The 86330-nt window shown below is 61.4% G+C and carries 74 protein-coding genes, 4 tRNA genes and 1 pseudogene (1 of these 79 running past the window's edge); 54 read left to right on the plus strand and 25 right to left on the minus strand.

What is annotated here, in order from left to right; translation table 11 throughout:
• From ACUN9V_RS10125 to ACUN9V_RS10135, 3 genes are all read left to right on the plus strand, one after another.
• On the plus strand, positions 1 to 210 hold the end of the coding sequence (locus ACUN9V_RS10125) for a TetR/AcrR family transcriptional regulator (protein WP_445511286.1). 459 nt of this gene lie to the left of the window's left edge; the window shows 210 of its 669 coding nt (coding positions 460–669); the start codon falls outside the window, past its left edge; the stop codon is at positions 208 to 210.
• A gap of 178 nt (positions 211 to 388) precedes the next feature.
• Positions 389 to 1405 carry a beta-N-acetylhexosaminidase gene (nagZ, locus tag ACUN9V_RS10130; RefSeq protein ID WP_445511287.1) on the plus strand — a complete coding sequence of 339 codons (1017 nt, stop codon included), beginning with the start codon at positions 389 to 391 and terminating at the stop codon, positions 1403 to 1405.
• A 78-nt stretch (positions 1406 to 1483) separates the two neighbouring features.
• The gene (locus tag ACUN9V_RS10135; protein WP_445511288.1) at positions 1484 to 2056 is read left to right on the plus strand and encodes a hypoxanthine-guanine phosphoribosyltransferase; all 573 of its coding nucleotides are present in this window, start codon (positions 1484 to 1486) and stop codon (positions 2054 to 2056) included.
• Positions 2057 to 2147: 91 nt separating this feature from the next.
• On the opposite strand, the gene ppsR is transcribed toward ACUN9V_RS10135, so the two are convergent.
• Positions 2148 to 2981, minus strand: coding sequence for a posphoenolpyruvate synthetase regulatory kinase/phosphorylase PpsR (ppsR, locus tag ACUN9V_RS10140; protein WP_075562036.1), 834 nt, complete (start codon positions 2979 to 2981; stop codon positions 2148 to 2150).
• Between the two features lie 285 nt (positions 2982 to 3266).
• Here ppsR and ppsA point away from each other — a divergent pair, with 285 nt between their 5' ends.
• A complete protein-coding gene (ppsA, locus tag ACUN9V_RS10145; protein WP_445511289.1) occupies positions 3267 to 5645 on the plus strand; it encodes a phosphoenolpyruvate synthase in 2379 nt (792 codons plus the stop codon).
• A 104-nt stretch (positions 5646 to 5749) separates the two neighbouring features.
• On the opposite strand, the gene ACUN9V_RS10150 is transcribed toward ppsA, so the two are convergent.
• The 3 genes from ACUN9V_RS10150 to acnB all read right to left on the minus strand — a co-directional run bounded on the left by ACUN9V_RS10150 (position 5750) and on the right by acnB (position 11298).
• The gene (locus ACUN9V_RS10150) at positions 5750 to 7564 is read right to left on the minus strand and encodes a glycerophosphodiester phosphodiesterase family protein (RefSeq protein ID WP_445511290.1); all 1815 of its coding nucleotides are present in this window, start codon (positions 7562 to 7564) and stop codon (positions 5750 to 5752) included.
• A gap of 240 nt (positions 7565 to 7804) precedes the next feature.
• Positions 7805 to 8425 carry a porin family protein gene (locus ACUN9V_RS10155; protein WP_083627760.1) on the minus strand — a complete coding sequence of 207 codons (621 nt, stop codon included), beginning with the start codon at positions 8423 to 8425 and terminating at the stop codon, positions 7805 to 7807.
• 269 nt (positions 8426 to 8694) lie between these two features.
• Positions 8695 to 11298, minus strand: coding sequence for a bifunctional aconitate hydratase 2/2-methylisocitrate dehydratase (gene acnB, locus ACUN9V_RS10160; protein ID WP_445511291.1), 2604 nt, complete (start codon positions 11296 to 11298; stop codon positions 8695 to 8697).
• Between the two features lie 490 nt (positions 11299 to 11788).
• Here acnB and ACUN9V_RS10165 point away from each other — a divergent pair, with 490 nt between their 5' ends.
• Both ACUN9V_RS10165 and ACUN9V_RS10170 read left to right on the plus strand, forming a co-directional pair.
• Entirely contained in the window at positions 11789 to 12448 is a 660-nt protein-coding gene (locus ACUN9V_RS10165) for a tRNA-(ms[2]io[6]A)-hydroxylase (RefSeq protein ID WP_445511292.1), read from the plus strand.
• 142 nt (positions 12449 to 12590) lie between these two features.
• Entirely contained in the window at positions 12591 to 16490 is a 3900-nt protein-coding gene (locus tag ACUN9V_RS10170) for an AAA family ATPase (protein WP_445511293.1), read from the plus strand.
• Between the two features lie 115 nt (positions 16491 to 16605).
• On the opposite strand, the gene ACUN9V_RS10175 is transcribed toward ACUN9V_RS10170, so the two are convergent.
• Positions 16606 to 17328 carry a UDP-2,3-diacylglucosamine diphosphatase gene (locus tag ACUN9V_RS10175; protein WP_075562042.1) on the minus strand — a complete coding sequence of 241 codons (723 nt, stop codon included), beginning with the start codon at positions 17326 to 17328 and terminating at the stop codon, positions 16606 to 16608.
• Between the two features lie 46 nt (positions 17329 to 17374).
• Positions 17375 to 17869, minus strand: coding sequence for a peptidylprolyl isomerase (locus ACUN9V_RS10180; RefSeq protein ID WP_445511294.1), 495 nt, complete (start codon positions 17867 to 17869; stop codon positions 17375 to 17377).
• Between the two features lie 196 nt (positions 17870 to 18065).
• Here ACUN9V_RS10180 and ACUN9V_RS10185 point away from each other — a divergent pair, with 196 nt between their 5' ends.
• On the plus strand, positions 18066 to 19808 hold the full coding sequence (locus ACUN9V_RS10185) for a glutamine--tRNA ligase/YqeY domain fusion protein (protein WP_083627761.1): 1743 nt from the start codon (positions 18066 to 18068) through the stop codon (positions 19806 to 19808).
• Between the two features lie 21 nt (positions 19809 to 19829).
• Entirely contained in the window at positions 19830 to 21221 is a 1392-nt protein-coding gene (gene cysS / locus ACUN9V_RS10190) for a cysteine--tRNA ligase (protein ID WP_445511342.1), read from the plus strand.
• Positions 21222 to 21298: 77 nt separating this feature from the next.
• On the opposite strand, the gene mtnN is transcribed toward cysS, so the two are convergent.
• Positions 21299 to 22003, minus strand: coding sequence for a 5'-methylthioadenosine/S-adenosylhomocysteine nucleosidase (gene mtnN / locus ACUN9V_RS10195; RefSeq protein ID WP_075562045.1), 705 nt, complete (start codon positions 22001 to 22003; stop codon positions 21299 to 21301).
• Positions 22004 to 22157: 154 nt separating this feature from the next.
• The gene (gene folD, locus ACUN9V_RS10200; protein ID WP_445511295.1) at positions 22158 to 23015 is read right to left on the minus strand and encodes a bifunctional methylenetetrahydrofolate dehydrogenase/methenyltetrahydrofolate cyclohydrolase FolD; all 858 of its coding nucleotides are present in this window, start codon (positions 23013 to 23015) and stop codon (positions 22158 to 22160) included.
• Between the two features lie 245 nt (positions 23016 to 23260).
• On the opposite strand from folD, the gene ACUN9V_RS10205 reads away from it, so the two are divergent.
• The 13 genes and pseudogenes from ACUN9V_RS10205 (at position 23261) to ACUN9V_RS10265 (ending at position 33760) form a co-directional block, all read left to right on the plus strand.
• A tRNA-Pro gene (locus ACUN9V_RS10205) sits at positions 23261 to 23337 on the plus strand.
• Between the two features lie 47 nt (positions 23338 to 23384).
• A tRNA-Arg gene (locus ACUN9V_RS10210) sits at positions 23385 to 23461 on the plus strand.
• Between the two features lie 44 nt (positions 23462 to 23505).
• A tRNA-His gene (locus tag ACUN9V_RS10215) sits at positions 23506 to 23580 on the plus strand.
• 24 nt (positions 23581 to 23604) lie between these two features.
• A tRNA-His gene (locus ACUN9V_RS10220) sits at positions 23605 to 23679 on the plus strand.
• A gap of 370 nt (positions 23680 to 24049) precedes the next feature.
• Positions 24050 to 25417, plus strand: coding sequence for a trigger factor (gene tig, locus ACUN9V_RS10225; protein WP_445511296.1), 1368 nt, complete (start codon positions 24050 to 24052; stop codon positions 25415 to 25417).
• An 85-nt stretch (positions 25418 to 25502) separates the two neighbouring features.
• A complete protein-coding gene (clpP, locus tag ACUN9V_RS10230; RefSeq protein WP_075562048.1) occupies positions 25503 to 26123 on the plus strand; it encodes an ATP-dependent Clp endopeptidase proteolytic subunit ClpP in 621 nt (206 codons plus the stop codon).
• 63 nt (positions 26124 to 26186) lie between these two features.
• Positions 26187 to 27482, plus strand: coding sequence for an ATP-dependent Clp protease ATP-binding subunit ClpX (clpX, locus tag ACUN9V_RS10235; protein ID WP_075562049.1), 1296 nt, complete (start codon positions 26187 to 26189; stop codon positions 27480 to 27482).
• A 244-nt stretch (positions 27483 to 27726) separates the two neighbouring features.
• Positions 27727 to 30129, plus strand: coding sequence for an endopeptidase La (gene lon / locus ACUN9V_RS10240; protein ID WP_110691697.1), 2403 nt, complete (start codon positions 27727 to 27729; stop codon positions 30127 to 30129).
• Positions 30130 to 30317: 188 nt separating this feature from the next.
• Positions 30318 to 30590: a nucleoid-associated protein HU-beta gene (gene hupB, locus ACUN9V_RS10245; RefSeq protein ID WP_075562051.1), complete on the plus strand. Its 273-nt coding sequence runs from the start codon at positions 30318 to 30320 to the stop codon at positions 30588 to 30590.
• Positions 30591 to 30826: 236 nt separating this feature from the next.
• Positions 30827 to 32650, plus strand: coding sequence for a SurA N-terminal domain-containing protein (locus tag ACUN9V_RS10250; protein ID WP_445511297.1), 1824 nt, complete (start codon positions 30827 to 30829; stop codon positions 32648 to 32650).
• Between the two features lie 132 nt (positions 32651 to 32782).
• Positions 32783 to 33070: pseudogene (locus tag ACUN9V_RS10255) on the plus strand (NADP-dependent oxidoreductase); the annotation flags it as partial.
• 69 nt (positions 33071 to 33139) lie between these two features.
• A complete protein-coding gene (locus tag ACUN9V_RS10260) occupies positions 33140 to 33562 on the plus strand; it encodes a zinc-binding dehydrogenase (protein WP_445511343.1) in 423 nt (140 codons plus the stop codon).
• Positions 33563 to 33760, plus strand: a complete 198-nt coding sequence (locus ACUN9V_RS10265; protein ID WP_445511298.1) for a hypothetical protein — start codon at positions 33563 to 33565, stop codon at positions 33758 to 33760.
• 38 nt (positions 33761 to 33798) lie between these two features.
• Here ACUN9V_RS10265 and ACUN9V_RS10270 read toward each other — a convergent pair whose 3' ends face one another.
• From ACUN9V_RS10270 to ACUN9V_RS10300, 7 genes are all read right to left on the minus strand, one after another.
• A complete protein-coding gene (locus tag ACUN9V_RS10270) occupies positions 33799 to 34050 on the minus strand; it encodes a YkgJ family cysteine cluster protein (protein WP_445511299.1) in 252 nt (83 codons plus the stop codon).
• Positions 34051 to 34207: 157 nt separating this feature from the next.
• Positions 34208 to 35062, minus strand: a complete 855-nt coding sequence (locus tag ACUN9V_RS10275; protein WP_075562055.1) for a 6-carboxytetrahydropterin synthase — start codon at positions 35060 to 35062, stop codon at positions 34208 to 34210.
• Complete coding sequence (queE, locus tag ACUN9V_RS10280) at positions 35062 to 35715, minus strand: 7-carboxy-7-deazaguanine synthase (RefSeq protein ID WP_445511300.1); 654 nt, start codon at positions 35713 to 35715, stop codon at positions 35062 to 35064. Before queE ends, ACUN9V_RS10275 begins: the two co-directional genes overlap by 1 nt.
• Positions 35716 to 35945: 230 nt before the next feature.
• On the minus strand, positions 35946 to 36635 hold the full coding sequence (queC, locus tag ACUN9V_RS10285; protein WP_445511301.1) for a 7-cyano-7-deazaguanine synthase QueC: 690 nt from the start codon (positions 36633 to 36635) through the stop codon (positions 35946 to 35948).
• A gap of 74 nt (positions 36636 to 36709) precedes the next feature.
• Positions 36710 to 37765 (minus strand): asparaginase, encoded by a 1056-nt coding sequence (locus tag ACUN9V_RS10290; RefSeq protein ID WP_445511302.1) that lies wholly within the window; start codon positions 37763 to 37765, stop codon positions 36710 to 36712.
• Between the two features lie 7 nt (positions 37766 to 37772).
• The gene (locus ACUN9V_RS10295; protein ID WP_075562059.1) at positions 37773 to 38396 is read right to left on the minus strand and encodes a CBS domain-containing protein; all 624 of its coding nucleotides are present in this window, start codon (positions 38394 to 38396) and stop codon (positions 37773 to 37775) included.
• Between the two features lie 78 nt (positions 38397 to 38474).
• A complete protein-coding gene (locus ACUN9V_RS10300) occupies positions 38475 to 38975 on the minus strand; it encodes a hypothetical protein (RefSeq protein ID WP_445511303.1) in 501 nt (166 codons plus the stop codon).
• A gap of 235 nt (positions 38976 to 39210) precedes the next feature.
• Here ACUN9V_RS10300 and fliD point away from each other — a divergent pair, with 235 nt between their 5' ends.
• The 21 genes from fliD to ACUN9V_RS10405 all read left to right on the plus strand — a co-directional run bounded on the left by fliD (position 39211) and on the right by ACUN9V_RS10405 (position 60875).
• Positions 39211 to 40545: a flagellar filament capping protein FliD gene (gene fliD, locus ACUN9V_RS10305; protein ID WP_445511304.1), complete on the plus strand. Its 1335-nt coding sequence runs from the start codon at positions 39211 to 39213 to the stop codon at positions 40543 to 40545.
• A gap of 15 nt (positions 40546 to 40560) precedes the next feature.
• Positions 40561 to 40971: a flagellar export chaperone FliS gene (gene fliS, locus ACUN9V_RS10310; protein WP_445511344.1), complete on the plus strand. Its 411-nt coding sequence runs from the start codon at positions 40561 to 40563 to the stop codon at positions 40969 to 40971.
• 4 nt (positions 40972 to 40975) lie between these two features.
• Positions 40976 to 41356, plus strand: coding sequence for a flagellar protein FliT (gene fliT / locus ACUN9V_RS10315; protein ID WP_445511305.1), 381 nt, complete (start codon positions 40976 to 40978; stop codon positions 41354 to 41356).
• Positions 41353 to 42636 carry a flagellar hook-length control protein FliK gene (locus ACUN9V_RS10320; protein WP_445511306.1) on the plus strand — a complete coding sequence of 428 codons (1284 nt, stop codon included), beginning with the start codon at positions 41353 to 41355 and terminating at the stop codon, positions 42634 to 42636. The genes fliT and ACUN9V_RS10320 overlap by 4 nt, the downstream gene beginning before the upstream one ends.
• Entirely contained in the window at positions 42626 to 42919 is a 294-nt protein-coding gene (locus ACUN9V_RS10325; protein WP_445511307.1) for an EscU/YscU/HrcU family type III secretion system export apparatus switch protein, read from the plus strand. The genes ACUN9V_RS10320 and ACUN9V_RS10325 overlap by 11 nt, the downstream gene beginning before the upstream one ends.
• Positions 42920 to 43244: 325 nt before the next feature.
• Positions 43245 to 43577: a flagellar transcriptional regulator FlhD gene (gene flhD / locus ACUN9V_RS10330; protein WP_075562066.1), complete on the plus strand. Its 333-nt coding sequence runs from the start codon at positions 43245 to 43247 to the stop codon at positions 43575 to 43577.
• A gap of 3 nt (positions 43578 to 43580) precedes the next feature.
• On the plus strand, positions 43581 to 44171 hold the full coding sequence (flhC, locus tag ACUN9V_RS10335) for a flagellar transcriptional regulator FlhC (RefSeq protein WP_445511308.1): 591 nt from the start codon (positions 43581 to 43583) through the stop codon (positions 44169 to 44171).
• Positions 44172 to 44359: 188 nt separating this feature from the next.
• Positions 44360 to 45247 carry a flagellar motor stator protein MotA gene (gene motA / locus ACUN9V_RS10340; protein ID WP_075562068.1) on the plus strand — a complete coding sequence of 296 codons (888 nt, stop codon included), beginning with the start codon at positions 44360 to 44362 and terminating at the stop codon, positions 45245 to 45247.
• Positions 45244 to 46179, plus strand: a complete 936-nt coding sequence (gene motB, locus ACUN9V_RS10345; protein ID WP_445511309.1) for a flagellar motor protein MotB — start codon at positions 45244 to 45246, stop codon at positions 46177 to 46179. The genes motA and motB overlap by 4 nt, the downstream gene beginning before the upstream one ends.
• A 48-nt stretch (positions 46180 to 46227) precedes the next feature.
• Positions 46228 to 48348 carry a chemotaxis protein CheA gene (gene cheA, locus ACUN9V_RS10350; protein WP_445511310.1) on the plus strand — a complete coding sequence of 707 codons (2121 nt, stop codon included), beginning with the start codon at positions 46228 to 46230 and terminating at the stop codon, positions 48346 to 48348.
• Positions 48345 to 48845 (plus strand): chemotaxis protein CheW, encoded by a 501-nt coding sequence (locus ACUN9V_RS10355; RefSeq protein ID WP_075562071.1) that lies wholly within the window; start codon positions 48345 to 48347, stop codon positions 48843 to 48845. The genes cheA and ACUN9V_RS10355 overlap by 4 nt, the downstream gene beginning before the upstream one ends.
• A 236-nt stretch (positions 48846 to 49081) precedes the next feature.
• Entirely contained in the window at positions 49082 to 50713 is a 1632-nt protein-coding gene (locus ACUN9V_RS10360; RefSeq protein ID WP_445511311.1) for a methyl-accepting chemotaxis protein, read from the plus strand.
• Positions 50714 to 50833: 120 nt separating this feature from the next.
• On the plus strand, positions 50834 to 53002 hold the full coding sequence (locus tag ACUN9V_RS10365) for a methyl-accepting chemotaxis protein (RefSeq protein ID WP_445511312.1): 2169 nt from the start codon (positions 50834 to 50836) through the stop codon (positions 53000 to 53002).
• Between the two features lie 14 nt (positions 53003 to 53016).
• Positions 53017 to 53913, plus strand: coding sequence for a CheR family methyltransferase (locus tag ACUN9V_RS10370; protein WP_445511313.1), 897 nt, complete (start codon positions 53017 to 53019; stop codon positions 53911 to 53913).
• Positions 53914 to 53923: 10 nt separating this feature from the next.
• On the plus strand, positions 53924 to 54994 hold the full coding sequence (locus ACUN9V_RS10375) for a protein-glutamate methylesterase/protein-glutamine glutaminase (protein ID WP_110691714.1): 1071 nt from the start codon (positions 53924 to 53926) through the stop codon (positions 54992 to 54994).
• A 77-nt stretch (positions 54995 to 55071) separates the two neighbouring features.
• On the plus strand, positions 55072 to 55461 hold the full coding sequence (gene cheY / locus ACUN9V_RS10380; RefSeq protein WP_110691715.1) for a chemotaxis response regulator CheY: 390 nt from the start codon (positions 55072 to 55074) through the stop codon (positions 55459 to 55461).
• 19 nt (positions 55462 to 55480) lie between these two features.
• Entirely contained in the window at positions 55481 to 56149 is a 669-nt protein-coding gene (cheZ, locus tag ACUN9V_RS10385; RefSeq protein ID WP_445511314.1) for a protein phosphatase CheZ, read from the plus strand.
• A 175-nt stretch (positions 56150 to 56324) separates the two neighbouring features.
• The gene (gene flhB / locus ACUN9V_RS10390) at positions 56325 to 57488 is read left to right on the plus strand and encodes a flagellar biosynthesis protein FlhB (protein ID WP_445511315.1); all 1164 of its coding nucleotides are present in this window, start codon (positions 56325 to 56327) and stop codon (positions 57486 to 57488) included.
• Positions 57485 to 59569 (plus strand): flagellar biosynthesis protein FlhA, encoded by a 2085-nt coding sequence (gene flhA / locus ACUN9V_RS10395; protein WP_445511316.1) that lies wholly within the window; start codon positions 57485 to 57487, stop codon positions 59567 to 59569. Before flhB ends, flhA begins: the two co-directional genes overlap by 4 nt.
• Positions 59570 to 59610: 41 nt before the next feature.
• On the plus strand, positions 59611 to 60006 hold the full coding sequence (locus ACUN9V_RS10400) for a flagellar protein FlhE (protein WP_445511317.1): 396 nt from the start codon (positions 59611 to 59613) through the stop codon (positions 60004 to 60006).
• Positions 60007 to 60176: 170 nt separating this feature from the next.
• Entirely contained in the window at positions 60177 to 60875 is a 699-nt protein-coding gene (locus ACUN9V_RS10405) for an RNA polymerase sigma factor FliA (protein ID WP_445511318.1), read from the plus strand.
• Between the two features lie 83 nt (positions 60876 to 60958).
• On the opposite strand, the gene ACUN9V_RS10410 is transcribed toward ACUN9V_RS10405, so the two are convergent.
• The 3 genes from ACUN9V_RS10410 to ACUN9V_RS10420 are packed head-to-tail and all read right to left on the minus strand — an operon-like array spanning position 60959 to position 64618.
• A complete protein-coding gene (locus ACUN9V_RS10410; RefSeq protein ID WP_445511319.1) occupies positions 60959 to 61615 on the minus strand; it encodes a PqiC family protein in 657 nt (218 codons plus the stop codon).
• The gene (gene pqiB / locus ACUN9V_RS10415; protein WP_439303595.1) at positions 61612 to 63264 is read right to left on the minus strand and encodes an intermembrane transport protein PqiB; all 1653 of its coding nucleotides are present in this window, start codon (positions 63262 to 63264) and stop codon (positions 61612 to 61614) included. The genes ACUN9V_RS10410 and pqiB overlap by 4 nt, the downstream gene beginning before the upstream one ends.
• Positions 63257 to 64618 carry a PqiA/YebS family transporter subunit gene (locus ACUN9V_RS10420; RefSeq protein ID WP_445511345.1) on the minus strand — a complete coding sequence of 454 codons (1362 nt, stop codon included), beginning with the start codon at positions 64616 to 64618 and terminating at the stop codon, positions 63257 to 63259. The genes pqiB and ACUN9V_RS10420 overlap by 8 nt, the downstream gene beginning before the upstream one ends.
• A 372-nt stretch (positions 64619 to 64990) precedes the next feature.
• Here ACUN9V_RS10420 and ACUN9V_RS10425 point away from each other — a divergent pair, with 372 nt between their 5' ends.
• Positions 64991 to 65959, plus strand: coding sequence for a calcium/sodium antiporter (locus tag ACUN9V_RS10425; RefSeq protein ID WP_445511320.1), 969 nt, complete (start codon positions 64991 to 64993; stop codon positions 65957 to 65959).
• A gap of 75 nt (positions 65960 to 66034) precedes the next feature.
• Here ACUN9V_RS10425 and ACUN9V_RS10430 read toward each other — a convergent pair whose 3' ends face one another.
• Positions 66035 to 67285, minus strand: coding sequence for a multidrug effflux MFS transporter (locus tag ACUN9V_RS10430; RefSeq protein ID WP_445511321.1), 1251 nt, complete (start codon positions 67283 to 67285; stop codon positions 66035 to 66037).
• A gap of 591 nt (positions 67286 to 67876) precedes the next feature.
• Here ACUN9V_RS10430 and ACUN9V_RS10435 point away from each other — a divergent pair.
• From ACUN9V_RS10435 to treF, 5 genes are all read left to right on the plus strand, one after another.
• Complete coding sequence (locus tag ACUN9V_RS10435; protein WP_445511322.1) at positions 67877 to 69289, plus strand: cytochrome ubiquinol oxidase subunit I; 1413 nt, start codon at positions 67877 to 67879, stop codon at positions 69287 to 69289.
• A 3-nt stretch (positions 69290 to 69292) separates the two neighbouring features.
• On the plus strand, positions 69293 to 70294 hold the full coding sequence (gene cydB / locus ACUN9V_RS10440) for a cytochrome d ubiquinol oxidase subunit II (RefSeq protein WP_445511323.1): 1002 nt from the start codon (positions 69293 to 69295) through the stop codon (positions 70292 to 70294).
• Positions 70295 to 70389: 95 nt separating this feature from the next.
• On the plus strand, positions 70390 to 72063 hold the full coding sequence (gene cydD, locus ACUN9V_RS10445) for a thiol reductant ABC exporter subunit CydD (protein WP_445511324.1): 1674 nt from the start codon (positions 70390 to 70392) through the stop codon (positions 72061 to 72063).
• Positions 72060 to 73748, plus strand: coding sequence for a thiol reductant ABC exporter subunit CydC (cydC, locus tag ACUN9V_RS10450; protein ID WP_445511325.1), 1689 nt, complete (start codon positions 72060 to 72062; stop codon positions 73746 to 73748). The genes cydD and cydC overlap by 4 nt, the downstream gene beginning before the upstream one ends.
• Before the next feature lie 132 nt (positions 73749 to 73880).
• Positions 73881 to 75560 carry an alpha,alpha-trehalase TreF gene (gene treF, locus ACUN9V_RS10455; protein ID WP_445511326.1) on the plus strand — a complete coding sequence of 560 codons (1680 nt, stop codon included), beginning with the start codon at positions 73881 to 73883 and terminating at the stop codon, positions 75558 to 75560.
• Between the two features lie 172 nt (positions 75561 to 75732).
• Here treF and ACUN9V_RS10460 read toward each other — a convergent pair whose 3' ends face one another.
• Both ACUN9V_RS10460 and abiEi read right to left on the minus strand, forming a co-directional pair.
• A complete protein-coding gene (locus ACUN9V_RS10460) occupies positions 75733 to 76659 on the minus strand; it encodes a nucleotidyl transferase AbiEii/AbiGii toxin family protein (RefSeq protein WP_445511327.1) in 927 nt (308 codons plus the stop codon).
• Complete coding sequence (abiEi, locus tag ACUN9V_RS10465; protein WP_445511328.1) at positions 76646 to 77185, minus strand: type IV toxin-antitoxin system AbiEi family antitoxin; 540 nt, start codon at positions 77183 to 77185, stop codon at positions 76646 to 76648. Before abiEi ends, ACUN9V_RS10460 begins: the two co-directional genes overlap by 14 nt.
• A gap of 200 nt (positions 77186 to 77385) precedes the next feature.
• Between abiEi and ACUN9V_RS10470 the strand changes: the two genes are divergently transcribed.
• Entirely contained in the window at positions 77386 to 78564 is a 1179-nt protein-coding gene (locus tag ACUN9V_RS10470) for an acyl-CoA dehydrogenase (RefSeq protein WP_445511329.1), read from the plus strand.
• Positions 78561 to 79907 (plus strand): CaiB/BaiF CoA transferase family protein, encoded by a 1347-nt coding sequence (locus ACUN9V_RS10475; RefSeq protein WP_445511330.1) that lies wholly within the window; start codon positions 78561 to 78563, stop codon positions 79905 to 79907. Before ACUN9V_RS10470 ends, ACUN9V_RS10475 begins: the two co-directional genes overlap by 4 nt.
• 47 nt (positions 79908 to 79954) lie before the next feature.
• Here the strand turns inward: ACUN9V_RS10475 and csiR are convergent, their stop codons facing one another.
• Positions 79955 to 80644 (minus strand): DNA-binding transcriptional regulator CsiR, encoded by a 690-nt coding sequence (gene csiR, locus ACUN9V_RS10480; RefSeq protein ID WP_445511331.1) that lies wholly within the window; start codon positions 80642 to 80644, stop codon positions 79955 to 79957.
• Positions 80645 to 80847: 203 nt separating this feature from the next.
• On the opposite strand from csiR, the gene ACUN9V_RS10485 reads away from it, so the two are divergent.
• Positions 80848 to 82056, plus strand: coding sequence for an AGE family epimerase/isomerase (locus ACUN9V_RS10485; protein ID WP_445511332.1), 1209 nt, complete (start codon positions 80848 to 80850; stop codon positions 82054 to 82056).
• Here ACUN9V_RS10485 and ACUN9V_RS10490 read toward each other — a convergent pair.
• Positions 82045 to 83961 carry a SulP family inorganic anion transporter gene (locus ACUN9V_RS10490; protein WP_445511333.1) on the minus strand — a complete coding sequence of 639 codons (1917 nt, stop codon included), beginning with the start codon at positions 83959 to 83961 and terminating at the stop codon, positions 82045 to 82047. The two genes, ACUN9V_RS10485 and ACUN9V_RS10490, sit on opposite strands and share 12 nt — an antisense overlap.
• 204 nt (positions 83962 to 84165) lie before the next feature.
• On the opposite strand from ACUN9V_RS10490, the gene ACUN9V_RS10495 reads away from it, so the two are divergent.
• Genes ACUN9V_RS10495 through ACUN9V_RS10505 form a run of 3 tightly spaced genes read left to right on the plus strand, consistent with a single transcriptional unit; the run spans position 84166 to position 84845 of the window.
• On the plus strand, positions 84166 to 84420 hold the full coding sequence (locus tag ACUN9V_RS10495; RefSeq protein ID WP_445511334.1) for a type II toxin-antitoxin system Phd/YefM family antitoxin: 255 nt from the start codon (positions 84166 to 84168) through the stop codon (positions 84418 to 84420).
• Positions 84417 to 84671 (plus strand): Txe/YoeB family addiction module toxin, encoded by a 255-nt coding sequence (locus ACUN9V_RS10500; RefSeq protein ID WP_445511335.1) that lies wholly within the window; start codon positions 84417 to 84419, stop codon positions 84669 to 84671. Before ACUN9V_RS10495 ends, ACUN9V_RS10500 begins: the two co-directional genes overlap by 4 nt.
• 9 nt (positions 84672 to 84680) lie before the next feature.
• Complete coding sequence (locus ACUN9V_RS10505) at positions 84681 to 84845, plus strand: hypothetical protein (protein WP_445511336.1); 165 nt, start codon at positions 84681 to 84683, stop codon at positions 84843 to 84845.
• A 107-nt stretch (positions 84846 to 84952) separates the two neighbouring features.
• On the opposite strand, the gene ACUN9V_RS10510 is transcribed toward ACUN9V_RS10505, so the two are convergent.
• Positions 84953 to 85903 carry an alpha/beta hydrolase fold domain-containing protein gene (locus ACUN9V_RS10510; RefSeq protein ID WP_445511337.1) on the minus strand — a complete coding sequence of 317 codons (951 nt, stop codon included), beginning with the start codon at positions 85901 to 85903 and terminating at the stop codon, positions 84953 to 84955.
• A gap of 83 nt (positions 85904 to 85986) precedes the next feature.
• Positions 85987 to 86178 (minus strand): hypothetical protein, encoded by a 192-nt coding sequence (locus tag ACUN9V_RS10515; RefSeq protein ID WP_445511338.1) that lies wholly within the window; start codon positions 86176 to 86178, stop codon positions 85987 to 85989.
• Positions 86179 to 86330: the final 152 nt, after the last annotated feature.

Genomic DNA, 86330 nt, shown 5'->3' on the forward strand with positions numbered 1-86330 from the left:
GTCGAGCGATTCTGGCGGCTGCATTTCATGCTGGGCACGGTGGTATTCACGCTCTCCGGCCTGGATGCGCTGCGCGATATCGCCGACAACGAATATCAGGATCATATGACGGTACGCGAGCTAATCCGGCATCTGCGCCCGGTGGTGGTTGCCGGCATGCAGGCGCCGCTCCCCGCTGCGCTGGAGGCGCACGCACCGCTGGCCGATTGAAGCGATAGAACCGACGCCACAAGGCGGATGCCATAGGGCGCCAGAACAGGGCGTCGAAACAGGGCGTCAGAACAGGACGTCGGAATCGCGTGTCCGGATAGCCTTGCGTCACGCTGCCTCTGTCATGCGTCTTCGGTGTCGTCTAGAATCGGGCGCTCAATGGTCTCAGGTGTTTGCTATGACTCAACCTCTCGGTCCGGTCATGCTGGATGTGGAAGGCACGCGGCTGCGTGATGAGGAGCGCCAGTTGATCTCCCGCCCGGAGGTCGGTGGCGTCTTGCTGTTTGCCAGAAATACGCCGGATGTCGCCACCACCCAGGCGCTGATCGGCCAGATTCGCGAATGTCGTCCCGATATCCTGGTGGCCGTCGATCAGGAAGGTGGCCGCGTACAGCGCCTGAAGGATGGCGTGACGCAGATACCGGCCATGGCGACGCTGGGTCGTCAGTTCGCCGAGTCTCCCGAGGCCGCACTGACGCTGACGCAGGATACCGGTTGGCTGCTGGGCATGGAGATGGCGGCCTGCGGTTTCGATCTGACCTTTGCCCCGGTCCTCGACCTCGATGACGATCAGTCGCCGGCGATCGGCTCGCGCAGCTTTTCGCCGGATCCCGAAGTGGTGAGCGCGCTGGCTGGCGCTTTCGTCGATGGGCTGCACGAATCGGGCCTGGTCGCGATCGGCAAGCATTTCCCGGGTCACGGCGGGGCGCGTCAGGATTCTCATTTCAAGATCGCTGAAGATCCACGGCCGTTGGCCGCTCTGCGAGAGCACGACCTGATCCCGTTCGCCCGGCTGGCAGGCAAGCTCGACGGCATCATGCCGGCCCACGTCATTTATTCCGCCTTCGACGATCGCCCGGCCGGTTTCTCCCCCAGCTGGCTGGGCATGCTGCGCGAAGAGCTGGGTTTCAAGGGCGCGATCTTCTCGGATGATTTGACGATGGCCGCGGCCCACACCGCCGGAACGCCGGGTGAACGCGCCGAGGCGGCCTGGAATGCCGGTTGCGATATGGCGGTGATCTGCAATGCCCCTGCCGACGCCCGCGCGGTGGTCGCTGCCTGCGAAGGGCGCCAGGCCCAGCGCATCGCCAAACTGCGTTACGCCCGCGCCCGGCCCAGTCTTGAGTCACTGGCGGCCATCTCCCGCTGGCGGCGGACCCATGCCCGTCTCAAGGCGCTCAACGAGTCCGAATGAGCGATAGTGGATATTGATATTTTCTACGGTGGCAGCGTCCGGGTCTGTCGCCGTGTTTTTCATGGTGAATGGTAAACAATGACTGACTCCCCACCGATTGATGCCCTGAGTTCGATGCAGGAAGTGATGGACAACGCAGACTGCCTGATCGACCAGGTTCAGGTCGAGCAGGCGCTGGATCGCATGGCAGCCGACATCACCCGCGAGCTGGGCGATAAGCTTCCGGTCTTCTACTGCGTCATGAATGGCGGTCTGATCACGACCGGGCACTTGCTGACCCGGCTCGGATTTCCGTTGGAAGTCGACTATCTCCATGCCACACGATATCGCGGCGGCATTCGGGGCGGCGAACTGTTCTGGCGCGTTTCGCCGGAAGTACCGATGGCCGGCCGTCATGTGGTGATCGTCGATGACATCCTCGACGAAGGAGCGACGCTCGCCGCGATACTCGATTACTGCCGACAGGCCGGCGCTGCCAGCATCTCGACGGCGGTCCTGGTCGACAAGCGTCACGACCGCAAGACCACGCCGAACCTCAAGGCCGACTACTGTGGGCTGGAGGTCGTCGACCGCTACGTGTTCGGTTTTGGCATGGACTACAAGGGATACTGGCGCAACGCACCAGGGATTTTCGCTCCCAAGGGTTTGTGACTAGGACTAGGGCTAGGGCTAGGGGTTCATGACGCGACGCCCGACAGCCGCCGCACGGCTCGGCCGTGCATGAGCCTCTCCTTCAGCCCGCTCACCGCGGGCTGAAGCGTCTCTGCAGTCCGGATTCGTTGATCATCCGGGTCGAGATCTCCTCGATCGAGAAGCGTGTCGTGTCGATGTAGGAGATATTGTGGCGGCGGTACAGCGCTTCGGCCTGGCCGATCTCCTGCATGCATTGGTCCATCGAGCAGTAGCGACTGTCGGGCCGGCGCTCGGTACGAATGGCCGCCAGCCGACGAGCATCGATGGTCAACCCGAACAGCTTGTGGCGGTGCTTGGCCAGCGAGGGGGGCAGGTTGAGAATCCCGTTCTCGTCGAGATCGTCTTCGGTCAGCGGATAGTTGGCCGCGCGGATGCCGAACTGCAGCGCGAGATAGAGCGAGGTGGGCGTCTTGCCGCAACGGGAGACGCCGATCAAGATGACATCCGCCTCCTGATATTGATGCGTCCTCGCCCCATCGTCGTTGTCGAGGGCGAAATTGACCGCCTCGATCCGATGCATATAGACGTCGTCACGGCCGATCGCGTGGGTGCGGCCGACGGTATAGGTGGAATGCGTCTCCAGTTCTTCTTCCAGCGGCGCGAGGAAGGTGGAGAAAATATCCACCTTGAACGCCGATGCCTCGGCGACGATATTGCGGATCGCTTGATCGACGATGGTATCGATGACGATCGGACGAATGCCGTCGCGTTCGGCGGTCGCTTCGATGATGCCGACCAGCGAACGGGCCTTGTCGAGCGTGTCGATGTAGGGCTTGGTGACCTGGATGAATTCGGTGTTTTCGAACTGCGAAAGCAGGCTGCGGCCGAGAGTTTCCGCCGTAATACCGGTGCCGTCGGAGATGAAGAAAGCGGTGCGGGGCATGGCGTTCATCCGAGTGTGTCGATTCCCCCATTGTCGGCCCAAAATCCCCCTGCGGGCAACTCGTTGCCGTCGAGCGACGGCGACTACAGGAAACCTGAAAATCCCCGAATTCCTGTAGAAATACTCCAAACTCTACGCCCTTAAACTTCTGGCTAAGCCTATGGCCGCCTGTTAGCTTCTGGCTCCATCAAGGTGCAGCGGAACGCGCCATGTTCAATGAGCCATGTTCAATAAGCCATGTTCGATAGACGGCGATGAACGGCGGCCAGCCGAGACGACCAGGAGATGACTTTGGAACCCTTCATCATCACTTTCGAGCAATTGGGAATGTCTGACGTCGAGCGCGTCGGGGGCAAGAACGCCTCACTCGGAGAGATGATCTCCAACCTGGCGGACGCTGGCGTTACCGTGCCGGGCGGCTTTGCCACCACGGCCCATGCCTATCGCGAGTTTCTCGCCCATGATGGGTTGAACGATCGAATCAATGCCGAGCTTTCCCGGCTTGACGTCGACGACACCGAGATGCTGGCCAAGGTGGGCGAGAAAGTTCGCCAATGGGTGATCGACACGCCGCTGCCGCCGGCTTTCGAACAGGCGCTGGCCGATGCCTATCAGACGTTGCAGGCCAAGCATCCCCAGCTCAAGGTAGCGGTTCGGTCGTCGGCCACCGCCGAAGATCTGCCCGACGCCTCGTTCGCCGGTCAGCAGGAAACTTTTCTCAACATCGACGGCTTCGACAACGTTAAACGCGCGGTTCATGAAGTCTTCGCCTCGTTGTTCAATGATCGTGCCATCTCCTATCGTGTGCACCGCGGCTACGCCCACGAGAACGTCGCGCTCTCCGCCGGCGTCCAGAAGATGGTGCGCTCCGAGACGGCGGCGGCCGGCGTGATGTTCACGCTGGACACCGAGTCCGGCTATCGCGATGCGGTATTCGTCACCGGCGCCTGGGGTCTGGGCGAGACGGTGGTGCAGGGCGCGGTCAATCCTGACGAGTTCTACGTCCACAAGCCGACGCTTGCCGCCGGTCGGCCGGCCGTATTGCGGCGTACGCTGGGATCCAAGCGGCTCAAGATGGTCTATACGGACGATACGGCTGCGGGTCGATCGGTCAAGACCGTCGATGTCGCGCATGCGGATCGCCAGCGTTTCTGCCTCAGCGATGACGATGTCATGGAGCTGGCGCGCCAGGCGGTGACCATCGAGCAGCATTACGGTCGTCCGATGGATATCGAGTGGGCTCGGGACGGTGACGACGGCAAGCTTTATATCGTTCAGGCGCGGCCGGAAACGGTGGTATCCAATCAGCAGGTGGGTACGCTGGAACGGTTCACGCTCAAGAGCAAGAGCCGCGTGCTGGTCGAAGGCCGTGCCATCGGTCAACGCATCGGCCAGGGCAAGGTCAAGTTGGTGGGGTCGCCGGAAGAGATGCACAAGGTGCAGCCCGGCGACGTGCTGGTGACCGACATGACCGATCCCGACTGGGAGCCGATCATGAAGCGCGCATCCGCTATCGTGACCAATCGCGGTGGCCGCACCTGCCACGCGGCGATCATCGCCCGCGAATTGGGTATTCCGGCAGTGGTCGGCTGTGGTGATGCCACCGAGTTGCTGCAAGACGATGTCGAGGTGACGGTATCCTGCGCCGAGGGCGATACCGGCCACGTCTATCAGGGCAAGCTCGAGTACGATTGCCAGACCACCAGCGTCGATGGCATGCCGGAGATTCCGTTCAAGATCATGATGAACGTGGGTAACCCGGACCGGGCATTCGCTTTCGCGGGGCTGCCCAACGAAGGTATCGGGCTGGCGCGGCTCGAGTTCATCATCAATCGCATGATCGGGGTTCACCCGCGGGCGCTGATGGATTACGACAAGCTCTCCAGCGATCTGCAGCAGACCATCGATTTGCGTATCGCGGGGTATGCCGATCCGGTCAGCTTCTATGTCGATCGCCTGGTCGAGGGGATTTCGACGCTGGCGGCGGCGTTCTATCCCAAGCGCGTGATCGTGCGACTGTCCGATTTCAAATCCAACGAATACGAGAACCTGATCGGCGGCAAGCTCTACGAGCCGGGCGAAGAGAATCCGATGCTGGGGTTCCGAGGCGCATCGCGTTATATCTCGGATGACTTCCGGGCCTGCTTCGAGCTGGAGTGCCGGGCGTTGAAGCGCGTTCGCGACGAGATGGGGCTGAAAAACGTCGAGATCATGGTGCCGTTCGTGCGCACGCCCGCCGAGGGCAAGGCGGTGGTCGATCTGCTCGAGGCCAACGGGCTCAAGCGCGGCGAGGATGGACTGAAGATCATCATGATGTGCGAGCTGCCCTCCAACGCGCTGCTGGCGGATGAGTTTCTCGAGCATTTCGACGGCTTTTCCATCGGCTCCAACGACCTGACCCAGTTGACGCTGGGTCTGGACCGCGATTCCGCGATCATTGCGCACCTGTTCGACGAGCGGGACCCGGCGGTCAAGAAGCTGCTGTCGATGGCGATTCAGGCCTGCAAGGCGCAGGGCAAGTACGTGGGCATCTGCGGTCAGGGACCGTCGGACCATCCGGAGCTGGCCAAGTGGCTGATGGAGCAGGGGATCGACTCCGTCTCCCTGAATCCGGATGCGGTGCTCGAAACGTGGTTCATGCTGGCGGGCGAAACGCTGGGCTGAGTTCGGCGGCGGAATCATCGAGCCGGCGCGATATCCTCGCGCCGGCTTTTTTTGGGTGCGGATATGCCAAGCTGACCGCCGGTCAGGCAGCGAGCCGCTTCGCCTCAGGACCGTAGCCAGTTGCGCAGTTTCACCAGCAGCAGTTCGCCATCCGACATCTCGCGTCGCTCCGCGAGGATGCTGGTCAGCGCCTCGGGCCGATCGGTAATGATGTTGTCGACACCCATGTCGATATAGCGTGACATGTCGCCGATGCCGTTGACGGTCCATACCGCGACACTTCGGCCGGTGCCGTGGATGGTCCGTAACAGGCTCGGTGTCGCCTGGGTGTGGCGCAGGCCGATGATGTCGGCATCGGTGGTATTGAGCGCGCCGGGGAGCACGAACTGCATGAACAGCGTGGTGCGCATATCGGAGTCGATCGCTTTGATCCTGTCGATGATGTCCGGCGAAAGCGAAGCGATGACGGCATGCTCGCTCATATGGCTGGCCTTCAACTGCGCAATGACCGTGCGCGTCAGTTCCTCGGCGTTGCCGTGGGCAGGCTTGAGCTCGACGTAGAGACCGATGCGGCCCTGGGCGTTGTCGAGCACCTGCTGAAAGGTGGGGATGCGTTCGCCGATGAAGGCGTCGCCGAAGTAGGAGCCCACATCGACCCGTTCGATCTCCTCGAGCGTCATGTCGCTGATGTTGCGATCGACCCCGGTCAGCCGACTCAGATTGTTGTCGTGCGAGACCACCACCTGACCATCGCTGCTCAGACGCACATCCAGCTCGAGATAGTCCGCTCCGTCGGCGATGGCCTGATTCATCGATGCCATCGTGTTTTCCGGTGCCACCAGCGAGCTGCCGCGATGCGCGGTGATGGTGACGTGATCGTTGATCTCGAACCCGTGCAGTATCCAGCCCGCCTGGCCCAGGGCAAACACCAGCAGCAGGATCTCTGCGCCCCAGGCGATGACCCCGGTGCGCCGCGGCGTGGAAGACTGACGGAATACCGTCGCTCGACCGGTAGCGCGATGGTAAAGCGTGATCACCAGCATGCTGTTGGCGGCGATGCCCAGAAAGGTGAGGGCGATCGTGGCGACGATATAGAACGCCAAGTAGGCCAGCATCGCGGGGACCAGCACGCTGTTGCGTTCGGGCAGGTTGCCGAGCAGGATGCCGCCCAGGGTATTGAACCCGACGCTGAAGACGATCGGAATGGCAGCCACGACCAGAGCGATGCCGACGACCATCAGCGCCATCCGTAGACGCCGTCCCTGGGTCAGTTCACGGCTGCGGCGCAGCGCGGCAATCGGCTTGAGGCCGTCGAGCATCATGGCGGGCAGTGCCAGAAACCAGCGGAAGTAGAGCTTGGCGCTGAGCAGCACCAGGACCAGAAAGATGGGGGCGGCGACGGCCAGGAATTCCCACAGCACCGGTGGCTTGAGATGAATCAGGATGTAGGGTTCGATATCGCCGAGCATGGCGCCGTACAAATGGGCCAGGCCGATGGCGAACGGTGCCGCGAGCAACAGATGGCTGCCGACCTGCAGAAACGTCAGTGTCACCAGCGCCGGAAAGCGTCTTAGCACGTGCCATAGCGAACCCATCGCCACCCGGTAGCGGTTGCCGGCCTGACTCGAGACGACCAGCATCATGCCGGCCTGCTGCAGGAAGATCACCAGAAAGCTGAGCACGATTGCCGTCAGCAGCCAGATCAAGCCCCAGGGGGAAAGCGCCACGTCCGCGATCTGGTTATTGCTGAGTACCGGACGACCGATGCGCTGAAGCAGGCCGGAGAGCGTGTTGGCCGATAGCGGCACCCAGACTGCCGATGCCAGCAACGTGAAGAAGAGATGGAAAACGACCAGAGAGCGTAGATGGGCGCGGATCTGGCGGGCGATGTCTTGAATCAGCGAGCGAGGAGCTAACATGGCGTCGAGGCGGCGTTCCTTCCTGGATCGAGTGGGCTCGGCGATGATGGCGGCGAGAAAGCTTGTGTCTGTAATGTTGTCGTCAAACCGTTATCAGTTTTGTCGTCAAACCCTCATCTTTGCAAGTTCAGCCGCCGACAGTCGAAAAGGTCGCCCAAGGGCGACCGGAAGACGACATGAATGGAATGGCGATAATGCGCTCTTAGACGTTTCGGAGCTTGCGTTCAGGGCAAGCGACGCTCAGAACATCCAGCCGACAGAAGCGGTGAAAGAGTCGATCTGGTAATCGCTGTCGAAGTCGTAGCGCTCGTATTCGGCGCGGACCAGCAGCGGACGGAAGTTGAGCTGAGCGCCCGCCCCATAGACGGGGTCGATGCCGTCATTGTCGTCCATATGGGCCGAGGCACTGTCGAGATGACCGGTGACATCGGTTTTCCATTTGGCCATGCCAGCCTTGGCGAAGAGTTCGAGCCAGTCGGTCACCGGCAGCTTGCCGACGAGACTCAGGCCATAGGCATGACTTTCGAGATCGGCGCTCGATCCATCATTGCCCTCGAGCCGGGTCTTGCCGAGATCGGCGTAGAAGGCCTCGGTGGCGAAATACCGGTTGTACTCGTAGCCGACGAACGCCTTGTAGACATTGTCATCATCGTCGTCGATATCGAAGTCGTCGCTACCGGATTCGATGAAGTCGCCGACATCGCCGTCATCATTCTTCAGCGAGCTGAAGCCGGTTCCCACGCCGAGATAAAGGCCGTCGGCATTGGCCGCCTGCGCCGTGGGCGCGACCAGAAGCAGCGGTGCTGCCAGAAACATGGGGCAGAGGGCGGCCGGCAAAGCCAGCCAGGCTTGGATCTTCATCGTTGATCTCCTGATTCGAGTCCGGGTGGACTTCCCGGAACCGTGTCCTTTCGTGTCGCCACGATGGCAGACGCAGCCGTGAGAATAATGAACAGCGTTTGACTATTCAACGAGACTCGCGTCGGTTCGTGAAGCAAAACAGCGTCCGAGTCGATGTCCGAGCCCCTCGCTGGATGATGGCCGGCAGAACCTGCATAAAAAAAACGCCCCGCATTGGCGGGGCGTTTCGGTGACCTCTTCATGAAGCTGCGAGCATCGGAAGAGTCGTATCAGGCTTCCTGGGCGGCCGGAATGATCGTTGCGGCCGCTTTCTGGAAATCCTCTATCTCATGGAAGTTCATGTAGCGGTAGATTTCTCCCGCCATGGCATTGAACTCGCCCATGGTAGCTTTGTATTCCTCGACCGTGGGCAGGCGGCCTTCTACGGCAGCGATCGCCGCGAGCTCTGCCGAAGCCAGATAGACGTCGGCGCCGTCGCCCAGACGGTTGGGGAAGTTACGTGTGGAAGTGGACACCACGGTCGATTTCGGCGCCACGCGGGCCTGGTTGCCCATGCATAAGGAGCAGCCAGGCATTTCCATGCGCGCGCCAGCCTTGCCGTAGATACCGTAGTACCCTTCCTCGGTCAACTGATGTTGATCCATCTTGGTCGGCGGTGCAAGCCACAGGCGCGTTTTCAGGCTACCGGCGGGCTGCTTCTCGAGCAATTTACCGGCGGCGCGGAAGTGGCCGATGTTGGTCATGCAGGAGCCGATAAACACTTCGTCGATCTTCTGGCCGGCGACGTCGGAGAGCAGACGAGCATCATCCGGGTCGTTGGGGGCGCACAGCACCGGCTGGTCGATTTCGGCCAGATCGATTTCGATGATGGTGGCGTATTCGGCATCGGCGTCTGCGCGCATCAGACTCGGGTTTGCCAGCCAGGCTTCCATCGCTTCGATGCGGCGCTCCAGCGTGCGGCGATCGCCGTAGCCGGCGCTGATCATCCACTTCAGCAGCGTGACGTTGGAGTTCAGGTACTCGGTGACGCGCTCTTCGCCCAGCGTGATGGTACAGCCGGCGGCGCTACGCTCGGCGGAGGCGTCGGAAAGCTCGAACGCCTGCTCGGCGGTGAGATCCTCGAGGCCCTCGATCTCCAGAATGCGACCGGAGAAGATATTCTTCTTGCCGGACTTGGCGACCGTCAGGTGGCCCTGCTGAATCGCGTAGTAGGGAATCGCGTGGACCAGATCGCGCAGGGTGATGCCGGGCTGGCGCTCGCCCTTGAAGCGCACCAGCACGGATTCCGGCATGTCCAGCGGCATGACGCCGGTGGCGGCGGCGAACGCAACCAGACCCGAACCCGCCGGGAACGAGATGCCCATGGGGAAGCGGGTGTGGGAGTCGCCGCCGGTGCCGACCGTGTCCGGCAGCAGCATGCGATTGAGCCAGGAGTGGATGATGCCGTCGCCCGGACGCAGCGAGACGCCACCACGATTCATGATGAAGTCGGGCAGCGTGTGGTGGGTCTCGACGTCGACCGGCTTGGGGTAGGCGGCGGTGTGGCAGAACGACTGCATCACCAGGTCGGCCTGGAAGCCGAGGCACGCCAGATCCTTGAGCTCGTCGCGGGTCATCGGCCCGGTGGTGTCCTGGGAGCCGACGGTGGTCATCTTTGGCTCGCAGTACATGCCGGGGCGCACGCCATTCATGCCGCAGGCCTTGCCGACCATCTTCTGAGCCAGGGTGAAGCCTTTGCCGGTATCGACCGGCTGCTCCGGCAGGCGGAAGATGTCTGATGCCGGCAGACCGAGTTCGTTGCGCGCTTTTTCGGTGAGACCGCGACCGATGATCAGCGGAATACGGCCGCCGGCCCGCACTTCATCGAGGATGACCTGAGTCTTGAGTTCGAAGGTGGAAACCACTTCGGCACTGTCGTGACGAGTCACCTTGCCTTCATAGGGATAAACGTCGATGACGTCGCCCATGTCCAGCTGCTCGACGTCCATCTCGATCGGCAGGGCGCCGGCGTCTTCCATGGTGTTGAAGAAGATCGGGGCGATCTTGCCGCCGAAGCAGAAGCCGCCGGCACGCTTGTTGGGCACGTAGGGAATGTCGTCACCGAAGAACCACAGCACCGAGTTGGTGGCGGACTTGCGCGACGAGCCCGTGCCGACCACGTCACCGACGTAGGCGACCGGAAAGCCCTTGGCCTTGACCGCCTCGATCTGCGTCATGGGGCCCTTGGCGCCGGCGACTTCGGGCTCGATGCCGTCGCGCGGATTCTTGAGCATGGCGTTGGCGTGCAGCGGAATGTCGGGGCGCGACCAGGCATCCGGTGCCGGCGAGAGATCGTCGGTATTGGTTTCGCCCGGCACCTTGAACACCGCGATGCTGATCTTCTCGGGCAGAGCCGGCTTGGCCAGGAACCACTCGGCCTCGGCCCAGGATTCCAGCACGCTCTGCGCCACGGCGTGGCCATTTTTGGCGCGCTCCGCGACATCGTGAAAGGCATCGAACATCAACAGGGTGTGCTTGAGCTGCTCCCCGGCTTCCTGGGCCAACTCATTGTCATCGAGCAGTTCGACCAGCGTGGCGATGTTGTAGCCACCCTGCATGGTGCCCAGCAGCTTGACCGCGTGAATCTTGTCGATCAGCGGGGAATTCGCCTCGCCCTTGACGATGGCGGTAAGGAACCCGGCCTTGACGTAGGCGGCCTCGTCGACGCCCGGCGGCACGCGGTCGGTAATCAGTTCGAGCAGAAACGCTTCTTCGCCGGCCGGGGGCTGCTTCAACAGCTCGATCAGTTGGGCGGCCATTTCGGCATTCAACGGTTTCGGTGGCACGCCTTCCAGGGCGCGCTCCTCGACATGTTGGCGGTAAGCTTCAAGCACGGGGAGATCCTCATCGAGTGTTGGAGCCCGCATGAGCGATACGGTACAGGCGCCACTACATGGTCACCTGCTGGTCGGCCATCAGTCGGCGGAGACAGTTCGGTTGCCATGAGCGGGTTCGGCTGCCATGGATCGGCTGCGGTGGGCGCCGCGGAGTCTACGACAAACTGTCGACAATGTTAAGGAGCGGCGACTTGAAGCGCTTTATTCCTCCGAGTAAATGACACCAATGTCTTAAAATTGGGTATCGCAGTCTGTCAGGGCAGGCGCTACCATGACGGTGATTCGTCGAGTCCACTGTGATTCAACGCATTGGGCCAGGCATCGGAGCGGCCGAGTAAGCTGCCGTCATGACGCCAGTGGCGGTGTCCTTTTTCACGGCATTTCGCGTTCTCGACGGATCGCTTCCTCGGCGTCAGTCGTAATGACTCTCGACGTCTCTTGTACCCACTCTCCAGTCGATCGACTACCCGTCGACCGCTGAACGTCAATGACTATCGGACGAATGACTGCCAATACCGAAACCGTGACCGACGACCTGTTGCCTGCCGAACTGCTGGCATTTTTGCCCTGCGATACACCGCAGCGCTGGATAGAGGCGGCGCTGGAGAATCCAGCGCTGTTGCTGATCGATCACGCGCAATGTGAGAAGAAGGCCGCGTCGACGGCGATGAGTCTGATGTTTCGTTATGTCGACCGCCCCGAGCTGCTGACCAAGATGTCGCAGCTGGCGCGGGAGGAGCTGCTTCATTTCGAACAGGTGGTCGGCTTGATGCAGGAGCGCGGCATCGACTATTCGCATATCCCGGCCTCTCGTTACGCTGAAGGGTTGCGAGAGCACGTGGCCCGCGAAGAGCCGCAGCGCTTGATCGACATCCTGATCGTCGGCGCCTTCATCGAGGCCCGCTCGTGTGAACGCTTCGTCCGTCTGATTCCCCATCTCGACGAGCCGCTGGCCAGATTCTATCGCTCCCTGGTGCGTTCGGAAGGCCGGCACTTCGAAGATTATCTCGGTCTGGCCGAACGCTATGCCGGCAAGGCCTTCGTCGCGGAACGCGTTGCCCGGTTCGCGGCCCATGAACAGGCGCTGATCCAGGGTGAAGATGCCATGTTTCGCTTCCATAGCGGTGTACCCGCCCCGACGGAATGAGCGTTCGACGCCGATCACTCTGGCCGTTGTGATCGATAGCTGCCGTGATCGATAGCTGCCGTGATCAAAAAAAGCCGTCGAAACGGGGCGCTTCGTCGATAAGCCACTGGCGATTCCAACTTCCATCGGATAACGGATCACAATGAACCCAAGTCGAGCCACAACAACAATCGCGCTCTTCGGACATTTCAGTTATCAGCGCAACGCGCAGAGCCTGACGCAATTCAGTTACGACAAGGTCAAGGCCTTGCTGGTCTATCTGCTGCTGCAGGAAACCCCTGTCAGTCGTGCCGCGCTGGCGGAAATGCTGTGGCCGGACCAGGGCGTCAAATCGGGACGGACCAATCTTCGCCACGCCTTGCACTGTCTGCGTCATAGTCTCGGTGATCTCGCCGAGGCTTCGTTGTCCGTTACCCGTCAGACGATTACCTTCGAGCTGCCGCTCGCGGTCTCCTGGGATCTGCGGGAGGCCGAGCGCCTATTGCAACGACCGCCCACCGTCGAAACGTTAGAGCAACTGCTCGACCACTACCGCGGCGATCTGCTGGCGGAGCTGCATCTGGGTCAGTGCGTCGCCTTCCAGCAATGGCTGGTGCGCACTCGGGGCGAATGGCGTCAGCGCCTGATCGAATACGCCGAGCGTGTGCTCGAGACATCAGCAGCACTGCCGGAGGCGCTGCTGCGCACACTGATTCATCGAATTCCCGACTACGGTCCCTTTCACGAGCGGCTAGTACGACAACTGGCCGAACACGGCCAGTTCGCCGCGGCACGTGAGCAGTTCAACGCCTTTCTTCAGCACCTGGCCCTGTCCGGGCAGCAGCCCGAGCCCGGCTTTCTGCAACTGGCGCGGTTCTGGTCCGAGGTGCCCGCTCGGGGGTTGGGCGGCGACTGGCCGAATCCGGCGGGCGGGTCCACCCCTACGGGTGGCCAGCAGGGCGTCTACGGCTACGCGGCGGATGACATCGACTACCGTCAGATCACCGTCATGGCGATCGCGCTACGCCCCGAAGAAGCCGGCAACGATCTCGGCCGGGCGCTGGCTTGCCTGAAAGCACAACAGCAACTGTTTGCCTGGCTGGAAACCCAGTGTCGCCATCTTGGCGGTTTCTGGCAGGCCGCCGTGGGCAGCGGCATTGGGCTCGCCTGCTTTGGGACCCATGGCCCGACCCACCAGTTGGCGGAGCTAGTCGCGCTGTTCGAGCACTGTCGTCAAGGGTTGTCGCATGAGCTCGAGAACGTGTGGGACGGTGGCGAACCGCCCCCGCGTTTCACGTTGACGGCCGGGTTGGATAGCGGGCGGGTGATCTGGCTGCCTGAACGCCAGTCGATCGACCCCTTCGGTGACGTCACTCAGGTGGCGCTGGCGATGATGGCTGCCGCTCAGCGCAGCGAGCTGGTCATCTCGCTCAACGCCAGCCAGCATCTGCCGCCGGCGTTCGATCTTCAGTCCCGGCTGGCGCCTCGCCTGATCAGTAGCGACGGCCGGGTTCAGCGTCGCGGACTGGTGCTCACCGCGGGCGGCGCGGGGCGCGACACGCTGCCGCCCAATCTGCTGGGACGCGAGGGAGAGCTACGCCAGCTGCGCGACGCCCTGGCTCGGGTGTCGCTGGGGCTTCGTCAGAGTGTGCTGGTACTGGGCGATACGGGTATCGGCAAGTCCGCGCTGATGATCCATTTTCGCGAGTACCTGCAGCACGAAGATGCGGCGGTGTTCTGGCGGCCCACCACCCGGCTTTCCAGCCAGACTTCCTACGGACTGATTCAGTCATTGCTGAGGTGGCATCTCGAGCAGGAGCCGAGTCGTGAAGTCCTGGAAACCCTGATCGATCGCACCCGAACGCTCGACAAGATCGGTGGCGAGCGCCGCCAGCTCTTGATCGACGTGCTGGGGCGCGAGCCGCTGGCTCGCGAGGACGCCGACGAGGCGGTGGAGCTGGTCACGCAGCTGATCCAGGCGGTGATTCTCGAGATGACTGCCTCCCGGCGCCCGCTGGTGATCATCGTCGACGATCTGCAGTGGCTCGATGAACCATCGCTCAAGGTGATACAGAACCTCCAGGCCAGGCTGCCGATTCATACCGCGTCGCTGCTGGTTGCCTCGCATCAGAACCGGGAGGTGCCTTCGGTCAGGTTGAACTGGGATCAACAGGTGGTGCTGGGGCGTCTCGATACACGCCAGTCCTCGGACATGCTGGATTATCTGGGCCGAAAACATCGTCTCAAGCTGAATCCTCGCTTACGCCAGCAGCTGATCGAGCGCTGCGAAGGCGTTCCGCTCTACCTGCAGGAGCTCTGCCGGCGACTCGAGATCGATCGGCGCGAAGGACGCCGACTGGACGTAGCCAGTTTGCCCAGCGGCCTGCTGGGGTTGCTGGCGAGCCGGATCGATCAGTTGCAGGGCAGTCGTCAGGTGGCGCACATGGCGGCGACGTTCGGGCGACAGTTCGAGGCCGGCATGCTGCGCGAATGCCTCGAAACCGATGACACCGCGCTCAAGGTGGCAATCGAGCAGATGCGACGATTGGAGATCATCGAGCCCTGCGAGACCTACCCCTACGATTTCCAGTTCACCCATCCCTTGCTGCAGGAAGCCGCCTATCTCTCCTGTCCACAGGATGTGCGTATCGTGCTGCACCAGCGGGTCGTCGAGCTGATCGAGTCCCGCTACCCCGCCTGGATCAGCCGTCATCCCGGTGATTTCGCCGAACATCTGCGGCGCAGCGGGGATGCGCCCCGAGCCGCCCGCTACTTCGAGATGGCGGCGAGAGGCGCGCTCAAGGTCAGTGCCAATCGCACCGCCCTGAAGATGGCGGAATCGGGTCTCGACTGTCTGGGAACTGCCGACGGCGCCGAGCGTCAGGTCAGCTTGCTGACGGTGAAAGGGCAGGCCTGCTATGCGCTGGAGGGGCACGGTTCACCGACGGCGCACGAGAGCTTCCTGCAGGCGCAGAAGCTCTGGCAGGGCTCGCCCCTCGACGAAGAGGAGGCGAACGATCAGGCATTTCTGGTGACCTGGGGGCTATGGGTCGGGGCCAGCCAGCGCCACGCCAACCAGGAAGCGGAGTCACTGGCGCTGCAGCTGCGCGACCTGGCGCAGCGCATCGACGACGCCCGGTATCACCGTCTGGCACTGTACGCTCGCGCCCACGGGGAATACTGGAGCGGCCAGGTCGCGCTCGCCTACGAGCATCTCGATCAGATCGATCCGCTCAATCGGCCGATGGTGCTGGAATGGCTGCCGTACTCCGATCATCCGCAGGTGGCGGCGGCCTGCTATCAGAGCTGGGCCCTGTGTCTGCGCGGCGATTACCGTCGTGCCGAACAGCAGATGGAAGCCGCCATTCGACTCGCCGAATCCGTGCGTCATCCCGGCTCGCTGGCGATGGCGCTGATCTTCGCCGCCTCGCTCTATCGCCAACTGGGCCACGTCCATCTGGCGATAGAACGCGGGCGCCGCGCCCATGAAATGACCCGCACCGCCGATCTCCAGCGCTGGCACTGGGAGGCCGAATGCGTGCTGGGATGGGGTCAGTCGTTGGCAGGGGAGGCGCAGGGCTTTCGGCGAATCGAAGATAGCGTGCGTCAGCTCAGTGAGCTGACCGGTCGCGAGCCTTGTCAGCGCCCCTTCCTCTGGTACGGCGATGCCTGCCTGGCTCTCAACGATGTGGCGCGTGCAGTGGCCTATCTCGAGCCCTGTCTGCGTCAGGCGAGATCACGGCGTTCCCTGATGATGCCGCAGATATCGCTGCAGATGGCTCGCGCCAAGCATCGCATGGGCGACGAGATTTCAGAGGTGGCCGCGCTGATCGAGGAAGCGAGGAGCTGGGCCATCGATGCCGGCAGCCCTCACATGGAGTTGAAAAGTCTCGAGATGTGGCTTTCCCTGGTCGATCCGGCAGATACCGACAAGCGGCATGCGTTGCGCTACCGGCTGGGAGAAGTGGCGCTGTCCGATGCGCCGGTGCTGACCCGCTGGCGGACACTGCTGGACAATGTCAGCGCCACGGCTCGTCAACCGGACTATCAGTTCTCGTCTTGACGTTTGGCAGGGCCCCGCTGCAGAAACCGCAGGCTGCAGCGCCTGGTCACAGGCCGCAGTGACAAAAGCGCCCGGTTTCGAGCCGGGCGCTTTTTTACCATCGATGTAAGCGCGATCAGATCGCGAACGACTCGAGCGTCAGCGTGTCGTCTTCCACTCTCAGCTGCCAGCCCTGGCCGGGGCGCCAGTCGCCCAGCACATAGCGTGTGGCCGGCTCGCCGTCGACGCTGAGGTCGTGCACTGCCGGGCGATGGGTGTGGCCGTGAATCATGATCTTCACGTCGTGACGCTGCATGAGCTCCACGACGGCCTCGGGGGTGACATCCATGATGTCTTCGGCCTTGTTGGTATTGGCCTCGCCGGACTGTTCCCGCAACTTGCCGGCCAGCGCCAGCCGCTCCTCGACCGGCATCGCCAGAATCTGTGCCTGCCAGGCCGGGTTGCGGGCCTGTTGGCGAAAGGCCATATAGGCTTCGTCGCGAGTGCACAGACTGTCGCCGTGCAGCAATACAACGCGTTGACCGGCCAATTCGACCACCGCGGGATCTTCCAGCAGGGCGCAGCCGCTGTCGGCGGCAAACGCTTCGCCGATCAGGAAATCCCGGTTGCCATGCATGAACGCCAGGCGGGTGCCCGACGCCGAGCAGGCTTTGAGCTCGGCGATGATCTGCTGCTCGAAATCGCCACGATAATCATCGCCGATCCAGGCCTCGAACAGGTCGCCGAGGATGGTCAGCGATGACGCCTCTCGCGCCGGACCGCGTAGATAGTCGATGAAACCCTTGGCGATATCCGGCTGCGAAGGATGAAGATGGAGATCGGCGATCAGCAGTTGCATACGGCGATTCATTCCTGTCGGTGGTCGGCTGGCTTCGGATGAGCGGTCAGGATTTGACTTCGGCACGTTCGATGACGACGTCATCCGCAGGAACATCGCTGTGCATGCCGCGACGCCCGGTGGCGATCTGGCGGATATTGTCGACCACGTCCATGCCATCGACGACCCGACCGAAAACGCAGTAACCCCAACCTTGCACGCTCTTGTCTCGGTGGTTGAGGAAATCGTTGTCGCCCACGTTGATGAAGAACTGGGCGCTGGCGGAGTGCGGATCCTGCGTCCGGGCCATGGCCACCGTGCCTTTCTGGTTGGTCAGGCCGTTATCGGCTTCGTTGTCGATCGTGGCGCGAGTGGGCTTCTGCTCGAAGTCCGTATCGAAGCCGCCACCCTGAACCATGAAGCCATCGATCACGCGATGGAACAGCGTGCCGTCGTAGTGGCCTTCCTTGACGTACTGTTCGAAGTTGGCAGCGGTCTTGGGAGCCTTGTCGAAATCGAGTTCGAGCGTGATGGCGCCGTGATTGGTATGCAAAACGATCATCGAAAATCCTGAGCGATTCGAGCGAGGGAAAGGTGGCGGCCGGCTTGCCGCCGGCTGCGCGCGTCACGCTATAATAGCGGTTTTGGGGCGGCGGGAGAAACCGCTGTCCGCGCGTGTTAACCTGCCGTTAAAAGGGTGGCGCCTAAAGGGCGCACCGTTGGCTGAACATTCGAATTAAAGAGGTTGCCTGCATTCCATGAGCGTCGAAAGCCACACGAACGCCAAGCGCGACGACGGCGGTGCCGAAAGCCATAACGCCGGTGCAGAGAACCAGCACGAGGCGCCGAACTTCCTGCGTAACCAGATTCGAAGCGAGATCGAATCGGGGCAGGCCACCACGATCGTGACTCGCTTTCCGCCGGAGCCCAACGGGTACCTGCACATTGGTCATGCCAAGTCGATCTGGGTCAATTTCGGTCTGGCGGAGCAATTCGGTGGCCGCTGCCACCTACGTTTCGACGACACCAACCCGGCCAAGGAAGAGCAGGCGTATATCGACGCCATCCAGGAAGACATTCACTGGCTCGGCTACCAGTGGAGCGGGGCGGTGCGTTTCGCTTCCGACTACTTCGATCAGCTCTACGCCTGGGCTCAGCATCTGGTTCGCGAAGGCAAGGCCTACGTCGATGATCTGTCGCCGGACGAGATCCGCGAGTATCGCGGCACGCTGACCGAGCCGGGTCGGCCGAGCCCCTATCGCGATCGCGGCGTCGACGAGAACCTCGATCTGCTCGAACGCATGCGGCTGGGCGAATTCGGCGAAGGGACCAAGGTGTTGCGCGCCAGGATCGATATGGCGGCGCCCAACATCAATCTGCGCGACCCGATTCTCTATCGTATTCGTCATGCCGAGCACCATCAGACCGGTGACGCCTGGAAGATCTATCCTTCCTATGACTTCACCCACGGCCAGTCCGATGCCATCGAAGGCATCACGCATTCGTTGTGCACACTTGAGTTCGAGGATCACCGTCCGCTGTACGAATGGTTCCTGGCCCAGCTGCCGGTGCCGGCCAAGCCTCGCCAGACCGAATTCGCGCGTATGAACGTCAACTATACGGTGACCTCCAAGCGCAAGCTCAAGCTGCTGGTCGATCAGAACGTGGTCGACGGATGGGACGATCCGCGCATGCCGACGATCTCCGGACTGCGTCGCCGGGGTTACACGCCGGCGTCGCTACGCAAGTTCTGCGACATGACCGGCGTCAGCCGGGCCGCGAACGTGGTCGATATCGCGATGCTGCATTTCGCCATCCGCTCGGATCTCGAGGACAACGCCCCGCGAGCGATGTGCGTGCTCAATCCGCTGAAAGTGGTGTTGACCAATGTGACGGCGGATCATCATGAGGTCTTCGAAGTGCCGGGACATCCGGCGCGCGAGGACATGGGCACCCGCCGGATGCCACTGACCCGAGAAATCTGGATCGATCGCGACGATTTCATGGAGGAGCCGCCGAAGAAGTTCTTCCGTCTGGCGCCGGGCAAGGAAGTTCGCCTGCGCAACGGTTATGTCATCCGCTGCGATGAGGTGGTCAAGGGCGAGGATGGCGACATCGAGACCCTCTACTGCAGCGTCGACTTCGATACGCTGGGCAAGAACCCGGAAGGGCGCAAGGTCAAGGGCGTCATTCACTGGGTCAGCGCCGAATACGGTGTGCCAGTGGAAGTGCGGCTCTATGACAACCTGTTCCTGGACGAAGCGCCGGATCGCGACAAGGACGCCGATTTCCTCGAGCACCTCAATCCCGAATCCCTGGTGACGGTGGAAGGCATCGCCGAACCCTCTTTGGCAGACGCCGAGCCCGAGGCACGCTACCAGTTCGAGCGCGTGGGCTACTTCTGTGCCGATCGCCACGCCTGTCGTGATGGCAGGCTGGTATTCAACCGCACGGTGGGGCTCAAGGATAGCTGGGCCAAGATTCAGAAGAAGCAGGGCTGAGGTAACGAGAGCATGAGCGCGCTGGAAATCTACAACACGCTGACGCGGCGCAAGTCGACGCTGGAACCGATCGAGCCCGGCAAGGTGCGGATGTACGTCTGCGGGATGACGGTCTACGACTACTGCCATCTGGGGCACGCCCGCGTCATGGTGGCGTTCGACGTGATCACACGCTGGCTGCGTCAGACGGGACTGGACGTGACCTATGTTCGCAATATCACCGATATCGACGACAAGATCCTCAAGCGCGCCGAGGAGAATGGCGAGTCGATCTCGGCGCTGACCGAGCGAATGATTGCGGCCATGCACGAGGACGAGGCGCGCCTGGGCGTGTTGCGCCCGGATGCGGAGCCACGGGCTACCGGGCATATCGAGGAGATCGTGGCGATGATCGAGCGCCTGATCGCCAGCGGCTATGCCTACGCTGCGGCCAACGGCGACGTCTACTACCGTGTCCGCCGGTTTGCCGGCTACGGCAAGCTCAACAATCGTAACCTTGACGACATGCGAGCGGGCGCTCGTGTCGACGTCGACGAGCACAAGGAAGATCCGCTCGACTTTGTGCTATGGAAAGCCGCCAAGCCGGGGGAGGCCAGCTGGTCGTCACCCTGGGGCGAAGGGCGCCCCGGCTGGCACATCGAGTGCTCGGCGATGTCGACCTGCTGTCTCGGCGACACTTTCGACATTCATGGTGGCGGGCCGGATCTGACCTTTCCCCACCACGAAAACGAGATCGCCCAGAGCGAGGCGGCGACCGGCAAGCCCTACGTCAATGTCTGGATGCACGCCGGTGCGGTGCGCGTGAATCACGAGAAGATGTCCAAATCGCTGGGTAATTTCTTCACCATTCGTGAAGTGCTGGAGGTTCACGACCCGGAGGTGGTGCGCTACCTGCTGGTCGCGAGCCACTATCGCAGCCCGATCAACTATGCGCCGGAGTCGCTGAGCGAGGCGCGCAAGTCGCTGGAGCGCTTCTACCACGCACTCGACGGTGTCGAGCTGGTTCACGGTGATGTCGAGGGCATCTACGCCGAACGTTTCTCGGCGGCGATGAGCGATGATTTCAATACACCGGAAGCGCTGTCGGTGCTCTTCGATCTGGCGCGCGAGATCAATCGGCTACGCGATGTCGAACCCAGGCACGCCGGTGCGCTGGGGCAGGAGTTGAAGCGTCTGGCGAGCGTGCTGGGTCTTCTCGAACGCGAGCCGGCCGAATTTCTCAAGGCCGGTGCCGGCGCGCTTCCGTTGGGCGCGGACGAGATCGAAGCACAGATAGCGGCGAGAGCGGCTGCCAAGAGCGGCCGCGATTTCGCGGAAGCCGATCGGATTCGCGACGAGCTGGCGGCGCTGGGCATCGTGCTCAAGGATTCCCGCGATGGGACTCGCTGGAGTTTCGAGTCTCCCCCGGCCTGAACGGCACCGGAACCTTATGAACCGACGAACCCCGCCAATCGGCGGGGTTCGTCGTTTTGACACGTATTGGGCTGGAGTTACTTCCCGGCCAGGCGGGCGATGATGGCGTCGACCATTGCGGCAGAATGCGCGGCCGCCTTTTCCAGAAACGCCTCGAACGAGAGTTCGGAGTGCTTGCCGGCGATATCGGAAAGCGCGCGGATGACCACGAACGGGCAGTCGAAAATGTGGCAGGTCTGGGCGATAGCGGCCGCTTCCATCTCGACGGCAAGCATCTGCGGGAAGTGCGCGCGGGCGGCATCGACACGTGCCGGGTCCGCCATGAAGCTGTCGCCGGTGCAGATCAGCCCCTCGTGGACGCGTAGATCGCCAAGTCCTTCGATGCAGGCGCGGGCGGTCTCGATCAGGCCGGGATCGGCGGCAAAGCCTGCCGGCATGCCGGGGACCTGACCCATGTCGTAGCCGAATGCCGTGACGTCGACGTCGTGATGGCGGACTTCGCTGGAGATGACCACGTCGCCGACTTCCATGGCGGCGCCGAAGCCGCCCGCGGAACCGGTATTGATGATGGCGTCCGGGCGATAGTGGGTCATCAATTGCGTCGTGCCGACCGCGGCATTGACCTTGCCGATTCCCGATTGCAGCAGCACGATTCGAAGCCCATGGCGCTCCCCGCAGTGAAAGGTGCCGCCGGGATGATGCTCGACGCGGGCGTCGGTCAGCTGGGACGCCAGCTGGGTCACTTCCTGCTCCATGGCGCCGATGATACCGAGAGTCTGCATGCGATAGTCCGTTAAAGAAGTTCGTTGGAAAAGTCTGCCGAGAGAGCCGGTTGAAAGAGCCCGTTGAAAGCGCTATCTGAGAGGGGGCAAGGGGGGCGAACGCCAGCGAACCCGTTCGGGCCCGCGGCGCTGTCCGAACCCTCGCTGCCAGACGCTACTGGGCGTCGTGAAGCTCGGCCGCCTGCAGCGTGTTCTGGAGTAGCGTGGCCACGGTCATCGGGCCGACGCCACCGGGCACGGGTGTGATCCAGCTGGCGCGCTCGGAGGCAGTGGCGAAGTCGACATCGCCGACGAGAGTTCCATCCTGCTGGCGATTGATGCCCACGTCGATCACGATGGCGCCGGGCTTGATCCAGTTGCCGTCGATCAATCCCGGCTTGCCGGTGGCGACGACCAGCAGATCGGCCTGACGCACTTTCTGCTCCAACCCTTGGGTGAAGCGGTGGCAGATCGTCGTGGTACAGCCGGCCAGCAGCAGCTCCAGCGCCATGGGGCGGCCAACGATGTTGGACGCGCCGACGATGGTGGCATCGAGACCGCGCAGCGGAATCTGGCTTTGCTCCAGCAGCGTGATGATGCCCTTGGGCGTACACGGGCGTAGCAGCGGCAGTCGCTGCGCCAGGCGCCCCAGGTTATAGGGATGGAAACCGTCGACGTCCTTGTCCGGGCGAATGCGCTCGAGCAACGGGTTGGCGTCGAGATGTTCGGGCAAGGGCAGTTGCAGCAGGATGCCATCGACATTCCGATCGTCGTTCAAGCTATCGATCAGCGTTTCCAGTTCCGCCTGGGTCGTAGTGTTCTCGAGCCGATGGCTGTACGAGAGGATGCCGGCATTCTCGCAGGCGCGATGCTTGTGGCTGACGTAGACCTCGGAGGCGGGATCGTGACCTACCAGAATGACGGCCAGCCCCGGCTGACGCAGCCCCTGTTGGGTTCGATGCTCCACGTCGGCTTTTACCTGACTGCGGATAGCGCCGGCAATGCCCCTGCCATCGATCAACTGAGCGGTCATCGACTTTCCTTTCTGAGTCTGAAGGTGCTGACGGTGGCCAGCGAAAGAGGGCGATTTTCTCATGCCCAGCGACGTAGTCAACGCGCCGTGAATGCCAACGACGATAGGGGCGGGTTTTCGGCACTCCAGTGGCGCCATGAATCCGTGTCGGGTTCACGTAAAGGCTTGACCTAGCAGAAATGATCCGTAGAATACGCAGCGCATCGAGGGGCTCGTAGAGTCATCGAGCGCGGTTTACGGCATGACGGGGTATAGCGCAGTCTGGTAGCGCGCCTGCTTTGGGAGCAGGATGTCGGGGGTTCGAATCCCTCTACCCCGACCACCATGTTCCGGTTACCGCGTCGATGGAAATGCAGCCGGTATTGGAATGCGCCTATAGCTCAATCGGATAGAGCAACGGCCTTCTAAGCCGTAGGTTGCAGGTTCGAGTCCTGCTGGGCGCGCCATTCCACCGGGATCGCGTGTTCCGGGTCGATGTCGCATCGGTATGGTGGGTGTAGCTCAGTGGTAGAGCCCCGGATTGTGGCTCCGGTGGTCGTGGGTTCGATCCCCATCATCCACCCCATTGCCGATCGCTGCTTCAGAAATGGTGGGTGTAGCTCAGTGGTAGAGCCCCGGATTGTGGCTCCGGTGGTCGTGGGTTCGATCCCCATCATCCACCCCATTTCTCGTTTGTCGCTGTTTTCACGCTTTCCGCTATTTTCACGTTCGTCGTCCACTGCTTAAGTCTCTTCGCCTTGGCTGTGACGTCCGTCGATAGTCATGCAGGTTGCCGAACGCCGGCGTCTGACGGCACTGAATGCTTGGTTCGGCATCGCCGATCGGGTGTTTTTCGTTTCCACATCGATTTTTACCGCCCCAGGCTTGTATTTCGCCCCCTTTAGCACCATTTATCCCGCTAGTCCGCTTGCCAGTGGGCATGGGGATTCATAAAATCCCTCCCTGTTTAAAAATGACAGCTTCGAAGTGACAGTCTTGAAGCGACAGTTTTTGAGTTGCAATCACAGAACGCCCCCGTCGGTAGAGGATCATCTATGCAAGTTTCCGTTGAGACGACATCCCAGATCGAACGTCGCATCACTGTTCAGGTTCCGGCAGCAGAGGTTGATGAAGCCGTTGCTACGCGCCTGCAAGACACGGCCAAGCGAGTTCGTCTGAATGGCTTTCGTCAAGGGAAGATCCCGATGGCGGTCGTGCGTCAGCGCTACGGTAAAGACGTGCGCAACGAAGTCGTCAGCGAGCTCATGCGCCAGCACTACGTACGGGCGATCACCGAGCAGAGCCTGAACCCGGCCGGCTACCCGTCGATCGAACCGACGGTCGATCAGACCGGCAAGGATCTGGAATTCGTCGCGACACTCGAGATCTACCCCGAGATCGAACTGAACAGCATCGAGGGTACGGCCATCGAGCGTCCGCAGGCGGACATTGCAGAAGCCGATATCGAAACCATGATCGAGACGCTGCGCGGCCAGCATGCGGCGTTTCAGCCGGTCGAGCGTGGCGCTGAAAATGGCGATCAGGTCAAGATCGACTTTCAGGGCTATCTCGGCGACGAGCCGTTCGAAGGCGGTTCGGCCGAGGGCCACGAGCTCGAGCTGGGTTCCAACCGGTTCATTCCGGGTTTCGAAGAGCAGCTGGTGGGTGCCAAGGCGGGTGAAGAAAAGCGCATCAGCGTGACTTTCCCCGACGACTACCAGGCCGAGCATCTGGCAGGGCAGGAAGCGACCTTCAAGGTGACCGTGCACGAAGTCTCCGCCAAGGCGCTACCGGAAGTCGATGCCGAGTTCATCAAGGAATTCGGTGTGGAAGACGGCGACCCCGACAAGTTCCGCGCCGAGGTCAAGAAGAACATGGAGCGCGAGGTCAAGCAGGCGGCCCAGAATCGCGTCAAGCAGCAGGCGCTGGACGCTCTGCAGCAGGCCAATGAGGTCACGGTGCCGCAGTCGCTGATCCAGCAGGAGACCGACGGGCTCAAGCGGCAGGCAGCGCAGCAGTTCGGCCTTGGCGAAGACTTCGATGTCAGCCAGCTGCCGAACGAGTTGTTTGCCGAGCAGGCCCAGACTCGCGTCAAGGTCGGGCTGCTGTTGGCCGAAGTCATCCAGCAGCACGAAATCGATGCCAGCGACGACGAGATCCGGGCGCGCGCCGAAGAGCTCGCGACTCAGTACCAGCAGCCCGAACAGGTCATCGAGCAGTACATGCAAAACGATGAGCTCAAGGGCCAGATCAAGTCAGCCGTGCTCGAAGACAAGGCCGTTGACAAGCTTCTCGAGCAAGCCCAGGTTAACGACGTCAGCATGAGCTACGAGCAAGTGCTGCAGGCCGCACAGCAATCCGAAGAAGCAGCCGAAGAAGCAGCCGAAGAAGACGAGGCTGAGGAAAGCGATTCCAAGGCATGATCGGTGCTTGGTAAGCGAAGCAACCCGGCGCAGGCCGGGTTGCGAGTCGATGGGCCTGACAATCACCAGATGTAAGGAAATCGCGATGCACAACGAGTTCGACATCCGTAATGCCGGTGGCCTGGTCCCGATGGTGGTGGAGCAGAGCGCGCGCGGTGAGCGGTCTTACGATATCTATTCGCGTCTGCTCAAAGAGCGCGTCATCTTTCTGGTCGGCCCAGTCGAAGACTACACGGCGAACCTGATCGTGGCGCAGCTGCTGTTCCTGGAGTCCGAAAATCCGGACAAGGATATTCATCTCTATATCAACTCGCCGGGTGGTTCGGTAACGGCGGGTATGTCCATCTATGACACGATGCAGTTCATCAAGCCGGATGTCTCCACCGTGTGTATCGGACAGGCGGCCAGCATGGGCGCGCTGTTGCTGACCGGTGGCGCCAAAGACAAGCGTTTCTGCCTGCCGAATTCGCGCATGATGATCCATCAGCCGCTTGGGGGTTATCAGGGACAGGCGACGGATATTGAAATTCATACCCGTGAGATCCTGACCATCCGCCACAAGCTGAATCGCATTCTGGCAGATCATACTGGACAGGATATCGACAAGATCGCCCAGGACACCGACCGTGACAACTTCATGGATGGAACTCAGGCCGTCGAATATGGCCTGATCGATGCCATGCTGGATAAGCGTCCGGTATCCTGATAGCGTTTGAGTCAAGGTTTCACACGACGGCGCGCGGCGCCGTCGTCCTGACGAGGTACACGAATGGCCGACGGTAAAGGCAAAGACGACAACGGCAAGCTGCTGTACTGCTCGTTCTGTGGCAAGAATCAGAACGAGGTTCGCAAGCTCATCGCGGGTCCGTCTGTCTACATCTGTGACGAGTGTGTCGATCTCTGCAACGACATCATTCGCGAGGAGGTCCTGGAAGCCGACGCCGAGAGCGATGAGGACCGTCTTCCCGTACCGCGCGAGCTTCGCAACACGCTCGACGACTACGTCATTGGCCAGGATCGGGCCAAGATGGTGCTGTCGGTGGCGGTTTACAACCATTACAAGCGTCTGCGTGGCGGTGGCAAGAGCGACATCGAGCTGGGCAAGTCCAACATTCTGCTGATCGGCCCGACGGGTAGCGGCAAGACCCTGTTGGCGGAGACCCTGGCACGCCTGTTGAATGTGCCGTTCACGATTGCCGATGCCACGACGCTGACGGAAGCCGGCTACGTGGGCGAGGATGTCGAGAACATCATTCAGAAGCTGCTGCAGAAATGCGACTACGACGTCGAAAAAGCACAGCGCGGAATCGTGTACATCGACGAGATCGACAAGATCTCACGCAAGTCGGACAACCCTTCCATCACGCGTGACGTTTCCGGTGAAGGTGTTCAGCAGGCGCTGCTCAAGCTGATCGAAGGCACCACGGCGTCCGTGCCCCCGCAGGGCGGACGTAAGCATCCGCAGCAGGAATTCCTGCAAGTGGATACGGGCAATATCCTGTTTATCGTCGGCGGCGCCTTTGCCGGACTGGACAAGGTGATTCGTGATCGCGCCGAGAAGGGTGGGATTGGCTTCAATGCGTCCGTCAAGAGCAAGGAAACCAACAAGGGCGTCGGCGATATTCTTGCCGGGGTCGAGCCCGAGGATCTGGTCAAGTTCGGTCTGATCCCCGAGTTCGTTGGGCGTCTCCCGGTGATCGCGACGTTGACCGAATTGACCGAGGACGCGCTGGTCGAGATTCTGACCGAGCCCAAGAACTCGCTGGTCAAGCAGTACGCGCACCTGTTCGAGATGGAAGGTGTCGATCTGGACTTCCGCGAGGAAGCCTTGCGGGCGGTTGCCCACAAGGCCATGGAGCGCAAGACCGGCGCGCGCGGGCTGCGTTCGATTCTGGAATCGGTGCTGCTCGAGACCATGTATGACGTGCCGTCGCTCGACGGCGTCAGTAAGGTCGTGATCGATGGCTCCGTGATTTCCGGTGACAGCAATCCTTTGCTGATCTATTCCAAGCAGGAAGAAGATTCCAAGCCGGAAGAGAGTCGAGTCGCCAACAAGGACGGATAAACGCGTTCGTCATGGCGTCTGCCTGGAAAGGGGGCCCGGTGGGCCCCCTTTCTTTGTCGCTCTTATGGATCCAGCTTTATGTGTCTTTCTTTTTTCTGGCTTGGATCCTCCATGATTTCGTTCTCTGGTGCATCCCACGGTTCGCCGTGCGCGACTTGCATCTGAATGATGGCGCCCCCACGTAGTCTCCATAATGCCGCTCTGGTGGCTCATCCATCCTATAGTTTGTCGAGGAATTGCTGTAATGGCGAAGAGCTCTGACCAGACAATGAAGCTTCCGCTCTTGCCGCTGCGTGATGTGGTTGTCTATCCGCAGATGGTCATCCCGTTGTTCGTAGGGCGCGAGAAGTCGATTCGCGCGTTGGAAACGGCGATGGAGCACGACAAGCGCGTGCTACTGGTCGCTCAGCGTGAAGCGGCCCACGACGACCCAGGTGTCGATGACCTTTTCGGCATTGGTACGGTCGCCGACATCATGCAGTTGCTCAAACTGCCTGACGGTACCGTCAAGGTGCTGATCGAGGGTAGTTTTCGGGCGGACATTCAGCAGATCCTGCAGGATGAAGACGGCTTCATCAGCGCGCAGGCGGTCGCCCGTGACAGCGAGCCGCTCAGCGAGCGCGAGCAGGAGTCGCTGGTTCGAGTGCTGCTCAACCAGTTCGAGCAGTACGTGAAGCTGTCCAAGAAAGTTCCCAGCGAAGTGCTCTCCTCGTTGCAGGAGATCGAGGATCCGAGTCGGCTCGTCGATACCATCTGCGCCCACCTGTCGTTGAAGATCGATGACAAGCAGGAGCTGCTCGAGATGGATCGCGTTCGTGATCGCGTCGAGCACCTGATGACGCTGATCGAGTCCGAGATCGATCTGCTGCAGGTCGAGAAGCGAATCCGCTCGCGGGTCAAGGACCAGATGGAGAAGTCTCAGCGCGAGTACTATCTCAACGAGCAGATGAAGGCCATCCAGAAAGAGATGGGCGAGCTCGAGAACGTCCCCAACGAGGCGGAGAAGTACGAGCAGCGCATCCAGGAAGCCGGGATGCCCCAGGAAGCCATCGACAAGGCCAATCAGGAGCTCGGCAAGCTCAAGATGATGTCGCCGACTTCCGCCGAAGCGACCGTCGTGCGCTCCTATCTGGACTGGGTACTCTCCGTGCCCTGGAAAAAACGCACACGGGTCAAGCACGATCTTCCGCATGCCGCCAAGGTGCTGGACGAAGACCACCACGGTCTGGAAGAGGTCAAGGAGCGGATTCTCGAGTATCTGGCGGTGCAAAAGCGGGTCAAGAAGCTCAAGGGCCCGGTGCTCTGCCTCGTCGGTCCTCCCGGCGTCGGCAAGACCTCGCTCGGGCAGTCGATCGCCCGTGCGACGAATCGTCGTTATGTACGTCTGGCCCTGGGTGGCGTGCGCGACGAGTCCGAAATCCGCGGCCATCGACGGACTTACATCGGTTCGCTGCCCGGCAAGCTGATCCAGCGCATGAGCAAGGCGGGCGTGCGTAACCCGCTATTCCTGCTCGATGAAGTCGATAAGATCGGCATGGATCATCGGGGCGATCCCTCGTCGGCGCTGCTCGAGGTGCTGGATCCCGAGCAGAACGACAAGTTCAACGATCATTATCTCGAGCTCGATTACGATCTGTCGGACGTGATGTTCATCTGTACCGCCAACTCGATGAACATTCCGGGGCCGTTGCTGGACCGTATGGAAGTGATTCGACTGCCCGGTTATACCGAAGACGAAAAGCTCGCCATCGCCAAGCGTTATCTGATCCCGAAGCAGCTCAAGGCCAATGGCCTGAAAGACGGCGAGCTGTCGTTCGGTGACGAGGCCGTGCTCGAACTGATTCGCTACTATTCCCGGGAAGCCGGGGTGCGCGAGCTCGAGCGTCAGATCGCGAAAGTCAGCCGCAAGGTACTTCGCGAACGTCTCGAGACGGAAAAGGGGCAGGGTGCCCTGGCGGGAGTGACGTTATCCGCGGATGATATCGAGCGCTACGCCGGCGTCCGCCGCTACAGTTATGGTCTGGCGGACCAGGAGCATCAGGTTGGGCGTGTTACTGGACTGGCTTGGACTTCAGTCGGCGGTGAACTGCTGTACATCGAGTCCGTGGTGACGCCAGGCAAGGGGCGGGTCAACAAGACCGGCTCCCTGGGCGACGTCATGAAGGAGTCGGTCAGTGCTGCGCATACCGTCGTTCGGGCCCGTGCCCGCCAGTTCGGTATCGACCCCGAGCGCTTCGAAAAGGAAGACCTGCATATCCACGTTCCCGAGGGGGCGACTCCCAAGGACGGGCCTAGTGCCGGTGTCGGCATGGTCACCGCGATGGTTTCGGCCTATACCGGACGAGCGGTACGGTGTGATGTCGCGATGACGGGCGAAGTCAATCTGCGTGGCGAAGTCATGCCGATCGGCGGTCTCAAGGAGAAATTGCTGGCTGCACGGCGCGGTGGTATAAAGACCGTACTCATACCGGAAGAGAATCGTCGGGATCTCAAAGAGGTACCTGACAATATCAAGAATGCATTGGACATTCGTTCGGTTAAGTGGATTGATGATGTATTGTCAGTGGCATTGACGAATTCTGTCGACGACGATGACAAAGTTGTTGAAGATGTGGCTACCTCGCAAGCCAATGTCAGCACACATTGATTTTGTCAGTGTGCAAATTTCACGCGCCAGGCCTGATATGGCGCGGTTTTTCTGACGATCTTGATTGACAGTAGAATCGTGGCATTGCTATAAAATGCCCACCTGTTTTGATAGTAATCGGAACGTCATCGCGCTTCCGGTTGCGCATCGATGTCCTGCTAATTTCGTATATAGTCAAGGGGTGAAGCGTGAATAAATCCGAGCTGATTGAAGCCATTGCTGCGTCTGCCGACATTCCTAAGGCAGCTGCCACGCGTGCACTCGACGCGATGATTGAGTCCGTGTCCGACAGCCTGAAGAAAGGCGATTCCGTAGCTTTGGTAGGGTTCGGGACCTTTGCGGTCAAAGAGCGTGCAGCACGTACCGGCCGTAACCCGCAGACAGGCAAGCCGATCGATATCAGCGCTGCCAAGGTGCCGAGCTTCAAGGCAGGCAAGGCGCTCAAAGACGCGGTGAACTGAGTTTCGCTCCGTCGCGCGGGTCGACATTCCGGTCGCCGTGAGAGGTTCAAGCCTTCCGGCTAGTGGAAGCCCGCAACATAAGCGCATCGCCCAAGCGATGCGCTTTTTTATTGTCGTACTGCAAGGGCGGGGCCTTTGCAGCATGGATCACCAATACCATGCGCGTGGATGCGCCATCATAGAAAGACGGTGTACGATACGCGCGCAATATTGGGTAATCGACATGCGAGGACAGCATGCTGCAACGAATTCGTGAAGGCTCCCAAGGGTGGGTGGCAAAAGTCATCGTCGGGGCCATCATCGTGACCTTCGCGCTTTTCGGCGCGGAGTCTCTGGTTAGTTACTTCTCTTCCGGAAGCAATGACGTGGCGACCGTCAATGGCGAGTCCATCAGTCGTCAGGCCGTGGAAACACAGGTTCAGCGCGGCATCCGTTCCGGGCAGGTCCCGCCAGAGCAGGAGCGGCAGTTCCGCGGCCAGGTGCTCGATCAGTTGATCCGTCAGCGTACGCTGGATCAATATGCCGATGAAGGTGGGCTCCATATTTCGGACAGTCAGCTGGACCAGTTGATCGTGTCGCTGCCTGAGTTCCAGGATCAGGATGGTCGCTTCTCCGATGAGCTGTTCACCAATCGCTTGGCTCAGGCCGGCTACACTCCCTCGTCGTTCCGGCGTGAGTTGCGCGCAGACACCTTGCGGCGTCAGGTGCAGCAAGGTCTGGCCGGTTCCACATTCCTGCTGCCGGCGGAGAAACAGCGCCTGGCCGCGTTGCAGCAGCAACAGCGGACCTTTCGTTACGCCCAGTTGACGCCAGCGGACCTCGCCCAGCCCGTGACGCCGAGCGATGCCGATCTGCAGCAGTACTATGATCAGCATCAGCAGGATTACCGTCGGCCCGAGCAGGTCAAGGTCAACTACCTCGTACTGAACCAGGAAGACGTTGCCAAGGATGTCGAGGTCACCGATGACCAGCTGCAGCAGGCCTATGACAAGGCGCGCGCGGAAGCGCCCCGTGACGTCTCTCATATTCTGGTGACTTTCGGTGATGATCGTACCGAGCAGGAGGCGCGTGACCGCCTCGCTGAGGTTAAGGCGAAGCTCGAGAAGGGCGGGGATTTTGCCGCCTTGGCACGCGAGTACTCCGACGACCAGTCGTCTGCCGACAAAGGCGGCGATCTGGGTGCCATTCAGAAAGGCTTTTTCGGAGACGAGTTCGACGATGCCGCGTTTTCGCTCGATCCGGGTCAGGTGTCGAAAGTCGTTCAGACCCAGTACGGCCTCCATCTGATCAAGGTCACGGGCCTCGATATTCCGTCGTTTGAAGAGGATCGTGAGGCACTGACGCAGCAGGTCAAGCTAGAACAGTCCCAATCGTTGTTCAACGAGCGAGTCCAGAAGCTCACCGACGATGCTTATGAAGCGGATGACCTCTCGACAGTCGCCGACGATCTGGGCTTGTCGGTCCAGTCCAGCGACTGGTTTTCCCAGGAGGCCGGGGGAAAGGGCGTGCTTGCCAACCCGGACGCCGCAGCAGCAGCCTTTTCTTCCGACGTGAAGGACGACGGTTATAACAGTGATGTGATCGAGACGGATGATCAGCAGCGTGTCGTGTTGCACGTCGTCGATCACCGCGACGCGAGTACGCTACCGCTCGATGCGGTTCGTGACCAGGTCATGGCTGCGGTCAAGGCCGAGCAGACGCAGCAGGCGCTCGAGGCGCGCGCGGCTGAGGCGGTCAAGGCGCTGCGTGAGGGCAAGAGCGTATCGGACCTCAACTGGCAGCAAGCCGACGCCGTGACCCGGGATGCCGACAGTGTTCCGGACGCCATTCGCCAGCAGGCTTTCCGACTGCCGCATCCGCAGGCCGATAGCGTGGTCTGGGGCCAGGTCGATAGCCAGAACGGGGTTGCCATCGTCGGTGTCGAGTCGGTGCAGGCTGGTGATACCAGCGCGGACGATGCTGACTTTTCGACGCGACTGGCCCAGCGCCTTCAAGCGCAGATCGTCATCCAGGGTTTGAGCCAGACGCTTGAGGACACCGCCGATATCGAGCGCAATTAATCTGATCGAAGTGAGGTCTTGGTAACGCGAGTCCTGTTTCATTCCTGCCGACCCTCCTAGGCTGAACGGTATGCCAACCGTCAGCCAGGAGGGTTTTTTAATGACTGTTACTCGTTATTTGCACTCACATCCACTCCGCAGGGACTGCCGCAACCGCAGCATTTCGCATTGCGCGAAACGTCGCTACCGGATCTTGCGCCCGACGAGGTCAGAATTCGCAACCGGTGGCTGTCGGTGGATCCCTACATGCGGGGGCGGATGAGTGGTGTTACGACCTACGTCGAGCCCTATGCACTGGACGCGCCGATGGAAGGTGGCGCAGTCGGGGAAGTCATTGCTTCGCGTCACCCGCATTTTCAACAAGGTGATCGGGTTCGCCACATGGCGGGATGGCATGACGTGGCCCAGCTCCCCGGCAAGGAGGTCGAGCCGCTGCCGAGATTTGACGTGCCGGAGCAGGCCTATCTCGGTGTTCTGGGAATGCCGGGGATGACCGCCTGGACCGGCTTGAATCTCATCGCCGAACTCAAGCCAGGTCATCGCGTGCTCGTCAGCGCCGCTTCCGGCGGGGTGGGTTCTTTGGCGGTGCAGCTTGCCAAGGCTGCGGGTTGTCACGTCGTCGGGATCGCCGACAGTCAGGCCAAGTGCGAGTGGCTCGAGTCATTGGGGGTCACGGCGGTCAATTACCGGGACAAGGATGCCGCGGCGCTGACGAGCGCGTTGTCCGAGGCGTCGCCCGACGGCTTCGATATCTATTACGAGAACGTCGGTGGTCCGCTGATGGAGGCGGCGTTGGCCAATCTCAGAGACCATGCACGAATCGCGATCTGTGGTCTGATCGATCGCTACAATGCGACAGAGCCGGGCGGCGGCCCCAGCAATCTCAATCAACTCCTCTTCCGCAAGGCGTGAATGGAAGGATTTATCGTCATCGAGCACTGGGATCACTACCAGGCGTTTCTCGATCAGGTCGCGCCGCAGATCGAAGGCGGAGCGATCCAGTGCCGGGAGGCCGTCGTCGACGGGCTGGAGCGTATGCCCGAGGCTTTCCTGAAGCTCTTCTCGGGGGAAAAAGAAGGCAAGATGCTGGTTCGGCTTGCCTCGGACTGACGACCCTCGAGAATGGCGATGACCGGCGTAAGGCGCCTCTATCGAGTGGCGTGCTCCCACTCCGTCAGCACCGCCAGCGCCTGCTCGCGGCTATCGAGGCATAGCTCGGGATCATAATCGAAGCGTCGGCAGACTTCCGGTCGGCGTGGATCGCCGAACAGCCGGCACAGGTTGCCGTCGTCCAGCTGCACGCAGCGAACCCCGGCGGGCTTTCCTTGCGCCATGCCGGGAATCGACGAGGTGATCGAGGGCGCGATACAGCAGGCCCCGCAGCCAGCGCGGCAGCTCATGGGGGTTCTCCTTTCAGCGTCATGCGATTTGATTCAGCGGGATCTGATCGAGTCTCTTCGAAAGCCATTTCATCGAAGTAGCCGGGCTCCGGCAGCCCGGCCTCCGCTCACTGATATTCCCGCAATCAGGTCTCTGGTGATTGAGCAGGGTTATCAACTAGCCCCCGGCAGGCGTTCCTCTGCTCTCCGCCAGCGCACCCTTGTCGATTCCCTCGAATGCCTGGACCCGGATATGCGCGCCGGTAGACAGCGCGATCTGGTGAGCGAGCCAAGCCGCAATATTCTCGACAGTGGTGGGGGCGGATAGCGTATGGCATCGCTCCTTCGGCAGGTGGAGCTGGAACTGGCCCTGGGCGGAGCGATAGCGCACACGCATGATATCGTCGTTGCGCCGAGGATTGACGATGTCGGCCTCGTCGACGAGATACGCATTGTCCAGGCGTTGGGCCCAGAGCCGTTCGAGTTCCGAATCGCGCTGGCCGTCCCGCCAGATCCTGAGATGCGAGCGATGACCATGAGCGATCCGCTGGCAGTTGCCCTTATGATGCTTGAGACCATGGCTGTAGCTGTAAATGGCGCCATCGACGAGTTCTTCGCGAAGACGGATGCGGATTGCCTCGACGCGCGGTGGCGGTCGTTTGCTGAGTTCGCTGCTGAGATGCGCGCCCAGGCGTTCCGCCGTCACTTCCCCCCAGGGAAACAGCGTGAAGCCCTGGCGCGGGGCACGCAGCTCGAAGGGGAAAGGAAGCTCGGCGGCCATGTGCAGGCCTTCGCTGCACTCCTCGATCTTGACGCCCGCGGCCTGCGTGGGCACGAGCAGGGTATGATCCAGTCCGCCATCGAGGCGTGACTTGATCCACGGCTTGACCTCGCCGAAGTCGAACAGCATGCCGTCCTCACCCAGCTCGCCGTCGAGTTCGACGTCGACGTGCCAGCTGGCGCCGCTCAGGCCTCGTTGAGGCGACCAGATCGATGCGTCGATATTGGTCAGATTGTTGACGAAAAGGGTCATCAATCGATCCCCGCGATCTTGTGAGTCTGCAGCGACAGGCGCCACTGCGGATGACGCATGCAGTAATCGACGGTCGCCTCCATCGGGCTGGCATCGCTCACGATGGCGCCGGGCGCGAGGTCCATCGGCTGCAGAAAGAAGTGAGTGAAATCTAGCTCGGCGAAGGTCTCGGGATCGATGCCCGCCTGCGGGTGGACCAGCTTCAGCTCGTCTCCGCGCGTCTGACGTAGCGCATTGTCGCTTTTAGGGCTGACGCAGATCCAGTCGATCCCCAGCGGGGCCGGCAGTGTGCCATTGGTCTCGACGGCAATTTCGAAGCCTCGGGCATGCATCGTCTCGATCAGCGCCGTGTCCAGTTGCAGCAGCGGCTCACCGCCGGTGAATACCACATAGCGCCGATGTCTGCCCGAAACGGACGTCGGCCAGAGACGCTCGAGATGCGAGGCCAGCGCCGCGGCATCGGCGAATCGGCCGCCGTTCTGACCGTCGGTGCCGACGAAGTCGGTATCGCAGAACGTGCACTGGCTAGTGGCGCGATCTCGTTCTCGACCAGACCACAGATTGCAGCCCGTGAATCGGCAGAAGACGCTGGCCCGACCGGCCTGGGCGCCTTCTCCTTGCAGGGTGTAGAAGGCTTCTTTGACGCTGTACATGCATGATTCCGTGCTGAGTCGATTCAGGGTTCGGTTTGCCGGGTTGGGTTTCCCGGAGCCTGGCGCGCCAGAGCTTGGAGAGTCTGGACTTGGAGAGCCTGGACTTAGCGAGTCAGGACTTGAGCGCCAGGGCTGATGCCTCAAGGCTGAATTCGAAGACCATATCCGATTCGTCGGCGCGATCGATCCGGCCTCGCATCATCGACGTCTGGCCAGGAGGTGTCCGCCCGTCAGCGCGTAGCGTAGGGAATCGGGTCCGTCATTCCCAGCTCGGCAAAGGCGTTGAGTCTTTCCCGACAGCTACCGCATTCACCGCAAGCCACTTCCTGGCCTAGATAGCAGGTCCAGGTATCGGCGTAGTCGAGCCCCATTTCGATGCCGTCGGCGAGAATCTGCGCTTTGTCGCTGTGCAGATAGGGCGCTTCGATACTGACCGCCTCGAAATTGGCGATCGCGGAGACATCGTTCATGCGTTCGACGAACGCCGGGCGACAGTCGGGGTACAGGACATGATCGCCACCGTGAGCGCCGTAGAAGCAGATCGGTGCCTTGACATTGACTGCGTAACCGATCGCCAACGACAGCAGAATCATGTTGCGATTGGGTACGACGGTGTCGGCGAGGTTGTCCTCGGCATAGTCAGCTTTCGGCATGGCCCGTCCACTGTCGGTCAGCGCGGAATTGCCGATCAGCTCATGAATCGCCCGAATGTCGACGACACGGTGCGACAGGCCAAGATCGGCACAGACGCGGCTTGCGACATCGAGCTCGCGGGCATGACGCTGACCGTAATGGAACGACAGAGCGTGGACGTCGTAGCCTTCGCGAATGGCGCGATGGAGTACAGTGTAGGAGTCCATGCCGCCGGAGTAGATCACGACGACCGGTGTGGAATCGCTGGAAGAAGTCGAGGATGTCATGCGGTTAACCTGTGGCGTGCAAACTGTCTGGACCCGGCAAGGGCCCACGGTGATCGCTGATTCGGGTGGCTCGCTTACGCCGTGAAGGCCCCGCTCTCGCCGACGAGAGAGGTCAGCAGGCGCTGCCGCAGATCGCCTGGGGACAGATCCTGGGCGAGCAGGTGAGCGAGTTTGCTGTGAGCGGCTTCGGGCGTCATGTCATCGCCGGACAGGATGCCGATCTCGTTGAGCGTCTGTCCGCTGGCATAGGTGCCGGGACTGACGCCGCCGACAGGACATTGACTGACGGCAACCATGACTTTGCCTTCGGCACAGGCGCGAGCCAGGACACCGAGCAATGCCTCGTCTTCCGGTAGATTGCCGCTTCCCCAGCACTCGATGACGACACCGCGCTGAGAGTCGTCATCCAGCCAGCGCGCCACGTCTTTGGCACGAATGCCGGGCCAGAGCACCAGACGAATGACGACTGCGGCATCGCCGCCGGCAAGTTCGAAGCGTGGCGCCCCGCGTGCAGGCCAGCAGCGGGGTGTGTAGACGATCGGACTGTGATCCACCATCTCACCCAACAGTGGCCAGTTCGGGCTCTCGAATCCTAGCGCGTCCGCAGTGTACCATTTTCTGGCACGGCATCCTCTCAGCAGACGGCCCCCGAAGCTCACGCACACTTCCCGCAGCGCGGTCTGCGCGGCAAAAGCCAGCGCGGCTTCGAGGTTGACGAGCGCATCGCTGTTTTCCGACTCCAGCGGCTTCTGGGCGCCCGACACGATGACCGGCTTGGACAGCCCTTGCAGCTGAAAGGCGAGGCTGGAAGCACACCATGCCAACGTGTCGGTACCGTGAAGCACCACGAACCCGGCGTAGTCCTGATAGCGATCGGCAATCAGCGCTGCCAGCACTGCCCAGTCGTCCGGCGTGGCGCTGCTGGAATCGATCGGGTCGGGCGACTCCCAGACGATGTATTCGGGAAGTCGGCGTCGACGATCTGGCGGCAGCGACGCCAGCGCTGCCGCCATTCGAGAATCGAAATCGCCGGCGGCGACCAGACCTCGGTCGCTGTCACGCATTCCGATGGTGCCGCCGGTGTAGATCACCAGAATGGAAGACGATGTGTCCTGGGTCGCTGCGTTCATGACAGCGTCAGAGATCGTGGCCGAGAATGACATGGCAGATCGACGAGAACGTGCGGGCCGACGGTGGCTGGTGAAGATCGACGCCCAGCGCGCGGCTGATGTTGGAGGCCGAAATGATGCCGCGAATCCGCGAGGCCCCGCTGCCGTCGGGTTCGGTAATCAGCACGTGCTGGTCACCCGAGGTCTTGAGCGTCTCGACCAGGTCGCCCACGCTGGCATGGGAGATCTTGGCGTAGGACAGCGAGTGCAATTCGCTACGCGGTGTCTGGATCATCTCGACGGTAACCTCGTCGCGGCCGAGCTGATGCTGCTGCATCGCCAGCGTGATGCGACGGCCCCCGATCAGCTCGCGGGCGTTGATCACACCGGTGAACTTGCCACTGGTGTCGATCAGCATCAGTAGGCCGACGCCAGCCTGCTTCATGGTCTCGTGAGCCTGCCCAATCGAGCTGCCGGTGGGCAGGGTGTGGGGATGGCTGACATTGAAATCGGTGACCAGCATCGTGGCTGGGCTTTCCAGTGTCACGGATTGCGTCTTGGCTACCGGCTGCACGATGCCGCTGACACCGTCCAGGTTTTCCAGTGACAGCGCCGAAAAATGGACTTTGGAAGGATGGGGGGTATTGACCATCGATGAATCTCCCTGGATCGAATCAAAAGCGTTTTCCGGTCGGAATCCACAGGCCGAAGCCGGTTTCCGAGCGGGTCGTTATAGATACTGGTGAAGATCGCCGCGGACGCTATCCAGAAAGGTAATGAAGCGCGTATCCCGCTCATCGTCGTGACGATCGGTGCGACAGCCCAGTGTCATGCTCTTATGGACCAGCAGTTCGTCGTAAATATCCAGCGTGACCTTCTTGGGGATTTCCGGCGAGGGTTTGATGTCCCCCTCCTCCAGCGTGAACGACTCGAACAGCGTGGCGCGAATTCTGGTGGTGCCGCCTTCTGCGAGGACACGGCGCACGAACAGCCAGCCTTCGCAGGCCAGGTTGTCGCCATTCTCGCGCTGGCGTTGAAACAGCGTACGGTAACTGGCGCCTTCCTTGGCGCCGCGATCCGCCATGCTACGGTAAGCTTCGGTGACACGAGACGCCATCGCCCCGGTTTGTGCCAGTTTATGCAGCGCAGCCTGATGTTCGCGCCCCAATTGTTCCTGGCGCTGAAAACGCTGCCACAAGCGATAATTGTCCTGCAGGGCGGTTGCGTCCATGTCTTCTCCAGAGAGTGGCGAAATTATCGGCCGCCTATGATCGCCTATCCGGTGGCTCCCTGACCACCCAAGGTTGACGTTTCCCCAGGGGCGGCAAGCGTAAAAAGAAGATCAGCCAACGCTAAAGTTCCCCGGGGATCGGCCGATCAGGAAACTGAAGCATTAAAGTGCGCTTAATCGGCGTCTGCTGTCGTGATCGGCGTGTTACAAAGTGCGCCAGGCATAGAGAGGTTACATGGCTACCATATCGTCACTGGGAATCGGTTCCGGGCTAGACTTGAGCGGACTGCTCGATGACCTGGAAGATGCGGAGAAACAGAAGCTCACGCCGATCGTCGCCCAGCAGCAGAGCTACAAGACCAAGCTGTCCGCCTTCGGTTCGTTGGAGAGTTCCCTGACCGCGTTGCGTGATGCCGCGACCAAGTTGAGCGATCCCGAAACCTTCACGGCCGTCACCAGTTCGATGACCGGCGACGCCGTCACCGCCACGACTACTGGGGATGCCGTCGCCGGTCGCTATCAAGTCTCGGTTTCGAGCCTTGCTCAGGCGCAGTCACTGGCTTCGGCAGCACAGGGAGCAGATAAAACCGAAGCGCTGGGGAAATCCGGCACTTTGGGAATTAGCGTTGGCGAGAACGCCAGTATCGATATCGCCATCGCTAGTGACGACTCTCTGGAAGATATCCGGGATTCGATCAATAAGGCGGATACCGGCGCGACTGCCTCGATTGTCTTCAATGGGTCTGATTACCAACTGACGCTGACGTCCGAGGAGACTGGAACTCAGTCCGCGATCAACGTGACGGATGGTGGCAGCCTCTTCGGATTCAGTGAAACCGTTCCCGCCCAGGACGCTGAACTGGAAGTCAATGGCATCTCGATCACCAGCCAGTCCAATACCGTCAAGGGTGCGCTCGAAGGCGTCACTTTCGATTTGACCTCGACCACGAGCGGAGCAGAAACGCTCAAGGTGTCAAAGGACACGGAGTCGATGACCAAGGCGGTCAAGGCTTTCGTCACCGCCTATAACAGCTTTCAGAGTACGTCCGACGCCCTCACTTCCTACGACTCTGAGTCAGACTCGGCCGGAGCGCTGCTCGGCAACTCGACCATGCGCACTATCGAGTCCCGCCTGCGTAGTGTGCTCGGCTATAGCGACGGCGACGGCACGTTTTCGATGCTGTCGGACCTGGGTATCGAACGCCAGCTGGACGGCACGCTGGAGGTCGATGATGACAAGCTGAGCGAAGCCATCTCCAGTGACAGTGACGCGGTAAGCCAATTTTTCGCCGGTGTCGACGGGAAGGGCGGGCTGTCTGCCAGCATCGACGACACCATGGGAACCATTCTCGATGACGGCGGCCTGCTGCAGATTGCCACCGACGGTATCGATTCCACGCTGGACCGCCTGGGCGACCGTTACACGCGGATGCAGGAATCCATCGACTCCACGGTCGAGCGTTATCGCACCCAGTTCGCCAGCCTGGACTCTCTGGTCTCGCAGATGAATTCGACCAGTAGTTACCTGACTCAGCAGTTCGATGCCTTGAGCGCGCAAACCAACCAGTAATAGGTCTCAACGATGATGAATTCACGACGGGGCGCGGGCGCCTACGCGCGGATTGGGGTCGAGTCGGCGGTCATGTCTGCCGACCCCCACCAGCTGATCGTCATGCTGTTCGATGGTGTCCAGGCGGCGATCGCCAGTGCTCGCCTGCATATGCAGGACGGCAACCGGGCAGCCAAGGGCGCGTCGATCTCCAAGGCGATCGACATCGTCAATAACGGCTTGGCGGCAGCGCTGGACCATGAAAAGGGGGGCGATATCGCCGCCAATCTGGGGCAGCTTTACGACTACGTCGCCAGACTGTTGCTGCAGGCCAATCTGCGTGACGACATGGCCGCGCTGGATCAAGCCGCGTCACTTCTCGATAACATCGGCTCCGGTTGGCGTGAGCTTCGGCAGGCGCCGGTCGAGATGGTCGGGGGAGTATAATCGAATGACATCAGGCCCTTCGGTCATCGAGCAGTACCGTCAGTTACTAGAGGTGTCGAGCCGGATGCTGGGTTTGGCGCGAGAGCAGGAGTGGGAAGCCCTGGTGCAGTGCGAGGCCGGCTACGTGGTATCGCTTCAGCGCGTGAGGTCTCTCGATGAAGTGCAGTCGTTGACCGATTCGGAGCGTGAACAGAAATTCAGCTTGCTCGAGCAGATCCTGACCCAGGACGCCGAGACGCGCCGTGTGCTGGAGTCCCGTCGCGAGGAGCTGAGCCATCTCATTGGCAGTTCCCGGCGACAGCAGGCACTGGGGCAGGCTTACCAGGCGGGGCGCGGCAGCATCGCCTCACGACTGCGCGCGGTGCCGACCGACGAGCGCCCGTGAGCGGCATCACGCCGATACTCGACACCCTTTTGCATCAGGTTCTCGGCAAGCGTGTCGACACGCCGGTCATCAAGGACCAGCCGTTACCAGTGTCGGCGGCGACGTCTTCGGACGCCATTCAGCCGGCTCGCAGCGACTCTCGTCTACATCAGCAGGGCGGGGAGCGCGTCATGGGCCCATCCCCGGCGACGGTCCGGGAAGGCGCCTCTGCGCCCGCTCCACCGTCGGGTCAGGCCGGACTCTCGTCCTCGCAGTTACACTTGAGTCCGACCGCGATAAAGATCGCTGATCTGCTCTCGCATTTTCCTGCCACTCAGACCGCATCGGTCCGGCCGCTTGCCGCGCTTCTGCTCCAGCCTGCGGACAGCGCCGATTCCCTCGCCACCGCACTGTCGCAAAGCGTTCGCGAGAGCGGAGCCTTCTATGAATCTCATCTGCAGCGATGGATGGCCGGTCAGTATCCCCGGTCGGCGCTGATGCGCGAACCTCAGGCCTGGTTGAGCCTGACCTTTCGTCCGTTCACGCCGACCTCGATGCTGTCCATGCCAATGCCATTTCTGGCCACGCCGACGCCACTGAATTCGGGACTCCTGACCGGCGGTGGCAGCCAAGCATTGCCTCCGCATGTTTCTCCGAGCTCGACGCCCATGCCGGCGAAGACGAGTACCTTCGCCGGCATGACCTCGGCGACAGCCAACCTCGACGAGGCCGTGAGTTCAAGCGCCATTGTGAGCGGGGAAACGCGTCTCTCGCAGTCTGTCACGGCGGCCGGTTTCGGCGGTGAGCGTTCGTCTTCAATGGCCGGCGTATCGGATACGGCATCGTCACTCGCCATGTCCCGTGCGCACCAGCTTTCGCAGCAACCCACGGAGGCATTGCAGGCGATCGTTCGGCATCAGCTGGAGCTGATCGTGGCACCCAATCTACGTTGGGAAGGGCAGCTGTGGCCCGGGGTGCCGATGACACTGATGTTTTCCGAGTTGCCACGCGATCCGGCTTTCGACGATAACGATGACGACGTCGATGATCGTTCACCGCGGTACGATGACGAAACCCGCGACGAGTGGCGCGCCGAGGTGCAGGTTCGGCTGCCCACTCTGGGCGTTGTCGACATCACCTTCCAGGCGCGCCAGGCGACTGCACTACGAGTGGAGATCGATCCTTCCGAGGCGCCCACCCGGGATCGCGTCCGGCGGGAGCTCGAACCATTGCGCCAGCGCCTGACTGCGTTGGGTATACAAGCAGAGATCGCATTGGGAGCGAGCCATCATGAGCGATAGAAATGCGGATGCCCGCCGACGCGCGATCGCCATGGCTTACAGCGGTGAACGAACGGACGCGCCCAGGGTCGTTGCCAAGGGTTACGGCAATGTGGCGGATCGCATCATCGAACTCGGACAGCAGGAGGGCGTTTTCGTACATGACTCCCCGGAACTGGTTGCGCTATTGATGCAGGTCGACCTGGATGCCCGTATTCCGGAGTCGCTCTATCAGGTGGTAGCAGAGTTGCTGGTGTGGATCGGCCAGATCGACAGTGCGGCGAAGTCAGGCCATCAGCATTAGCGTTGACTGTCAGGTTCTATTTTAAACGGTATTGTTATTCAATGTGTCTTTTGAGGCCGTTTGTCTTCACGAGTTCGCATTTGCCCGTAAAGGCAGTAATCACAATATTTCACGTAGGATCAGTTATTTAAATCAATCGATAGCAAACTCAATAGCGACGAGCTCGTTACGTGATTATAAATTTGGTAACAAAACTTGCTTTTGTTCATCAAAAAGTCGCAAACTAGGTCCATCATAAAGAACTGATGTAGTCGCCTCCATGGCTATGTCGGCTGGAGCTTTCAATCAATGGAAGCCAATAAAACCATACGCAGGGAATCGGACAATGGCCCCGAACAGTCTTCTGGATGACATTCAAGATCTCAATCTCTCCTATCTGCTCCTGGTTCAGCGCCTGCTGAACGAGGATCGTGAATCGGCGATGTTTCGACTCGACATGAATGCCGATCTTGCGGATACCATTATTCGCTTATCGATCAAGCAGTTGACTCAACTGTCTCGAACAAATCAGTTATTATGTAATCTGCGATTCACGGATGCCGAGCAGCTCAATATGCTGGTCCGTAACCCGCGAGCCCAGGGGCTCGAGCAGACGCATGCCTCACTGCTGATGGCCGGTGCGGGTCGCGTTCAATTCTCGTCCCGGCAGGGGAGCTGATCCATGGCGGACAAGAGCCTCGTTGCGGAGATGCTTCAGGTGCAGCTGGCCATCGAGTTGATCGAGCTGGGGGCGCGGTTGCAGGTTCTCGAAACCGAGACGGATCTGAGTCGCGGGCGTTTGATCAAGCTTTACAAAGAAGTCAAGGGCATGTCTCCGCCCAAAGGCATGCTGCCGTTTTCGGCCGACTGGTTCATTACCTGGCTACCCAATATTCATTCATCGTTGTTCTACAACGTCTATCGTCGCCTCACTAAAGAGCTGGGTTGCGGGCGGATGCCTGCGTTCGTCAAGGCTTATCGGCTGTATCTCGAGCAGGTCGAACTCGATGGTGCGGAGCCCACGCTCGGCTTGACGCGGGCGTGGACGCTGGTGCGATTCTTCGAGAGCGATCTGCTGCAGTTGTCGCGCTGCAAGACCTGTAAGGGCGATTTCGTGGCGCATGCTCATAGCCCGATGCAGGACTACGTCTGCGGTATCTGCCAGCCCCCTTCCCGGGCTGGCAAAACCCGCAAGGCCAAGGCGATGTCGAAACCGGCCGCACCGACGTTCGTTCCTCTGGAGATGTCGCTGGCGGACCGCTTGGCCGTCTAGGCTGATTTCGTCATCGAGAAGCGGGCCAACGGGCCCGCTTTTTTGTGTCCGTTCGGCGACGAGATGCCTGCCTGGCACCGTCGTTTTTCGAACAATCACGCTTTTCTGATATTTCTACCCTCAAGCGCGACGCCTCGGCTGCCGATACAGTCAGCAAGTTTGCCATGCACTGTTTCGGGAGCCTCTCCGTGCTGATCCTATTAGGCTACATCATCGTCTTGGGTAGTGTATTCGGTGGCTACGTCGCGATTGGCGGGCATCTGGGTGCGCTGGTGCAGCCCGCCGAGTTCGTGATGATCGTCGGAGCCGCTCTCGGCGCCTTCGTCTGCGCCAACAACGGCAAGGCGATCAAGGCGACGTTGCGGTCGTTCTCGAAGCTAAAGCGCACCAAGCGCTACAACAAGATGATGTACATGGAGCTGATGGCGCTTCAATACCGGCTTCTGACCAAGGCGAGACGCGACGGCATGCTGGCGATCGAGCGTGATATCGATGCGCCGCAGGACAGCGCGATCTTCGCGGACTATCCGAAGATCCTCTCGGATCCGATGATCATGGGGTTCCTGACCGATTATCTACGTCTAATGGTCAGCGGCAACATGGATCCCTTCGAGATCGATGCGCTGATGGAGCACGAGATCGAGACCTTCCAGCATGAAGCGGAGCTGCCCGCGCACTCGCTATCGGCCGTCGGCGACGGACTTCCGGCTTTCGGCATCGTGGCAGCGGTCATGGGCGTGGTGCACGCTCTGGGATCGGCGGATCAGGGCGCCGGTGTCATGGGACAGATGATCGCACAGGCGCTGGTGGGTACTTTTGTCGGGATCCTGCTGGCCTATGGCTTCGTGACGCCCGTGGCTCACCGCATCAACCTGCAGGCGGGTGAAGCGACCAAGATGCTTCAGTGCATTCGCGTGACCCTGATGGCCAGTCTCAATGGTCTGGCGCCGCAGTTGGCGGTGGAGTTCGGCCGCAAGGCGCTGTTTACCGCTATCAGACCGTCATTCAGCGAGCTTGAAGAACACGTTCGTTCCAGCGGACAGACCCTGCGCAGCACGGGAACGGAGGGTCCATGAGTAGTGGTGATGAACGGCGGCCGCTGATCGTCAAGCGCAAGCGGGTTCAGTCGGCGAAGCATCACGGTGGGTCCTGGAAGATCGCCTACGCCGATTTCATGACGGCATTGATGGCGCTGTTCCTGGTGCTGTGGATTCTTTCCACGGCCAGTCCGAGCCAATTGGAGCATATCGCCGAATATTTCCGTACTCCACTAGCCGTCGCCTTGACGGGCGGCGACAAGACGACGGCGAGCACCAGCGCCATACCCGGTGGGGGCGACAATCCGACCAAGGTCGATGGCGAGGAACGCCGCGTGAACATCCGCGAGCAGACGCGCTCGAGTGACGAGCAGCGCAATCTGCGCTATCTGCGCGATCGTCTGCAGAGCGTGATTCAGAGCGACCCGCAGCTCAAGGAGCTGAGTTCGCAGCTGCGTATGGATTTCTCGCCCGAAGGGTTGCGCGTGCAGATCGTCGATAGTGACAAGCGGCCGATGTTCGAGCTCGGTAGCGATCGCCTCGAACCCTACATGCAGAAGATTCTGGGTCGCATCGCACCCGTGCTCAACGAGATGCCCAATCCCATCAGCATCAGCGGCCACACCGATGACATTCCTTACGCTGGCGGGGAAAAAGGGTACAGCAACTGGGAGCTGTCCGCCGATCGTGCCAATGCTTCACGCCGGGAACTGATCGCCGCCGGCCTCGCGCCGGACAAGCTCTTGAGAGTCGCCGGGATGGGTTCACGCATCACCTTGCCGAACACGCTCCCCAGCGACGACGTCAACCGCCGGATCAGCATCGTGGTGCTGGATAACCGGGCGGCTCAGGCAATCGAACAGCAGGAAAAGACGCCGCTGCCCTCACCTCTGACAACGCCGTTGGCAGGCAGCGGTGGTGGAGCGAGTGGCAATGATGGCGGGATGATCGAGCCGAATTCAGCGGGTTGATGCAAACGTGTTCACGCCCTGTTGATGGGGCTTCTATGGCAGGTGCTCATGGATATTTCTGATTTTTACGACACTTTCTTCGAAGAAGCCGAAGAGCTGCTGGCGGATATGGAGCGCCTGCTGCTGGACCTCGATGTCGACGATCCCGATGTCGAAGAGCTCAATGCGATCTTCCGTGCCGCGCACTCCATCAAGGGGGGGGCTGGCACCTTTGGCTTTACCGTCCTGCAGGAGACGACGCACCTGCTCGAGAACTTGCTGGACCATACCCGGCGTGGCGAGCTCACTCTCCGGCGGGATATCGTCGACACGTTTCTGGAAACCAAAGATATGCTTCATGACCAGTTGAATGCCTACCGCAACGGCAGTGAGCCGGATGCCGAAGCGTTCGAACGGATTTCGCACGTCCTGCAGCAAATGGCGCTGGATGAGCTGGGCCAGGGCGGTGCGGCAGCGGATGTGCCGGTGGTCGCGACACCGGAACCCGCAGCGACGACCCCCGCTTCTTCAGTGGAGAGTCCGAAGAGCGACGATACCGGCAAGAGCGCTACCCAGCGCTTGTCGATTACGCTGACGGATGTGAACGACAAGGATCGTAATCTGCTGGTCGACGAGCTCGAGCATTTCGGTGTGATCGCGTCGCAGTCGGGCGATGCGGCGCGGTATCAGGTGGTTCTGGACAGCTCTGAATCCCAGGATGATATCGAAGCGGTGCTCTGTTTCATCATCGAGCCGGAGCAGCTGTCGATCCAGGTCGATGCGGCTGCCCCCGTCGAGGCCAGCACAGAGACGACCGCCCGGGAACCGATGGTTGAGACGTCGGTACCGTCCAGCGAGCCGGTGCCGGTTAGCGACGAAACGTCGGTGGCTGAGGCGCCCCCATTGCCGAGCGGCAAGGCCAGTAGCAAACCGAGTGGCAAGTCCGGTAGCAAGAACGCCAAGGGGGCCGAGTCCAGCACCATTCGGGTGCCGGTCGACAAGGTGGACCAGATCATCAATCTGGTCGGTGAATTGATCATTACCCAGTCGATGCTCGAACAGACGGCCAGCGATCTGGACATCGTCTCTCATGGGCCGCTGGTCAACGGCATGAATCTGTTACAGCGCAACGCCCGCGATCTGCAGGAGTCGGTGATGTCGATTCGCATGATGCCGATGGATTACGTCTTCAGTCGTTTTCCGCGGCTAGTGCGCGATCTGGCGTCCAAGCTGGGCAAGGACGTCGAACTGATCACCGAGGGGAAGTCCACCGAACTCGACAAGAGCCTGATCGAGCGCATCATCGACCCATTGACCCATCTGGTTCGCAACAGTCTCGATCACGGTCTGGAGTCTCCGGAACGCCGCGAAGCTGCCGGCAAGTCGCCGACCGGCCATCTCACGCTGTCCGCCCAGCACCAGGGCGGCAATATCCTGATCGAAGTGATCGACGATGGTGCCGGGCTCAATCGAGACAGGATTCTGGCCAAGGCCCGGTCCAACGGTCTCGCCGTCACCGACACCATGAGCGATGACGACGTCTGGCAGCTGATCTTCGCCCCGGGTTTCTCGACCGCCGAACAGGTCAGCGACGTCTCCGGGCGTGGCGTCGGCATGGATGTCGTCAAGCGTAATATTCAGGCCATGGGCGGGCACGTCGAGATCCTGAGCAAACCCAACCAGGGGACGACGACGCGGATCGTGTTGCCGCTCACGCTGGCGATTCTGGACGGCATGTCGATCCGCTGTGGTGGGGAGACCTTCCTGCTGCCGCTCAATGCGGTGCTCGAATCACTGCAGCCACAGCTCGACGACATCTATTCGATGGCGGGCGACGATCAGCTGCTCAAGGTGCGCGACGAGTATCTGCCGATCATCGCGCTGCACCATGCTCTGGACGTGGCCAACGCCAGGACCGAATTGACCGAGGCCATCGCCGTCATCGTCCAGGGTGAGGGACGTCGCTACGCCTTGCTGGTCGATGATCTGATCGGCCAGCAGCAGGTCGTGGTCAAGAACCTCGAAACCAATTATCGCAAGGTCCCGGGCATCTCCGCGGCCACTATCCTTGGCGATGGCAGCGTTGCCCTGATTCTCGATATCGCCGACCTTCATCGTCTCGACCGGCGCAAATCACAGCAGCGCCACGAGGCGAAACACCAACATCTACAAGAGGTATCGCTAGTATGAGTTCGCAAGCGAGCATGAATGCCATCGTCAACGACGCCGCGAGCCGCGAGTATCTGGTCTTCTCGTTGGGTGAAGAGGAGTATGCGGTCGATATTCTCAAGGTGCAGGAAATTCGCGGTTACGAGAACGTCACCCGCATTGCCAATGTGCCGGACTTCATCAAGGGGGTCACCAATCTGCGCGGCGTGATCGTGCCGATCATCGACCTGCGGCTCAAGTTCCATCTCGACAAGGTCGAATACGACGGTCAGACGGTGGTGATCGTGGTCAACGTCGATGACCGTATCGTGGGTATCGTCGTCGACGGCGTCTCGGACGTGATGAGTCTGGCGCCGGATCAGATCAAGCCGGCGCCGGAATTCGGCGTCACCCTGTCGTCGGATTACTTGAGCGGTATCGGAAGCCTGGAAGATCGCATGCTGGTACTGGTCGACATCGAAAAGCTGTTGACCCACGAAGAGATGCAGCTCGTCGAACGGACTGCCGAAAGCGCCTGATCCGGGCACCATGGAATGAATATCGACCGCAGCCTCGGCTGCGGTTTTTTTGGCCGGCACGGCGCGAGCGGATCACGACACGAGCAGTTCATGGCGCGATCCGGTTTTTCGACTTTAGTCTAATAAAGATAAAGCTGATCCGCGCTAAGCCGATAACGTTGCTATCGCGCTTATACCATCAGCTTCGCCATACGGGGAGGCGAGGCGCCGATCAAGTTATCAAGGTGAGAAACGCCATGCTGAATTTTCGAGAGTGGACGATGCGTCGCAAGCTGTGGGCCACGTTGGGGTTGATGTGGATCGGTTTGATCATGGTGGCGGGCTGGTCGCTCTACTCCATGCGGGAAAACCTGGTAGAACAGCGTATCCAGAGCCTCCAGTACTTCATCGGTAGCGCCAAGCAACTGGTCGACAATTACGTCAGCCAATCGGAAAGCGGCGAGTTGAGCGAAGCGGATGCCAAGCAGCAGGCGCGCAACGCTTTGGCCCATCTCGGTTTCGGCGCCGACGGCTATATCTTCGTGTTCGACTCCAACCTCGAGATCGTCGAGCATCCGCGTCGCGCCGTGGGTGACAGCATGCGCGACTATCAGGATCCCAACGGGGTCTATCTCTATCGCGAAATGTTCGCTGCTGCCCAGCAGCCCGACGGCGGGCTCGTTCCCTACGCCTCGCGTCGCAGTGATGGCGACGAGACGTACGACAAGCTTAGCTATGTCATGCGCGTACCGCAGTGGGACTGGCAGATCGCCACCGGCGTCTATGTCGACGACATCGACGCCGTGCTGGCGGACGGTGCCGTGGTCTACCTGGCGCTGATCGCCGCGATCGGCGGCCTGCTCTCGCTGATCGTCGCCTGGGTCATCCGTAATGTTCTGGGTCGGCTGGGCGGCGATCCCGGCCATGCGCGTAACAGTATCCGGAAGATTGCCGAGGGCGATTTTTCCCAGGCTCTGGTTCTCAAGTCGAAGGACACCGACAGTCTGCTGTTCGCGATAGAAAGTATGCGTCAGCGGCTATCCCGGACATTTGCCGACGTTCGCGCCAGCGCCGAATGGGTCAATGTCGGCGCTGGCCAGATCGCCAGCGGCAATCAGGATCTGGCGGTGCGCACCGATCAGCAGTCCGCTGCCATCGTCGAAACGGCCTCCAGCATGGAGCAGTTGACTCAAACCGTCCGCCACAATGCCGATAACGCGGAAACGGCCACGCGGGCTGCATCCCAGACGCGTCAGCGCGCGCAGCAGGGCGGCGAGATGATGCGCGAAATCGAGACCACGATGTCACAGATCCAGGACGGCTCGCGGCAGATGGCGGAAATCGTCGACATGATCGACAACATCGCGTTCCAGACCAACATTCTGGCTTTGAATGCGTCTGTCGAAGCGGCTCGTGCCGGCTCCGCCGGGCGAGGATTCGCGGTCGTCGCGGAAGAAGTGCGCAACCTGGCGAGCAGAAGCGCCGAAGCGTCCCGGGATATTCGTCGGCTGATCACCGGATCGGGCGAACAGGTAAACAGCGGCGCCACGCTGATTGAACAGGCGGGCCGCGCCATGGAGGAGATCGTCTCCTCGGTGACCAGCGTCAGTGGCCTGATGGAAGAGATAGCCAACGCGTCGCGAGAACAGCGCAGCGGCATCGAGCAGGTCAATCAGGCGATCACGGAGCTCGATCAGGTCACCAGCCAGAACGCTGCGCTGGTACAGCAGACAGCCAATGCCTCGCAGTCGCTGGTGAGTCAGGCGCAGAAGCTAGAGTCGACGCTGGAACATTATCGGGTAGCGGAGACGGAAGTCAGCGATTCCGGTCTGACCCAGTGGCAGCCCAACGTCGAAAAGACAACATCGCGCCGGGAACAGCCGGCGTGATCGGAGGCCTCTCCAGGAGCTCAAGAGAGCGGGTGATCGGCCGATAACCAGTCACGACAATGATCTCTGATCTGCCTCACGCAGATCGCGAGTGTGCACGACAACACCAGGGATGCTGCGATGCGAAACAATCAACCCGTGCTCGACCAGGAGTTCGCGATAAGCGAATCGGATTATCTTATTTCGCGAACCGATCTGACAGGCAGGATCACCTATGCCAACCCGGCTTTCGTCAGGGTCAGCGGTTTTAGCCGGGAAGAGCTGATCGGCGCTCCGCATAACCTCATCCGACATCCGGATATGCCGCCGGCGGCTTTCGCGGATCTCTGGAAAACGCTGGAGAAGGGTGAGAACTGGACTGGGGTGATCAAGAACCGGCGCAAGGATGGATCGCATTACTGGGTCCAGTCGACCGTCACCCCCATCATCGAAGACGGCAAGATCGCCGGTTACACCTCGGTGCGAGTCAAGGTCGCCGACAAGCCACGCCAACTGGCGGAAAAGCATTATCCGCAGCTGTTGGCCGGTCGCAGGCGAGGCGTCAAGCTCGACCATGGCGAGCTGAAACCTCGGGGGTTGTTCCCGACAATTCGGCGTCTCAGCTTACGTTCGCTGAAAGGCCGCCTGATTTCGATGATGGTCCTGGCATTGGTCGTGCTGGCCGGTAGCGGCGGCGTATCGATGTATGCGATGCATGCGGATGGTCAGCGTCTGCAGCAGCTGACCACCAATGGATTGGAAGACCTGGCGCGACTCCAGAAAATCGATCAACTGATGTCGAAGGGGCGAGATCTGGTCGACAAACCGGTCAGCAACCCGATGGCTGCCGACCTGGCACCGGTCAACGAGCAGGTCGATGCGCTCATCGCCGAACTGAACGGGACCTGGGACGCCTTCTACCAGGATCGTCCCGTCAACCAGACGCCGGCCGCGGAGACCTTCGCCGCCGATCTTCAGCAGTACCGTGACGAAGGCCTGAAAGGGGTGATGGAGGCGTTGAACGGGGGCGACTTCTACCAGTCCTACGTCGCCTACAACGACGTGCTGGCGGCCAACAGCGACAAGATCAGCAGCGATCTGAATGCGCTGGTCGAAGCGAAGCGTGAGAGTGGGGCTACCATGGCGGCGAGTGCTGCCGAATCCCAGCGTATCACGATGATCTTCCTGATCTCGCTGCTCGGAGCCGGCACCATCCTGTTGATCATCGTGGGGCTGACGACCATACGCGCAACGCTCAAGCCGGTTCGTGAAGCCTTGGACTTCGCGCTACAGATCGCCTCGGGCAATCTCGGCGCGACGCTGAAGCAGCGCGGCAATGACGAAGTGGGGCGGCTGATCGGGGCGCTCAACGGCATGCGCCAGAGTCTCGGCACGATCGTCGGCGACGTCAATTCGAACGTCGCGGTGGTAGCCCCGGCGACGCGGGATATCGCCAGCGGCAACGAGGATCTCTCCTCTCGGACCGAGCAGCAGGCTGCCTCACTGGCCGAGACCGCCAGCAGCATGGAGCAGATGACCGCGACCGTGAAGCAGAATGCTGACAACGCGCGTCAGGCCAGTCAACTGGCCGATGGCGCGACGGATACGGTGCGTCGTAGTGGCGAGGTGATGGGGCAGGTCGTAGGTACGATGGGGCGCATCACCGACAGCTCGCGCAAGGTGGCGGATATCGTCGGGGTAATCGATTCGATCGCGTTTCAGACCAATATCCTGGCGCTGAACGCTTCCGTCGAGGCCGCCAGGGCCGGCGAGCAGGGACGCGGATTTGCCGTGGTCGCGGGTGAAGTCCGCAATCTTGCCAGCCGCAGCGCCGATGCGGCCAAGGAGATTCGTAATCTGATCGACAGCTCGACTCAGGAAGTCGGTCACGGCGCCGATCTGGTCCGTCAGGCCGAAGGGTCGATCGAGGAAGTCGTCAACGCGGTGACTCGCGTCAACGATATCATCAGCGAAATTTCCGCCGCCTCCGAAGAGCAGACCAGCGGTATCCAGCAGATCAGCCAGGCCGTCGCGCAGATGGATGAAGTGACCCAGCAGAACGCCGAGCGCGTGCAGACGACGGCTTCCTCTGCGGCCGAACTGCGCGCCAGTGTCGACCATCTTGCAACGTCCATCGCCGTCTTCCGGTTGGCGGGCAGCGGAGAAGAACGGGTGGTCGTCGGCGAGCATCGGGCACCGCGCGAGCCCGTTGTCACCCCTCGGCATCGTCCGACGAACAAGCCGGCCGAGTTTATCGAGAGCCCTCGTCGTGCGGTGACGGATGACAACCAGGAGTGGGAATCATTTTGAAATCCGAGCCAGCCATGTTCTCAGCCCCAGATCCCACTGGGAGCGTCGATGGGAATGCCGTGCGCTTTACCCGGGATCTCGATTTTACCTCGCGGGACTTCGAGCGGGTCCGGGATTTGATTTACCGCCGTGCCGGTATCGTCATGGCGGAGAACAAGCGGGAGATGGTGTACAGCCGGCTGGCCAAGCGCCTGCGACTGCATGGCATGACGCGTTTTGGTGACTATCTGGACCGGCTGGAGGGACGAGCCGAGTCCGAGGAGTGGGAGGCTTTCACCAACGCTCTCACCACCAATCTCACGGCGTTCTTTCGCGAATCCCATCACTTCCCGGTGCTGGCCGAGGAAGTACGCCGACGCGGTACCGGTATCAAGATCTGGTGCGCCGGGGCCTCGACCGGGGAAGAGCCTTACTCCCTGGCAATGACGGTGAGAGAAACCCTGGGCCCGGCGGCCTCGCAGGTGAAGATCCTGGCGACCGATATCGATACCGAGGCGTTGAATACCGCTCGCGCCGGCGTCTATGCGCTGGAAACAGTGGAAAAGCTCGGTGAGGTTCGCTGTCGGCAATTCTTTCAGCGTGGCAGTGGCAGCCGTGCCGGCAAGGCTCGAGTGCGACCTGAACTGGCCTCGATGATCGATTTTCGTCCGCTCAATCTGGTCACCGGATCATGGTCGATCAACGGTCCTTTCGACATCATCTTCTGTCGCAACGTCATGATCTACTTCGATAGAGAGACGCAGACGAACATCCTGCGGCGATTTTCCGCCCAGATGAAGCCGGATGGTCTGCTGTTCGCCGGTCACTCCGAGAACTTCTCCTTTCTGAGTCAGGCTTTTCGTTTGAGAGGTCAGACCGTTTACACATTGGCATCACCCTCGTCGCGGGCGATGCCGGACGCCTCACGCTAGGGAGTGAGCGGTGAAACCGACGATCAAAGTGCTCTGTGTCGATGACTCGGCGCTCATTCGTGACCTGATGACCAAGATCATCGACGCCCAGCCCGACATGACCGTGGTGGCCACGGCGCCGGATCCGCTGGTCGCCCGTGACCTGATCAAGCAGCACAACCCCGACGTGTTGACGCTCGATGTCGAGATGCCGCGCATGGACGGTCTGGATTTTCTCGAGCGGTTGATGCGACTGCGCCCCATGCCGGTGCTGATGATTTCGTCGCTGACCCGGCGCGGGTCCGAGATTACGCTGAGGGCGCTGGAACTGGGCGCGGTGGACTTCGTGGCCAAGCCGGAAGTCGGCATCCGTGAAGGCATGCTGGAGTATGCCGACTTGATCGCCGACAAGATCCGCGCCGCCGCGCAGTCTCGACCGCAACCGCTTCAGCAACATCGAACAGCGACACCAGCGGCGCCACCGCGGGTACTCAAGGCACCAATTCTCTCCAGCGAGAAGATCATCATTATTGGTGCCTCTACCGGGGGGACCGAAGCGATCCGTCAGGTCATCGAGCCATTGCCGGCCAACAGTCCTGCGGTGTTGATCACCCAGCACATGCCGGGCGGCTTCACGCGCTCCTTCGCCGAACGTCTCGATCGACTCTGCCGTGTCACGGTGAAGGAGGCCGAAGCGGGAGAGCGCGTGTTACCCGGTCACGTTTACATTGCGCCGGGCGACTGGCACATGCGGCTGGCGCGTTCGGGCGCCAACTACGTGATAGCGCTCGACGAGAGCCCACCCGTGAACCGTCACCGGCCCTCGGTCGATGTGCTGTTCGAGTCCGCGGCCGCCTGCGCGGGACGCAACGCTCTGGGTGTCATCCTTACCGGCATGGGCCGTGACGGTGCGGTCGGCCTGCTGAAAATGCGCGAGGCCGGCGCGCATACCGTGGCGCAGGACGAAGCAAGCTGTGTGGTCTTCGGCATGCCCAAGGAGGCGATTGCGCTCGGCGGAGCGACGGAGGTCATTGCGCTGACCGATATTGCCGGCCATCTGGTTCAGCAGATGCACCTGGCGGGACGCGCGCAGCGCGTATAGACAGCACCTGTAAAGCGAACGGTCATGCTGCCGATAATTCACGGCATGCCCGCCTAACGAATCGAAGAGGAAAGACGATGGCTGACAAGAACATGAGCATTCTGGTGGTGGACGATTTCCCGACCATGCGTCGGATCGTCCGCAGCCTGCTCAAGGAGCTCGGATTCGAGAACGTAGAAGAGGCCGAGGACGGTCAGGAAGCGTTGACCAAGCTACGAACCGGCGCATTCGAGTTCGTGGTCTCCGACTGGAACATGCCCAATCTCGACGGTCTGGAGATGCTCAAGGAGATCCGGCAGGACCCCCAGCTCTCTTCGCTGCCCGTGCTGATGGTGACGGCCGAAGCCAAGAAAGAGAATATCATCGCGGCCGCCCAGGCAGGCGCCAACGGCTATGTGGTCAAGCCTTTCACCGCCGCCACGCTCGAAGAAAAGCTCAACAAAATTTTCGAAAAACTGGGCAAGTGACGCCTATGGAGGGTAGATCATGAGTGGTGCCAACCCTCAGACCAGCGTGGCGGAAAGTGCGGCTCCCGACGACCTGATTCGCCGTATCGGCCATTTGACGCGCATGCTGCGCGAGAACATGCGTGAGCTGGGCCTCGACAAGGAGGTGGAGAAAGCGGCTCAGGCGATTCCCGACGCCCGCGACCGGCTCAGCTACGTTGCTTCGATGACCGAGCAGGCGGCGGAACGCTCGTTGAACGCCATCGACAACGCCCAGCCGCTGCAGAACGGGCTCGAGCGCGAGGCGATCGCTCTCGATGAGCGGTGGGAGTCGTGGTTCGCCGAACCCAAGGCGCTGAATGAGGCCAAGGCGCTGGTGAAGGACACTCGTGCCTATCTTCAGGATGTGCCCAAGAAGACCAGTGCCACCAACGCGCAGTTGCTCGAGATCATGATGGCCCAGGATTTTCAGGATCTCACCGGGCAGGTCATCAAGAAGATGATGGAAGTGATCCACGAGATCGAGCAGCAACTGGTGCAGGTGTTGATCGACAACGCCCCGGAGGGTGCCGAACGTCGGGACTCGCCGAATCCGACGGCTGCGAAACCCAACTCGCTGCTCAATGGACCGCAGGTCAATCCCCAGGCTGCCGATGTCGTCAGTAGCCAGGACCAGGTCGACGATCTGCTCGATAGCTTGGGATTCTGAGCGCGCCGGTCGCGACTGACAGACCTCGTTGTACATCCTACCTTCCGAAATAGCAGGGTCTTACTCCTGCTATTTCTCCCTTTGCCATGTCGTCACTCCCAGCAGAATAGCGCTCACGGATTAATGTCGCTGATAGTGGCGACGACGGTGGCGATGACTGTGGTGGAGTGCGCGCTTGGCCGAGCAGAACGACAGTGATCAGGAAAAGACCGAACCGGCCACACCCAGGCGAATCGAAAAGGCCCGTGAGGAAGGGCAGGTGGCGCGCTCGCGCGAGCTCGCCACCTTTCTGTTGCTGGTCAGTGGCGTCATGGGTCTGTGGTTCCTGGGCAACCATCTCTACGACGAGCTCTCCATCGTCATGGAGCAGGCGTTCCTGTTCGATCACGGGCTGGCGTTCGACACCTCCCGCATGCTCAGCCATGTCTGGCTGCTGGGCCAGAATACGCTGATCGCGTTATTGCCGTTGTTCCTGCTGTTCACGGTCGCCGCGATTCTGGGACCGACGATGCTGGGCGGCTGGCTTCTGTCGGCAAAATCGCTTCAGCCTCAGTTGAGCAAGCTCAATCCGTTCAAGGGGCTGAAGCGGATGTTCTCGAGTCAGGCGCTGGCGGAACTGGGCAAGGCCATTGCCAAATCGGTGCTGGTGGGGGGCGTTGCCGTGGCCTATCTCTGGGCTCAGCGCGGCACGCTGCTCGGCCTGATGGAGATGCCGGTTCAGCAGGCTCTGGCCACGGCGATGCGTCTGGCGGCCATCGGCTGTGCGCTGATCGTCACCTCGATGATTTTTGTCATTCTGATCGATGTGCCGTACCAGATCTGGAGCCACAACAAGAAGCTCCGCATGAGCCGCGAAGACATCCGCCAGGAGCACAAGGAGTCGGAAGGCGATCCGCACGTGAAAGGGCGCATCCGCTCCCAGCAGCAGGCGATGGCGAGACGACGCATGATGAGCAAGGTGCCGACCGCCGACGTGATCGTGACCAACCCGACCCATTACGCGGTGGCACTGAGCTACCAGCAGGACTCGATGGCGGCGCCGAGGGTCATTGCCAAAGGGGCCGACCAGGTTGCGGCCAGAATCCGCGAGCTCGGCGACGATAACCGGGTGCCACGGCTGGAAGCACCGCCGCTGGCTCGCGCGCTCTACCATCACGTCGATCTGGAGCAGGAAATTCCGGGCGATCTCTATACCGCGGTTGCCGAGGTGTTGGCCTGGGCGTTCCGGCTCAAGCAAGTAGAAACCGAAGGCGGCGACATGCCGCCGGCGCCACGGGATCTGACCGTGCCACCGGCGTTCGATGATGCCTTACCCGATTCATCCAAGGAGAGTGAATGAACGCGCTCACCCAGTGGTTCGGTCAGCGCAAATGGCCGGGCGAAACGCAGTACAAGGTGCTCGCTGGCCCAGTCCTGATCATCATGATTCTGTCGATGATGATCCTGCCGCTGCCGCCATTCGCGCTCGATCTGTTCTTCACTTTCAATATCGCGCTGTCGATCATGGTGCTCCTGGTCAGCATGTTCACCCAGAAGCCGCTGGACTTCGCGGCCTTTCCGGCGGTCCTGCTGTTCTCGACGCTACTACGCCTGTCGTTGAACGTGGCATCGACCCGTGTCGTGCTGATGGACGGGCATGAGGGCGGTGATGCCGCGGGTAAGGTGATCGAGGCGTTCGGCGAGTTCCTGATCGGCGGTAACTTCGCCGTGGGTCTAGTGGTGTTTCTGATCCTCGTCGTCATCAACTTCATGGTCATCACCAAGGGTGCCGGACGAATCGCCGAAGTCGGCGCGCGCTTCACCCTGGACTCCATGCCGGGGAAGCAGATGGCGATCGACGCCGATCTCAATGCCGGGCTGATCGGTGAGGAAGACGCCCGCCGGCGCCGCACCGAAATCAATCAGGAGTCGGAGTTCTTTGGCTCCATGGATGGCGCCAGCAAGTTCGTCCGCGGCGATGCCATGGCCGGCTTGCTGATCATGGTGATCAACCTGATCGGCGGTTTGATGATCGGGGTGGCACAGCACGGGTTGCCATTCGGGGAAGCGGTCAAGACCTATACCTTGCTGACGGTCGGCGATGGTCTCGTCGCCCAGATTCCGGCGCTGGTGATCTCGACGGCAGCCGGCGTCACGGTATCCCGAGTCAACACCGACCAGGACGTGGGTCAGCAGCTGTTGAGTCAGCTCTTCAACAACCCGCGCGTGATGTATCTCGCCGCCGGCGTGATGGGGCTACTCGGGATGATTCCGGGCATGCCGAACGTGGTGTTTCTGTTGTTTGCCGCCCTTCTCGCGGGGCTTGGCTGGTGGATTTCGCGGCGCGAAGAGGAACAGGCGGTTCGCGCGGTGGACGAGAAGGCGCCGCCGACCGTCCAGGAGACTCCGGAGGCCAGTTGGGACGATGTGCAACTGGTCGATACGCTGGGGCTGGAGGTCGGGCATCGCCTGATTCCGCTGGTGGACCAGCGTCAGAAGGGCGAGCTGCTGGGCCGTATCAAGAGCGTGCGCAAGAAATTCGCTCAGGACGTCGGCTTTCTGCCATCGGTGGTACACATCCGCGACAATCTCGAACTGAGCCCCAACGCTTACGTGATTACCCTCAAGGGCGTCGAAGTCGGTCGCGCCGAGGCGTTTCCGGGTAAGTGGCTGGCGATCGATCCGGGCCAGGTTTCCGGAGCGATCGACGGCACTAAGACCCAGGACCCGGCGTTCGGCCTGACCGCCTACTGGATCGACACGGCGCAGCGCGAGCGGGCACAGATCTATGGCTACACCGTGGTCGACGCCAGTACGGTGGTCGCCACCCATCTCAACCATCTTCTGCACGAGAATGCCGGCGACATGCTGGGGCGGGCCGAGGTCCAGCAGTTGTTGGACAAGGTCGGCGAACAGCAGAAGTCGCTGGTGGATGACGTGGTGCCCAAGCTGCTGGCGCTGACCTCGCTGCAGCGCATTCTGCAGAATCTGCTGGCCGAAGACGTGCCGATCCGCGACATGCACACGATTCTCGACGTGCTGGCGGAATACGCGCCGCAGCAGTCGGATGCCAACGAACTCACCGCACTGGTACGTGTGGCGTTGGGTCGAGCGATCACGCAGCAGTGGTTCCCGGGTCGTGAGCCGATGCACGTGATGAGCCTCGAACCCAGGCTGGAGCAGGTGCTCACCCAGGCGCTCAATAACGGCGGCGCGCTGGAACCCGGGCTGGCGGATACGCTGATGCAGCAGACCGCGGCGGCGGTCGAACGTCAGCAGAGCCGCGACGAGCCCACCGTACTGGTCGTGCAGCATGGCTTGCGGGCATTACTGGCCCGTTTCCTGCGTCGCCAGATCAAGTCGTTGGTGGTGCTCTCCCAGGCCGAGATTCCCGACGATCGCAATCTGCGGGTCACCACGACCATCGGCACGGCGCCGTGATCCGGAGTGCATCGTCATTCAGGGTTTCTCCCCTGATCGCCATGGCTCTGATGGCGATACTGTCGATGGGATGGGGGGCGGCAGTCTGGGCGGCGGATGGCTCGTGGGTCGTGAAGATCCCGCGCCAGACAGTGGTCGCCTCGGAGCGGCCGATGGAGAGCGAGCCAATCCAGCCGCTGCCTGCGCTGAACGGTGCCGAGATCGTGCGAGTGCGCTGGACGTTTCGGACCAGCGTGTCGGCACCGGGACTCAAGCTATGGCTGTGTCAGGCGCAGCTGTGTCAGCGGCTGATCCGGAATCGCGGCGAAACCCAGTACTTTTCGGGTCGCTCCGCGGCGGCCCCGTTCCGATTGAGGTTTCAATGGTCTCCCGGTTCGCACCATGGCACCAGGCTGGTGATATCCGACGCGCAGCTGATCGTCGACTATCGGCAGTAAAGGGGTCGCCGAGCCATGAGCAGTGGAAATGGCGGTAACACGCCGGCCAAACAGTCGAAATAGCCACCCGAAGGCGGGCAGTTTGCGCTCTCGGGTCGACGATCACACGGCATAATGAAAGTCTAAGTCATGCGTCCCATGACCGTAGGTGTTTTGCACGAGGCCATTCGATGTATACCGCACAGGGCAAAATCGATCAGACGGCACTGATTGAGCAGTACATGCCGATGGTAAGGCGCCATGCGCTCTCCCTTCAGGTACGCCTACCGGCCAGCGTCGAACTCGATGATCTCATCCAGGCCGGTATGCTGGGCCTGCTGGACGCTCTGGGGCGCTACGACGACTCGCACGGGGCCAGCTTCTCGACCTACGCCAATCAGCGGATCCGTGGAGCGATGATCGACGAGCTGCGCAGCCGGGACTGGATGCCACGTAGCGTGCGGCGCAGTGCACGGGCGCTGGATCAGGCCGTGCGCCGGTTGGAGCAACAGCTGGGCCGGGCGCCGGACGAGCGGGAAATCGCCCGGGAAATGGGCGTTTCGAGTGACGATTATCATCGACTACTGGCGGATGCCAACAACGGCTTTCTGTTGGCCTACGACGAAAGCGACAGCGAGAACGGCATTCCCTCTGTCGCCGAATCGAGCTCGCCGTCTCCGCTTGCGGCACTTCTCGATTCGGATAATCGCGCCAGCGTGATGGCGGCAATCGATGCTCTGCCAGAGCGAGAAAAGCTGCTGTTGGGACTCTACTATCAAGAAGAGCTCAATCTCAAGGAAATCGGTGCCGTGCTCGGCGTCAGTGAATCCCGCGTCTGCCAGCTGCACAGTCAGGCAGTGGCCCGTCTGCGAAGCCGTCTGAATCCCTGATCATCATCTGATACGAAAACGCCGCTCGAACCGGCCGCCTGACGCGGACCTGGCCGGATCGAGCGGCGTTTTTTATATCTGGATCACTCGGTGATCGACGCCGTCGTCGAGGCCGTGCGGATCTCATCGGCTACCTGCTGGCCCACCTGATCCCAAACGGCGCCTAGCGTGCGCACCAACGCCGGATAACCGTCGTCGCTCAAGGGTTGCGTGACGTCGAAGTGATGCTGTGCCACCAGCCGATTGCCATCATGCAGCTGCCACTCCCCCGAGGCCACGGCCTGGCCATCGTAGCGACCCTGGAACTGGTCGACGCTCAGCGTCAGGCGCTGTGCATCGGAACCACTCTGCGCCGCGCTCAGCACGGTCATGCCGGGTAGATCGGCCGTCAACGACTGGCGCAGACGGCGCGTCAATTGGTGGCTCAGTTCTTCGGCCCACAGGTTCTGGTTGGCCGCGGCGAGCTCGATATCGCTGATCTGCATCACGATGCCCTCCTGATCGAGGTAGCTTGCCACCTCGACCGGGCTTACCGCCAACTGTCGAATGTCTGCTGTCGTTCTCGCCTCTGCCGTCGACGATGACTGCGCGCCATCGGCTTCCGGCAGGGTAAAACGATTGGTCGGCGTGGATTGCCCGGCGCAGCCCGTCAGCAAAACGGTGGATAGGGCCACGGCGGACAGCGCCAGCAGGGTGGTGGCGCCGAAACGGCGCCAGCGAGGCAGAGTGGTCGTGATCATTGGGGAGCCCTCGGCACGGGATCGGTTTTGACTTCGCGGTCGAAAATCAGCGCGTTGGGTTTCTCGCTCAAGGTCTTGGCGACCGGCTGGAGATCTCGCATCAGGACCTCCAGCTGTTTGAGCGTGTCGTTCAACTGACGATAACCGGAAGAACCGGAAGAGAAGCCGTCGAGCGTACCCTGCAGTTCCTTCAGCGTGTCGTTGATACTTCCAGGCAACTGCTGGGTGGCCGGATCGGAAACGATGCCGTTGACCGACTCCGCAATCTGGCGCACCTGCTCGAGCGTCTGCTGTGAGGTCTGCATGGTCTGATCCAGACGAGTGAGAATCGGCTCGACCTGCAAGTTGTTGAGCTTGTCGAGCAAACTCGAAACCTTCTGTTCGATCTGCGCGAATCCGCCGGAGACGGTCGGGAAGACCGGTTTGCCGTCGAACTTCAGCGCTTCATAGGCCGAGGCGTCGTCGTCGAAGTTGAGATCGACGAACAGCGCGCCCGTCAGCAGGTTGCCCGCCTTGAGCGTAGCGCGGAGTCCGTATTCCGAGAACATGGTCTCGAAGCGATCGCGCACTTCCTGATCGTCAACGTCTTCATTGACATCCTGATTGCTGTCCAGGCGCTGCGGCTCGATCCGGATCAGTACCGGTATCGCGAACTGGGTCAACGAGTCGGGCTGCGGCGCGGTGAAATGCCACGGCACGCTGACCACGGTGCCGACACGGACGCCGCGATATTCCACCGGCGCACCTCGGCTGAGACCGCGGACCGTGTCATCGACCAGCATCACGTACTCGATGTACTGATCGTAAGTGCCTTCGCGGGCGCTCTCTTCGTTGTTGTAGAGGGTATAGGTCGCGTCCTGCTTGGCGGCGTCGCCGCGATTGACGTCTTCCGGGACGCCGAAGGTCACGCCGCCGCTGATCAGCGTCTCGAACGAATCGAGGTTGACGTTGACGCCTTCGGAATCGAGCTGTACGTCGATGCCCGAAGAGCTCCAGAAGCGGGTGGTATCGGTGACCAGGCTGTCGTAGGGCGACTGGATGAAGATGCGGTGGCGCATTTCACGCTTCTCGGGATCGAAATCGGTGCTCTCGACACGGCCGACGGTATAACCCTGATAGGTGATCGGGTCCCCTGCGCTGAGCGAATTGCCCACCTGACTGACCAGATTGATACGCAGTCCCGGAGCGTCGGGCGGGGCAACCGGCGGCTGCTCCAGGACATCGAAGCTGTCCTGAGCCTCGTCGCTCTTGCCGGGAGCGAGTTGAATATACGCGCCGGACAGCACGGTGTTCAGGCCGCTGATACCTTCGCGTCCGATGCGGGGCTTGACCACCCAGAAACGCGTATCGGCGTTGAGCATACGTGATGCGTCGTTGGACATGCGCGCCGTGACCACGGTATGCGACAGATCGTCAGACAGGCGCACGGCTTCGACGTGACCGACCTGAACGTTGCGAGTCTTGATCAGCGTCTTGCCGGCCTCGATGCCTTCCGCATTGTCCATGTTCAGGGAAATCAACGGCCCACGACTGGAGAAGTTGTCCCAGACCATCCAGGCGCCGATCAGCGCAGCCAGCAGGGGCACTATCCAGATCGGGGAGAGCCGCGATTGCGACACTCGTTTGGCGCGTTGCATCGAATCAGGCATCGTCGACTTCCTTGACAGGCGAATAGGGGGATTGGCGCTTGAGCGCCGCCGGCATATGCGGCTGCATGTCGCGCGCATCCCAGATCAGGCGCGGATCGAAGCTGTTGGCGGCAAGCATGGTGATGACCACGACCGCGGAAAACGCCAGTGCTGCCGGCCCCGGCGTGATCGACAGCAGCGACCCGGCGTGCACCAGCGAAACCAGAATGGCGACCACGAAGACATCGATCATCGACCAGCGACCGATCAGCTCGGTGATCCGGTAGAGCGTCTGGCGCTTGTGCTTGAACCGGGACTCGCCACGGCGTCGTACCGTGAAGCAGAGCCAGGCCAAGGCAAATACCTTGCCGATCGGCACCACCACGCTGGCGGTGAAGATGATCAGGGCGATGGGCCAGTCACCATGACCCAGAAAGATCAACACGCCGCCGACGATGGTCGAGGGGGTGGAGTCGCCCAGCGAGGTCGTGGTCATGATCGGGTAGAGGTTGGCCGGAATATAGCAAAGAGTCGCCGCGATCAGCAGCGCCCAGGTCTTCTGCAGGCTATGTGGACTGCGAAAGCGTAGCGGCTCGCCACAGCGTTGGCAGCGCCCGCGCCCGAAGTGGCTGAGCCGACTGACCAGGCCGCAGGTCGGGCAACCGGTGAGCGCCTGTTCGGCCGCCGGCTGGCCGGGACGACAGCCCTCCGGCGCCAGCGGTTCGCCCGCCAGCGAGAACCACATCCAGTCCGAGTCGATGGAGCGTGTGGTCAGCAGCAGCAGTAGGGCATAGACGCAGAAGGACCAGAACGAGGGTCCCAGGTCGACCGAGGCCATCCCGGCGATCTTGATCAGGCTGACCAGCGCGCCGACCACGAAGACATCGGCCATCATCCACGGCCCCAGATGCGAAAGCGCACGAGCGATGCGATAGCTGCGAGGCAGCGGTCGGCGTTGCAGCAGACCGAGATGCAGCCAGATAACCGCCAGCAGATAGAAGGCGGGCAGCACGATGATGGTCAGCAGCACCAGAATGCCGACGAAGGGTTCGTGCAGCGTCACCAGACTGGCCGACGTGTCCGTTAACTGAATGGCGTTGCTGACGCCGCGTGACTCGAAACTGATGAACGGAAAGCCAAGCGCTGCCAACAGGGCGATCAGTGCGCTGATTGCAAAAGCGAGGCTGCGTTCCGCCGGCCGAAAGTGGCGATGGCTCAGCGTGTGGTCGCAGCGCGGGCAACTGGCGCGCTGGCCGGGCCGCAAGGGTGGCAGTGCTACCAGAAGGTCACATTCATGGCAGGCACGAAGACGCCGCCGCGTGCGCGTAGGCGTCAGAAAGGTCGACTTCTCGGTGCCGTTGTCATTCGAGGCTATTGCCAAATCGATACCTAGTGCAGGGCAGAATCGTAAGGGTGACGCAGTCTGTATCGGTCAGGTTACACTCTAACATACAGTCATGCATGTTTAGGCTTGAATTTACCCAGAGCGAATGCGTGACACACTTGCAACGTCGCGAAAATGCTCGTTAGTTCAGCCGCTTGCGTACTATAGTAGGTAAAAACATCACTATAATAGTCGGTGAAGAGAGATTTGCCGAAGGAACTGCAATGGTGGCCTTTAACGACTCTCGGGCCGGATGGCGTGTGCAATCGGCCTTACAATTCCTCGCATTCGACACCTTGTCCGTAATATCAGGTAGCCGAGCCCTCAAGTAAACCTTGGTAATGCATAACAGGAGATCCTAACGTGTGGATGGCGCTAGCAGCTATTGTGCTCGGTCTTGGCGTGCTCGTCTGGAGTGCGGATCGTTTCGTGGATGGCGCTGCAGCGACTGCTCGCCATCTGGGTCTGCCACCGTTGCTGATCGGCATGCTGGTGATCGGTTTCGGCACATCGGCGCCGGAGCTGATGGTCTCGGCGCTGGCGGCCATCCAGGGTAACCCGGGTCTGGCATTGGGCAACGCCTACGGCTCGAACATCACCAATATTGCGCTGATCGTAGGCTTGGTGGCATTGCTCAGCCCGCTGGCAGTTCACTCCCAGATCATTCGTCAGGAGCTTCCCGTGCTCGGCGTGATGACGCTGATTTCGCTGTGGTGCCTGTACGACGGCGTCATCTCGCGGGGCGACTCGATCATTCTCCTGGTGCTGCTGTTCGGGTTTCTGGGCTACAGCATCTGGCGTTCGCAGCGCCCGGGGCAAGATACGCTGCAGGCCGATGCGGAAGCGGAGGCCATGGCGCACTCCATGTCGCTCAAGCGGGGCGTGATCTGGACCCTGCTCGGGCTGGCTCTGTTGATCGTCAGCTCGCGGTTCCTGGTCTGGGGCGCGGTGACGATCGCCGAAGCGTTCGGCGTCAGTGATCTGGTGATCGGGTTGACCGTGGTCGCCATTGGCACCTCGCTGCCGGAGCTGGCCTCTTCCATCAGCGCGGTACGCAAGAATCAGCACGATCTGGTGCTGGGCAACGTGGTCGGCTCCAACCTGTTCAACACGCTGGCGGTGGTCGGTCTGGCGGGCATCATAAATCCTATCGACGTCGATCCGGCGGTGGTGGTGCGAGATTGGCCGGTCATGGCCGCGCTGACCGTCGCATTGCTGGTCTTCGGCATTGGCGTCAAGGGGCAGGGGCGCATCAATCGCCTGGAGGGCGGCGCGCTGCTGGCCAGCTTCATCGGCTATACGGCATGGCTGGTGATGAGCGTCATCCCATGAGCATCAGCGGACGTTAGCAGCCGCAGCCGCCTGACGATCGAGACGTTTACGGTTGAACCTCCAACGCTTGAAATTCTAATGGTTGGAACCCTGAACGTCGAAATGGAGTGCGGTGCGCAACGCAATCTGGCCGATGACGGCGGCCGTGGCCAGCACGATGGCCGTCGCCAGGGCCGGGTTGTCTCCCAACCCGACCAGTGCGGTGCACAATGCGCCGATTCCCATCTGGGCAAACCCGTAAAGGCCGGCAGCCGAGCCTACGACCTTGGGGTTGATGCCCACCGCCAGCGTCAGTGCCGTTGGCCCGGTCATGCCTACGCCAAAGGTAAACAGCAGTACCGATGCCTCGAGCGTGACCACTGACGTCCAGCCGGACAGCACGATGACCAGCATCGAGATCCCGCCGGCCAGACTCAGTAGGCTCGCCGACAGCATCAGTCGGACCAGGCCGATGCGGTGGATGGTGCGATTGGTGACCAGGTTGCCCAGTGAAATGCTCAGGATCAGCGCCGAGAGATAAAACGCGACGTGGCTGACCGGCTTGCCCAGCTGTTCGACGAAGATGAACGGGGCCGAGGCGACGAAGGCGAACATCGCCGTGGTAACGCAGCCGCCGCCGATCGCGTAGCCGATGAAGGCCGGTGACCGCACCAGCGTGCGATATTCGTGTGCCAGCCGAGGAACGTTGACGCGGCCGCTGGCCTGCGTGGTTTCCGGCATCAGTCGCCACACGAACAGCAGATTGCCCACGCCCATCAGGCAGAGTGCCAGCAGCACGGTGCGCCAGCCTAGCGTCGCCGTCAGCAGCGTCCCGACCAGCGGCGCCAGGGCGGGGCCGATGGCCACGACCAGGTTGAGTACGGCGAGACGCTGTACGGCGCGATCCGGCGCCGCGGTGTCACGGATCATGGCGCGTCCCAGCGCCAGCCCCGCGCAGCCTCCGAACGCCTGGAAGAACCGTGCCGCGATCAACACCTCGACACTCTGCGCCTGCCACGCGACGACGCCCGCCACGCTGTAGATCAGCATCCCCAGCATCAACGCTGGCCGTCGTCCCAGGGCATCGGAAAGCGGGCCGTAGAACAGCTGGCCGATCGCCAGTCCCAGGATGTAAAGACTGATGGTCAGCTGCATCTCGGCGTTGTCGGCGTGCAGCGCATCGCCGGCGATGGGCAGCGCCGGCACGAAGATGTGCATCGCCAGCGTACCGGCCAGCGTAATCATCACCAGCATCCATAACGCGGGTACGGCGGGTGTCGCGGCCGCTTGCGTTGCCGACGCAGACTTGGACGGGGATTTCGGCGTCGAAGTGGCAGGGTCGGTCACGAAGGGCCTCGCGGGATGAACGGATGGGCAGGTCGGATAATTCGAGTAGCGCGATAGTCATTAGTACCGTAGCAATCGAAACCATACTCGATTCGACTTTGTATGACTATTTGACGAAAGCCTTGCTCACTCAGGTGCCGGCCAGCCGGCCAGCCGGCGAGTCGGTGCGCGACGGGTGTCGCGAGGGCGAGAGGAGGCGCCGTCACCGACCAGGCTGCGTTAAAAGGCGGGCGAATTGTCGCATGGATGAATGGCCAGGCTCTGGAAAAGCGAATTTTAACCGCCGTAAGAAGACATCTTCAGCCGGCGTGAATGGCGACTTCCGCTGCCATCACGTAGTGTAATCGAAGTATCGGCGGCAGCTCGCGCTGGCGGGTGCGACAGCCTGTGCGACATCGATGCGCTTAGGCTCTCGAATAACAATCTCTATAATGATGAATGTTACCTTTCTGTAACATCTGGGTAGCAGGCAGTTCACACGATGAAAAATCTGCCGTCAACGATAATGCCAGGCTGGAAATGCCAGCGCGGCGGCCAATGTCAGCGGGGTCTGAGGGAACCGCTGCCCCGAGTGCTTGTGAGGAGTCAGCTATGGAGTTAGATCCAATTTTTCTGTCACGATTGCAGTTTGCATTCGTGGTTTCTTTCCACTCGATCTTCCCGGTCTTCACGATTGGATTGGCCTCTTACGTGGCGCTGCTTCAGGGTCTCTACGTGGCAACGGGCAATGCCGTATGGGATCGGCTGGGACTTTTCTGGACCAAGATATTCGCCGTGGTGTTCGCCATGGGGGTAGTGACCGGCATCGTCATGGCGTTTCAGTTCGGCACCAACTGGAGCAACTTCTCGCAATTTGCCTCGAACTTCATCGGCCCGATGTTGAGCTACGAAGTCATTACCGCATTCTTCCTCGAAGCCGGTTTCCTCGGCGTGCTGCTGTTCGGCCGCCACAAGGTATCTCCTTCGGTTCATTTTTTTGCGGCACTGATGGTGGCGGTCGGTACTTTTGTCTCCGCATTTTGGATTCTGGCCACCAATAGCTGGATGCAGACACCGCAAGGCTACGAGATTCGCGAAGGCGTCGTGCACGTCACTTCCTGGCTGGAAGCGATGTTCACACCCTCGTTCCCGTATCGCTTCGCGCACATGGCGATGGCGGCGTTCCTCACCGGTGGCTTCGTGGTTTGCGGTGTCAGCGCCTGGTTCCTGATTCGTCGTCGCGACGTCGATACGCATAAGCGGGCGCTTTCGATGACGCTGTGGCTGATGCTGATTCTGACTCCGCTGCAGGCCTGGATCGGCGACGAGCACGGCCTCAACACGCTCGAACATCAGCCGATGAAAGTGGCGGCGATGGAGGGCAACTGGGATACCCAATCGAACGTGCCGCTGCTGCTGTTCGCGCTACCGGATCGTGAAATGCAGGCCAATCGCGCCGAAATCGGCATTCCCAATGGCGCCAGCTTGATTCTTCGTCACGACCCCGATGGCGTGATCCCCGGACTCAAGGAGATTCCCGAGGCGCAACAGCCGCCGGTCTGGATCGTGTTCTACAGCTTCCGCGTCATGGTGGCGCTGGGCATCCTCATGATTGCGTTTTCCATTGCCGGGCTGGTTCTGCGACGTGACGGCCGGTTGTATACCTCGCGCTGGTTCCTGCGCGGCCTGCAGGGCATGAGTCTAGCGCCGTTCGTGGCCGTGATGGCGGGGTGGTTCGTGACCGAAGTTGGCCGATCGCCGTGGCTGGTGTATGGCGTGATGTCCTATGCGGATGCGGTGACGCCGTCGCTCACCGGGTGGATGGTGCTGCTGACCCTGATCGGTTACGTCGCGGTCTATGCGGTGATTTTCGTCGCGGGCATTTACTACCTGTTCAAGGTGGTTCGTCATGGCCTGGAGGAGCCCGATGAGAGCGAGTCCAATCAGTATTCGGATCGCCCCGCACGTCCGCTTTCCGCCACTCACGTGCCGTTCGACGGCAACACCGCCTCTTCTCGGAGCTAAGTCATGGAAATGTTCGATCTCTCTCTGATCTGGGCTGTCATCATTGCCATAGGCATCATCATGTACGTGCTCATGGACGGATTCGATCTTGGCCTCGGGATTCTGTTCCCGTTCGCCCCTGACGAGGATTCCCGCGATGTGATGATGAACTCCGTGGCACCGGTGTGGGATGGCAACGAGACCTGGCTGGTCCTCGGCGGCGCGGGGCTGATCGCGGCCTTCCCACTGGTCTACACCATTCTGCTTCCGGCGCTCTATATTGGCGTGTTCCTGATGTTGGCAGGACTGATCTTTCGCGGCGTGGCATTCGAGTTTCGCTTCAAGTCCAGGCGTTCCAAGGGGTACTGGAACTGGGCCTTCGCGGGCGGCTCGTTCCTCGCGGCTTTCGCCCAGGGCTGTGTGGTCGGTGCCTATATCCAGGGTTTCGAGACTGCGGATCGCGTCTATACTGGCGGTGCGTTCGACTGGCTGACACCGTTTTCGGTGTTGACCGGCGTCGGTCTCGTCGTCGGTTACGCCTTGCTGGGCGCGACCTGGTTGGTGCTGAAGTCGGAAGGGCACGTGCGCGAGTGGGCGCGGGGCCTAGTGCCGAAACTGCTGATCGGCGTGCTAGCGGTATTCGCGATCGTCAGCCTGTGGACGCCGTGGATCGACCCGGGTGTCTTCGATCGCTGGTTCGATCATCTGCAGGTGATCTGGGTGCTGCCGTTCGCGGCGCTGCTCTGTGCGGTGGGTATCTTCTTCAGCAATCGGCATCGACGCGAAGGATTGGCGTTCCTGCTGACACTGGGCCTGTTTGTGTCCACTTATCTGGGCTTGATCGTCAGCCGCTGGCCTTATGTCATTCCGCCGGACTACACGCTCTGGGACGCGGCTTCCGCGCCGGAATCGCAGTTCTTCATCCTGATCGGCGTACTGTTCGTGTTGCCCATCATACTGACCTACACCGCGTGGTCCTATTGGGTTTTCCGCGGCAAGGTTCGAATCGGCGAGGGCTACCATTGAGCGCCGCCAGGCGAACCCAGGATCCGTTACGCATTAGTACTGCAAACTCGGGCGCTTCAAGCGCGAAGGCTTCGAGAGCGTGGCTAAAACAGCAGGTGGCCGATATCCGGCCCTGGTATCGAGGCGCCGTCGGCTGCGGTCTGCTGGCGGGTCTCGCTACCTTGACCCAGATGGGCGCACTGGCGTGGGTCGTCGATCGTGTGGTGTCGAGCCAAGCCGAACTCGTCGAGGTCGCGGGTGGCGTCGCGCTGATGGTCGCCGCCATCGCCGTCCGTGCCCTGGCGCAGTGGGGGCAGGAGGTCTGCGGTCAGGCTTGCGGCCTGCAAGTCAAGCAGCAGGTCCGCTCGCGGCTACTGGCACGTCTTCAACAGCTGGGGCCGGTGCGCCTGGCCTCTCGCCACAGCGCCGGCCTGGCCAGCCAGCTGGTGGATCAGGTCGAGTCGCTGGAAGGCTACTATTCGCGTTTCCTGCCTCAGATGATCCTGGCGGCAATGATTCCGCTGATCTATCTCGTGGTGGTGTTCTGGCTCAACTGGCTGGCGGCGATCTGGCTGTTGATCGCGGCGCCGTTGATTCCGCTATTCATGGCGCTGATTGGCATGGGCGCGCAGCGACTCAACGAGGCGCAGTTCCAAGCCGTCACCCGGCTCTCCGGGCATTTTCTCGATCGCGTGCGCGGGATCACGACACTTCAGCTCTTCGGGCTGGCCGAGCGTAGCGTCGAAGAAGTCAGCGACGTCGCGCATGACTACCGACGACGCAGCCTCAAGACGCTACGCGTGGCGTTCCTGTCGTCGGCAGTGCTCGAGTTCTTCGCCGCGGTATCGGTGGCCGTCGTCGCTATCTATATCGGTCTGGGGCTGCTGGGTTACATCCAGTATGGGCCGGCCGAGCAGCTCGATCTGTTCAGCGGGCTGTTCATTCTGCTGCTGGCGCCGGAGTTCTTCCAGCCGCTGCGCACGCTCTCCCAGCACTATCACGATCGTGCTTCCGCCCTGGGTGCCGCCCAAGGGCTGGTGGCGCTGCTCGAGCCAACGGCCGACGAAGATGCATCGTCGGCGCGGTCGTCGCAGGAGGTCGTTGCGGATGAGGGCGAGACGATCGTGCCGGGTGCCGTCAGTCTCACGAACGTCGAACTTCGCCACGCAGGGCGCGAGCGAATCCTCGGGCCGCTGTCGTTGCATGTCGATGCCGGCGAAGTCGTGGCATTGATCGGCCCATCCGGCAGCGGCAAATCGAGCCTGCTGCAGCTGGTCGCCGGATTCATCGCGCCGAGTGGGGGAACGGTTCGGGTGAAGCGAGATCCGGCCATTGCCTGGCTGGATCAGCGCCCGCTGATCATTCAGGGAACGCTGGCCGAGAATCTGCGACTGGTCGCGCCGAGCGCCAGTGACGAAGAACTCCGCAGCGCACTGACGCAGGCGGGCCTGGCGCCTTGGCTGGCATCGGCGCCGGCGGGTCTCGATACGCCTCTGGGCGAGCGCGGTTTCGGGCTTTCCGGCGGTGAAGGGCAGCGTCTGGCGCTGGCGCGCGTGTTTCTCTCGCCGGCGAGACTGGTACTGCTGGACGAGCCGACGGCGGCGCTGGACCCGGAGACCGAACGTCACGTGATCGCCGGGCTGACGCAACTGGCGGCTAGCGGGCGGACCCTGGTCGTCGCCACCCACCATCCGGCGATCATGGCGATGGCCGGCCGCGTGTTCGCGATAGAGCAGGGCCGCCTGACTCGAGTCGAGCGTTCGACCTCTTCCCGGGAGATGCATCCATGAAGGCACTGATGTCACTGCGTCCGTGGCTCGGTTTGCTGGCCGAGCGGCGTGGCCGTCTGCTGATCGGCGCGCTGCTGATGCTCGCGACGCTGCTCAGCGCGTTGGGTCTGCTGACGCTTTCCGGCTGGTTCATTACCGCCACGGCGATCGCGGCAGTCAGCGCGTCGGGTTATCTGGACGTGTTCACGCCGGGTAGCGGCATCCGATTCTTTGCCGTTTCGCGGACCGCCAGCCGCTATCTGGAGCGGCTCTACAATCACGATACGATACTGAGACTGCTTGCCGATCTGAGGGGGCGCATGTTCGCGAGACTGGTCGCCCTGGACGCCCGCACCCTGGCGGGTGCCCGCGCTTCGCAGTGGCTCAACCGCCTGACGGCGGACATCGACACCCTCGACAATCTCTATCTACGGCTGCTGGCACCGCCGCTGGTGGCGTTCATCAGCATCGTGGCGTTCGCGGCGTTTGCAGCCGTGTTTCTGCCCGTCGCCGGCGTGGTGTTGCTCGCCATTCTGCTGCCGTTGGGGCTTGTCGCTACGGCCGGATGTGCCTGGTGGGGATGGCGGGCGAGTCACCGCCGGGTCGACCGTCAGGAACGGCTGCGGGTGCGGGTGATAGAACAGGTCGAGGGGCTGGCGGAACTGAGTGCCTATCAGGCGCTGGACGCTCATCGCAGGCATTGGCAACGGGAAGAACAGGCGCTGCTGGATGATCAGCGCTTGCTTGGCCGGCGCACGGCGGCAGGCAATTTCGTCGTCACCCTGGGCATTCAACTGGCCACGGTGGCGGTGCTGCTGTTGGGGCTCGAAGCCTTTCGGAGTGGCGCCGTCAGTGGCCCGGTGATGGTGATGCTGGCGCTGGGCACGCTCGCCGTGAGCGAGGGTCTGGCGAATCTGCCGATGGCTTTCACGCAACTGGGGGCGACGGTCAGGGCAGCGGAGCGACTCAACGCCCAGGCCGAGCTGAAAGCGCCGCTGACGGGTGCGAAGCTGCAAGACGCGCCATCGACATCGAGCGGTGCCGCGCCGTCGCTGGATTATCGGAACGTCGAGGTGATTCGCGGGTCTCGTGCGGTGTTCAGCGGTCTGAATCTCGTCATCGAACCGGGCCAGCGTATCGGCATCATTGGTGCCTCGGGCATTGGCAAGTCGACACTGGCCCAGCTGGCGGTGCGCGCCTTCGACCCGCAAAGTGGACGCATCGAATTCGATCATCAGGATCTCGCCGGCATCGCGCCCGAGTCGCTGCGGGCGCGAATCGGCTATCTCACTCAACGCAGCGAACTGTTCCACGACACACTGGCCGTGAATCTGCGCATGGGCGATCCGGATGCCAGCGATCTGCAGCTCTGGGATATGCTCGAGCGGGTCCAGCTCAAGGCCTGGGCGGAGGCGCTGCCGGATGGGTTGGAAACCTGGGTCGGAGAGCAGGGGCGTCAGCTCTCCGGCGGCCAAGCACGGCGTGTGGCACTAGCCCGCGTGATGCTGCGCAACTCGCCGCTGGTGATTCTGGATGAACCGCTGAGCGGTCTCGATGCCGACACCGCGACGGCGCTCAAGGTGACGCTGGATGCCTGGCTTGCCGGCCGCACCGCGCTTTTACTGGGGCACGATCGTCAGGCCTTGCCAGCTTGTGATCACTGTTGGCGGCTGATGCTCGGCGAGCAGGGCAGCAAGCTGGTGTGACGCTATCTCTTTGCCTCAAGATGGACTCAGCCGTCAGCCGTCAGCCGTCAGCCATCGCCTAACCCAGAGCCTTGTCCAGGCGATCGAGCTTGCTGAGCCATCCACAGAGAACCTTCCAGAGGGAGCCATCGCATGAAGTCGGACGCTCAGCCACCGGATCATGCCAGGAATGATCTCGATACGTTCAATACCGGTACTCACAGTGTCGATACTCACAATATCGATACTCGGGCGCAGGTTACCCAGGTAGAACCTGCCGACACGCAGACGCCCGCCGAGCGCTATGCGGAGCTTTTCGTCGAAGTGCAATCCCGCCGAGTTTTCGCTGACAGCAAGACCTTCGTCGACTGCGTGCCGCGCCAGGCACCCGAGACGATTCTGGCTGCCTACCGCGCGTGCAAGGATGAGCCGGAATTCGACCTCGCCGCCTTCGTTCACGATCATTTCACTCACGAGAATGTACCGACCAGCGATTACGTCTCGCCGCCGAATCAGTCGCTGCTGGTCCATATCGATGGCCTGTGGGATGTCCTTACACGCCAACCGCAACAGCATCCTCGTTACTCCTCGCTGTTGCCGCTGCCCTATGCCTACGTGGTGCCGGGCGGGCGCTTCAGCGAGCTCTATTATTGGGATTCGTATTTCACCATGCTCGGCCTTGCCGAGAGCGGCCGCCCTCATTTGCTGCGGGCCATGGGCGACAATTTCGCCTATCTGATCGACACCTATGGCCACGTGCCCAATGGCAACCGCACCTACTACCTCAGCCGTTCACAGCCGCCGGTATTCGCGCTGATGGTCGATCTATTCGAGCATCATGGGGTCAGGCATGCCCGCGATTACCTGCCGCAGCTGCGCAAGGAATATGCCTACTGGATGGCGGGTGCCGAAACGCTGGATTGCGGCGAAGCGCATCGTCACTGTGTCCGCCTGAGCGACGGTACCCTGCTCAATCGCTACTGGGACGAATGCGATACGCCGCGCGAGGAAGCCTATCTCGAAGATGTCCTGACGGCGCAGCAGACGACACGGCCGGCTCGAGAGGTCTATCGCGATCTGCGTGCCGGCGCCGCCTCGGGCTGGGATTTCAGCTCGCGTTGGCTCGACGATGTGCAGCAGCTGTCGAGCATCCGCACCACCGCGCTGTTGCCCATCGATCTCAACAGTTTCCTGTTCAAGCTCGAAGCGCAGATCGCGCGGTTGAGCGCGGAAAGCGGTGATGCCGAGACCGCCGAGCGTTTCCAGCAAAAGATGGAAACCCGCCGGGACGCCATCAATCGATTGTTGTGGGACGAGCGTATCGGCGCCTTTTTCGACTTCGATTGGCAGCGTGATCAGCCACGTACGGCGCTAACCGCAGCGACAGTGGCACCGCTGTATGTCGGCCTCGCCAGTCACGAGCAGGCGCAGCGTATCGCCGAGGTGATACGGGCCCGGCTGCTCGTTCCCGGAGGGATCGCCACCACCGAGGTTTTTAGCGGCCAGCAGTGGGATCGCCCCAATGGCTGGGCACCGCTGCAATGGTTGGCGATGCGTGGGCTCGCCCGCTATGGCGAGATGGCCCTGGCGCGGGATATCGCCCACCGTTGGCTGATGACGGTCGGCAATCTCTATGAGAGCGAAAGCAAACTGGTCGAGAAATATACTCTGACCCCGACCCAGTCGGGCGCATTTGGCGGCGGGGGTGGCGAATATCCGCTCCAGGATGGTTTCGGTTGGACCAACGGTGTGACGCGTCAACTACTGCACGAAGACCCTCAGCACGCCGCGCATCGATGTTTGGCGGGGGAACGACCAACACCTTCAGAATAATAGCTGTGCGAAAAGCCGTCGGTCGAAGACGGGGCGGAGCGCGTCGGATTCAATTGGCGCACGATCGCCTGGTTCTGCCATGCCGTGATCGCCGGTGAGAGTTGGTGCCAGCAAAACAGGGTAGCGAGTGGGTCTGATGCTGCCGCTTTGCTTCGAAGGCATGCATAAGCACTTAGAGCCGAAACGCCGGTGGCGGTTCGGCTGATCCCTCGAGAGCTTCGACGACCTTAGTGAAGGTGATGCCCAGCTCACGCGCCAGATAATCGGCAAACTGCGAGTCATGGAGCGTGCGCTCGAGCGTATCCGTTGGCAGGAAGCGCTCCATCTCCTGCTGAAATCTCGCGCCATGAACGAGGGAGGGAAGGCGTTCGACCAGTGCACGCGTTTTGGCGGCGTACTCTTCCACGCGATAATCCGATAGCTTTCGCTCCACCAATTCGATATTCGGGCGTGCGCCTTGCTGTTTGAGCCACTGGATATCCCAGATATCTCTATTGCGAACATAGCGCTGCGTGTTGACGAGAGAGACGAGCTTGTCGGCCAGAATCTCGTCGAGACTCTCGGCAAGAATCAGCAGGTCGCTGTAGCCGTCGGGCAGGAACGGATAATGGATTTGAAGGCCTTGTGCCTGGCGCGTATGGGCCGGAACGTTGGCGATCTCCAACTTGATTTTCTGGGTTGCGATGTCCGGTCGGGCAGGCGCGGTGGTAACGGAGACTTGCCACTTGTCGACTCTCACCTCCGCGTATCGCGGATCATCGTGAAGCACTCTGGGCTGTTTGACCGAGACAGCCAATTGGTAGCGCCTGCCAATATAATCTTCCAGACACTCCTTGATCCGGGTCGCGTCCTCGTCAGTGAAATCATGGCCGCCCGCGAAATCGAGATCCTCGCTAAAGCGCGGTGCACCGTAGCAAAGCCGCAGTGATGTTCCGCCCTGGAACGTCAGTCCATCGAGCAGCCGTTCGCGATCGAGTGCGAACAGAATATCGAAGTGCAGTAGTTCCTTCTCGATGACGGGCCGCATGGCGCGGCGACTGGAATCCTCCATCGCCAGCTCGACAAGGGCGGCGAAATCCGCTGGCTCAATGCGCTTCATGGAGTGCCTCGATATCTACCAGATGGATATTGCGACCGACGCGTTTGAGGTCGGCCCAGGCAGCTTCTGGCGTGGCGACTCTCAGTGGGCGACCGACGTCGCGCATCCGGGAAAGCAGATCGGGCGCCGGGCGCTTGGTGTGCGTGAATTCGATCGTACCGTAGGGCGTCCGGTAGGTGCCTTTACGCCCTGTGGTCATGACGGTGAGGCGCTCGACCGGGATCTGTGAAATCACACCGTAAGCCGATAGCGCGGACTCCAGACTGACGTAGCTATACTCGCCTCGTCGCATGGCCTTGGCGATCTCTTCGAGCCTGTTGGTTTTGGCCTGCCTGGATAAGGCGTAAACGTAGATACCCTTGTGGACGCCTTCGAGGACATGGAACCGCCGAAGTCGGCCGATGCTCTCCTGCAACGTTCCGGGACTGTCCTCGGGAAACACCTTGGCCAGATCCGCCAGCGTGTAAACACACCGACCTTGCTTATCCCAATGATCCAATCGATCTCGCGCCGTGTTCAGGTTCATAAGTGGACACATAATGTTATTTTAACCAGTTTATGTGTCCACTTGGATGAGTTCAATCTTTGCAGTCGCTCCTGATCGATAGATACGCAGGCGTTCTATCTCACTAAACGTAGACATTTTGCCAATAGTGTCGATATTACGAATGGCGCTACCGTAGTCGCTCTTTCCGAACCGCATCGACGATGCCAGGAGCTCCTACCATGTCCGGCTTTCAATGGGACGATCCCTTCCTGTTCGACCAGCAGCTTAGCGACGAAGAGCGCCAGATTCAGCAGCTGGCGCGTGACTATTGCCAGGAGCGCCTGCAGCCGCGGGTGCTCGAGGCCTTCGAGCAGGACAAGTTCGATCGCGAAATTCTGCGCGAGATGGGCGGGCTGGGTTTGCTGGGGGCGACGGTTTCCGAGCAATACGGTGGGGCCGGGGCCAATCACGTCGCCTACGGTCTGATTGCGCGCGAGGTCGAACGAGTCGATTCCGGCTACCGTTCGGCCATGAGCGTGCAATCCTCGCTGGTGATGTACCCGATCGAGGCTTACGGCAGCGAGGCGCAGAAGCAGCGTTATTTGCCCGAGCTGGCGAGCGGCGACATGGTGGGCTGCTTCGGCCTGACCGAGCCCGACGCGGGCTCCGACCCCGGCAGCATGCAGACGCGGGCGAAAAAGGTCGATGGCGGTTATCGCTTGAGCGGCCAGAAGATGTGGATCACCAACAGCCCGATTGCCGATGTCGCCGTGGTGTGGGCGAAATCCGACGCCCACGAAGGCAAGATCAAGGGCTTTCTGGTCGAGCGTGGCGCCGAGGGTTTCTCGACGCCGACCATTCAGGCCAAGGCATCGCTGCGTGCCTCCGTTACCGGCGAGATCGTGCTGGATGACGTGTTCGTGGCGGAGGACGCCTTGTTGCCCGGCGCCTCCGGCCTCGGCGGGCCGTTCGGCTGTCTCAACAAGGCCCGCTACGGCATCAGCTGGGGCACCATGGGGGCGGCGGAATTCTGCTGGCACGCCGCGCGCCAGTACACGCTGGATCGCCATCAGTTCGGCCGGCCCCTCGCCGCCACCCAGTTGGTGCAGGTCAAGCTCGCCGACATGCAGACCGAAATCGCCCTCGGTCTGCAGGCGTGTCTGCGCGTGGGGCGCCTGCTGGACGATGGTCAGGCCACGCCGGAAATGATCTCGCTGATCAAACGCAACCACTGCGGCAAAGCGCTCGATATCGCCCGCGTCGCTCGAGACATGCACGGCGGCAACGGCATCTCGCTGGAGTTCGGCGTGATCCGCCACATGCTCAATCTGGAGACGGTCAACACCTACGAGGGCACCCACGACGTCCACGCCCTGATTCTGGGGCGCGCTCAGACCGGCATCCAGGCGTTCGGATGAGCGCGACGAGCGAAGTGACTCAGCCGCTGGCCGGGCTCAAGGTGCTGGATCTGTCGCGGGTGCTGGCCGGCCCCTGGTGCACCCAGCAGCTGGCGGATCTCGGCGCCGAGGTGATCAAGATCGAAAGGCCAGGGCGCGGGGACGATACTCGCGCCTGGGGCCCGCCGTGGCTCGATGAAGCCGGCACTGGATCGGGTACCGAGACAGGAAACTCGACGGAGTCGGGTACCGGTACGGGGTCGGATACCGAGGCAGGAGACTCGACGGAGTCGGGTACCGGCCCGGGGTCGGGTGCCGAGATGAAAGACTCGGCTTACTTCCTTAGTGCCAATCGCGGTAAGCGTTCGGTCGCCATCGATCTCTCGACGACGGCGGGGCAGGATCTGGTCCGACAGCTGGCACTGAAAACCGACGTCGTGATCGAGAACTTCAAGGTCGGCGGGCTGGCCGCGTACGGCCTAGACTACGCCAGTCTCAAACCACTAAAACCGGATCTGATCTACTGCTCGATCACCGGCTTCGGTCAGAATGGGCCGTATGCCGATCGTGCCGGTTACGACTTCCTGATCCAGGGCATGGGCGGGCTGATGAGCCTGACCGGCGAACCTGACCACCTCGGTGGCGAGCCGATGAAGGTAGGCGTCGCGATCACCGATATCTTCACCGGGCTCTACGCCGCCAATGCGATTCTTGCCGCATTGCGCCGTCGGGATGCCACCGGCGAGGGCGGCTACATCGACATGGCGCTGCTGGACGTCCAGGTCGGCGTACTCGCCAATCAGGCGCTCAATTACCTGACCAGCGGCCAGACCCCGCAACGCATGGGCAACGCCCATCCCAATATCGTGCCGTATCAGGCTTTCGCGGCATCTGACGGCCATCTCATCGTCACCGTGGGCAACGACAGCCAGTTTCGCCGCCTGTGCGAAGCGCTGGGCGAAGCCGAATGGGGAGTCGATCCGCGTTTCGCCGCCAACGCGCAGCGTGTCGCCCATCGTGAATGTCTGGTCGGGCTATTGAGCGAGCGGCTGATCCGACGGCCCCGCGATGAATGGCTCGAGTTGCTGAAAGCCCACGGCGTGCCCTGCGGTCCCATCAACACGCTCGATCAGGTCTTTGAAGACCCGCAGGTCCGCCATCGCGGGATGACGGTGGAAAGCCCCATGGCCGATGGCCATCGGGCGAGATTGGTGGCCAATCCGATCACGCTGGACGGCCAGCGGATGACATCCCAACAATCGCCGCCGCGCCTGGGTGAACATACGCAGCAAGTCCTGCAGGAGTGGCTGGCGCTGGATGGCGAGGCAATGGCCGATCTGCGTCGCCATGGTGCGATTGTCTGATCGATGCTGGCCAGGTTGCCGAGTGTCTAATCCCTAAGCCATAAGCCCTAAATCCAGCCCCGTTCCTCGAGCCGTTCCCGGATGATCGGCACCGGCGTCATCAGGTGTTCGCGCATCAATCGACTGGCGGCCGGGGCGTCGCGGGAGAGGATCGTCTCGAGCAGCGCCTGATGTTCGCGCCGCTTGTCGGCGAGCGCCTGTTCGGAAAAGACGGTCTGACGCAGCCAGAGATGGCGATAGCGCTGAGCCTGATCGAACAGTGCCGCACGCGCTTGCAGCAACGGTGGACAGCCGCAGCCGGCGACCATGGCATCGTGCAGCGCCTGGTGCCGGGTATCCCAGCGTTCGAGCATCTCGTCGGCGTCCTGCACTCTGTCGATCTTGCTCAGGGTATGGGCGCGAGCGAGGATCGCCGCCTCCCACTCGTCGTCGCCGCGTTCGATGGCGAGCCGTATCAGCAGGCCTTCAAGTTCCGCGCGGGCATCGTAGATGGCGTCGAGCTCGGCGATCGACATCGGTGCCACGCGGTAGCCGCGCTGGCTGATGCCGGTGACCAGCTGCTCGCCGATCAGCCGCGTCAGCGCCTCGCGCAGGGGGCCGACGCCGATCCCGTAACGGCTCTTGAGCTGACTCATCGCCAACTTTTCCGCCGGCGCGTAGTGGCCGCGCACGATATCGCCCTTGAGCCGGCGATAGGCTTCGAGCGCGGTCGGGGACTGGCTGGCATCGAGGGTCATGCGAATGGCCATTACGAGAATGTGTCGATATTGAACGGGAATATCGACGCCAGGGGAAGGGCCTCAGGGCTAGCCGCGTTCGACCAGTGGCGGATTGCTGCGCTATCGGCGACCGCCCACAATGCCGGATAAGCGACCGCGCAGAATGTCGGGCAAGCGGTGCTGGCGAGATCGTCATCGCCTTCGTCTTCCGGGAGGTAGCCATGCCGCTGACCACGCCGCACCAGATCGAGCAGCATATCGCCAGGACCATGGCGTTCTACCACCCGCGCTGTATCGATCCCCAGGCGGGTTTCTATCACTATCTCACCGACGACGGGCAGCGCTATAACCGTCACCATCGGCATCTCGTTTCCAGCGCCGGCTACGTGATTCTCTACGCGCGCCATGCCATCCATACCGGCGCTCCCGAGGCGCTGAAATGGGTGCGACACGGGCTGAAATTCATCGAAGATAAGCATTATCAGACCCGTACTCAGGGCTATGCGTGGACGCTGGAGCACGACAAGCCGGATGATGCCACCCACCGCGGTTACGGCTGGGCTTCGGTGATGCTGGCTTACGCCACGGCGCTGAAGGCGGGGGTCGGCGAAGCCCGAGCCGGGCTCGATCATGTTCATGCGCTACAGACCCGGCACTTCTTCGAGCCGCATTGGCAGCTGTACGCCGATGAGGCGGACACGCACTGGCAGTTGACTGGCTATCGCGGGCAGAACACCAACCTGCGCAGTTGCGAGGCGCTGATCGCGGCCTTCGAGGCGACTAGCGATACCGCTTTTCTGAAGCGGGCGCTGAATATCGCTCGAACGCTGTGGCACAAGCTCGCGCCCATGGGTGATGGCTGGCTGTGGGAACATTACGACCGCGACTGGCATATCGACTTCGACTATCACCGCGATCAGCCTGACGATCTATTCAGGCCCTGGGGCTTTCAGATCGGGCATCAGATCGCCTGGGCCAGACTGATGATCGGGCTGGCACGCCATTGCCCAGCCGAAAGCTGGCTGATTCCCACGGCCCGGCGGCTGTTCATCGAGGCGGTCGAAAAGGGGTGGGACAGCCGCCATGGCGGCCTGGTCTATGGCGTGGATTTCGATCGCCAGCCTCTCAATCGCGACAAGGTTTACTGGGTGCAGGCCGAAGGCCTGGCCGTCGCCGCGATGCTCGGCGATTTGACCGGGGAGGCCCGCTACTGGCGCTGGTATGACAGAATCGCCAACTACTGCTGGCAGCATCTGATCGATCACCAGCACGGCGGCTGGTATCGCATCCTGACGCCGGACAACCGCCGCTATTCCAGAGAGAAGAGCCCGGCTCCCAAGACCGACTGGCAGATCCTGGGTGCCTGCTGCGACATTCTGCCGATCATGCAGCGCCAGCACGGCGAGCGTAAGACGGCGTCATCGGTCTGACGGTCTGGTCGGGCTTGTCGCGGGCGGCGTCTCATCAGCATAAGCGTCGGTCGTCGTCTCTTCTGAAGCCCCGGTCGACGCCTCTTTCGAAGCTTCCGTCGAGGCTTCGGTCGACTTCAGAAGCGCGGCCCGTTCGTCATCCAGGCGGTGGCGAATATCGGTCCAGGCCGCGAAGGTGCTGAGATAAGCCTCGCCGGTCAGATGCTCGAGGAAGTCGCTGTTGCCGAGCATATCCATGACCGGGCCTTTGACCTCGGCCAGGTGCAGGGTCACTTCGGAATCCTTGAGCCGGGAATTGATAGACTCCAGGCTTTCCAGCGCCGAGGCGTCGATCAGGTTGACCGCCGAGCAGATCAGCACCAGATGCTTCATGTTTTCGCGGTCGGCCAGCAGACCGTAGACGGTGTCTTCCAGATAGCGGGCGTTGGCGAAGTAAAGGCTTTCGTCGATCCGCAGCAGGGCGATCTCGTCATCGACCTCCGCCTCATGGCGCTGGATGTTGCGGAAATGCTCGGTGCCTGCCAGACGTCCGACTTCCGCCGTATGCGGCCGACTGGTGCGATACAGATAGAGCGCCAGCGACACGCCGACCCCGGCCATGACGCCGGCTTCCACGCCCTCGACGAACGTCAGCAGGATCGTGATCAACATCGCCGCGAAGTCGCTGCGCGAGTAGTGCCAGGTCCGTCTGAGGCCAGGCAGGTCGACTAGCGTCATCGCCGAGACGATGATGCTGGCGGCGAGCGTCGCGATCGGCAGATAGGCGATCAGCGAGGTCAGGAACAGGATCACCAGCCCCACGCCGAGGGCGGCAAACGCCCCGGCAGCCGGGGTGCGGGCGCCAGCATCGAAGTTGATCACAGTGCGTGACAGGCTGCCCGTCACCGGCATGCCGGAGGTGAACGCTGCCGCGAGGTTGGCTGTCCCCAGCCCGACCAGCTCCTGGTCCGGTGAAATCCGTTCACGCCGCCGCGCGGCCAGCATTTGCGCCAGCGAGACCGACTCGATGAACCCGACCACGCTGATCAGAAACGCCGGTAGCAGCAGGTCGCGCAGCAGCCCCGGCTCGAACGACGGCAGGCTGAGCGGCGGTAAATGCGCCGGAATGTCACCGACGACATTCACGCCAAGCCCGGGCAGATGCAGTGCCCAGGAAGCCAGCGTGGTAATGGCGACCGCGATGACCGGCCCCAGGCGCACGATGAAGGTCGCAGTACCGGCGCTCAGCCCGAGCTTCTGAAGCCACGGGCCGGCGCGGCGCATCAGCAGCAGAAAGACCAGCGCGGAGACGCCGAGCACCAGCGTCGGCCAGTGAACGCCGCCGAGATGGGTAAGCAGATGCGTCAGCTGCTCGATCAGCGTGAAGCCGGAACCGCCGATGCCGATCAGGCTCGCGAACTGGCTGGCAGCAATCAGCACGCCGGAAGCCGTGAGCAGGCCGGAGACCACCGGATGGCTGAGAAAGTTGGCGAAGAACCCCAGTCTCAACAGACCCATGACCGCCAGGATCAGCCCCGAGAGCATCGCCAGGGTCACGGCGGCCTGACTGTAGGCCGGGGTGCCACTTTCGAACAGCGGCGACAATGCGGCCGCCGTCATCAGCGAGACGATCGCCATTGGCCCCACGGCCAGGGTACGACTGGTGCCGAAGATCGTGTAGAGAATCAGCGGCAGCATGCTGGCGTAGAGGCCGGTGATCGCCGGCAGCCCGGCGAGTATGGCGTAGGCCAAAGCCTGAGGGATCACCATCAGCGTGACGATGATCGACGCCACCAGATCCTCGCTGAGGAGATGGCGGTTGTAGTAGGGCACCCAGCTGATGATCGGAAAATAGCGTGCCACACGGGCGCGGAAGCGAATCTGCTCGCGCGCATCGGTTCCCGTCAATCGGCGCCAAAGGCTCATCGTCTCGTCCGGCTCCAGGTAATAAGCTTATCGTTGAACAGGATAATCAAGGCGTTAGATGGTGCGCGTACTCGGTGACGGGTGCAAGCCGGTGGGCGGCTGGAATCCTGCTTCTCGCAGTCTGATTCGAGTGGCAATGCCGTTGCGTACTTATTGTTGTACATGTACATTATGGCGTACCTAAAGTCCTGAGAAGTAGAGCCAATGGATACGCTGAGCTATTCGGCCTTCCGCAGTCAGCTGGCCAAGACGTTGGATAAAGTCAACGACGACCACACGCCTATTCTGATTACCCGTCAGAATGGCAAGCCGGCCATTGTCATGTCGGTGGAAGACTTCAAATCTTACGAAGAAACCGCCTACTTGATGGCCAGCCCCAGGAATGCCGAGCGTTTGAGCCAAGCGATCGCCGAAATCGAAAGCGGTGGAGCCAAGGAGCACGGGCTGATCGAAGAATGATGCTCACGTGGGCCGAGAAGGCGTGGGAAGACTATCTCTATTGGCAGAGCACAGACAAAAAGACGCTGAAACGGGTCAATATGCTGATCAAGGACATCCAGCGGCAGCCCTTTAGTGGCCCTGGAGATCCCGAGCCGTTGAGGCACGGCTGGTCGGGCTACTGGTCGAGGCGTATCGATCGCGAGCATCGCCTAGTGTACAAGCCGACCGAGCAAGCGATCATTATCGTCCAGTGCCGGTACCACTATTGATCTCGAGCGATGTTTCTTGTCGAAGAATACACCTTGAGCCACAACATGCAGATGGCAGGTGCCCTCATCGCGGCAACGGCATTGGATCGAGGGACCACTTTAATGACGGCCAACGATCGCCACTATCGCCATATCGATGGCCTCGAAATCGAGCTGTTTCGACCAAGCACCTGATAGTCGATGTTACGCGGCGAGAGCAACTGGGATTGAAAATAAATCGATGAGCCATTCGAGTCATGTCGCCGCGTCTTGTTCGTAAGGCGCCATCCCAAAACCGCCTGTCAAGGACTCAATTTTAGGTCGGGCATCTCCCGCGCCAAAAAATCCAGCGCCGCCGATTCCGCACTGCTTCGAAACAGGAACGTGGTGATATGTCCGCGGCCGTTCATCCACAGCAGCTCGACGTGATTGCCGTCATCTTCGAGTGCCTGCATGAATTTCTCGGGCTGCTCGGGCGGTACCAGGTCGTCCCAACTGCCGTGAAACAGAAAGAAGGGCGGCGCATCCGAATGAACGTGAAAGATCGGCGAGGCCTCGGCGTATGCCGTCGGGCGCTCGGCCTGGGTGCCGTTCATCAGTTGAATCAATAGGCGACCGCTGTCCCACAGCCGCAAATCCGCCGGTGTGCCGCCGGAAATGACCGCAGCGAACCCGGTGTCGCGCCCGCCGTACGGGGCATCCAGGTCGCTGTCCGTGCCCGCCACCAGAGCCAGCAGGCTGACGAGGTGTGCGCCGGAAGAGTAACCGAATCCAGCGATACGCTGCGGGTCGATGCGCCATTGCTTCGCGTGATCATCGATCCAGTGCCGCGCGACCTGCAGATCTTGCAGTTGCGCCGGGAAACGATACTCGGGTGCGAACCGATGGCTGACGTTGACCACCACGTAGCCGCGTTTCACGAACCGCTCGGCGATCGGCGTCATATCATCCCGCGTGCGGCCTTCCCAACCGCCGCCGTGCACCATCATTACCGCTGGCCGTCGGGCCTCATCTCGGGTTTCAGGCAGATAGACATCCGCCTGCAGCGCCTGCGGCCAGTCCGGTGGGGTGTAGGTCTGATCCTCAAGGACTCGATATTCGAGCTCGTGGGGCTGTTGCGCCGACGGGGGCAAATCATCGTCGGGCGCGTTGACGTAAGTGGTGCAGCCGGCCAGAGCCAGCGGCAGTAGCAGGGCAGACAATAGACAACGAGCTGTCGCCGACAGTCTCGGGAATGGGAAACGCTTGGGCATCAGCCAGGTCCTTGAAGCGGTTAAGTGGACTTAGCCTAGGGCCCACGCTGATGAAGTGCCAATCGGGAGTGGACGATTCCCGCTCAGTCAGCGATCGCCTGCTTTTCCAGCATATCCAGCATTTCGTGGGTATAGGTCTTCTGCGAACTCACTGCGCGCTGATACAGTTCGTGGAGCGTATGGTTTCCGCTCGAGAGGGCCTGATCGATATTGTTGCCTTCAAATTGGGTCATCAAGGATTTAGCGTCATCGATGATCTGCTGTAATGCTTTCAATACTGACTTGTAGTCTTCAATATTCAGGGTATCCGGATTATCTGGTTGAAGGTGCCTGCCAGCCCCTCCAAGTGCTTAGTCCCGCCAGAAGGTTGATAGATCGACGCCGAAGTTCTTCTCGGGCTCAGGCAGATCCATGCTGTAGGTCATGG

The organism is Salinicola sp. V024, assembly GCF_052645315.1.

Coding starts and splice junctions, on each gene's coding strand:
- ACUN9V_RS10510 (WP_445511337.1), bottom strand. CDS start 85,903: ATGCCCAAGCGTTTCCCATTCCCGAGACTGTCGGCGACAGCTCGTTGT.
- fliS (WP_445511344.1), top strand. CDS start 40,561: ATGAATTCACGACGGGGCGCGGGCGCCTACGCGCGGATTGGGGTCGAG.
- flhA (WP_445511316.1), top strand. CDS start 57,485: ATGAACGCGCTCACCCAGTGGTTCGGTCAGCGCAAATGGCCGGGCGAA.
- ACUN9V_RS10460 (WP_445511327.1), bottom strand. CDS start 76,659: ATGAAGCGCATTGAGCCAGCGGATTTCGCCGCCCTTGTCGAGCTGGCG.
- ACUN9V_RS10325 (WP_445511307.1), top strand. CDS start 42,626: ATGAGCGATAGAAATGCGGATGCCCGCCGACGCGCGATCGCCATGGCT.
- nagZ (WP_445511287.1), top strand. CDS start 389: ATGACTCAACCTCTCGGTCCGGTCATGCTGGATGTGGAAGGCACGCGG.
- ACUN9V_RS10435 (WP_445511322.1), top strand. CDS start 67,877: ATGGAGTTAGATCCAATTTTTCTGTCACGATTGCAGTTTGCATTCGTG.
- ACUN9V_RS10505 (WP_445511336.1), top strand. CDS start 84,681: ATGTTTCTTGTCGAAGAATACACCTTGAGCCACAACATGCAGATGGCA.
- ACUN9V_RS10155 (WP_083627760.1), bottom strand. CDS start 8,425: ATGAAGATCCAAGCCTGGCTGGCTTTGCCGGCCGCCCTCTGCCCCATG.
- ACUN9V_RS10295 (WP_075562059.1), bottom strand. CDS start 38,396: ATGGTCAATACCCCCCATCCTTCCAAAGTCCATTTTTCGGCGCTGTCA.
- cydC (WP_445511325.1), top strand. CDS start 72,060: ATGAAGGCACTGATGTCACTGCGTCCGTGGCTCGGTTTGCTGGCCGAG.
- queC (WP_445511301.1), bottom strand. CDS start 36,635: ATGACATCCTCGACTTCTTCCAGCGATTCCACACCGGTCGTCGTGATC.
- csiR (WP_445511331.1), bottom strand. CDS start 80,644: ATGACCCTCGATGCCAGCCAGTCCCCGACCGCGCTCGAAGCCTATCGC.
- fliD (WP_445511304.1), top strand. CDS start 39,211: ATGGCTACCATATCGTCACTGGGAATCGGTTCCGGGCTAGACTTGAGC.
- ACUN9V_RS10180 (WP_445511294.1), bottom strand. CDS start 17,869: ATGATCGTTTTGCATACCAATCACGGCGCCATCACGCTCGAACTCGAT.
- ACUN9V_RS10410 (WP_445511319.1), bottom strand. CDS start 61,615: ATGATCACGACCACTCTGCCTCGCTGGCGCCGTTTCGGCGCCACCACC.
- ACUN9V_RS10365 (WP_445511312.1), top strand. CDS start 50,834: ATGCGAAACAATCAACCCGTGCTCGACCAGGAGTTCGCGATAAGCGAA.
- ACUN9V_RS10470 (WP_445511329.1), top strand. CDS start 77,386: ATGTCCGGCTTTCAATGGGACGATCCCTTCCTGTTCGACCAGCAGCTT.
- ppsR (WP_075562036.1), bottom strand. CDS start 2,981: ATGCCCCGCACCGCTTTCTTCATCTCCGACGGCACCGGTATTACGGCG.
- ACUN9V_RS10355 (WP_075562071.1), top strand. CDS start 48,345: ATGAGTTCGCAAGCGAGCATGAATGCCATCGTCAACGACGCCGCGAGC.
- ACUN9V_RS10495 (WP_445511334.1), top strand. CDS start 84,166: ATGGATACGCTGAGCTATTCGGCCTTCCGCAGTCAGCTGGCCAAGACG.
- ACUN9V_RS10300 (WP_445511303.1), bottom strand. CDS start 38,975: ATGGACGCAACCGCCCTGCAGGACAATTATCGCTTGTGGCAGCGTTTT.
- flhD (WP_075562066.1), top strand. CDS start 43,245: ATGGCCCCGAACAGTCTTCTGGATGACATTCAAGATCTCAATCTCTCC.
- ACUN9V_RS10270 (WP_445511299.1), bottom strand. CDS start 34,050: ATGAGCTGCCGCGCTGGCTGCGGGGCCTGCTGTATCGCGCCCTCGATC.
- motB (WP_445511309.1), top strand. CDS start 45,244: ATGAGTAGTGGTGATGAACGGCGGCCGCTGATCGTCAAGCGCAAGCGG.
- fliT (WP_445511305.1), top strand. CDS start 40,976: ATGACATCAGGCCCTTCGGTCATCGAGCAGTACCGTCAGTTACTAGAG.
- queE (WP_445511300.1), bottom strand. CDS start 35,715: ATGTACAGCGTCAAAGAAGCCTTCTACACCCTGCAAGGAGAAGGCGCC.
- cheZ (WP_445511314.1), top strand. CDS start 55,481: ATGAGTGGTGCCAACCCTCAGACCAGCGTGGCGGAAAGTGCGGCTCCC.
- ACUN9V_RS10400 (WP_445511317.1), top strand. CDS start 59,611: ATGGCTCTGATGGCGATACTGTCGATGGGATGGGGGGCGGCAGTCTGG.
- ACUN9V_RS10250 (WP_445511297.1), top strand. CDS start 30,827: ATGCTGCAACGAATTCGTGAAGGCTCCCAAGGGTGGGTGGCAAAAGTC.
- ACUN9V_RS10185 (WP_083627761.1), top strand. CDS start 18,066: ATGAGCGTCGAAAGCCACACGAACGCCAAGCGCGACGACGGCGGTGCC.
- ACUN9V_RS10170 (WP_445511293.1), top strand. CDS start 12,591: ATGAACCCAAGTCGAGCCACAACAACAATCGCGCTCTTCGGACATTTC.
- ACUN9V_RS10485 (WP_445511332.1), top strand. CDS start 80,848: ATGCCGCTGACCACGCCGCACCAGATCGAGCAGCATATCGCCAGGACC.
- cheA (WP_445511310.1), top strand. CDS start 46,228: ATGGATATTTCTGATTTTTACGACACTTTCTTCGAAGAAGCCGAAGAG.
- ACUN9V_RS10165 (WP_445511292.1), top strand. CDS start 11,789: ATGACTATCGGACGAATGACTGCCAATACCGAAACCGTGACCGACGAC.
- abiEi (WP_445511328.1), bottom strand. CDS start 77,185: ATGAACCTGAACACGGCGCGAGATCGATTGGATCATTGGGATAAGCAA.
- tig (WP_445511296.1), top strand. CDS start 24,050: ATGCAAGTTTCCGTTGAGACGACATCCCAGATCGAACGTCGCATCACT.
- ACUN9V_RS10135 (WP_445511288.1), top strand. CDS start 1,484: ATGACTGACTCCCCACCGATTGATGCCCTGAGTTCGATGCAGGAAGTG.
- folD (WP_445511295.1), bottom strand. CDS start 23,015: ATGACCGCTCAGTTGATCGATGGCAGGGGCATTGCCGGCGCTATCCGC.
- ACUN9V_RS10500 (WP_445511335.1), top strand. CDS start 84,417: ATGATGCTCACGTGGGCCGAGAAGGCGTGGGAAGACTATCTCTATTGG.
- cheY (WP_110691715.1), top strand. CDS start 55,072: ATGGCTGACAAGAACATGAGCATTCTGGTGGTGGACGATTTCCCGACC.
- ACUN9V_RS10475 (WP_445511330.1), top strand. CDS start 78,561: ATGAGCGCGACGAGCGAAGTGACTCAGCCGCTGGCCGGGCTCAAGGTG.
- ACUN9V_RS10290 (WP_445511302.1), bottom strand. CDS start 37,765: ATGAACGCAGCGACCCAGGACACATCGTCTTCCATTCTGGTGATCTAC.
- ACUN9V_RS10150 (WP_445511290.1), bottom strand. CDS start 7,564: ATGTTAGCTCCTCGCTCGCTGATTCAAGACATCGCCCGCCAGATCCGC.
- lon (WP_110691697.1), top strand. CDS start 27,727: ATGGCGAAGAGCTCTGACCAGACAATGAAGCTTCCGCTCTTGCCGCTG.
- clpX (WP_075562049.1), top strand. CDS start 26,187: ATGGCCGACGGTAAAGGCAAAGACGACAACGGCAAGCTGCTGTACTGC.
- ACUN9V_RS10275 (WP_075562055.1), bottom strand. CDS start 35,062: ATGACCCTTTTCGTCAACAATCTGACCAATATCGACGCATCGATCTGG.
- treF (WP_445511326.1), top strand. CDS start 73,881: ATGAAGTCGGACGCTCAGCCACCGGATCATGCCAGGAATGATCTCGAT.
- ACUN9V_RS10360 (WP_445511311.1), top strand. CDS start 49,082: ATGCTGAATTTTCGAGAGTGGACGATGCGTCGCAAGCTGTGGGCCACG.
- ACUN9V_RS10370 (WP_445511313.1), top strand. CDS start 53,017: ATGTTCTCAGCCCCAGATCCCACTGGGAGCGTCGATGGGAATGCCGTG.
- pqiB (WP_439303595.1), bottom strand. CDS start 63,264: ATGCCTGATTCGATGCAACGCGCCAAACGAGTGTCGCAATCGCGGCTC.
- ACUN9V_RS10490 (WP_445511333.1), bottom strand. CDS start 83,961: ATGAGCCTTTGGCGCCGATTGACGGGAACCGATGCGCGCGAGCAGATT.
- clpP (WP_075562048.1), top strand. CDS start 25,503: ATGCACAACGAGTTCGACATCCGTAATGCCGGTGGCCTGGTCCCGATG.
- mtnN (WP_075562045.1), bottom strand. CDS start 22,003: ATGCAGACTCTCGGTATCATCGGCGCCATGGAGCAGGAAGTGACCCAG.
- ACUN9V_RS10260 (WP_445511343.1), top strand. CDS start 33,140: ATGACCGCCTGGACCGGCTTGAATCTCATCGCCGAACTCAAGCCAGGT.
- ppsA (WP_445511289.1), top strand. CDS start 3,267: ATGACTTTGGAACCCTTCATCATCACTTTCGAGCAATTGGGAATGTCT.
- ACUN9V_RS10175 (WP_075562042.1), bottom strand. CDS start 17,328: ATGCAACTGCTGATCGCCGATCTCCATCTTCATCCTTCGCAGCCGGAT.
- flhC (WP_445511308.1), top strand. CDS start 43,581: ATGGCGGACAAGAGCCTCGTTGCGGAGATGCTTCAGGTGCAGCTGGCC.
- ACUN9V_RS10405 (WP_445511318.1), top strand. CDS start 60,177: ATGTATACCGCACAGGGCAAAATCGATCAGACGGCACTGATTGAGCAG.
- cydB (WP_445511323.1), top strand. CDS start 69,293: ATGGAAATGTTCGATCTCTCTCTGATCTGGGCTGTCATCATTGCCATA.
- ACUN9V_RS10265 (WP_445511298.1), top strand. CDS start 33,563: ATGGAAGGATTTATCGTCATCGAGCACTGGGATCACTACCAGGCGTTT.